Origin of the sequence: Clostridium bowmanii, from assembly GCF_018861315.1 — a bacterium.
Classification (GTDB): Bacteria; Bacillota; Clostridia; order Clostridiales; family Clostridiaceae; genus Clostridium_AD; species Clostridium_AD bowmanii.
This window is the reverse complement of sequence record NZ_JAHLDL010000007.1, coordinates 57,672-172,032: the sequence shown is the minus strand read 5'-3', so window position 1 is coordinate 172,032 and position 114,361 is coordinate 57,672. Positions and strand designations below refer to the sequence as shown.

At 30.9% G+C, this 114,361-nt stretch carries 107 protein-coding genes and 2 pseudogenes (1 of these 109 running past the window's edge); 7 read left to right on the top strand and 102 right to left on the bottom strand.

Going from position 1 to position 114,361, the window contains the following annotated elements; genetic code table 11:
* On the bottom strand, positions 1–1,587 hold a 1,587-nt coding region (mutS, locus tag KPL51_RS07005), incomplete at its 3' end, for a DNA mismatch repair protein MutS (protein ID WP_216158843.1).
* Between the two features lie 30 nt (positions 1,588–1,617).
* Entirely contained in the window at positions 1,618–2,943 is a 1,326-nt protein-coding gene (gene miaB, locus KPL51_RS07000) for a tRNA (N6-isopentenyl adenosine(37)-C2)-methylthiotransferase MiaB (protein ID WP_216158841.1), read from the bottom strand.
* A gap of 294 nt (positions 2,944–3,237) precedes the next feature.
* Here miaB and KPL51_RS06995 point away from each other — a divergent pair, with 294 nt between their 5' ends.
* Together KPL51_RS06995 and KPL51_RS06990 are read left to right on the top strand one after the other, a co-directional pair.
* Positions 3,238–3,396, top strand: coding sequence for a hypothetical protein (locus tag KPL51_RS06995; RefSeq protein WP_216158839.1), 159 nt, complete (start codon positions 3,238–3,240; stop codon positions 3,394–3,396).
* 28 nt (positions 3,397–3,424) lie between these two features.
* Positions 3,425–4,621 carry a pyridoxal phosphate-dependent aminotransferase gene (locus KPL51_RS06990; protein ID WP_216158837.1) on the top strand — a complete coding sequence of 399 codons (1,197 nt, stop codon included), beginning with the start codon at positions 3,425–3,427 and terminating at the stop codon, positions 4,619–4,621.
* Positions 4,622–4,664: 43 nt separating this feature from the next.
* Here KPL51_RS06990 and KPL51_RS06985 read toward each other — a convergent pair whose 3' ends face one another.
* From KPL51_RS06985 to KPL51_RS06950, 8 genes and pseudogenes are all read right to left on the bottom strand, one after another.
* A complete protein-coding gene (locus KPL51_RS06985) occupies positions 4,665–5,534 on the bottom strand; it encodes a GNAT family N-acetyltransferase (protein ID WP_216158835.1) in 870 nt (289 codons plus the stop codon).
* 111 nt (positions 5,535–5,645) lie between these two features.
* On the bottom strand, positions 5,646–6,704 hold the full coding sequence (locus tag KPL51_RS06980; protein ID WP_224853660.1) for a CotS family spore coat protein: 1,059 nt from the start codon (positions 6,702–6,704) through the stop codon (positions 5,646–5,648).
* A 160-nt stretch (positions 6,705–6,864) separates the two neighbouring features.
* Positions 6,865–7,734 (bottom strand): annotated as a pseudogene (locus KPL51_RS06975) (4-hydroxy-3-methylbut-2-enyl diphosphate reductase); the annotation flags it as partial.
* A 33-nt stretch (positions 7,735–7,767) separates the two neighbouring features.
* Complete coding sequence (gene cmk, locus KPL51_RS06970) at positions 7,768–8,430, bottom strand: (d)CMP kinase (RefSeq protein WP_216158831.1); 663 nt, start codon at positions 8,428–8,430, stop codon at positions 7,768–7,770.
* 137 nt (positions 8,431–8,567) lie between these two features.
* Positions 8,568–9,794, bottom strand: coding sequence for a BaiN/RdsA family NAD(P)/FAD-dependent oxidoreductase (locus tag KPL51_RS06965; RefSeq protein WP_216158829.1), 1,227 nt, complete (start codon positions 9,792–9,794; stop codon positions 8,568–8,570).
* Positions 9,795–9,989: 195 nt separating this feature from the next.
* A complete protein-coding gene (gene gdhA / locus KPL51_RS06960) occupies positions 9,990–11,342 on the bottom strand; it encodes an NADP-specific glutamate dehydrogenase (protein WP_216158827.1) in 1,353 nt (450 codons plus the stop codon).
* Positions 11,343–11,518: 176 nt separating this feature from the next.
* Complete coding sequence (locus tag KPL51_RS06955) at positions 11,519–12,397, bottom strand: MurR/RpiR family transcriptional regulator (RefSeq protein ID WP_216158825.1); 879 nt, start codon at positions 12,395–12,397, stop codon at positions 11,519–11,521.
* Between the two features lie 213 nt (positions 12,398–12,610).
* Entirely contained in the window at positions 12,611–13,321 is a 711-nt protein-coding gene (locus tag KPL51_RS06950) for a pseudouridine synthase (protein WP_216158822.1), read from the bottom strand.
* A 324-nt stretch (positions 13,322–13,645) separates the two neighbouring features.
* Between KPL51_RS06950 and KPL51_RS06945 the strand changes: the two genes are divergently transcribed.
* Positions 13,646–14,746: an iron-containing alcohol dehydrogenase family protein gene (locus tag KPL51_RS06945; protein WP_216158821.1), complete on the top strand. Its 1,101-nt coding sequence runs from the start codon at positions 13,646–13,648 to the stop codon at positions 14,744–14,746.
* Between the two features lie 119 nt (positions 14,747–14,865).
* Here the strand turns inward: KPL51_RS06945 and KPL51_RS06940 are convergent, their stop codons facing one another.
* From KPL51_RS06940 to KPL51_RS06680, 53 genes and pseudogenes are all read right to left on the bottom strand, one after another.
* Positions 14,866–16,875, bottom strand: a complete 2,010-nt coding sequence (locus KPL51_RS06940; protein ID WP_216158819.1) for a complex I subunit 5 family protein — start codon at positions 16,873–16,875, stop codon at positions 14,866–14,868.
* Between the two features lie 17 nt (positions 16,876–16,892).
* Positions 16,893–18,338: a complex I subunit 5 family protein gene (locus tag KPL51_RS06935; protein ID WP_216158816.1), complete on the bottom strand. Its 1,446-nt coding sequence runs from the start codon at positions 18,336–18,338 to the stop codon at positions 16,893–16,895.
* 15 nt (positions 18,339–18,353) lie between these two features.
* A complete protein-coding gene (locus KPL51_RS06930; protein ID WP_216158815.1) occupies positions 18,354–19,826 on the bottom strand; it encodes a complex I subunit 5 family protein in 1,473 nt (490 codons plus the stop codon).
* Between the two features lies 1 nt (position 19,827).
* Positions 19,828–20,190, bottom strand: a complete 363-nt coding sequence (locus KPL51_RS06925) for a sodium:proton antiporter (protein WP_216158813.1) — start codon at positions 20,188–20,190, stop codon at positions 19,828–19,830.
* Between the two features lie 2 nt (positions 20,191–20,192).
* Positions 20,193–20,915: a hydrogen gas-evolving membrane-bound hydrogenase subunit E gene (mbhE, locus tag KPL51_RS06920; protein WP_216158811.1), complete on the bottom strand. Its 723-nt coding sequence runs from the start codon at positions 20,913–20,915 to the stop codon at positions 20,193–20,195.
* Positions 20,912–21,151 (bottom strand): hydrogenase subunit MbhD domain-containing protein, encoded by a 240-nt coding sequence (locus KPL51_RS06915; RefSeq protein ID WP_216158809.1) that lies wholly within the window; start codon positions 21,149–21,151, stop codon positions 20,912–20,914. The genes mbhE and KPL51_RS06915 overlap by 4 nt, the downstream gene beginning before the upstream one ends.
* Positions 21,138–21,458: a monovalent cation/H(+) antiporter subunit G gene (gene mnhG, locus KPL51_RS06910; protein ID WP_216158807.1), complete on the bottom strand. Its 321-nt coding sequence runs from the start codon at positions 21,456–21,458 to the stop codon at positions 21,138–21,140. The genes KPL51_RS06915 and mnhG overlap by 14 nt, the downstream gene beginning before the upstream one ends.
* A complete protein-coding gene (locus KPL51_RS06905; protein WP_216158805.1) occupies positions 21,455–21,724 on the bottom strand; it encodes an MrpF/PhaF family protein in 270 nt (89 codons plus the stop codon). The genes mnhG and KPL51_RS06905 overlap by 4 nt, the downstream gene beginning before the upstream one ends.
* Positions 21,717–22,193 (bottom strand): Na+/H+ antiporter subunit E, encoded by a 477-nt coding sequence (locus KPL51_RS06900; protein ID WP_216158803.1) that lies wholly within the window; start codon positions 22,191–22,193, stop codon positions 21,717–21,719. Before KPL51_RS06900 ends, KPL51_RS06905 begins: the two co-directional genes overlap by 8 nt.
* 339 nt (positions 22,194–22,532) lie before the next feature.
* Positions 22,533–24,521 carry a sigma-54-dependent Fis family transcriptional regulator gene (locus tag KPL51_RS06895; protein ID WP_216158801.1) on the bottom strand — a complete coding sequence of 663 codons (1,989 nt, stop codon included), beginning with the start codon at positions 24,519–24,521 and terminating at the stop codon, positions 22,533–22,535.
* A gap of 162 nt (positions 24,522–24,683) precedes the next feature.
* A complete protein-coding gene (msrA, locus tag KPL51_RS06890; protein WP_216158799.1) occupies positions 24,684–25,163 on the bottom strand; it encodes a peptide-methionine (S)-S-oxide reductase MsrA in 480 nt (159 codons plus the stop codon).
* A gap of 127 nt (positions 25,164–25,290) precedes the next feature.
* Positions 25,291–25,620: a single-stranded DNA-binding protein gene (locus KPL51_RS06885; protein WP_216158797.1), complete on the bottom strand. Its 330-nt coding sequence runs from the start codon at positions 25,618–25,620 to the stop codon at positions 25,291–25,293.
* 165 nt (positions 25,621–25,785) lie between these two features.
* The gene (locus KPL51_RS06880; protein ID WP_216158795.1) at positions 25,786–26,553 is read right to left on the bottom strand and encodes an MJ1433 family protein; all 768 of its coding nucleotides are present in this window, start codon (positions 26,551–26,553) and stop codon (positions 25,786–25,788) included.
* A gap of 39 nt (positions 26,554–26,592) precedes the next feature.
* Positions 26,593–27,228, bottom strand: coding sequence for a HutD/Ves family protein (locus KPL51_RS06875; protein ID WP_216158793.1), 636 nt, complete (start codon positions 27,226–27,228; stop codon positions 26,593–26,595).
* 147 nt (positions 27,229–27,375) lie between these two features.
* Positions 27,376–28,620 carry a UV DNA damage repair endonuclease UvsE gene (gene uvsE / locus KPL51_RS06870; RefSeq protein ID WP_216158791.1) on the bottom strand — a complete coding sequence of 415 codons (1,245 nt, stop codon included), beginning with the start codon at positions 28,618–28,620 and terminating at the stop codon, positions 27,376–27,378.
* A gap of 428 nt (positions 28,621–29,048) precedes the next feature.
* Positions 29,049–30,026, bottom strand: coding sequence for a tyrosine-type recombinase/integrase (locus KPL51_RS06865; protein ID WP_216158789.1), 978 nt, complete (start codon positions 30,024–30,026; stop codon positions 29,049–29,051).
* A gap of 146 nt (positions 30,027–30,172) precedes the next feature.
* A complete protein-coding gene (locus KPL51_RS06860; protein ID WP_224853657.1) occupies positions 30,173–30,433 on the bottom strand; it encodes an HPr family phosphocarrier protein in 261 nt (86 codons plus the stop codon).
* A 101-nt stretch (positions 30,434–30,534) separates the two neighbouring features.
* Positions 30,535–31,725, bottom strand: a complete 1,191-nt coding sequence (locus KPL51_RS06855; RefSeq protein ID WP_216158787.1) for a pyridoxal phosphate-dependent aminotransferase — start codon at positions 31,723–31,725, stop codon at positions 30,535–30,537.
* 204 nt (positions 31,726–31,929) lie between these two features.
* Positions 31,930–32,190 (bottom strand): stage V sporulation protein S, encoded by a 261-nt coding sequence (locus KPL51_RS06850; protein ID WP_216158785.1) that lies wholly within the window; start codon positions 32,188–32,190, stop codon positions 31,930–31,932.
* A gap of 119 nt (positions 32,191–32,309) precedes the next feature.
* Positions 32,310–33,866, bottom strand: a complete 1,557-nt coding sequence (rny, locus tag KPL51_RS06845; RefSeq protein ID WP_216158783.1) for a ribonuclease Y — start codon at positions 33,864–33,866, stop codon at positions 32,310–32,312.
* 357 nt (positions 33,867–34,223) lie between these two features.
* Positions 34,224–35,291: a recombinase RecA gene (recA, locus tag KPL51_RS06840; RefSeq protein ID WP_216158781.1), complete on the bottom strand. Its 1,068-nt coding sequence runs from the start codon at positions 35,289–35,291 to the stop codon at positions 34,224–34,226.
* 206 nt (positions 35,292–35,497) lie between these two features.
* Positions 35,498–36,058: a CDP-diacylglycerol--glycerol-3-phosphate 3-phosphatidyltransferase gene (gene pgsA, locus KPL51_RS06835; protein WP_216158778.1), complete on the bottom strand. Its 561-nt coding sequence runs from the start codon at positions 36,056–36,058 to the stop codon at positions 35,498–35,500.
* Positions 36,042–37,379 carry a 30S ribosomal protein S12 methylthiotransferase RimO gene (rimO, locus tag KPL51_RS06830; RefSeq protein ID WP_216158776.1) on the bottom strand — a complete coding sequence of 446 codons (1,338 nt, stop codon included), beginning with the start codon at positions 37,377–37,379 and terminating at the stop codon, positions 36,042–36,044. The genes pgsA and rimO overlap by 17 nt, the downstream gene beginning before the upstream one ends.
* Before the next feature lie 188 nt (positions 37,380–37,567).
* On the bottom strand, positions 37,568–39,898 hold the full coding sequence (locus tag KPL51_RS06825) for an FtsK/SpoIIIE family DNA translocase (protein WP_216158774.1): 2,331 nt from the start codon (positions 39,896–39,898) through the stop codon (positions 37,568–37,570).
* Positions 39,899–40,074: 176 nt separating this feature from the next.
* A complete protein-coding gene (locus KPL51_RS06820; RefSeq protein WP_216158772.1) occupies positions 40,075–40,782 on the bottom strand; it encodes a ClpP family protease in 708 nt (235 codons plus the stop codon).
* Between the two features lie 57 nt (positions 40,783–40,839).
* Positions 40,840–42,030, bottom strand: coding sequence for an aspartate kinase (gene dapG, locus KPL51_RS06815; RefSeq protein WP_216158770.1), 1,191 nt, complete (start codon positions 42,028–42,030; stop codon positions 40,840–40,842).
* A 15-nt stretch (positions 42,031–42,045) separates the two neighbouring features.
* Entirely contained in the window at positions 42,046–42,321 is a 276-nt protein-coding gene (locus KPL51_RS06810) for a YlmC/YmxH family sporulation protein (protein ID WP_216158768.1), read from the bottom strand.
* A 137-nt stretch (positions 42,322–42,458) separates the two neighbouring features.
* Positions 42,459–43,733 (bottom strand): M16 family metallopeptidase, encoded by a 1,275-nt coding sequence (locus KPL51_RS06805; protein ID WP_216158766.1) that lies wholly within the window; start codon positions 43,731–43,733, stop codon positions 42,459–42,461.
* 94 nt (positions 43,734–43,827) lie between these two features.
* Complete coding sequence (locus KPL51_RS06800; RefSeq protein WP_216158764.1) at positions 43,828–45,939, bottom strand: polyribonucleotide nucleotidyltransferase; 2,112 nt, start codon at positions 45,937–45,939, stop codon at positions 43,828–43,830.
* A 119-nt stretch (positions 45,940–46,058) separates the two neighbouring features.
* Positions 46,059–46,322, bottom strand: coding sequence for a 30S ribosomal protein S15 (gene rpsO / locus KPL51_RS06795; RefSeq protein ID WP_216158762.1), 264 nt, complete (start codon positions 46,320–46,322; stop codon positions 46,059–46,061).
* A 132-nt stretch (positions 46,323–46,454) separates the two neighbouring features.
* Positions 46,455–47,378: a bifunctional riboflavin kinase/FAD synthetase gene (locus KPL51_RS06790; protein ID WP_216158760.1), complete on the bottom strand. Its 924-nt coding sequence runs from the start codon at positions 47,376–47,378 to the stop codon at positions 46,455–46,457.
* Between the two features lie 12 nt (positions 47,379–47,390).
* Positions 47,391–48,260 carry a tRNA pseudouridine(55) synthase TruB gene (truB, locus tag KPL51_RS06785; protein ID WP_216158758.1) on the bottom strand — a complete coding sequence of 290 codons (870 nt, stop codon included), beginning with the start codon at positions 48,258–48,260 and terminating at the stop codon, positions 47,391–47,393.
* Positions 48,257–49,219, bottom strand: a complete 963-nt coding sequence (locus tag KPL51_RS06780) for a DHH family phosphoesterase (RefSeq protein WP_216158860.1) — start codon at positions 49,217–49,219, stop codon at positions 48,257–48,259. The genes truB and KPL51_RS06780 overlap by 4 nt, the downstream gene beginning before the upstream one ends.
* A gap of 70 nt (positions 49,220–49,289) precedes the next feature.
* Positions 49,290–49,646: pseudogene (rbfA, locus tag KPL51_RS06775) on the bottom strand (30S ribosome-binding factor RbfA); the annotation flags it as partial.
* A gap of 20 nt (positions 49,647–49,666) precedes the next feature.
* Entirely contained in the window at positions 49,667–51,742 is a 2,076-nt protein-coding gene (gene infB / locus KPL51_RS06770; protein ID WP_216158754.1) for a translation initiation factor IF-2, read from the bottom strand.
* A gap of 23 nt (positions 51,743–51,765) precedes the next feature.
* Positions 51,766–52,158, bottom strand: coding sequence for a ribosomal L7Ae/L30e/S12e/Gadd45 family protein (locus tag KPL51_RS06765; protein WP_216158752.1), 393 nt, complete (start codon positions 52,156–52,158; stop codon positions 51,766–51,768).
* A complete protein-coding gene (gene rnpM, locus KPL51_RS06760) occupies positions 52,148–52,435 on the bottom strand; it encodes an RNase P modulator RnpM (protein WP_216158750.1) in 288 nt (95 codons plus the stop codon). Before rnpM ends, KPL51_RS06765 begins: the two co-directional genes overlap by 11 nt.
* Positions 52,436–52,446: 11 nt before the next feature.
* Positions 52,447–53,553, bottom strand: a complete 1,107-nt coding sequence (gene nusA, locus KPL51_RS06755; RefSeq protein ID WP_216158748.1) for a transcription termination factor NusA — start codon at positions 53,551–53,553, stop codon at positions 52,447–52,449.
* 13 nt (positions 53,554–53,566) lie between these two features.
* Positions 53,567–54,028, bottom strand: coding sequence for a ribosome maturation factor RimP (rimP, locus tag KPL51_RS06750; RefSeq protein WP_216158746.1), 462 nt, complete (start codon positions 54,026–54,028; stop codon positions 53,567–53,569).
* Between the two features lie 203 nt (positions 54,029–54,231).
* Positions 54,232–58,575 (bottom strand): PolC-type DNA polymerase III, encoded by a 4,344-nt coding sequence (locus tag KPL51_RS06745; protein ID WP_216158744.1) that lies wholly within the window; start codon positions 58,573–58,575, stop codon positions 54,232–54,234.
* Positions 58,576–58,599: 24 nt separating this feature from the next.
* Positions 58,600–59,658, bottom strand: a complete 1,059-nt coding sequence (ispG, locus tag KPL51_RS06740) for a flavodoxin-dependent (E)-4-hydroxy-3-methylbut-2-enyl-diphosphate synthase (RefSeq protein WP_216158742.1) — start codon at positions 59,656–59,658, stop codon at positions 58,600–58,602.
* A 12-nt stretch (positions 59,659–59,670) separates the two neighbouring features.
* Positions 59,671–60,702 (bottom strand): RIP metalloprotease RseP, encoded by a 1,032-nt coding sequence (rseP, locus tag KPL51_RS06735; RefSeq protein WP_216158740.1) that lies wholly within the window; start codon positions 60,700–60,702, stop codon positions 59,671–59,673.
* 14 nt (positions 60,703–60,716) lie between these two features.
* Positions 60,717–61,877 carry a 1-deoxy-D-xylulose-5-phosphate reductoisomerase gene (locus KPL51_RS06730; protein ID WP_216158738.1) on the bottom strand — a complete coding sequence of 387 codons (1,161 nt, stop codon included), beginning with the start codon at positions 61,875–61,877 and terminating at the stop codon, positions 60,717–60,719.
* 472 nt (positions 61,878–62,349) lie between these two features.
* On the bottom strand, positions 62,350–63,156 hold the full coding sequence (locus tag KPL51_RS06725; protein ID WP_216158736.1) for a phosphatidate cytidylyltransferase: 807 nt from the start codon (positions 63,154–63,156) through the stop codon (positions 62,350–62,352).
* Positions 63,157–63,166: 10 nt separating this feature from the next.
* Positions 63,167–63,934, bottom strand: coding sequence for an undecaprenyl pyrophosphate synthase (uppS, locus tag KPL51_RS06720; RefSeq protein ID WP_224853654.1), 768 nt, complete (start codon positions 63,932–63,934; stop codon positions 63,167–63,169).
* An 81-nt stretch (positions 63,935–64,015) separates the two neighbouring features.
* On the bottom strand, positions 64,016–64,573 hold the full coding sequence (gene frr, locus KPL51_RS06715; protein WP_216158734.1) for a ribosome recycling factor: 558 nt from the start codon (positions 64,571–64,573) through the stop codon (positions 64,016–64,018).
* 15 nt (positions 64,574–64,588) lie between these two features.
* Complete coding sequence (pyrH, locus tag KPL51_RS06710) at positions 64,589–65,317, bottom strand: UMP kinase (RefSeq protein ID WP_216158731.1); 729 nt, start codon at positions 65,315–65,317, stop codon at positions 64,589–64,591.
* Positions 65,318–65,388: 71 nt separating this feature from the next.
* Entirely contained in the window at positions 65,389–66,309 is a 921-nt protein-coding gene (gene tsf, locus KPL51_RS06705; protein WP_216158729.1) for a translation elongation factor Ts, read from the bottom strand.
* 138 nt (positions 66,310–66,447) lie between these two features.
* Complete coding sequence (gene rpsB / locus KPL51_RS06700) at positions 66,448–67,149, bottom strand: 30S ribosomal protein S2 (protein ID WP_216158727.1); 702 nt, start codon at positions 67,147–67,149, stop codon at positions 66,448–66,450.
* A 292-nt stretch (positions 67,150–67,441) separates the two neighbouring features.
* The gene (gene codY, locus KPL51_RS06695) at positions 67,442–68,218 is read right to left on the bottom strand and encodes a GTP-sensing pleiotropic transcriptional regulator CodY (protein ID WP_216158856.1); all 777 of its coding nucleotides are present in this window, start codon (positions 68,216–68,218) and stop codon (positions 67,442–67,444) included.
* 236 nt (positions 68,219–68,454) lie between these two features.
* Positions 68,455–70,554, bottom strand: a complete 2,100-nt coding sequence (gene topA, locus KPL51_RS06690; protein WP_216158725.1) for a type I DNA topoisomerase — start codon at positions 70,552–70,554, stop codon at positions 68,455–68,457.
* Between the two features lie 47 nt (positions 70,555–70,601).
* Positions 70,602–71,684 carry a DNA-processing protein DprA gene (dprA, locus tag KPL51_RS06685; protein ID WP_216158723.1) on the bottom strand — a complete coding sequence of 361 codons (1,083 nt, stop codon included), beginning with the start codon at positions 71,682–71,684 and terminating at the stop codon, positions 70,602–70,604.
* Between the two features lie 35 nt (positions 71,685–71,719).
* Positions 71,720–73,243 (bottom strand): YifB family Mg chelatase-like AAA ATPase, encoded by a 1,524-nt coding sequence (locus KPL51_RS06680; RefSeq protein ID WP_216158721.1) that lies wholly within the window; start codon positions 73,241–73,243, stop codon positions 71,720–71,722.
* Positions 73,244–73,641: 398 nt separating this feature from the next.
* Here KPL51_RS06680 and KPL51_RS06675 point away from each other — a divergent pair, with 398 nt between their 5' ends.
* Complete coding sequence (locus tag KPL51_RS06675) at positions 73,642–74,010, top strand: YraN family protein (RefSeq protein WP_216158719.1); 369 nt, start codon at positions 73,642–73,644, stop codon at positions 74,008–74,010.
* A gap of 70 nt (positions 74,011–74,080) precedes the next feature.
* Here KPL51_RS06675 and rnhB read toward each other — a convergent pair whose 3' ends face one another.
* The 20 genes from rnhB to pta all read right to left on the bottom strand — a co-directional run bounded on the left by rnhB (position 74,081) and on the right by pta (position 91,971).
* Positions 74,081–74,905: a ribonuclease HII gene (gene rnhB, locus KPL51_RS06670; protein WP_216158717.1), complete on the bottom strand. Its 825-nt coding sequence runs from the start codon at positions 74,903–74,905 to the stop codon at positions 74,081–74,083.
* A gap of 159 nt (positions 74,906–75,064) precedes the next feature.
* Positions 75,065–75,907 carry a ribosome biogenesis GTPase YlqF gene (gene ylqF, locus KPL51_RS06665; RefSeq protein ID WP_216158854.1) on the bottom strand — a complete coding sequence of 281 codons (843 nt, stop codon included), beginning with the start codon at positions 75,905–75,907 and terminating at the stop codon, positions 75,065–75,067.
* Between the two features lie 116 nt (positions 75,908–76,023).
* Positions 76,024–76,371: a 50S ribosomal protein L19 gene (gene rplS / locus KPL51_RS06660; protein WP_216158853.1), complete on the bottom strand. Its 348-nt coding sequence runs from the start codon at positions 76,369–76,371 to the stop codon at positions 76,024–76,026.
* Between the two features lie 236 nt (positions 76,372–76,607).
* A complete protein-coding gene (gene trmD / locus KPL51_RS06655; protein WP_216158715.1) occupies positions 76,608–77,324 on the bottom strand; it encodes a tRNA (guanosine(37)-N1)-methyltransferase TrmD in 717 nt (238 codons plus the stop codon).
* Positions 77,321–77,812 carry a ribosome maturation factor RimM gene (gene rimM / locus KPL51_RS06650; RefSeq protein ID WP_216158712.1) on the bottom strand — a complete coding sequence of 164 codons (492 nt, stop codon included), beginning with the start codon at positions 77,810–77,812 and terminating at the stop codon, positions 77,321–77,323. The genes trmD and rimM overlap by 4 nt, the downstream gene beginning before the upstream one ends.
* Positions 77,813–77,927: 115 nt before the next feature.
* Positions 77,928–78,155 carry a KH domain-containing protein gene (locus tag KPL51_RS06645; RefSeq protein WP_124999039.1) on the bottom strand — a complete coding sequence of 76 codons (228 nt, stop codon included), beginning with the start codon at positions 78,153–78,155 and terminating at the stop codon, positions 77,928–77,930.
* 34 nt (positions 78,156–78,189) lie between these two features.
* On the bottom strand, positions 78,190–78,432 hold the full coding sequence (gene rpsP, locus KPL51_RS06640) for a 30S ribosomal protein S16 (RefSeq protein ID WP_216158710.1): 243 nt from the start codon (positions 78,430–78,432) through the stop codon (positions 78,190–78,192).
* 42 nt (positions 78,433–78,474) lie between these two features.
* Positions 78,475–79,824, bottom strand: a complete 1,350-nt coding sequence (ffh, locus tag KPL51_RS06635; protein WP_216158708.1) for a signal recognition particle protein — start codon at positions 79,822–79,824, stop codon at positions 78,475–78,477.
* 10 nt (positions 79,825–79,834) lie between these two features.
* Positions 79,835–80,182, bottom strand: a complete 348-nt coding sequence (locus KPL51_RS06630) for a putative DNA-binding protein (RefSeq protein WP_216158706.1) — start codon at positions 80,180–80,182, stop codon at positions 79,835–79,837.
* A gap of 110 nt (positions 80,183–80,292) precedes the next feature.
* Complete coding sequence (ftsY, locus tag KPL51_RS06625; RefSeq protein WP_216158704.1) at positions 80,293–81,204, bottom strand: signal recognition particle-docking protein FtsY; 912 nt, start codon at positions 81,202–81,204, stop codon at positions 80,293–80,295.
* Positions 81,205–81,221: 17 nt separating this feature from the next.
* On the bottom strand, positions 81,222–84,776 hold the full coding sequence (smc, locus tag KPL51_RS06620; protein ID WP_216158702.1) for a chromosome segregation protein SMC: 3,555 nt from the start codon (positions 84,774–84,776) through the stop codon (positions 81,222–81,224).
* Between the two features lie 265 nt (positions 84,777–85,041).
* On the bottom strand, positions 85,042–85,302 hold the full coding sequence (locus KPL51_RS06615) for a stage V sporulation protein S (RefSeq protein ID WP_216158700.1): 261 nt from the start codon (positions 85,300–85,302) through the stop codon (positions 85,042–85,044).
* A 64-nt stretch (positions 85,303–85,366) separates the two neighbouring features.
* Positions 85,367–86,458, bottom strand: a complete 1,092-nt coding sequence (locus tag KPL51_RS06610; protein ID WP_216158698.1) for an elongator complex protein 3 — start codon at positions 86,456–86,458, stop codon at positions 85,367–85,369.
* The gene (gene rnc / locus KPL51_RS06605) at positions 86,451–87,149 is read right to left on the bottom strand and encodes a ribonuclease III (protein ID WP_216158851.1); all 699 of its coding nucleotides are present in this window, start codon (positions 87,147–87,149) and stop codon (positions 86,451–86,453) included. The genes KPL51_RS06610 and rnc overlap by 8 nt, the downstream gene beginning before the upstream one ends.
* A 211-nt stretch (positions 87,150–87,360) precedes the next feature.
* Positions 87,361–87,594 carry an acyl carrier protein gene (gene acpP / locus KPL51_RS06600; RefSeq protein WP_224853676.1) on the bottom strand — a complete coding sequence of 78 codons (234 nt, stop codon included), beginning with the start codon at positions 87,592–87,594 and terminating at the stop codon, positions 87,361–87,363.
* A 38-nt stretch (positions 87,595–87,632) separates the two neighbouring features.
* On the bottom strand, positions 87,633–88,658 hold the full coding sequence (gene plsX / locus KPL51_RS06595; protein ID WP_216158693.1) for a phosphate acyltransferase PlsX: 1,026 nt from the start codon (positions 88,656–88,658) through the stop codon (positions 87,633–87,635).
* Positions 88,659–88,819: 161 nt separating this feature from the next.
* Positions 88,820–89,005 (bottom strand): 50S ribosomal protein L32, encoded by a 186-nt coding sequence (gene rpmF / locus KPL51_RS06590; RefSeq protein ID WP_164955732.1) that lies wholly within the window; start codon positions 89,003–89,005, stop codon positions 88,820–88,822.
* 12 nt (positions 89,006–89,017) lie between these two features.
* Positions 89,018–89,518, bottom strand: coding sequence for a YceD family protein (locus KPL51_RS06585; RefSeq protein WP_216158692.1), 501 nt, complete (start codon positions 89,516–89,518; stop codon positions 89,018–89,020).
* 207 nt (positions 89,519–89,725) lie between these two features.
* Positions 89,726–90,919, bottom strand: a complete 1,194-nt coding sequence (locus KPL51_RS06580; RefSeq protein ID WP_216158690.1) for an acetate/propionate family kinase — start codon at positions 90,917–90,919, stop codon at positions 89,726–89,728.
* Between the two features lie 50 nt (positions 90,920–90,969).
* Complete coding sequence (gene pta, locus KPL51_RS06575; RefSeq protein WP_216158688.1) at positions 90,970–91,971, bottom strand: phosphate acetyltransferase; 1,002 nt, start codon at positions 91,969–91,971, stop codon at positions 90,970–90,972.
* A gap of 273 nt (positions 91,972–92,244) precedes the next feature.
* Here pta and KPL51_RS06570 point away from each other — a divergent pair, with 273 nt between their 5' ends.
* Positions 92,245–93,468, top strand: coding sequence for a nucleotidyltransferase (locus tag KPL51_RS06570; RefSeq protein ID WP_216158686.1), 1,224 nt, complete (start codon positions 92,245–92,247; stop codon positions 93,466–93,468).
* Between the two features lie 112 nt (positions 93,469–93,580).
* A complete protein-coding gene (gene spoVV, locus KPL51_RS06565) occupies positions 93,581–94,750 on the top strand; it encodes a dipicolinic acid transporter SpoVV (RefSeq protein ID WP_216158684.1) in 1,170 nt (389 codons plus the stop codon).
* Here the strand turns inward: spoVV and KPL51_RS06560 are convergent.
* The 6 genes from KPL51_RS06560 to KPL51_RS06535 all read right to left on the bottom strand — a co-directional run bounded on the left by KPL51_RS06560 (position 94,733) and on the right by KPL51_RS06535 (position 100,615).
* Positions 94,733–95,257 carry an ATPase gene (locus KPL51_RS06560; protein ID WP_216158682.1) on the bottom strand — a complete coding sequence of 175 codons (525 nt, stop codon included), beginning with the start codon at positions 95,255–95,257 and terminating at the stop codon, positions 94,733–94,735. The two genes, spoVV and KPL51_RS06560, sit on opposite strands and share 18 nt — an antisense overlap.
* Positions 95,258–95,268: 11 nt before the next feature.
* Positions 95,269–95,751 (bottom strand): pantetheine-phosphate adenylyltransferase, encoded by a 483-nt coding sequence (gene coaD, locus KPL51_RS06555; protein ID WP_216158680.1) that lies wholly within the window; start codon positions 95,749–95,751, stop codon positions 95,269–95,271.
* 40 nt (positions 95,752–95,791) lie between these two features.
* On the bottom strand, positions 95,792–96,355 hold the full coding sequence (gene rsmD / locus KPL51_RS06550; protein ID WP_216158678.1) for a 16S rRNA (guanine(966)-N(2))-methyltransferase RsmD: 564 nt from the start codon (positions 96,353–96,355) through the stop codon (positions 95,792–95,794).
* Between the two features lie 75 nt (positions 96,356–96,430).
* Complete coding sequence (gene recG, locus KPL51_RS06545) at positions 96,431–98,503, bottom strand: ATP-dependent DNA helicase RecG (protein ID WP_216158676.1); 2,073 nt, start codon at positions 98,501–98,503, stop codon at positions 96,431–96,433.
* Positions 98,504–98,607: 104 nt separating this feature from the next.
* Positions 98,608–100,251, bottom strand: coding sequence for a fatty acid kinase ATP-binding subunit FakA (locus KPL51_RS06540; RefSeq protein ID WP_216158674.1), 1,644 nt, complete (start codon positions 100,249–100,251; stop codon positions 98,608–98,610).
* Positions 100,252–100,264: 13 nt separating this feature from the next.
* Complete coding sequence (locus KPL51_RS06535) at positions 100,265–100,615, bottom strand: Asp23/Gls24 family envelope stress response protein (RefSeq protein WP_164955743.1); 351 nt, start codon at positions 100,613–100,615, stop codon at positions 100,265–100,267.
* Positions 100,616–100,811: 196 nt separating this feature from the next.
* Here KPL51_RS06535 and rpmB point away from each other — a divergent pair, with 196 nt between their 5' ends.
* Positions 100,812–101,003: a 50S ribosomal protein L28 gene (gene rpmB / locus KPL51_RS06530; RefSeq protein ID WP_164955744.1), complete on the top strand. Its 192-nt coding sequence runs from the start codon at positions 100,812–100,814 to the stop codon at positions 101,001–101,003.
* 172 nt (positions 101,004–101,175) lie between these two features.
* Here the strand turns inward: rpmB and KPL51_RS06525 are convergent, their stop codons facing one another.
* The 13 genes from KPL51_RS06525 to coaBC form a co-directional block, all read right to left on the bottom strand.
* Positions 101,176–101,346 carry a hypothetical protein gene (locus KPL51_RS06525; RefSeq protein WP_216158672.1) on the bottom strand — a complete coding sequence of 57 codons (171 nt, stop codon included), beginning with the start codon at positions 101,344–101,346 and terminating at the stop codon, positions 101,176–101,178.
* Positions 101,347–101,475: 129 nt separating this feature from the next.
* Positions 101,476–102,111, bottom strand: a complete 636-nt coding sequence (locus KPL51_RS06520; protein WP_216158670.1) for a thiamine diphosphokinase — start codon at positions 102,109–102,111, stop codon at positions 101,476–101,478.
* Position 102,112: 1 nt separating this feature from the next.
* Positions 102,113–102,763, bottom strand: coding sequence for a ribulose-phosphate 3-epimerase (gene rpe, locus KPL51_RS06515; RefSeq protein ID WP_216158669.1), 651 nt, complete (start codon positions 102,761–102,763; stop codon positions 102,113–102,115).
* Complete coding sequence (gene rsgA / locus KPL51_RS06510; RefSeq protein WP_216158667.1) at positions 102,760–103,629, bottom strand: ribosome small subunit-dependent GTPase A; 870 nt, start codon at positions 103,627–103,629, stop codon at positions 102,760–102,762. Before rsgA ends, rpe begins: the two co-directional genes overlap by 4 nt.
* A gap of 74 nt (positions 103,630–103,703) precedes the next feature.
* Entirely contained in the window at positions 103,704–105,632 is a 1,929-nt protein-coding gene (gene pknB, locus KPL51_RS06505; RefSeq protein WP_216158665.1) for a Stk1 family PASTA domain-containing Ser/Thr kinase, read from the bottom strand.
* Positions 105,607–106,353 carry a Stp1/IreP family PP2C-type Ser/Thr phosphatase gene (locus KPL51_RS06500; protein ID WP_216158663.1) on the bottom strand — a complete coding sequence of 249 codons (747 nt, stop codon included), beginning with the start codon at positions 106,351–106,353 and terminating at the stop codon, positions 105,607–105,609. Before KPL51_RS06500 ends, pknB begins: the two co-directional genes overlap by 26 nt.
* Before the next feature lie 2 nt (positions 106,354–106,355).
* Positions 106,356–107,402, bottom strand: coding sequence for a dual-specificity RNA methyltransferase RlmN (gene rlmN / locus KPL51_RS06495; protein WP_216158661.1), 1,047 nt, complete (start codon positions 107,400–107,402; stop codon positions 106,356–106,358).
* A 9-nt stretch (positions 107,403–107,411) separates the two neighbouring features.
* Positions 107,412–108,743, bottom strand: coding sequence for a 16S rRNA (cytosine(967)-C(5))-methyltransferase RsmB (gene rsmB / locus KPL51_RS06490; protein ID WP_216158659.1), 1,332 nt, complete (start codon positions 108,741–108,743; stop codon positions 107,412–107,414).
* A gap of 28 nt (positions 108,744–108,771) precedes the next feature.
* Entirely contained in the window at positions 108,772–109,449 is a 678-nt protein-coding gene (locus KPL51_RS06485; RefSeq protein WP_216158657.1) for a zinc metallopeptidase, read from the bottom strand.
* Positions 109,450–109,464: 15 nt separating this feature from the next.
* Positions 109,465–110,394, bottom strand: coding sequence for a methionyl-tRNA formyltransferase (fmt, locus tag KPL51_RS06480; RefSeq protein ID WP_216158655.1), 930 nt, complete (start codon positions 110,392–110,394; stop codon positions 109,465–109,467).
* Position 110,395: 1 nt separating this feature from the next.
* Complete coding sequence (def, locus tag KPL51_RS06475) at positions 110,396–110,848, bottom strand: peptide deformylase (protein WP_216158653.1); 453 nt, start codon at positions 110,846–110,848, stop codon at positions 110,396–110,398.
* Positions 110,849–110,983: 135 nt separating this feature from the next.
* Positions 110,984–113,185 (bottom strand): primosomal protein N', encoded by a 2,202-nt coding sequence (priA, locus tag KPL51_RS06470; protein ID WP_216158651.1) that lies wholly within the window; start codon positions 113,183–113,185, stop codon positions 110,984–110,986.
* 48 nt (positions 113,186–113,233) lie between these two features.
* On the bottom strand, positions 113,234–114,361 hold the 3' portion of the coding sequence (gene coaBC, locus KPL51_RS06465; RefSeq protein WP_216158649.1) for a bifunctional phosphopantothenoylcysteine decarboxylase/phosphopantothenate--cysteine ligase CoaBC. Its footprint extends 63 nt past the window's final position; the window shows 1,128 of its 1,191 coding nt (coding positions 64–1,191); its start codon lies beyond the right edge, outside the window — the gene reads right to left on this strand; its stop codon occupies positions 113,234–113,236.

Sequence of the window (114,361 nt, the reverse complement as noted above, 5' to 3'; positions counted from 1 at the left end):
AGTAAATACCTCATATTCAATATTTACTAATTTTTCTTCTGCTCCCAAAATCTTTTCTTCCATTTCCTTAAGTTCAGGAGTAATGTATCTTTCTGCGTTAGACAGTGTTTGTTTTCTTATATACCTTCCCTCAGGAATTAAGCTAATATTTGCTTTGGTTATTTCTATATAATAGCCAAAGACCCTATTATATCCTACTTTTAAAGATCTTATACCAGTTATGCCCTTCTCATCATTTTCTAAAGTAGCAATCCATTCCTTGCCATGAGCCTTAGCTAGCCTTAGCTCATCTATTTCACTATTTAAGCCCTCTTTAATAATATTTCCTTCTTTGATAGAAATAGCTGGGCTTTCGATAATAGAGTTTTCTAATGTATTATATATATCTTTTAAGTCGTCTAAGTCTAAGTATATTTTTCTCATTAATTTACTATTAAGCCCAGCTAAAATGGCTTTAAGCTTTGGTATTTTTTCTATAGAATTTTTAAGAGATATTAATTCCTTTGCATTAACATTTTTCGAAGAAATTTTACCTACAAGTCTTTCTATATCATATATATCCGTGAGCACATCTTTTAAATCTTCGTGGAAGGATATATTATTTTTCAATTCCTCTACAGCCTCTAATCTTTCTTCTATTAAACTTTTATTTATTAGAGGTTGATCTAACCATTTACGAAGTCTTCTAGCTCCCATAGCAGTGTTGGTTCTATCTAATACCCAAAGCAAAGAACCTTTCTTAGTTTTATCCCTTAAAGTTTCCGTAAGCTCTAAGTTTCTCCTAGAATTTGCATCTAAACTTACATAATCTAAAATATCATAATATTCTATAGTATCTATGTGAGAAAGCGAATTCTTTTGTGTGTCTATAATATAACTAAGAAGTCCTGATATACTTCTAAGTAAGGTTTGTGATAATGTGATTTCTAAATAATTATGAAACTGTTTTTTTAATAGTGTATCATCCTTCATAATAAAAAAATCATTTTGGTAAGATGTATAAGACACATTAAATCTTTCTTTTATTGACTCTTGCATATCACCAGATAAATCTTCCGATACTATAATTTCTTTTGGACTAAATTTTGATATTTCATCTAATATGTTAACAAGATTTAGTCTAGTGTCTGTGCAAGTGAATTCACCAGTTGATACATCACAAAAACACAATCCACAAAAATCATTTTTTTTATCAACGTAAATGCTCATAACATAATTGTTTTTACTTTCTTCTAAAAACCCAGAATCAGTGTAAGTTCCCGGCGTAATTATTTTAATAATATCCCTTTTAACTATGCCCTTTGCAAGTGCTGGATCTTCTACTTGTTCACATATAGCAACCTTATATCCTTTTGCAATTAGCCTACCGATATAGGTGTTTGCTGCGTGGTGAGGAATCCCACACATAGGTGCTCTTTTTTCCAGGCCACAATCTCGTCCTGTAAGTACAAGCTCTAATTCTTTTGCTGCAACCTGCGCATCTTCAAAAAACATTTCATAAAAGTCCCCTAATCTAAAAAACATTATACAGTCCTTGCAGGTTTCTTTAATTTCAAAATATTGTATCATCATTGGAGTTAATGCCAATTGTGTTGCCCCCTTGCTTGTCATAGCACCTTAAATTTCTTCACCATTAAGTGAGAAAGAGCGTGCATCGGTTATTTGAACTGATACTAGATCTCCAATAGCTTTGTAATTACCTTCAAAGTTAACTAATTTTCCAGTTCTAGTTCTACCAGTTAATTTACTTTTATCATTTTTACTATAACCTTCAACTAGAACCTCTACAATTTTTCCTACGTATTCTCCATTTTTTTCTTTCGATGTTCTATTAACAACTTCAATTAATCTATTAAATCTTTCATGCTTAACATCCTCTGGTATTTGGTCACTCATATCATCTGCAGGAGTTCCTTTTCTTTTAGAATAAATGTACATAAATGCCAAATCAAATTTAACCTCTTCCATAAGGCTTAAAGTCTGAGCAAAATCTTCCTCTGTTTCTCCTGGAAAACCAACAATAATATCTGTGCTTAGTCCAACACTCGGCAAAACATTTTTAATATTTTTAACTAATTGTAAATATTGATCTCTATCATAATGTCTATTCATTTTATTTAGAAGATTAGTTGAACCTGATTGTACTGGCAAATGAACTTGTTCACAAACTTTATCACACTGCGCTATTACTTCTATTACCTCAATAGATAAATCCTTTGGGTGAGATGTCATAAATCTTATTCTTTCTAAATCCTCAATATCATTAATTCTTCTTAGAAGTTGCGCAAAATTAATTTCAGAACTTAATCCCTTGCCATAAGAGTTAACATTTTGACCTAGTAAGGTTATTTCTTTGTAACCATCCGATACCATAGTTTTTATTTCACAAATAATATCTTCTGGGTTTCTACTTCTTTCTCTTCCTCTTACATAAGGTACTATACAATAAGTACAAAAATTATTGCAACCATACATAATAGTAACAAAACCTTTTATACTACTTTCTCTATCTATTGGAAGTCCTTCTACAATATCTTCTTCCTTATCCCAAATTTCTATAATTGATGAATCGCCACCTTGTATCCTTTTTAAGTACTCTGGAAACTTATATGCATTATGTGTTCCAATAATAATATCTACAAATGGAAATTTAGTTATTATATGCTTTGCCATACCTTCTTGCTGCATCATACATCCAGTCACTGCTATTATAAGGTTTGGATTCTCCTTCTTCATAGTCTTTAAAGCACCTATATTTCCATCAGCCTTTTGCTCGGCATTCTCTCTAACACAACAAGTATTAAAAATAATTATGTCAGCTGCTTCTTTATCCGCAGTTTTCTTATATCCCATATTTATTAGCATACCGGATAATTTTTCTGAATCCTCGTCATTCATTTGACAACCCCATGTTTCTATATAGTACTTAAGTATTTCATTCATTAGTGCATTCTCCTTTATAAAAAAGTATTACCATCTATCTATTATATATAATTTGAAGGTTTTTTTAAAGTGATTTTTACTAATTCAATATATTTTATCATTTAATTAATTTACTTGAAATATATATCTGAATTAGATTATAATATTATTAATTACTTTTGTATTGTAATTGATAAAAAATTCATGAATAAAAATGTCTTTTATTCTTTATTTATCTCTTATATTTTTCATTTATTTAGTATATACATTAATCTTCTATCTTTTGGGTAAGCTACCTTAAAGGAGTGATTTTATATGTATGATGCAAAAAAAGATGTAAATATTAGAGATAGACATGTGCAGTATGATTGTATAGGTGACAGGAGTTATTTTTATATGTGTTCCCATAGCCATATGGTAAATATAAAAGTACCTTATGTACCTGCTGAGATTATAATAAGAGACTTTAAGTAGGTTTTAAATTTAAGATGGGGGGTATATTATGAATTTATCTAACAGAATTGAAGCAATGCAATTTTCACCTATTCGCAAACTAGTTCCTTTTGCTGAGGAGGCAAAAAAAAGAGGGGTTAGTGTATATCATCTTAATATAGGTCAACCAGATATTAATACTCCTGAAGCATTTATGGAAGGGATAAACCAATACACTGACAAAGTTCTTAAATATGCTAATTCTCAAGGAATAAGCTCATTAATCGAGAGTTTTATAAAATACTACAAAGAATGGGATATAGAATTTGAAAAAGATGAAATTATGGTAACTAATGGAGGATCGGAAGCTATATTGTTTGCACTTATGGCTATTTGTGACCAAGGTGATGAAATTATAGTTCCTGAACCATTTTACACAAACTATACCGGATTTACAGATGTAGCTTCCGTTAAGATTGTTCCATTTATTACAAAAGCAGAAGATGGCTTCCATTTACCTCCCAAAGAAGAAATTACAAGCAAAATTACAAGCAAAACTAAAGCAATAATGGTATCAAATCCTGGGAACCCTACAGGTGTGGTATATACCGAAGCTGAAGTAAGAATGCTTGCTGATATAGCAAATGAAAACGATTTATTTCTAATTGCTGATGAGGTATATAGAGAATTCGTTTATGATGGTTTAAAATATACTTCTGCCTTATATATGAAGGATGTCCAAGATAAAGTAATATTAATTGATAGTATATCTAAACGTTATAGTGCATGTGGTGCTAGAATTGGTTTAGTTGCATCAAAAAATAAGAGTCTTATGAATCAGATTATTAAATTGGGACAAACTAGGCTATGTGTCCCTACTATTGAGCAATTAGCTGCAGCAAATTTGATCAACACCCCTAAATCATACTTTATAGAAGTTAAAAAGGAATATGAAGAAAGAAGAAACATTCTGTACGAATACTTATCAAAAATACCAGGAGTAATTTGCATAAAACCTACAGGCGCATTTTATGTAATAGCTAAGCTACCAATAGAAAGTGGTGAAGATTTTGCTAAATGGTTATTAACAGATTTCAATTATAATAACAAGACAGTAATGGTTGCTCCTGCAGAAGGTTTCTATTCAACTAAGGGACTCGGTGTAAATGAAATTAGATTATCCTACTGTTTAAATACAACTGCATTAAAAGATTCTATGGAAATTTTAGGAATAGCTCTTAAAAAATATTTAGAATCAAATAAATAGATAAATAATAAAAGAAGGTAGAGGGGATATTATCTACCTTCTTTTAAATTCTAGTCTTTTGCCAAGTATAAAATTCCCTTTTAATATTAAATCCCAATGAAAGATATAATTTATAAGCAACCACATTATTACAATCTACCTTAAGAGAGACTTTTGAAAAGTCATTATCCATAGCTAAATTAAGCAAATAGCTTAAAAATATTTTCCCATATCCACCTTTTCTATATTCCTGTGCAATTCCAAAATTTACTATGATTGCTTTTTTATCTTCAATAATAATTTGACCATAACCAATTGGTATATTATCAAGTTTAATAAATATTGCACCCTTGTAAAAGTAATATTCCTGTGCTTCATCATAATATATATCGTCAATGTTTATCGGAATTCTATCATCGTTTTTAAATATTTCATTTTGTAATAAGCAGCGTTGCTTTTCATCTTTGTCCTTTTCTACTATAGAAAAAGTAATGTTTTTAGGAATACTGGGATTAAAATATTCTGTGCACGGTTTTTCTAATTCCATAAATCCTTTAGACCTCTTAAATCCTAGCTTACTCAAAACATCTATATTTATTTCATTGTCTTCACATTCATAAGTTATTAAACTATTATTTGTAAGTGGACTAATTAGTGTTTCATAATGGCGAACTAGATTACTGGCCTCTATTACATTTATTGAGTTAATTGAACTATGATGTATATTGTGTTTTTCATACCAAATATATCCTATATATTTATCTTCTTTCAATAATAAATTTACATTTTTTCTTAAAAATAATTTTTGAATAATATTACTATTGTCATATAACTCAAAAAAATCTTTATTTGATAAATTAAAGTTCCTATTAAATTGATTGATTTTTCTAAAATTATTAATGTTTTTTAATGTTAGATTTATTGACTTATACATTTAGCTTTACTCCATTTATATTATTTTTAAATAGATAGATTTTTGATAAGGTATAATACATTACTAATTATAAATCTATTAACATTGTTTTTACAATGAATTTATTATAATTTAAGAATATTCCTCTAAAAAAAGCAAATAATCAGTAAAAAATTTCTCTTGAGTCTCATTATAACCTACTATTCTATTTAGTTTATGCAAATATTTACTCTCAGACCATTTTTTTTGTTTTACATACCTTCTCTGTCCTAACTTCCAAAATTTATTAGGAAAGATTATTAATGCAAACATTATCTCTAATTCTTCTTTATTTAATCTATTTATAGAATTATATGCTTCAATTAAAATTTTAGCAAAATCGAAATTCCATCCATAATTTTTTTTAAACATTAATCTCCTAATAAGCTTTCCTAAATCGCTTATTTGTAAATCAATAATAATACTATCAAAGTCACAGATGAAGTAATCTCCATCATTTTTTACTATATTTTGATAATAAAATCTATTGTGACATATTGTCTTGTCATCATTAGCTACTTTTGATAACTTATAATAAGCTGACTTATTTAGCATGTTAATAGCTGATACTCCTCTATTATAAAAGTTATCAATATTTTCAAGAAAAAGCACATCAAATTCATTTTTTATTCTTTTATTAATAATTATTCTCTTGAATCTTTCAAGATAGTTTAAATTACCAGCAAAAATCTTTGGCCAATTCTTTAAATTAATGTGTATATGGAGTTTCTTATGATCAATTTCATTTGATTTACTATGAAATTGTGCTAAAAGTTTTGTACAACTTACGGCTTCATCAATATTAGTTAAATCACATTTTTCACCTTCTATCCATTCTGTTAAATAAAATATATTTTTTTTATATCTTACAGAAAAAGCTCCCTCTTTTGTTCTAAAATATTTAGCTACATTAGTAAAATTGTTCAATAATAACTCTTCTGATAATATGCTGCCATTTTTAATCTTGTCTCTTCCGTGTTTCATTCTTTTTAAACAGAACTTGCCACGATTTGTTATAATCATATACACACTTTTAACTTTTTCTGCACTTACTAATTCGAAATTATACATACGCATTACAGTAGTTAATATATGCATCTCTTTATTAATAATTATGTTAGCTTGCTGAAGTGCTCTTGTATTCCCTCCCAATTTTCTCTCTCCCCATAATAGTGCTATTAAATTATATTAATTAATTTTATTTAGTATTCAATATTTTTCAAATAATAATAAAAAAACGCATATGCATAATTTCATGCTACACGTTTTTCCTCATTAAAACATATGAAAATCCATTCATAGATAATTATTTAAGTTGTTCGTTCTCATTTAAACAAATACTAGAATTCAATTTTTTAATTGCCTCTTCAATAATCCAATCTGGTGTTGATGCTCCAGCTGTAACCCCTATGCTTTTAAAATTTTTATCTTTTAAAAATTTTTCTGGAATCCCTAACAAATTTTCTACATGTACTGTGTTTTCACAGTTTTTTTTGCATATTTCATAAAGTTTTGTTGTATTAGAACTATTAAACCCTCCAATAACAACCATGGCATCAACCCTTTTGGAAAGTTCTTCAGCAGATTCTTGACGCACTTCTGTTGCACTGCAAATAGTATTAAATGCGACTATTTCCTTACTGACTTTTATAACTGCAGTTAATACATCCTCCCAAGTAGCCTGTCTTTCAGTTGTCTGAGATACCACACATACCTTTTGGGATATATTGCCTAGAGATGCACCACACTTAAGTATGCGTCCTGAATCATTACACCATCCATTAATTCCAATAACTTCAGGATGATTTTCATCTCCTACAATAATTATACTGTATCCTAAGTCATAATATTTTTTCACCTTTTTGTGAATGTTTTCTACGTAAGGACATGTTGCATCTATTATATTGAGTTTATTTTTCTTTAAAATATTTAATGCATCTTCAGATACCCCATGTGACCTAATAATAATTGTATCATTTTCACTTAAGCTATCAATATTATCAAGTTCTATGGGGAATATAGATTTTTTCTTCAAAAAGTCCACAACATCATTATTATGAATAAGTGGCCCTAGTGTATATATTTCATTTTTGTACTTTTCTTTCATTTTTAAAGCTGTTTCTACTGCTCGCTTTACTCCAAAACAAAAACCAGCTGAATCTGCTAGTGTTACTTTTTTCATCCCGACACCTCCCTCCTTATATAAGGTATAAAATTAATCATTTTTAATTTTCGAATTAATATACTCTACCATTTTATCAGCTACCCCATTAATGCTCAAGTCATTAGAATCAATTTCTATAGCATCCTCAGCCTTTTTAAGGGGACTAACTTCTCTATGGGTATCAATATAATCCCTTCTTATAATATCCTTTAAAATAGTATCATAATCAACTTCTATATCCTTAGAAATTAATTCTTCATATCTCCTTTTTGCTCTTTCTTCACTACTGGCGGTTAAATAGAATTTAAAAGTAGCATCCTTAAGAACAACAGTACCAATATCTCTTCCATCCATAATAACATTAAATTTCTTTGCTATATTTTGTTGTAACTTAACAAGAATTTTCCTAATTTCGGGTACAGCCGCATACTTCGAAACATTGTTGCTTATGATAGGCATATTTATCATATCTGTTAAATCTTCATTATTAACAAATAAACGATCCTCTTCAAAATGCATTTCTAAAGATTCCACTATTTTAACCAAATCATCTATATTATTTTCTGTGATGTTTTCATTCATAGCCTTAAGTGCAACAGCTCTATACATTGATCCTGTGTTAATATACATAAGATTGAATTTTTCACCTATTATTTTAGCAATAGTACTTTTCCCTGCACCTGCAGGTCCATCTATGGCAACAGAAATTCCCATTATATTCCACCTCCCATTTGTAAGCATGGTCATATTTATATACTTTAAGCTCTCTAAACTCTAATAACTAAAATTAATATGCTACTAAATAGCATTAATATACTACTCAGTAGCATTATCTTCTATTTTCTATAGCATTAATCCATACCTACGCTATTTCCAGCTAAATACCCTGTTGATAATGCTATTTGAAGATTATACCCTCCTGTATAAGCATCTACATCAATCATTTCGCCTGCAAAATAAAGATTATCAATTATTTTTGACTTCATAGTAGAAGCATCTATTTGCAGTGTGTCTACTCCACCACTAGTTATTATTGCCTCTTCTATTGGACGAAGTCCCTTTATATGAAGTGGCAAATTTTGAAGTAAATTCACTAATATTTTCCTTTCTTCTTTAGTAATAGAATTTACCTTTTTGTCTTCATTAATATTAGACAATTTAATTATTGTATTAATTAGTTTACTTGGAAGTAAGTCATTTAGTGAATTTTTAAAATCTTTATTTGCATATTTTAAAAAATCACTTTGAATTCGCTTATCAAGCTCAACTTCACTTAAAGCTGGTTTTAGATTTATGAAAGCTTTTAATTTTACTCCTTCTTTCACAAAACTACTGCCACTTAAAACAATAGGTCCTGAAATACCATAATGAGTAAAAAGCATTTCTCCAAATTCTTTATATATGCTTTTATTTTTAACATCAGTAATTCTTAATTCTACATTTTTTAGAGAAAGACCCTGTACATCCGGAATCCACTCCTCTTCAACCTCTATTGGTACAAGGGATGGTCTAGGTTTAATTATATTATGTCCTAAAAAACGAGCATAAGTTAATCCTTCTCCAGATGAACCAGTTTGTGGATATGATAAACCCCCAGTACATAAAATAACGTAATCCCCATTTATAATACTTCCATCTGCAAGTTCAACTCCAGCAATATGTTGATTATCTCTAATTAGCTTTTTAACTTTTGTGTTTAACATCACTTCAACCTTTTTATTTTTTAATTCAATATTAAAAGCTTTTATAATATCTGAAGACTTATCTGACTCAGGAAATACTCTATCTCCTCTTTCAACTTTAAGATTAACTCCCCGTTCTTTAAAGAAATTCATAGTATCTTCATTAGTAAATGAGTATAGTGAACTATATAAAAAATGAGGATTACATGGTATATTTTCAAAAAAATCACCAATATCCTTTGCATTTGTAATATTGCATCTACCCTTACCAGTTATATAAAGTTTTCTTCCTAATTTTTCGTTTTTTTCAATGAGCACCACCTGATTTTTTGATGAAGCTGTAACAGCCGCCATCATTCCTGCTGGTCCTCCTCCAATAATAATTATTTTTGACACTTAATCACTCCCTTATAATACTTACTATTATAACTTAATATAATATATTAATCTATTACCCTTATTTAAAAATTAATAAAATAATTTATAAATAAGAATCTTTTCATTGTAAATTCTTTTATAGAGGTAAAAATATGAAAACAATAAAAAAAAGAATCCCAATAAAGGGATTCTCTTGAAATGTTTACTTGTAAATTAATAATTTCCTTGCGCATGCATTGCTTCTGCAACTTTAACAAATCCTGCAATGTTAGCACCTTTAACTAAATCATAACCAAATCCATATTCTTCTGAAGCATCTTTACAATTTTTGTATATGTTCAACATGATTGCATGCAATTTCGCATCAACCTCTTCAGCTGTCCATGATAATCTCATGCTGTTTTGACTCATTTCAAGTCCTGATGTAGCAACACCACCAGCATTGGCAGCCTTAGATGGTCCTACTTTAAGTCCCATTTCTATGAAGTAATCAACAGCTTCGTTAGTACATGGCATATTAGCACCTTCACAAACCATTTTTATTCCATTTGCAACAATTTGTTTAGCATGCTCAATATGAATATCGTTTTGAGTTGCACATGGTATTACTATATCAACTTTTACATTCCATGGCTTTTCTCCAGCATGGAATTCACAACCATACTTGTCAGCATAATCTTTAACTCTTGATCCTTTGTTTAAACGTAACATTTCAACCATATAATCTATCTTGTCTCCTGTTACTCCAGCTGGATCATATATGTATCCGTCTGGGCCAGAAAGAGTTACTACTTTACCACCAAGTTCCTCAACTTTTGTGCAAAGACCCCAACAAACGTTACCGAAACCTGAAGCAGCAACTGTTTTACCCTTAAAATCTGTTCCTTCATGCTTAAGCATTTCTTCACAGAAATAAGCTATACCAAACCCTGTAGCAGTTGGTCTTCCTAAACTTCCACCATAGGATAAACCTTTTCCTGTAATAACTCCATTTTCGAAAGTTCCTTTAATTCTTCTATATTGACCAAATAAGTAACCGATTTCTCTTCCGCCAACACCAAGATCTCCAGCTGGAACACCAACATCTGGTCCTATGTGTCTGTAAAGTTCAGTCATAAAGCTTTGGCAGAATCTCATTACTTCAGCATCTGATTTTCCTCTTGGATCAAAATCAGATCCACCTTTACCTCCACCCATTGGAAGTCCAGTTAATGAGTTCTTTAATGTTTGTTCAAATGCTAAGAATTTAATAATACCTATATAAACTGAAGGATGAAATCTTAATCCACCTTTATAAGGTCCTATACTTCCATTAAATTGTACTTTAATACCACGATTTACCTGTGTAACACCGGCATCATCTACCCATGGTACTCTAAACATAATTTGTCTTTCTGGTTCACAAAATCTTTCTAAAAGGTTAGCTTCAATATATTCTGGGTGCTTTTCTAAAACTGGGCCTAAAGATCCTAATACCTCTTCTACCGTTTGTAAAAATTCAGGCTCGTTAGAATTCCTCTTTTTAACATTTTCAATTACCTGTTGAATATAAGCTTTTGTCTCCATAACCTAATCCCTCCTAAAAATGAATGTTTAATGTCAATTTAATATTCTTATGCATACTAAATTGCTTTACGTATAGTATATTCTATATTTATTTCACTATTCCTTCTTTATTTTAGAAAAAAAATTAATTTTTCGAAAATAGAAGTAAACATTTACATATACTGATTCTAAAGGAATTATCTCTCATTCTTATCTTTATAAGAATAAACTTGATACTCTTCCCATATATCCTCCAAAGTAGAAAACGTTCTGGAAATCTTTTCTTTTTCTCGAAGTCCCACTGCAATAATTAATGCATTTATTACACTAAGTGGAGCTACTAGGGAATCAACAAAAGATGCCATATTACTTTGGGCTATTAATGTGTAGTCAGCTCTAGCTGCAAGTGGGGATAACAAACTATCCGTAATTGCTACAACATCAGCATTTCTACTTTTAGCAAAAGCTAAAGCTTCAATTGTTCTTGTAGCATACCTTGGGAAGCCTATTCCAATAACTACATCTTCTTCAGAAACATTAAGCATCTGTTCAAATATATCACTAACACCATAGGCAACGACCTTAACATTATCTAAAATTAAATTTAAATAAAAGCCTAAAAACTCTGCAAGTGCTGATGAACTTCTAAGACCAATTATGTATATCTTTTTAGCTTTAAAGAGTGAATTTACTACATCCTCAAAAGTCTTGTGATTAATCTTTTCAAGAGTAGCGCGAATATTTTCCATATCAGCTTTTAATACACCTTTTAATGCATTTTCTTGTGTAATGAAGTCATTAGATAACTCAATCCTTTGTACAGTAGTCAACTTGTTTTTAATTAATTCTTGGAGTGATTTTTGTAGTTTTGGATAACCACTAAACCCAAGCTCGTTAGCAAATCTTACAACAGTAGATTCACTTACCCCTACACTAGATCCTAATTTTGCTGCCGTCATAAATGCAGCCTTATCATAGTGTTTTAAAATATATTCTGCTATTAATTTTTGACCTTTACTTAGACGGGGAAACTTGACTTGAATAGACTTCATCAAATCCTGTTTGTTATTTTCCATAATAAACTCAATCCTTTCTATGTTATTAAATAATAAATGAAATAAAAATTTCAATAAATAATAAAGTGAAATATTTACTTCATTTTATCATTTATTGAACATAGTTTCAACGAATTATTCATTTTTTGCAAAATTTCTCTGTTTTTGATTTTAAATAGATAAAATATGCTTTATATTTTATCTATTTCTTCAAAACATAACAATATTCTATGATTATAAATTTTTTAAATATTTAATTTCATCTTCAGTTAAGTTTCTCCATTCGCCTTTTTCCATATTACCCAGTTTAATTTCACCAACTGAAACTCTTTTTAATGCTATAACTGGATGTTCTATGGCATCACACATCTTTCTTATTTGACGATTTTTCCCTTCATGAATAGTAATTGTAACCTTGCTGTTAAATCCAATTCTCTTATTCACTTCAAAATTTGCCCCAGCCGTAATATATCCATCAATATCTATTCCATTACAGAACTTAGAAATTTCTTCTTCATTTGGACACCCTTCTAATAAAGCCATATAAACTTTATTAATTGCTTGTCTTGGATGAATTACCTTATTATAGATATCTCCATCATTAGTTAAAATAATTAGACCAGATGTATCATAGTCCAAACGCCCTATTGGGTATATTCTTTCTTTGGTCTTAACTAAATCTAAAATAGTTTTTCTATCTTTTTCATCTTTTACAGTAGATACAATGCCCTCAGGTTTATTTAATGCAATATAAACCTTATTTTCTTCTATATGTATAATTTTATCATCTACATACACACTATCCTTATCAGGATCAATTTTTTGTCCAAGCTCTGTAACTAAAATATCATTTATTTTTACTCTTCCTTGTGTAATTACTTCCTCACACTTTCTTCTTGAAGCAACACCACATCTTGCCATAAATTTTTGTAAACGTTCTTCCACTATAACACTTCCTAATATTATTTTTGTTACTACATAAATATAAATCTTTTATTACCAAATTTAAACTTGATTTAAAATTTAAATTAATATATATAAATAAGTCTTCATTAAGAATTATATAAGTATATTAATAAAAAATCAATTGCTTAATAATTTCCCTTAGGTTTAATGCTATATTTAAAGTAAATTTATGTAATATATTTCCAAGGAAATACTTAACACAATTATTATGTTTGTATATTTCAATCTTTTATATAATCATGTATCTAATGCTATAATATATACATAAAGACTCAAACAACAGAATTACGAGGAGGATATATTATGGATTTTATTAATTACTATATGCCAACAAAAATATTACTAGGTGAAGCAGTAGTATTGAAAAACAGCCCCCTATTTAATAACTATGGAAAAAAAGTCTTAATTGTAACAGGTAAAACCTCTTCAATCATAAACGGCTCATTAAAAGATGTTACTGATGCATTAATGAAGGAAGGAATTATATATGACCTTTTTAATAAGGTTGAAGAAAACCCTTCTTTAAAAACAGTAGAAAAAATCGCAGAACTTGGTAGAAAGCAAAAATCCGATTTTATTATTGCTATCGGGGGAGGATCGCCCATTGATGCTTCAAAAGCAGCAGGAGTATTAATAAAGAACTCAAATGCAACAAGATATAATTTGTTTGATAGTCCACATTTAAAGTCAATTCCAATAATTGCAGTGCCTACCACCGCCGGTACAGGATCTGAAACAACACCTTATTCTATAGTTACAGATAGTGAATTACAAACAAAGCGCGGCATATGTCAAAGAATATTTCCTGAATATGCACTACTGGATGTAAAATATCTAATGTTCTTACCTGAGCAAATAACTATTAATACCACAATAGATGCACTATCCCATTTAATAGAAGGATACATGTCTTCAAATGCAAATGTATTCAGTGATACATTAGCTGAAAAAGGGTTGAAATTATTTGGAGAATGTTTAACTATGATAAAAGAAAGAGATTTTACTTATATAGTAAGAGAGAAATTAATGTTAGTCTCTTCAATAGCTGGCATGGTAATAGCTCAAGCTGGAACATCTATTCCTCATGCTATGGGCTATGCTCTTACATATTTTCATAATATTCCTCACGGAAAAGCAAATGGAGTACTTTTAAATTCATATTTAAAGTTTTGTAATGATAAAAACAAGGTTAGAAAAATTTTATATTTATTAACCCTAGAAAATTTAAATGATCTTGGTGATTTTTTAAATACTATGCTTGGATATGTAAATACAGTAAGTTATGAACAAATGTGTTCCTATTCAGGCATTCTGGCTTTAAACAATGCTAAATTAAAAAATCATCCTTCACCTGTAAAAATGGAAGATATACTGAAAATATATAAGGATAGTTTAAAAGTCTAAATAGCAGAAGTGTATATTTCTTGTCAAATAAAAATAAGCATTAGTAATTCTAAATATAATTTACTAATGCTTAATCTTTGCAATTTACACGGTATCGCCTTTAATTCAAGATTCCTTTTTTAGGACATTAAAAATAATAAGCACACTATGAGTACAATTCCAAATATAAATAATGAATAAGTTAAACTATTCATGTTATACCCTATATCTTCTATTTTCTTTTTAATGTTTATTAGTTCTGACTTTTCTGTTTCAATATCAATTTTATCTATGTTACCTTTACTACTAAATAACTTAATAAATCCACTTCTCATTCTTCTTACAATAGATTTTCCTTGTTCAATTTCTATTTTACTAATTGAATCAATACCATTACCTATAAAAGTAACACTATTAACTACTGCACCGTCAATAATATTAAAAATAAATGAACTAATAAAGATGATGCTTTTACCTAGTGGTTTATATATATGTTTCTCTAAACTAATCCAATTTGTGGTTGGGTTCACATAATACCAATTAGTTCCTTCACCTTTTTTTAACACTCTTCTTATAAATCCCATATAAATTGCTATGCCAATTATTATTATAACCATAGAACTTTTAATGTTGTCAAATGTATATAAACTAACTGCTAATGGATTTGGATTTCCAAATGGCTTTAACGTTTTATCTAATACATGTAAGATCACACTGGGACTCATCCCAATATAAATACTCATTAAACTAAGTATTACCATTGGAATCAGCGCCCTTTTGCTTATCCTTGCCACTACCTTTTCAATATCATGATTACTTTTATCTATAAATACAGCTACAAATATTTTCAGTAGGTAGGCGACAGTAAAACTACTACTTATTATAAACACAAATTCACATGTTTTAAAAAACACTCCACCATACATATGCTCAGCTTCAATAATTGCCTCATGCAACATAGTTTTACTAGTAAACCCATTGAAACCAGGCATCCCTATAATGGATAGCATACCTATGAAAAATAATATCTTTAATAAATGTTTATCAATCCCAAAGCCACCAATTTTATTTATGCTTAGCTCATTTAGCACCAAGTATATGGTTCCTGTACCCATAAATAATAGGGCTTTAAAAATTCCATGATTAATAACATGATACAACGTGCCATAGATAGCTATAATTCTATTTTCTTTTAAAATTCCTATTAGTCCTATTCCAACAAGAATATAACCAATTTGACTCATGCTACTATATGCAAGTATTCTTTTAACGTTTCTCTGCATCATGGCAAGAATTCCACCAATGAACATATTAAGAAAACCTATCACAAGAATAATAATAGATATTATGAAGTCTCCGCTCATAATCACTTCAATAGTTAGTATAATTCCGAATATACCAGTTTTAGCTAAAACCGCAGATAAAACAACTGTAGCTGGTGTTGGTGCTGCAGGATATGCCTTGGGTAGCCATATATGCAGTGGTACCATTCCTGCTTTTACACCAAAACCTATAATGATTAAAGTTACAATAAGATACTTTATATTGCCTAAGATGCTTACTTTAACTCTTAACTCACTGATATCTAATGTTTGAGTAGAATTATATAACAAAAATAATCCCATAAGTAAAATAAGACCGCCAGTCACTGCCATTATAATATAGGTATTACCTGCATTATGAGAATAATCATCTTCATCGTTAATTATTAATGCATATGATGTAAACGACATAATTTCAAAGAAAGTAAATAAATTTAAAAAATTCTCTGATATGAAAATTCCAATAGTACTTGCTAGTGTTAACATAAAAAATAAATAATATCTATTTCTATTTTTATGATTAATTAAATACTGTGTTGAATAAAGTGTAGTTAAAAACCATATCATGGTTGTAAGGCAAACGAAAACATATCTAAACATATCTAATTTTAAATGAAGACCGGTGCCCATAACATTAGGTATAGATATTTCTATTGGTTGTACTACAACATATTTATATAATATAGTTGTAACCAAAAATACAATAGCTGTCATTACAATATTAAAGATATCCCTATATTTTTCATTACTCTTTCCTATAGTGTAACCTATAAAAGAGCCAATCAATGGGAATAGCAAGATGAATAGTAAATACGTAGTCGGTTTCATTGTAGTACCCTCCTTTCTTAAATTACCTCACTAGCAATCTTCTGAACAAATGTTATAAGCATATTAGGAAATATCCCAAGCAAAACAATTATTATGGTTATCATAACTATAGGTATTAACATTTTCATTGGCGCTTCTTTAACTACAGTGTCCTCACCTTTTTTGAAAAAGGCTTCAGTTACAATTGGCAGAAGGTATAGTGCAGTTAATAATGCACTTATAAGTAATATTGCAGGGAAAATCATCTTTCCTTCTGTAAGTCCGCCTTGAGCCAGATACCATTTACTAACAAACCCATTGCTAGGTGGAATTCCAATTAATGATATAGCTGCTATACCAAAACATCCCATTGTTATTGGCATCTGTTTTCCAATACCTCTAATCTGACTAATATCTGTTTTACCCGTAGTATACATTATCGCTCCCACACAGAAAAAAAGAACAATCTTAATTACTGCATGATTAATTAAATGAAGGAGACTTCCTGCAAATGCATCTTTATTTAAAAGGACTACTCCTAATAAAACATACCCTAATTGACTAATTGTTGAGTAAGCCAACCTCTTTTTTAAATTTTCTTGATGTAATGCTAAGAATGAGCCAAGCAAAATTGAAATTACTATGAGAATACTTAAAAATATATTTACATGAAGTGCCTTAATTATTTCCGTTCCAAATATAAAATAGCTCATTCGCATAATAGCAAAAATCCCTGATTTTACAACTGCAACTGCATGAAGTAGTGCACTAACTGGTGTGGGTGCAACCATTGCTGCAGGTAACCATGAATGGAATGGCACTAGGGCCGCTTTAACTCCAAAACCCAAAAACATTGCAATATAGCTAACTATGTATCGATTTCTATTATCGTTTGTTAATGCAGGCAAAATGCCTCGAGCATTAAATGTTGTATTCTTAGTAACACTGAATAATAAAACCATTCCAAGCAAAACCATTGTAGCTCCTATAAATGAGTATATTAGATATTTTTTCCCGCTTTTTAAAGCCTGTTTTGAACCGGTATGTATTACTAGAGGGAAGGTTGATAGTGTAAGAAACTCATAAAAAGCATAAAGTGTTATAAGATTTCCTGAAAAAGCAATTCCCATGGTTACTCCAAGTGTTGCAAGAAAAAAAGTATAAAACCTTCTTTCCTTACCTTCGTGTTTCATATATTCCATGGCATAGAAGGCTGTGAAAATCCACAAAATTGCAACTAATAGTGAAAACAATATACTTAACTTATCTATTTTAAAATAAATATCTAAAAATTCATTTATCTTTAATAGATGTAGTGTACTTTGACCAAACATATAAAATACAGTAACTAGAAAAATCAAATTTAATATAACACCAATGCTTACAAAAATATTTCGTTTCTTTTCATCTAGTTTTATAGTTGCCATAATTATAGCTAATATAAATGGAAACAAAATAGGAATTATTATTGTGAAATTTTTCAATTTATAATCACCCCTCTACTTAAACCCTTGATTAATTAAATTTATAATTCCACTAGATGTTAGTCCCACAAACACCATAGAAATCACTAGAAAAATTACAGGCATCATTTCTTTTAAAGGCTTACTTTTAGATTTATATACTTTACCTTTTAGATTTTCTTCTCCAAAAAAACCATTTATAATAATTGGGAAATAATATACTGCATTTAATAAACTACTAACCAAGATAACTAGGATTAAAATCGTATCTCCAGCTGCTATGGAGGCTAAAGATAAGTACCACTTACTTATAAATCCAGGCAATATCGGAATTCCTATCATAGATAGTGCACCAATAGAAAACAATCCTAGGGTTAATGGCATTTCTTTGCCTATCCCCTTAAAATGTTCTAAGGTTTTATGACCAGTTTGTTCTATCATTGATCCAACTAATAAAAATAGTGCTGATTTAGTCACGGCATGCCCAATAATATGAAATATAGCAATGGGAACTCCTATATCTGTTCCAAGACCTATTCCTAAAAATATATACCCCATTTGTGCCACAGTAGAATAAGCTATAACTCTTTTTATATTTTTTTGAAATATAGCAAAAACCGAGCCCATTATCATACCTAAACTACCTAATATTAATACAATATTTAAAACTGAATAATATTCAAGTATTTCCATTCCAAAAAGTCTAAATAAAATCTTAATTAAAAGAAAAACAAATCCCTTCAAAACTAAGGAAGATAGAATTGCACTTGAGGATGTGGGTGCACTTGAATGGGCATCCGGAAGCCAATTATGAAGTGGAAACATGGCACTCTTAACTCCTAGGCCAATAATAAATAATACTATAGAAATTAATACTGCATTTGGGTAATTCAAGTAACAGTTAATTAATACTCTATGAATAGAGTCTATATTTAAATGTCCAGTCATTGAGTACAAATAAGCAATTCCCATAAGCACAAGTCCAGATCCTAGGCAACTCATAATTAAATATTTCATAGTTGCTTTCATGTTTTCTTTTTTATCTTTTACAATAATAGTTCCACAAGAAGCCAGGGTTCCTACTTCTATAAATACAAAACAGTTAAATAAATCATTAGAGTATACTACTCCAAGTAAGGAACCTATTAAAATGTTTATAAGTAAATAATATAAGCTTACCTTGGACTGCTTAATTTCTTTTTCTATACTATAAACTGAATACCAAATTATCATTAGTGCAACAAATGTAAACAGGAGTCCCATCATAGCCTCAATTATTCCAATGCGAAATTCAATTCCATAGGGTGCATTAAAATGTCCAATTCTATATAAATACTCTCCCTCATTAATAACAAAAATTAAATTTACTAAAGCTAAAATCATGACTATTGTCATTGATAATAAGCTAAGACACTTTACAATTTTTGTACTTTTGATTAAAGGCATTACAAAGGCTGTAATAAACAAAACCAATATAATAGTAAGTGGAAAACTTTCAATGAACCTCATTTTAATCACTCCTCATTTTCATAATTTCATCTAGTTCAATGCTACCGCATCCTTCATAAATTTTTATCGTTAGTGCAAGTGCAAATGCTGTTGTGCTAACAGCTACAACTATACCAGTAAGCATTAGAGCAGAAGGAACAGGATTGATATACCCTTGAACTCCTTTATTTACCCCTATAATAACTGGAGCATCCAGTCCTAAAACATATCCTTTCGCTATAAAAAACAAGAAAACAGCTGTATCCATTATATTCATTCCAATTATTTTTTTTATTAAATTATTGTGAAGTAAAAGTATTGCAAAACCAATTCCGAACAAAATAATTGCACCAGTTTCATAATAATTATTTGTTAGTCCTTCCATAATTAAATTTCTCCTCCGTCAAATAAAGTGAAAAAAAAGTATATAGTAATTGCGACAATAAGTCCTACTAATATGTTTAATGGCAATAGAAACCCACCACTAATTATATGGCCGGGGGTTCCCAAACTTGGTTGTGGCAAGTTTAAATGATTCCCACCAGTTATAAAACTATATCCTTTTAGTACTCCATAAAATATAATTGCACCGCAGAGATAGGTTATTAATCTTCGGTATGGCAATAATTTATCTGTAAATTTTTTTCCATAAACTATTCTATATAAGATGAAACTTGTACCTATTATCGTTCCTCCTGCAAACCCACCACCCGGGCTTAAATGTCCATAGAGAATTATATAAATTCCAAAAATCTGAATACAAGGTATTAACACTTTACTTACTTGTTTTAAAATAGTGCTTTTTAAAATAGTTTCATGACTTTCTATATCCTGAGAGTGCTTTTCCACTTTTAAAAGTAATAAAACAATTATTGAAGCAGTAAACAGTACACTTGACTCAACAAAAGTGTCAAAGGCACGGTAATCCAAGATAATACCTGTAACAATATTCATTGCCCCAGTTTCTTTTGTTGCATTTTCTATATAATAATGCGCAACTTCATTATTGGCAGGATTATTGAATTGTCCAAATTTCGGAAGCTCATTAACCCCCAAAAGTAAAATCATGATTAAAGCTGCTGTAATTCCAATAGATAAAATTTTTTTCATTTTCTTACTCCTTTAATTCTCTTTAGTGTAAGTACAAATAAAATTGTAGTAATACCCGCTCCTACTGCAGCCTCAGTTATTGCTAAATCTGGAGCATTTAGTTGTTGCCATAAAATTGTCATGATAAGACTATAAACCATAAATACTATTATTGCGCCAAGTAAACTTTTCATAGTGGAAACGGCTACAGAAGAGCCTATTAAAAACATAATCATTATCATACTAAATATCTTCATGTTTTTTCACCCCATTTAATTTTGCAAGGGATGTTTTCCTTGCAAACTCAGCCTTTGCAATTAAGTGTGTAGCTGTTGGATTTGCTATCCACACAAATACAATAACTAATATAATTTTCAAACTAACCATGTTTAAGCCTTCTAATACTACTAATGAAGACAGGCATAGTGCAACCCCTAAGGTATCACATTTTGCAGCGCTATGGGCTCTTGTAAACACATCTGGAAATCTTATAATACCCAATGTTCCAACCATGAAAAAGAATAATCCTCCAAAGAGAAGTATAGTTACAATAATATCTTTCATATATTTTTTCCTCCTGAATTTTCAATAAATTTAGATATTAAAATAGAAGATAAAAAACTAATTAGTGCATATACTATAGCTACATCAACAAAATAAGTTTCATTAAGTAAGAATGATACTATTAAAATAAGTACAATAGTTTTAGTCCCTATAACATTAACGGCAATAAGTCTATCTGCAGCGGTTGGTCCCTTGACTGCTCTAAACATACATATAAAAATTGTAACTGATAAAAATAATATAGAAAAAGTTAATAATTTACTCATACATATCTTCCTCAACTTTCAAAATTATTTTTTCAAAGGCTGAATTATTTAGCCCCGTTGCAAATTCATCTTTCAAACAATGTACAGTAATATTATCTCCATCCATTGAAACAGTTAAGGTTCCTGGAGTTAGTGTTATTGAATTCGCAAAAATTGTTTTATGAAAATCAGACTTTATTTTTGTATTAATTGTTACTATCTGTGGCGATATTACTAGTTTAGGACTCAAAACTATTTTCGCTACATTAAAATTTGAAACTAGTATTTCTTTTATCAATATAATTACGTAAGCTATCCATGGCATTATATTTTTTCTAAGGTTTATTTTTGTATTACTACACATTAAATCTTTATTTAATCTTATAACCAATAAACTTATTATTATACCACTGCAAATTGTTTCAACTTTTGCATTGTCTGATATAACAATCCAAAATAATAGATATAGAGATACAATCCCATAATACATATTTAAAGTCCTCCTATATATTCTGCACTTGCTTTGTTAATATATTTAATAGCAATAAGTATGCCATCATTTTCTTCTAAAAAAAAGCAAGTTTATAAGCCGTTGATTTTCAACGGTTTATAAACTTGCTTTTTTTATTTGTAAGAATAAATTCAAACAAAATATAAAATTTTACATGATCCGTACCAAAATGATACATAAAATCGTTTTCATCATTGATTACATGTATCATTATGGTACACGTGTATCAAGCTGATACGTTTTTTATAATTATATAAGGTGGTATTACATACTATATGTTGCGTTAATCGTTATTTGGGCGAGATTTTAACGTATTTATTAAGTAATTTTATATTTTTCCATTTTTCTATACAAGGTACTTCTCCCTATACCTAATATTCTAGCAGCTGCTGCCATATTATCATTTACATCCATCAAGGTTTGCATAATAGCATTTTTCTCAATTTGTTCTAATGTGTGTATCTGCCTTTTACCACTTAATTCTCCAATATTTTCCTTTTCATTTATATAGCTTGGTAAGTTCTTATTTGTGAGTACACTATTATTTTCAGCTACATTTAATACAAGTTGCATAACATTTTGTAGTTCGCGAACGTTGCCGGGCCAATTATAATTAATCATGCCTCCATAAAAGCTTTCACTTAGTTTTTTTATATGTTTATCGTTGGATTCGCAGAATTTTTCACAAAAATAATCAATAAATATCTTAATATCCTCTTTTCTTTCTCTAAGTGAAGAAATATAAATTGGCATAACATTTATTCTATAAAACAAATCACTTCGAAATTTCCCTAGCTCAACTTCTTTTTTTAAATCTTTGTTAGTGGCCGCTATGACTCTAACATTTATTGGTATAACCTCATGTCCACCAACTCTTACTACCACACGTTCTTCTAAAACCCTAAGTAAACTTATCTGAACATCTAAAGGCATATCTCCTATTTCATCAAGGAATATTGTTCCTCCATCTGCAAGTTCAAATTTCCCTGGATGTCCACCTCTTTTAGCTCCAGTAAAAGCACCTTCCACGTACCCAAAAAGTTCACTAGAAACTAGATCACGAGGAATAGCACCACAATTTAAAAATACAAAGGGCCTATCTTTTCTTTTACTAGCATTATGTATAGCTTGTGTAAACATTTCTTTACCGGTGCCGCTCTCCCCTTGAATGAGTATAGTATCGTCAGTTTTCGCAGCAATTCCAGCAAGTTTAATTGAATGAGTTATATTTTCACTTTTCCCAAATATATCTTCAAATGTAAATCTTGCATTAGCTCCAACGATTCTATTAATCATACTTAAAACAACTTTATTTTCTTTAAAAGTGATTACCACCCCCCCCAAATCCATAGACCTAAAAAACCTTATAGGGGTAACGTTGACTATACAAGTTTTACTTCTACCCATCTTTGTAATAAAATCTGCCTCTTCCTCCTGATACTCTATCCCTTTATTTACAGCATTTACAATACCCTTCCCACTATTAGTAGATAAAACATCCTCTATGTGCATATTACGAATATTTTTTTCACTATATCCTAATAAATTTCTTGCAAATCTATTCATACTAGTTATATGCCCTTGATTATCAATTCTAATAATCCCCTCAGAAATTGATTCTGTAATTTGATAAAATTGTTCATTAACTATTTTCAACTTTTTATTGGAATGCTCTAACTTCATTTCTTTTTCTATGGCTTTAGCAGCAGCAACTACCATACCTAAAGTATGTGGATGCACAAGTTCATAGTTACCTGTTATACTTAGCACTCCTAAAATCTCGCCCTTCTCATCTTTTATAGGACACGCAGATGAAGTCCATTTATGGTATTCATGTAAATAATGTTCCCCACCAAGTACTTGTATTGGCTCACCAGATATTAATGAAAGCCCTATGGCATTAGTGCCTATTACTTCTTCTTTTATATTATAGCCATCTTGTAATATTTGAAATTTATGTTTTCGTCGTAAGCTATCTTCTCCTATATGGTCTAATACATATCCATCTCTGTCAGTTAAACGAATCATAAAACCAGATTTTTGTATTAAGTTGTACAATGTTTGCATAAATGACTTAGCAGTCTCTAATAGAGGTAAGAATTCTTTATACTTCTTTTTTAGATCATCTTCGGTAAGTTCAATAGGAAAATCATCTTTAAAAGGATCTATACCATATAATTTACTTCTTTCCCAAGATTGTGAAATAATATCACGAAGTCCATTTTTATTTAGAATGCCTTCTGAAACAAATAATTGCCATTTTTTTATAATATCTTCATCATTATCTAGCAGCTTTTTATTTGGCAAATAAATCCTCCCCTTTAATAGCATTATGATATAATTATTTTTATTCAATTATACCTTATTACTATTTATTTTGTCTAATACTATAAAGGAGAAAAAACTCCTTGATAAAATCAAAGAGTTTCAAGTGTCAAATAAACATACCGATAGTTTAACGACTATAATTTAATCAGCATTCAAATTAATGTGGCAGTAACCTCCCGGATTTTTTTTCAAGTATTTTTGATGATAATCTTCAGCATCATAAAAACAAGAAAGAGGTTTTATTTCGGTAAGTATTGGTTTTGGATATTTATTTTGGATTTCATCCTTTGTTTTTAATATAACATCTAAATCCTTCTCATCGGAGTAAAAAATACCACTCCTATATTGAGTCCCTATATCCGGTCCTTGTCTATTAGAAACTATAGGATCTATTATTCCCCAAAATTTATTCAATATTTTTTCAAGGGATACAATCTCCTCATCATAGCTTATTAAACAAGCCTCTGCATACCCAGTGTTGCCAACACACACCTCATCGTAAGTGGGGTTCTTCTTTGTTCCATTTGCATATCCAACCACAGTTTCAATAATACCATCTATTCTTGACATATAAGCTTCCACACCCCAAAAACATCCTCCTGCTACAACAATAGTCTTCATAAACGCACCTCCATATTATATAAACTAGTATATATATACATATTACTACAAATGCATTTTATTTTCTAACTAATTATAAAAAGTTATTGATAATAATAAGTTCATCATGTTGGTAGTTTTATAGAAATTATACTATTTCTTTCTTTTTATCTAGAAATTTAAATTCCTCTGCTACAACTTCTGTACTATATCTTTTATTTCCATCTTTATCTGTGTAACTGCTGCTACAAAGTCTTCCGGTTAAACCAATTTGGCTTCCTTTCCCTAAATACTTGCACATAGTTTCAGCTAATGCATTCCATACCAAAACACTTATAAAATCTGCTTCTGGTTGTGAATCCTTACGTGGTGCTCTATCAATTGCCAATGTAAATTTAGTATAGAACCCTTTCCCATCGTTAAAATCTTTTAGTTCCAAATCTCTTGTTATTCTTCCTATTAATGATACGTTATTCATAATATCTCTCCTTTTTATTTAATTGCATTTTTAATTATTGACACCAAAAATAAATCTTATACAAACAAATGTTTGCTTTTAAACTTTTTTTCACAATATAAAAAAAATCCTTCGTTTTCCCAGAATTCATCTAGAAAAGCAAAAGACTTTTTTTTCACATAAAGTTTATTTACTATAATATGTAGCCTTAATATTTTTTTCGATCTCCTCTTTAGTTCGTGTGTCAAAGGGGTTGTTTGATATTGCTGTAACAAATAAATATGGGAAAGTGTTTTTTAAATGTTTCATATACAAAACCCATTGGCTCACACTTGCCATATATACTCTTTTTATATCAATTGCTAAATGTTCTTTTTCATCTTGTCGTAATTCTGATAAATTTCTAGAAGATAATTCATCTTCTAAATGAAAAACTGCCGTTAATAAATGAGTAAAAGTTTCATGTTCCAATAAATTAGGATTTTCTAATAATCTAAGTAAAAATCCTCTTTTACTTAATAGAAATTCATTCATTTTCTCCAAATCAATTTTATGGAATTCAATTTCATAATTATAAGTTTTGCACTTCTCTAATGCTTTTTTAAAATCTCTTTCTTCCCAATTTGGACATACTATAAGGGACTCCGCTATTTGATCCACCTTTGGATCTATGGATGTACAGTATTTTAAAATAGTAGTTCCTACTTCATTAAAATATACCCCAATTATTAAATTCAGTTTTTCTATTAGGCCTTGTCTCTCTCTTATTTTAATAACCCCATCAACAACTAAGGATACCAACAAAACTTCAATAGGTATAAATGCTAATTCACCTATTAGATATAGAAATATATGGTGTATATCTCTAAATACAAAATAGTGAAAAGAATATAATAATACTGATGAAAGTATCAATAATATAGAAAATCTCACACGCCAATCTGATTTCTTCATGACTCTCCCCCTAAAAAAAGTTTCACCATTCTTTTTAAATTATTCACAATAAAATATTGAAGCCTTTACCATTTTAGATTCTTCTTTGCTATTACTATGAATTTTAAACTCTGAAATAATTTCTTGCCCTGTTCTAGTTACTATTATTAACTCACCTTTACTCAGCCCTATTTTTTTCTTTAACCCAGTATCTATCTCTATATAACCTTGAACTACATAGAATGCTTCTGTGATTTGAGAAAACACTTCAGTATCACTCACATTACTGTTTAATAATATATCTTTAACCTCTCCACTATTAAAAGAAATAGCTTCTAATTCCCCCTTGTAACCTTGTGCCAGCATTAAATTAAAGTCTGTAACTTTACCAAAACTTATTGTCGTCCAGTCTCCACTAAAACTATCCTGCTGCAATGCTTTTAACGCAGCATTATGATGTCCTTCATGTTCAAGAAACAGTTCTCCCTCAAGTACCATAATGTGCCTAGATATTCCTGGTAAAGAAGTAAATGTAGATTTTTCTACTTCAACCTTTGCAGAACTCAGTCTCCATTTAAATTTACGTTCACTATATAGTGAATCCTCAGGAAAAATATAGAGCTGGGTTGTTGTACCACCAGACCATTCACTTGTTTTATGTTGATTTTCTTTAATTATTTCAACATTATAAGACATTTATATGCCCTCCTTTTATAAATCTAAGAATATTATATATACATGCTATTAATTCATATTTTAAAGAGGAAAAATGGTGTACTAAATGATCTCCAATCATTTTAGCACACCCTTAACTTCTACAAGTTCAGTAAAAGAAAATTTAAACTAATAATAAAAATAATAAGAACTAAGCATATATTCAGCATTGTATTTTTCACATAATTTTCTTAAATAAAGCTTAACCTTTTCTTTATGTTCCATATCCAAAAGAAGTTTTTTAAAATGCATTTGCTCTCTATCCGTAACGCTATTTTTCACATAACCCCAGACATGTTCTGCAGTATTTATAAAACTTCCATCCTCTACACCAAGATTCATTATATCATCTATGTACTCATAGAATTCCTGAATACCGCACTTCTCTTTTACCATTCTACTACACTCTTTATAATATTTATAATTTATCTCCATTAGTAAATATTTATATTTTGCCCACTGCTTTTCTATAATTACATGTTTTAATTTATTATTCATGTTACTAACTACAAGATTGCATTTTATAGCCGAAATATCCTTATCTTTCACTTCTAACATAATATCAAAATTAAACTCATTAACTTCTTTAAAATATTTTAAAAATTCTTTTACAGCTATGGTCTTTGAATGAGCACCTACGTGTTTATTTATATCTTGTTGACTGTAATGAACTTTTGGATCACCGTCTTCTTTTTTCCACGTCTTAGCTACCTTGCTCATTATTTCTTTTATAGTCACATCTATTTCATGATTACATTCATGGTGAAGGTTATCAAATATCACTGGTATATTAATTTCATCACTTATAAAAAGCAGATCATTAATATTGAATGTTCTATCATCATTTTCGATTACAAGTCTATTCTTTACTGAAGCTGATAACCTTTTAAAATTTCCAATAAACCTAATCATAGCAAGACTCTTATCTCCATACCCACCACCAATATGAAGTATTATCTTATTGCTTGAATCTACACCTAAGGCATCAAGGAATCTAGCATGATATTCCAAATCTTTAATTGCTTTTTCAACAATGTCCTCTTTTTCTGCATTTAGCACTGTATATTGTCCTGGATGCATAGAAACTCTCATATCACTTTTTTTTATAAATTCCCCAATTTCTTTTAATTCATTTTGAAAATGTTCATGCCAATCCACTTCATTGATACTATGACTTCCCAGTGGCACTATGTCTGAACTTATTCTAAACAACTTTATATTATACTTCTCATTATTCTCCAGTATTTCCCTTAAGTCTATTAAATTTTGCTCCACTACCTCCAAAAGCATCTTTTCAGAAAAGTTTTTTAAAGTTAATTTTCTATTTGTTCTTGCATTTATTGTAAGTGGTATGCATGCATATCCGATTTTCATGTTTTCCTCCTGCTCCTATATATTCTATATAAAAAATTATGCGTATATTATTTTAATGGCATAAATACTTCAAAAGCAATAAAAGATTAAGAAAATATAAATAACTTTCATAATCCTTTTATAACTATACACCATTAAAAATTTATCTTCAAATAAATATAGAGTAGAAACTATTGAAAAACAACTACAAATCTGTTTTTTATAATATTCTTTTCTTCTTTATCTAGCAGTTACTACTTAGTATCCATTTTAACAGCTGTTAGGCCCTCTTAATCGTCCAAAGCTGATTCGCAGGTATGATTAGTGGTTCAATGTTATTGGTTATTCATATAGCCGTATTTTAGCATAACCATTACTATAAATAATCCATTAGTAAATCTATCAGGTCTATCAAATCTATTTTTTAGATTTTCAAGATGTCACAACCTTTAAAGTACATCTATTAGGTCCCCCGCATTATTTTTCAACTTTTCCACTGAATGAATATATCTGTTAGTAGTAGCTAAATTTTTATGTGCGGCAAAATCTCTTACTTTCTCTACCGTTGCCCCTGCGAGTATTGCAAGTGTAATGGCTGTATGCCTAGTAGAATGAACTTGCAAGTTTTTATCTATACCTGCATTTTTACATACTTTTTTTATCATGTAATTTAACGTGCTTGCATTTAATTTTTCTTTATTATTTCCATTAGTTGAATGACCAATAAATAAATATTCCTCTCCACTAGATACCTTATTCCTTTTAGTAAGCATTATATATTTATTAATCATAGCTAGAACGTTTTTTTGAAGTTTTACTATATCCTCTTTACCACCTTTCCGCCTTACTTTTACCACATCATAACCAGTGTAAGTAGTAATGTGTTTTATTTTAATATTTATAATCTCAGATTTTCTTAAGGCGGTGGTTAAAGCAAGTGCCAATATAGTTTTATTTCTATGTCCCAATATAGTTGATGTGTCTATGCTATTTAATAAAATCTTACACTCTTCTTTTGTTAGAAACTCAGTTTCCTTGTTATTTATAACTGGCTTTTCTTCTTTTAAATTTCCAAAAGGATTATATTTAATTATATGAATATCTGTAGAATTATCTTGATATTTTAATAACCACTTATACAGTGCACTCAATGAGGATATCTTTCTATTTATAGTAGCAGAAGACATATTCTTATCCATTAATTTTATTATATAATTTTGTGAATGTAATATAGTTATCTTTTTAATATCTTCTAGAGTAATATCAAAAATAGAGTTAACACAAAAAAAATCTTTTATATCACATTCATAGCTTTTAGCAGTATAAATACTTTTCCTAGATTTAATCTCAAGAAAATAACTTATAAAGTTTTTATTATTCAAAAACACATCTGAATTTGGGTTGAATTCTATAAGTTTATTTAACATATAATCTCCTTTAATAATTTCAATTCCTATAAATTTTAAAAAGCCGCAAACGTTAAGTTAGCAACTTTTTAAAATATACAGGCTACAAGACATCTTTATAAAATATCCATATAATCTTTGACTTGTTATTTTTTTTAGTTGATTAATTATTCTTCTAAAGAATTAATCAGGTTTACTATTTCCTCTAAGGCTAATTTTTCGTCATCACCATTAACTATAACGTTTACAATGTTATTTGAACCAACTCCTAGAGATAAAATACCTATTAAGCTTTTAATATTTGCTCTCTTACCCATATATTCTATACCAATATCAGATTTGAAAGAAGCTGCCTTTCTTACTAATAATGTAGCTGGCCTTGCATGCAATCCTTTAGAATTACTAACCATAACCTCTTTTGATACCAATTCCCTCACCTCAATAGTTTAATATTAGAATGAATTAACATGTAAATGTTTCCTATTAACCCATTCTAATATAATATCATTAAAAAGTATGTAAATCAATTTTATATATTAGAAGCAAACCTTGCTATTCTATCAAGTCCATTTTTTATATTTTCCATTGAAGTAGCATAGGATAGTCTAATAAAGTTATCTACACCAAATGCTATGCCCGGTATAACCGCAACTTTTTCATTTTTAAGTAATAAATCTGAAAATTGGATTGAACTGTCTATAACTTCTCCCTGGATTGATTTATTTAAAACCTTAGATATATTCACCATAACATAAAAAGCACCTTCCGGTTTAATACAAGATAAATTATTAATATTATTAATTCTTTCTACCATATAATCTCGCCTTAGCTTAAATTGTTGGACCATTTTGTGTACTTCATCTTGCTTACCATTTAGAGCTTCAACTGACGCATATTGAGCAATTGAATTAGGATTTGATGTAGTATGACTTTGAATGTTTGACATTAATGATACTATTTCTGTGCTACCAGCTGCATACCCTATTCTCCATCCGGTCATAGCATAGGCTTTAGAAACGCCATTGATTACAATAGTTCTATTATAAGCATCCTCCGAAAGACTTGCTATACTAATATGTCCATTACTTCCATATAATAATTTCTCATAAATTTCATCTGATATTATTATTAAGTTATTTATTTTCGCAAAACTTGCAATTTCTATAAGTTCTTTCTTTGTATATACAGTACCTGTAGGGTTACTCGGACTATTTAATACTATGGCTTTGGATTTGGATGTTAAGGCTTTATTAAGGCTTTCAATTGTCAATTTAAATTTATTTATTTCTTCTGTTTCCACATATACTGGTTCTCCATCTGCCAATTTAACGAGTTCTGGATAACTAACCCAATATGGAATTCCAATTAAAACCTCATCTCCTGGATTTAAGATAGCTTGAAAAACGTTAGCTAAGCATTGTTTTGCTCCAGTTGAAACTATAATTTGCGATGGTATGTAATTCAAGTTGTTTTCGCTCTTCAATTTCTGAATTATTGCCTGTTTTAGCTCAATAATTCCTGATGCGGCTGTATATTTAGTCTTTCCTTCTTGAATAGCTCGCGAAGCAGCATCTTGAATATTTTGAGGTGTATTAAAATCAGGTTCACCAGCCCCAAATCCTATAACATCTATTCCATCAGCTTTCATCTTTTTGGCTTTTGCAGTTATATCTAGTGTTAAAGATGGTGCTATTTGTTTTGCTTTTTCAGATAATATCATTGTTCTTACCCCCAACGTTTATATTATTTTATATCATATATGAATCTCAATTATCTTATTCAATTGAATTATTACCTTCATTCTTATTGAAAATAAGGCTATATTTAAGATGTTACTAATATATCATCTTTTTTTTATAATGTAAATAGCTGGTGTTTTGTTATAAAAAAAATAAAAGGCTTGTTAAGCAAGCCTTTGTATATATTATCTAGGTTGAACTATTAACTTAATTGCAGTTTTCTCTTCACCTTCTATTATAACGTCAGTAAAGGCCGGTATACAAACTAAATCCACACCGCTTGGTGCAACAAAACCTCTTGCTATAGCAATAGCCTTAACCGCTTGATTAATTGCACCAGCACCTATTGCCTGGATTTCTGCTGCTTCTCTTTCTCTCAGTACCCCTGCTAGGGCTCCCGCTACTGAATTTGGGCTCGATTTTGCTGAAACTTTTAATACTTCCATAATAAAACCCCTATTATCCAATTTAATTGCTATATTTGTACTATTCTATAAACACAAAAAAAATCCTCTTAAAATTTAGAAATTCTCTAAATTTTAAGAGGATTTAATATTATATTGGTTTATTTAGCATAATCTATAGCCCTTGTTTCCCTGATTACATTCACTTTAATTTGACCTGGATATTCTAGTTCATTTTCAATTCTTTTAACTAGGTTTCTTGCCATTTCAATAGCTCCTGCATCATCAATTATTTCTGGTTTAATCATAATTCGAACTTCTCTTCCAGCTTGAATAGCATATGACTTTTCGACACCTTCATATGAATTTGCAATTTCTTCTAATTTTTCTAATCTTTTAATATAAGCTTCTAAAGTCTCTCTTCTTGCACCTGGTCTTGCAGCGGATATAGCATCTGCCGCTTGAACTAGTATTGCTTCAAGAGATTGCAGTTCAACGTCACCATGATGTGCTGCAATAGCATTTACTACTATAGTTGATTCATGGTGCTTTTTAGCTATTTCTGCACCTATAAGTGCATGTGGTCCTTCAACCTCATGATCTACAGCTTTACCAATATCATGAAGCAATCCACACCTCTTAGCCAAGGTGGGGTCAATTCCAAGTTCTGACGCCATAAGTCCAGCTAAATATGAAACTTCTATAGAATGCTTTAATACATTTTGACCATAACTTGTTCTGTATTTAAGCCTTCCAAGTAATCTAATAATTTCTGAATGAAGGCCATGCACTCCTGTTTCAAAAGTAGCTTGTTCTCCTTCTTCTCTTATATCACTTTCAACTTCTTTTTTAGCTTTTTCTACCATTTCTTCGATTCTAGCTGGATGAATTCTTCCATCCACTATTAGCTTTTCAAGTGCTATTCTAGCAACTTCTCGCCTTATAGGATCAAATGCCGAAAGAATTACTGCTTCAGGTGTGTCATCTATTATTAAATCTACGCCTGTAAGTGTTTCTAGAGTACGAATATTTCTACCCTCTCTACCTATTATTCTTCCTTTCATCTCATCATTAGGAAGAGAAACCACATGAACTGTTGTTTCTGCAACATGATCAGCTGCACATCTTTGAATAGCATAAGTAATAATTTCCCTTGCTTTTTTATCGGCTTCTTCTTTAGCCTTGGTTTCAATTTCTTTTATCATAATTGCAGCATCGTGTTTAATTTCTTTTCTAATTTCATCTAATAGAACTTGTTTTGCTTCATCAGCTGTTAATCCTGATAGTCGTTCTAATTCTTCCCTTTGCTTTGTGTGTAAATCTTGAATACTTGCTTCTAACATTTCAATTTCTTGTTGTTTTTTAGTAAGATTTTCTTCTTTTCTCTCTAGCACATCACTTTTTTTATCTAAAGATTCTTCTCTTTGGATATTTCTTCGCTCTAACCTTTGAACTTCATTACGTCTTTCTCTTGATTCTTTTTCTAAATCAGTTCTAAGTCTGTGAACTTCTTCTTTGGCCTCTAAAATAGCTTCTTTCTTTTTTGATTCCGCTTCTTTGGAACTTTCATCAAGAATTCTTTTAGCTTCTTTTTCTGCCATAGAAATATTTGCTTGAGATCTATTTTTTCTACTATAAATTACAACAAAAATACCTACGAAAATAACAACCAAAATAGCGCAAACTACTAAGATCATTACCAAACTATTTTTATTCATTGATTATCAACACCTCCCTTGCTTATTTCAAATCTATTTAAGAGTAAACATGAAAGCCAGAGAAGGTGTAATATTTATTCAATTGGTAGCAATTTGAATATGCTAAACCAGTATTTGTATTTATCTTATATTACTTTTCAATTAATGTCAAGATTTTAACATTTAAATGTTTCATTTACCTTTTATTATTAAAAAAGATTATGCTTACTACCAATATATACCAGTAAAAATCATCTATTTCACACCATATTAATAATATACCTTAGTTAAACCTATAATATACAGTTTTATTTACAAAATATCATAAAAATAGTAGCTTATAAATAATTAAAGAAAAAAGCAAGTAAAAACTTGCTTTTATGCTTCTTTTTTACTTGCTTCTTTTGCTTCTTTTAATTGTTTTGCTTCTTTTTTATCAATCACTGGTACTTTTGATAATGGCAGATTATATTTTTCCCTGATTTTATTTTCTATTTCTATCATAACCAGAGCATTATCTTTAAAGTATTGTTTTGCATTTTCTCTTCCTTGTCCAAGACGTATATCTCCATATGCAAACCATGCTCCACTCTTTTGTACAATCTCTTCTTTAACACCGATATCCAAAACATCTCCCTCTGTAGATATTCCTTCACCGTACATAATATCAAATTCAGCCTGTTTAAATGGTGGTGCTACTTTATTTTTAACTATTTTTATTCTTGTTCTATTACCCATAAATTGATCACCTTGTTTAATTGTATCTATTTTTCTAATGTCTAATCTAACGGAAGCATAGAATTTTAATGCTCTACCGCCAGGAGTTACTTCTGGATTTCCAAACATTATTCCAACTTTTTCTCTTAATTGGTTTATAAACACAAGAACACATTTTGATTTATTTATAGATCCAGCAAGTTTTCTTAGTGCTTGTGACATAAGTCTTGCTTGTAGTCCCACATGAGAGTCTCCCATTTCGCCTTCAATTTCAGCTTTCGGTACCAATGCAGCTACTGAATCCACAACAATAACATCAATGGCTCCTGATCGAACTAAGGCCTCTGTAATCTCTAAAGCTTGCTCACCAGTATCTGGTTGAGAAACTATTAAATCATCTATATTAATTCCTAGTGCTTTAGCATAAATAGGGTCTAGTGCATGTTCTACGTCTATAAATGCAGCTGTGCCTCCTTCTTTCTGTGCTTCTGCAACTATATGTAGTGCAACTGTAGTTTTACCTGAAGATTCTGGTCCAAAAATTTCAATCATTCTTCCTCTAGGCACCCCACCTATACCAAGTCCTATGTCTAGCCCTAAACACCCAGTAGATATAGCATCTATATTTAATGTACTATTATCTCCAAGTTTCATTATAGAACCTTTACCGAATTGCTTCTCTATTTGACCCATAGCTGCTTCTAGTGCTTTTAATTTTTCATTATTCATAAATTTCCCCTTCGGGTTCACCATCCTTTTAGTTGCGAACGTTTGTTCTATATTAAGTATACACTATTTATTTTGCATGGTCAACACACAAAATTAGAGTTCCCATTTTTTTCCTCCTCTTGAAATGTTGTTGCTTAAATATTATGTCAGGAACATTATGGCTGGAACCCTTTTATTTGTATTATTAACAAACTATAATAATTTAATCACTTATCAACTCTAATTGAATCTTTATTTTTCACAAAATAGTCAACACCAGATATTATAGTAATAATTACGGCAGCAGCCATAAATATATTAGTTAAGTTGCTTAGAATTGGATTTAAAGCTGGACTTAAATCTTTTAAATTATATAGCAGAGCTATAATTATTGCTATTATTTGAATAACAGTTTTTATTTTACCCCACCAACTAGCTGCAATTACTGTTCCTTCTGCAGCAGCTATTGTTCTAAGTCCTGAAACTGCAAATTCTCTAGCAATTATAATCATAGCTACCCAACTAGGCACAATGTGAAGTTCTACCAATGATATAAGTGCAGCAGTTACCAAGAGTTTATCCGCTAGTGGATCCATAAACTTACCGAAATTGGTTATTTGGTTTCTACTTCTAGCTATATAACCATCCAATTTATCTGTAAGAGAAGCCAATATAAAAATAACAGTAGCCAATTCTTTTCCATAAGGTATTCCTTTTACTACCATAAATACTAAAAATATTGGGACTAGAAAAATCCTTATCATTGTAAGTTTATTCGCAAGGTTCATAGCACACAACTCCTATTAAATCATATTCTAAAGCTTTAGTAACCTTTACTACAACAAATTCGCCCTTATTATAAACCACATCAGATTCAAAGAAAATAGTCCCATCAACTTCTGGTGCCATTTCATAATTCCTACCAAAATGTGTTTTACCGTCAACACCTTCTACTAAAACCTTGTATATCTTTCCTATTTTTTTACTGTTCAGCTCTTTTGATATACCTTGTTGTATAATCATCAGTTCTTCTTCACGTTTCACTTTTATTTCTTCAGGAATTTGATTTGTCATTTCTGAAGCTACAGTACCATCTTCCATTGAGTACTTGAAAACTCCCAATTTATCAAATTTAGTTTCCACAATAAATTGCTTTAATTCCTCGAAATTCTCCTCTGTTTCCCCTGGAAACCCAACAATTAATGTAGTTCTAAGGTTTAATCCCACAATGCTTGTTCTCATCTTATTTATATTTTCTGTTATAATATTCTTTCTTCCTTTTCTTCTCATGGATTTAAGAATATCATCACTTATATGTTGGATTGGTATATCTACATATTTGCAAACTTTATCATTCGTCGCTATTTCATTAATAATTTCATCCGTCATTTCTTCTGCATAGCAATAAAGTACTCTAATCCACTGGATTCCATTTATTTTAGAAATTTCCCTTATCAACTTGTGCAGGGTTTTTTTACCATATAAATCAATTCCATATCTAGTGGTATCTTGGGCAACTAAAATAATTTCCTTGCAACCTTGCTGACCTAGGCCCTTAGCCTCTTGTAATATATTCTCCATCTTTCTACTTCTATATTTCCCTCTTATAAGCGGTATTGCACAATATGCGCAAGCATTATCACATCCCTCTGATATTCTAATATAAGCAGAGTAAGTTCCTGTAGTTAAAACTCTTTCACCTTCATTAATATTCTCATCACTGTAAGTACAATGTTGTACTTTGGTATTTTTTAAAAGCACCTCTTCTATACTACTTAGTAACTTGTTATAATCGTTAACGCCTAGCATTATATCAAGTTCTGGCATAAGTTCAAGCAGTTCCGCACCATAACGCTGAGTTAAGCAACCAGTTGCAATTAATACTGTACACTTATATTTCTTTTTGTATTCTGACATTTCTAGAATAGTGTCTATTGATTCTTGTTTTGAAGATTCTATAAATCCACAAGTATTCACTAAAATAATATTCGCAAGTTTAGGATCATTTGTCATATCATATCTTTCACTTAAACTGCCTATTATAATTTCACTATCAATTCTATTTTTATCACAACCTAAATTTATAACTCCAACTTTTAATTTTTCCACCAGTCATCCTCCTTGTTTGTCTCTCGGGGTAGATAATATTTATTAAGTATTATCCTCCTTTTTTGTTTTTGCAGACCCATAATTATTTTTAGCATTATCTGCCTACATTTGTACACATAAATTATTGTAAATGTGATTTACAAATTAAACAAGGGTATTTGCAATTTTTCTTATAAAAATTTATTAAATTAATCTTTTAATTCACTATGACTCAATAAAACTTCTCTTGGTTTGCTTCCATTTCTACTTGAAATAATTCCGCGTTCCTCCATTTGATCTATAATTCTTGCTGCTCTATTATACCCTATTTTAAGCTTACGTTGCAATAAGGAAGTGGAGGCTTGATCATTTTCAACAATTATCCTAATTGCTTCATTTAATAATTCATCAATAGCCTCCTCCTCCTGTTTATTATTTAAAGTGCCTTCTATTTCGTCTATTATTTCTTTTTCATAGTTTAATTCTGTTTTCTGGCTTTTTATAAAATCGACTACTCGCTCAATTTCTTCTTCGGATACAAAAGCACCTTGAATTCTAACTGGTTTAGCCTCTCCCACGGGGTAAAAAAGCATATCTCCTTTACCTAGCAATTTCTCAGCACCAGCAGAATCTAAAATTGTTCTTGAATCTATTTGACTTGAAACTGCAAAGGATATTCTTGAGGGTATATTGGCCTTTATAACACCTGTAATAACGTCCACTGAGGGCCGTTGTGTTGCAATTACTAAATGCATACCCGCAGCTCTTGCCATTTGTGCAAGTCTTCCTATGTATTCTTCTACATCACTCGCACAAACCGTCATAAGGTCTGCTAACTCATCAATTATAATTACTATCCAAGGTAATTTATTTTCCATAATACCCTTAGTAGCTAATTCATTATATCCTTCAATATTACGTACATTGTTCTCAGCAAAAAGTTTGTACCTTCTTGTCATTTCATTTACAGCCCAATTTAAAGCACCTGCAGATTTTTTAGGGTCTGTTACAACTGGTATCAATAGATGAGGTATTCCATTATAAATATTTAATTCAACTACCTTAGGATCAATTAATAAGAGCTTAACTTCCTCTGGAGAATATTTATAAAGCAAACTTATAATTAATGAATTTATACAAACACTTTTTCCAGAGCCTGTAGCTCCTGCTACCAGTAAATGCGGCATTTTCGTTAAATCTGAAACAACACAATTACCGCCTATATCTTTTCCCAAACTAAAGGATAAATTTTTATTTGCAGCTGAAAATTCATTAGACTCAATGACTTCCCTTAAATATACTGCACTTAATTCTTTATTTGGCACTTCAATTCCTACAGCTGCCTTACCGGGTATGGGGGCTTCAATTCTTACACCAGAGGAAGCTAAATTTAGTGCAATATCATCTGCTAAGTTCACAATTTTACTTACTTTAACACCAGCATTTGGTTGAAGCTCAAATCTCGTTACTGACGGGCCTTTTGTAACCTGAATAACTTTTGCTTCAACTCCAAAGCTACTTAAGGTCTCCTGCAATTTATTTGCACTACTGAGTAATTCTCTTTTATCATTTTTATTCATTTTAGAAGTAGTATTTTCATTTAATAAGTCTACAGTTGGAAATTCATATTTAAAGTTTGGCTTTGAGTTCACACTATGAAATTGAATTTCTTTTTCTAATTCTTGTTTAATAGAATTATCTAAGTGATTTTCTTTAGGACCTCGCGTGTTGCCTTGTTTAATATTACTTACAATTTCCTCTTTATCTTCTGCATCAGCATCGGCATCGGCTTCAGCTTCTCCTTCTGTAGCAATTTCATTTGTCCTTAAAAAATCAAATATTTTTATCTTATTGTTAATGCCTTTAATAAATTCATTCTTTTCTTCACTTGGAACTACTAATTCTTCTTGCTTTTCATTATTCTCAATATATAATTTCTTACTCTCATTACTCCTTTTAGTCCTTTTGATCATAAATCTATCCTTCAGATTAAAGATGATATCATTCAAGGATATTTTTAATATTAAAATTAAACATATAACATAAATGCCAATGAAAATTATAAAACTTCCTACAGCCCCAAACAGTGTATGCATTATTACATCAATAGAATAACTAATAATCCCACCATGCATTGCACTTCCAGAATTGTATATTTTACTTATTCCAGTTGAAAATTCTCCTTTAGTATAATACTTACTTAAAGATAACATTTGTATACATAGCAACGTATTTATTATAAAAAGTATTATTCCATAAAACTTCTTACTGAAGTTTATCTTACGTTTCTTAACAATTTTGCAAATACCAATAAATATTATCAAAAACGGAGAAAGGTAAGCACCCACCCCTAAAATTGCAAAAAGCAAATGATTAATAAAATCACCTATGGTACCTGATATAGAACCAGAACTTGAAAAAATAGTAGAGAATATACTAAATAAAATTAATATGCCTACTGTAATTAAGATAATTCCAAAAATTTCACTATCGGCATCTACTCTACTCGTAACTTTAGATTTAGTTTTCTTTCTAGCCAAAGTATCACCTCCATTCTTAATATTTCTACAAATTTTATAAATCTCCTTTAACTTTAATTATATTTATATATGAATTTAAACTATATTCATAAAAAAAACATTCTAATTCCATTGATTTTGTAAAAACTCAATAAAATAGATATAAATAGGCCATTTAAACCTATTTATATCTATTTTTATGCTTCGTCTATCATTTGATTTAATTTTGATAATGCTGCACTAATTCCACCAACTTCATCTATCAATCCATTATCAACTGCTTGTTTTCCGATAAGTATAGTACCCATATCATTTAATAGTTCATCAGTTTGATGCATTAATCTGTTTACGGTTTCCTTATCGATTTTGGAAGTTCTAATAATAAATTCAGTTATTCGTTCTTGCATTTTATTAAAATAATCAAAAGTTTGAGGTACACCTATTATAAGTCCATTCATTCTTATAGGATGAATGATCATAGTTGCAGATGGAGAGATGAATGAATACACAGCAGCTGTTGCCAGTGGTATTCCAATTGAATGGCCGCCTCCAACTACCAGTGATACAGTTGGTTTGCTAACACTCCTAATCATCTCCGCTATGGCAAGGCCTGCTTCCACATCTCCTCCTACAGTATTTAGAACTATAAGAATACCTTTTACTTTTTCATCTCTTTCCATAGCAATTAGCTCTGGAATCACATGTTCATATTTAGTAGTTTTAGTTTGAGGCGATAGCATCATATGTCCTTCTATTTGGCCAATAATAGACAAAATTTGAATTTTATCGTCTTGAGTTGGAACATTAGTTACTCCCAGTTCTTTGATGTTTTCTACCTGCTGATTTGAAGTTTCCACAATAATTTTACTTTTCTTATCTTCTTTGTTTTTTTCAGCTTTTGACATTTGCATTCCTCCTAATCCATCTATATTTTGTGCATTAAGAGAAACTATATACATTTTTTATCCTAATTTAAATTCCCTGTGCAGTGCATTAATTGCTTTTTCAGCATATTCCGTTTCTACAAGACACCATATAGTCATATGAGAATCTGCTGTTTGCAGTACTTCAATTTTTTCTCTAGTTAATGCCTTGAGTATCCTGGCCATAACACCAGGTATGCCTCTCATTTTAGAACCTATAATTGAAATCTTACTACAATCCTTAACAAAAGAATATGACATATTACTACGCTTAATTAAATTTTCAAATTTTATAAAATCCTTATCATCAATAGTAAATATTTTTTCCTTAGGAAAAACATTTATAAGATCTATACTTATAAGATTTTCAGCTAAAATATCAAAAAGATTATCATAACTAGGATCTGAATTTTTGCATATTTTTATTTGAACTCTGTTATTCATATGTGTAATCCCTGTGATTATATTTTCAAAAGCTTGACTCCCCAAGTTGCTAATTACAGTTCCATCACAGTCATTCATAGTGTTTTTTATTACAAGTGGTATATTATACTTTCTAGATATTTCAACAGCTCTTGGATGTATGACCTTAGCTCCTTGATCGGCAAACTGAAAAATCTCGTCATAACTTATTTTTTTTATTAAAGTTGCTTCAGAAACTATTCTTGGATCTGCTGTCATAATTCCATCTACATCAGTGTATATTTGTGTCTCTACTGCATTAAGTGCCGCACCTAATATTGCAGCAGTAACATCACTTCCACCTCTACCTATAGTTGTAATATAGTCATTTCCGTCTCTGCCTTGAAACCCAGCTACTACAGGAATCTTTCCATTTTGTAAAATACTCAAGATTTTTTTTGTGTCCACATTTATTATTGCCGCATTGTTATAATTACAATCCGTAATTATACCTGCTTGTCCGCCAGTTAGCGGTACAGCATCAATATTACTATTGTTTAACTCATTGCACATTATTACAGTACTTATAGTCTCACCACAACTCATTAGTAAATCTATTGCTAATGGATTTAAATCTTTGAATTTATCATCTACCAAAGATAGCAGCGTATCTGTAGCATAAGGTTCACCTTTTCTTCCCATAGCAGATACCACCACCACGGGAAAATAGCCTTCTGCCTTTGCGTTTATTACCTTGCAGGCTACAAGTTTTCTTTTTTCCTCCGTTGAAACGGATGTGCCGCCAAACTTTTGCACTAATATCTTCATTTATATCCTCCAAAATTAAATATGCGATTTTTTTAAAAATTCATTATCGACATCAATTATTATAGTTCTAGAACCAATTTTTTTAACATAGTCCCAAGGTACTTCAATTATATCATTACTTTTAAAAAAACTAAATTTAGAACTGCCTCCATTAATAATTAAAAATTTTAAAAGACCGTTCTCATCAATGACAACATCATTATTACCTAAATTGCTATATTTATCACCATCATTAATATTGATAATTTCATATCTTTCCATTTCACTATACAGTTTTATATTATCTTCCATGTAAAAACCCTCCTCAACAATACTATTAAGGGACATGAAAATAAAAAACGAGTACCTTTTATTTATTTTCATGCCCCTAAAATACTATGGAATACGTTGAGGTGTTATGCATAATTTCTATATTTTTATAAATTAATTTACTTATCTAGTGAAATAATGTTACCTTTAAAAAGTTTTTCCACCATTTGTTTTTCTTTACCTACATAGGCTGAATTTATTATACCATTTTTAAAAGTCTTTTCCATTACAGAGTTGACCCTTGACATATTTATTTCATCAATTTTTCTAAGTACATCTTTAGGTGTATTTATCTTATTCAAAAACATTACCGATTTTCCATTACTAAACATTCTACTGCTTGTGCTTTCAAGACCTAGAATATAGCTACCTTTTAATTGTTCTTTAGCCTTGTATAATCTTTCATTATCAATTCCTGATTTTGCAAATTTACTAACTTCTTGTTTTATTGCATCAATAGCACTCTCAGCATTAGAAGGATTAAGTCCCGCGTAAACGCTCACAATTCCTGTATTTTTAAAAGCTGATATATAAGAATATATTGAGTAGCACACCCCTAACTCTTCACGTATTTTTTGAAACAGTAGTGAGGAAGCTCCTCCACCTAATATATTACTCAGTAATATTAGAGCATATGTATCGTCATTACCAATCTCCACTCCAGGAATTCCCAGACTTACATGAAGTTGTTCAATATCTTTTTTTCTGAAATAATGATTATTTAATAACTGAGGACTACTATACTTAGTAATATTTTTATTTTTAGTGTGCCATTTACCAAAATACTTTTCAAGTAGCTCTTCTATATTTTTCATATCAAATTTACCTGAAATTGATATAACTGAGTTTTCCGGTATATAATATGAGTCTACATAATCTACTATCACTTTTTTACTAAATGATTTTACAGTATCCATAGTTCCTAAAATAGGTAACGAAATAGAATCCCTATCCCATATTGCTTTTGTATGTAACTCCATTAAAACATCCTCTGGTGAATCTTCGCTCATATTAATTTCTTCAACAACTACACCTTTTTCTTTTTCAATTTCATCTTCTGAAAAATTACTATTGAAAAGCATGTCTGACAAAATATCCAGGGACAATTCTAAATGTGTATCTAATGCTTTTATATAAAAGCATGTAACTTCCTTACCCGTAAATGCATTTATTTGACCACCCACATCTTCAATAGCTTCAGCAATTTGCTTTGCAGTTCTATCCGGTGTTCCTTTAAAAAGCATATGCTCAATAAAATGTGATATTCCATTATTGCTTGCGTTTTCATTTCTTGAACCATTTTCTACCCATAGACCAACACTTACTGAATTTACATATTCTATAGATTCAACTACAACCCTTAAACCATTATTTAACTTAAACAAATTGTACATATGTGCCTCTCCTTATTGAGAATTTATATTTACTATGTGCATATTAGTGTAATATTATTAAAAAAAATAAAAAGGCATCTAAGCCCTTCTATTATTATTCATTCTCTTTTTTTTCATTTTCACTATCTTTAATAGCATCTCGTCTTGAAAGATTTACTCTTCCCTGATTATCTATTTCCATTACTTTTACTAATATCTCATCACCAACCGAAACAATATCTTCTACTTTATTTACTCTAGCAAAATCGAGTTTAGATATATGCACTAATCCTTCTTTATTAGGAAGTATTTCAACAAAAGCTCCAAAAGCAGCTATTTTTGTTACTTTTCCTAAATATATTTCTCCTACTTTTACGGATTTTGTTAGCTCTTCGATGATTTTTACTGCTCTATTTGCACTATCTCCATCATTAGACATAATTACAATTTTTCCATCGTCATTAGTGTCTATTTTAACTCCGGTCTCTGCTATAATTTTCTTTATAGTTACTCCGCCTTTTCCTATTACGTCTCTAATCTTGTCAGGCGCTACGTTTAGTATATACATTCTAGGAGCATATTTTGAAAGTTCACTTCTTGCTTCTGGAATACATTCATTCATTTTTCCTAATATATGAAGTCTAGCAACTTTTGCATCTATAATTGCAGTTTTAATGCAATATTTAGATAGTCCATGAAGCTTTGTATCAACTTGTATAGCTGTAATTCCTAGTTCAGTTCCAGCCACTTTAAAATCCATGTCACCAAAGAAATCTTCTATACCTTGAATATCCGTTATTACTTTTTCTTTAGTTAAGTCAGAATTTGTAATTAGTCCCATTGCGATACCTGCTGCAGGCCTCTTAATTGGAACACCTGCATCAAGTAGCGCTAAAATACTTGCACTTACACTAGCTTGAGATGTTGAACCATTAGAGCTTAGTACCTCTGATACTACTCGTATAGCATATGGAAATTCTTCTATAGATGGTAAAAGTGGTTCTACAGCTTTTTCAGCTAGTGCTCCATGACCAATTTCCCGTCTTCCAGGTCCACGCATTGGCTTAGTTTCTCCTACACTATAAGCTGGAAAATTATAATGATGCATGTATCTTTTAGTATCTTCATCACCTATTCCGTCTAACATCTGAGCTTCTTTTAATGCCCCGAGAGTTGCAACACCCATTACTTGAGTAAGCCCTCTTGTAAAAAGACCTGTTCCATGAGTTCTAGGAAGTATTCCCACTTCGCAACTTATTGGCCTAACCTGATCAAAAGCCCTTCCATCAGGCCTTCTATTTTCATTTAGCATCATATTTCTAACTATTTCCTTTTGGATGCCATATGAAACTTCACCTATATCTGATTTTTTATCAGAATATTTTTCATTAAATTCAAGAGCTATCTTTTGTTTTATTTCATCTACTTTTGCGTTTCTCTCATCTTTATCCATTATGTACATTGCTGTCTTAAACATGTCAAATGAGAAATCTCTAACTTCATTTTGGAGAGTTTCATCTATTTTGCTTATTTCAGGAATGATTTTTTCTTTTCCAAATTTAGCTACAGCTTCTTCTTGGAAAGCTACAATTTTTTTACATGCTTCAAAAGCAAAATCAATAGCATTTATCATTACATCTTCTGGTATTTCATTTCCACTAGCTTCTATCATTGTCACATTGTCCTTTGTAGCACAAACTGTAAGGTTCATAGAACTAGCATTTCTCTCTTCTACAGTTGGGCTCAATATGAATTTATCATCAATAAGGCCCACTGAAACTGTTGCAACGGCATCTGTAAAAGGTATACTTGACAAGCATAATGCTAATGATGCAGCATTCATAGCAAGTATCTCAGGTGAATTATCTTGCTCAACTGAAAGTACTGTACAAACAATTTGTACATCATTTTTATAGCCTTTAGGGAATAGTGGTCTAAGTGGTCTATCAATCCCTCTTGCTGTTAAAATTGCCCTTTCTGATGGTCTTGCCTCTCTCTTTATGAACCCGCCAGGAATTTTACCAACGGCATAAAGTTTTTCTTCATATTCTACACTCAGTGGAAAGAAATCAATACCATCCCTTGGTTTTTCTGATGCATTTGCATTAACCATAACTACTGTCTCACCGTAGCTCATGAATATTGCACAATTTGATAGCATTCCAACCTTACCATATTCAACTTTAAGATTTCTTCCTGCTACAGTGGTTTCTATAATATGAATCATATATTTGCCTCCCTTCAATTTACACTAATATTATTAGATAATATATGTGTTTTTAAAATCTAATTTTATATATTTTATTACTAATAATTAAAATAATAGAGCGGCTAAGCCGCTCTAAATTACTTTCTTAGTCCAAGTTCTGCAAGAATTGCACGATATCTTTCAATATCTTTATTCTTTAAGTAACCTAACATACCTTTTCTTTGTCCAACCATCATTAATAGACCTCTTCTTGAATGATTGTCTTTTTTATGAATTTTTAAATGCTCTGTTAACTCTAAAATTCTTTCAGTAAGTAGTGCAATTTGCACCTCTGCTGAACCAGTATCTCCCTCATGTCTTGCATGTTTAATCATTATTTCTTGTTTTTTAGCCTTTTGCATTTTAATAACACCTCCGAAAAATATCTCCATATTCCAAGTACACCGTTGGCGATTCGGTGAACTTAGCATAAGGTTCAAATCAATTATAACAAACTGTTCTTAAATTGTAAATTAGTTTTTACAACATATCACTTATTTTTCTATTTTTTGACCAAAAGCATATTTTTTATCCTTTATAAGTTGTTCCCTCAATTCCTCAATTGTATCAAATTTAACTTCATCTCTCATTCTGTCTATAAAATTAATTTTAACTTCTTCACCGTAAATTTGTTTATCAAAATTCAAGATATATGTTTCTACTGATAGCTTTCCACCTTCTACAGTAGGATTATAGCCTATATTGGTTATAGCTTTGTAAATATTATTATCATGCTTAACTAAAGTATAGTATACTCCCCCCTTAGGAAGAATATATTCCTTATTGTAATTTAAGTTTACAGTAGGAAATCCAATGGTTCTACCAAGTTGCTTTCCCTTAACTACTTTTCCAGTAATAATGTGGGGCCTTCCTAGTAACTCATTTACTTTAGTTATATCCCCCTCAGCTATTAGATGGCGAATGCTAGAACTACTTACAACTTCATTATCCTTACTAATAGCTTCACAAATATATAATTTATATCCTAGTTTAATGCTATGTTTTTTAAGCATTTCTATATCACCTAAATTTTTATACCCAAATCTATAATTAAACCCAACAACTATTCCTTTTGCATTATAGAAATTCACCATATTTTTTATAAATTCTTCTGGAGTTATCTTCATAAAATCTTTATCGAAGTTAACAAAATTAACAATATCAATACCAGTGTTTTTTAATAAATTTATTTTAGTCTCATTATCCATTATGAGCTTTGGGCAAATTTCCTTATTAATAACTGACAGTGGATGATTTTTAAAAGTACAAATCATACTTTTAACATTATTCTCTTCAGATAATTCAACAGTTCTATTTATAAGATGCATGTGCCCTAAATGAAGTCCATCAAAACTTCCCAGGGCTATGTATGTTGGATATTTAAGTTTAGTTTTAAAATTATCTTTTATAATTAACATTTTAATATACTCCTATATAAATGATTTTATAAGCCTAACTCCCTCAATACTTTTATCTGCAATTCCAATAAAATCATTATCATTATTATAGATACTATATATAGTATCCGCTTCGAACTTGCAAGTTAATAACCTATCTTTTACTACAACACCATTAAGTAAAAACTTAACAAATCGATCTTCTATTGTGACTTTAATATTATTTTTAAAAATGGTTTCTATAGGCATAATATGCCCATTTATATTTTCTTCATTTAAGTCCACAATATTTATAGTATCTTCAATATGAAATTGCCCTGTAGCAGTTCTTTGCAGGTTCCACATCATACCACCACATTTTAATAATTCTCCAATATCATAACATAGACTTCTAATATATGTACCCTTAGAGCATTTCACCCTAAACTTTACATAAGGTATTTTAATATCTGTAATTTCTATATCATAAATTGTAATAGGCCTTGCTTCTCTCTCTATTTCTATCCCAGCCCTTGCTAATTCATAAAGTTTTTTCCCATTAACTTTCAAAGCTGAGTACATAGGAGGCACTTGTTTTATTTCTCCTACAAATGAATTAATAGCCTGTATAATTTCTGCGCAGCTTGCCTTAACTTCACTTTCTGCTAAAATTTTACCTTCTCTATCATAGGTGTCTGTAATAACACCCAATTTTAATTCAGTTTCATAAATTTTAAAGTCACCCATTATATAATCAATCGCCTTTGTTGCTTTTCCTATACAAACAGGTAAAACCCCGCTGGCCTCAGGGTCTAGAGTGCCAGCGTGGCCTACTTTTTTTATATGAGTAATTTTTTTAATTATGCGAACTACATCAAAGGATGTCATTCCTGTAGGTTTAAATATGTTTAATATACCATTCATTTTATCAACTCTTTTTCTAAAATTTCCAAAAGTTTCACTTTAGTATCATCAAAATTCGTTTCTGTGAAAAAACCTGCAGCTCTAATATGCCCACCACCATTAAAAGTTTCTGCAATTTTGCTAACATCCACTAGTGATTTAGATCTTAAACTTACTCTAACTCCATTCTCAGCTTCTTTTATAAGAATGGTAACCTCAACAGTATCTATTGAGGCTCCAAAAGTAATAACATCTGATGTATCTGAGGAAGCAAAACTATATTTTTCAAGCATATTTTTAGATATATACATAATGCATACTTTACTATTAAGTTCGGAGGTCATATTACCAATAACTTCACCATAGAATTTTATTTTTTCAAACTTTTTATTCTCAAAAATCAATCTATGTATGTTACTAAAATCTATACCTGTACTGATAAGTTCTCCTGCAATAGCATGAGTTACTGCCGTAGTACTCGAATGCCTAAATGATCCTGTATCTGTAAGTAGTGAAGTGTACAAGCATGCAGCTATTTCTTTGTCCAATTCCACATTAAGAAGTCTAAGCACTTCAAACACAATTTCGGAAGCAGCAGAAGCACTTGTATCAACAAAATTTAAATCTCCGTATAAATCATTAGATAAATGGTGATCCATATTAATTAATTCAAACTTTCTATTTTGCATACATAAATTCGAATTAATTCTCTTGAAATCCCCACAATCTAACACTATTACACATTCTGTATCAACAGATGGTTCTATTGTTTCACCATTAATTTCATTTGAATATGGCAAGAACTGAAAAGTCTGTGGAATAACCTCTTTTGAAACTATATGCACATCCTTATTCAGTTTTCTAAGACCAATAAGTAAAGCCAGTGCACTACCTATTGAATCACCATCTGGTGAAGTATGGAAAGTTATAGCAATTTTCTTGAATAACTTTATTCTGTTAACAATATCATTAATTTTCATTGCTACCATCATCATGGCTATCCTTGTCATCTATATCTTCTTCACTTATGTTATCTCCACTATTTTCTTCATCAATTTTTTCTTTTTCTTTTATTTGATGAAAAATACCTTCTAAATGTATAGCACGTTCTATGGTTTCATCAACCTCTATGATAACTTGAGGAACATGTCTTAGCTTAACATGAGCCCCAATTTCTTTTCGCATAAGACCAGTAGAACTTTTTAGTGCTTGAATTGTTTCTTTTTTAGAATCTTCGCTACCAAATATACTAACATAAATTTTTGTATAGCTAAGGTCTTTTGTTGTGTCTACTTTTGTTACACTCACCATAGCACTTTTTCTTGGATCCTTTATTTTGTTTTGAATTGTATTGCTCACTTCTTTTTTAATTTCTTCGTTAATTCTACCATTTCTATAATTAACCATACAACCCACTACTCCTTATATTATGATAATTTTGGCTTTACTTCTTCCATAATAAATGCTTCTAAAATGTCGCCTTCCTTAATGTCATTGAATTTCTCTACACTTAATCCACATTCATATCCAGCAGCAACTTCTTTTGCATCGTCTTTAAATCTCTTTAATGATGCTAGAGTTGATTCAGTTATTACTATTCCGTTTCTAAGTACACGTACACTACTATTTCTTGTAATCTTACCAGTTAATACATAAGATCCTGCAATAGTTCCTACATTAGATACTTTGTATATTTGTCTTATTTCAACTCTACCTAAAACAACTTCTTTATATACAGGATCAAGCATTCCAAGCATTGCAGCTTTTATATCATCAAGAGCATCATAAATTACTCTATAAGTTTTAATTTCTACCTTTTCTTTTTCAGAAGTTACAGCAGCATTATTATCTGGTCTTACATTAAACCCTATAATTATTGCATTTGAAGCAGCTGCAAGTGTAACATCTGTTTCTGTAATAGCTCCAACTCCAGAATGTATAACCCTTACTTTAACATTATCAGTAGATAATTTTTCAAGAGATTGACGTACAGCCTCAACAGATCCTTGAACGTCAGCTTTTACAATAACACCAAGTTCCTTAACAGATCCTTCTTGTATTTGGCTATATAGATTTTCCATAGAAACTCTATTACTTGCCTTAAAATGTTCTTCTCTTGATTTTGATTTTCTAGTTTCGGCCATATTTCTTGCAGTCTTCTCATCTTTAACTACATTAAATCTATCTCCAGCTTCTGGCACTTCAGATAATCCGAGTATTTCTACTGGTATAGAAGGTCCTGCAGTTTTGATTTTGTTACCCTTATCATCAAACATTGCCCTTATTCTACCGTATGTTGAACCAACTATTATAGAATCTCCAGTGTTTAATGTACCATTTTGTATTAATAACGTAGCAAGTGGGCCTCTACCTTTATCAAGTTTTGCTTCTATTACAGTTCCTTTTGCACTTCTACTAGGATTTGCTTTAAGCTCTAACATTTCTGCTGTAATTAATACCATTTCAAGTAGTGTATCTATACCCTCTTTAGTATGAGCGGATACTGGAACACATATTGTATCTCCACCCCAATCTTCAGCAACAAGGCCATATTCTGTTAATTCTTGCTTAACTTTATCAACATTAGCTCCTGGTCTATCCATCTTGTTTATAGCTACTATCATTGGAACCTTAGCAGCCTTACAGTGATTTATTGCTTCGGTAGTTTGTGGCATAATTCCATCATCTGCAGCTACAACAAGAATAACTATATCTGTTATTTGGGCACCTCTAGCTCTCATTGCTGTAAAAGCTTCATGACCTGGTGTATCTAAAAATGTGATTTTTTCACCATTAATATTAACAGTATAAGCACCTATGTGTTGTGTTATTCCGCCTGCTTCTGTTTCTGTAACCTTAGATTTTCTAATACAATCAAGTAATGAAGTCTTACCATGATCAACATGACCCATAACTGTTACAACAGCTGGTTTTTTAGCTGTTGCTAAATCATCTTCAAATTCTTCTACTTCTACTTCATCAGCAAGTTTGCCTTCTTCTTCTTCTTTTAGTACTGCAAGTGCACCATATTTTTCTATTACCTTTTCGGCTGTAGCAAAATCAATTTCTTGGTTCATTCCAGCCATAACACCTATAAAAATAAGTTGTTTTATTACTTCAACGTAAGGTCTCTTTAACTTATCAGCTAAGTCTTTAACTGTAATAGAAGCCTCGATTACTACAACTTCATCATCTATAGCTTCAACACTATTGTTACCATTTCCAAGTTCATCTCTGCCTTTTCTACCTCTTTTTCTAATGATCACTTTGTTAGCATCTTCATTAGCTATATTTTCATAGTGTTCAACTGTTTCATTTTTTTCATCTTTAAGTCCTGAATTTTCGTCACTATAAAGTTCCTTTATTAACTCAGCATCCTCTTCCTCAATTACACTCATATGATTTTTGGCTTTTATACTAAACTCCTCGAATAGTACATTAATTAATTCTTTACTTGACACCTCTAACTCTTTTGCTAATTCATATATTCTGACTTTTGCCAAATCATTCACCCCCGAAATTTAATTTATTCATCGACTTTATTTTCCTCATTTATTTCATTTTCTTTATCGTCTTTATTTTCTTCATTCTCTTGTTCTTCTTTTTTTTCTTCATTGACTTCGTTCCATAAACTGAGTAGTTTACTACTCATTCTTTTGTCATTAACACACAAAACATTAATTTCTGCTCTTCCAAGGCACCTGCCTAGAATCTCATTGGATACACCTTCTATAAAAGGTATATTATATTTAATGCTAAATCTTTTAAATTTATCCTTAGTGTTTGTAGCACTTTCCTCAGACAAAATTATTAGGGTTCCTCTTCCATGCGATAGCGCATCTTCACATTGATTGTAACCTTCAATAAGTTTGCCTGCTTTCTTAGTTAAACCTAAAAACTGAAAAAATTTATTGTTCATAATTTATCTCATCCTTAGGATTTATCTGTTCTTTAAGCATTTCATAGATTTCTTCACTTATTTTCCCGCCTAAATTTCTCTCTAATCTCTTTGTTTTGTAAGATTTTTCAAAGCACTCAATACTTTTACAAATATATGCACCTCTACCTGGTTTTTTTCCTATTAAATCTATAGAAATTTCGCCCTCTTTACTACGAACTATGCGCAACAATTCTTTTTTACATTTCATTTCCATACAACCCGTACACATGCGCTGAGGTATTTTTTTAACTTTCATAAACCTATCACCTACTCCTGAGTAATGGTTTCAATTACTTTATTTTCAATAACTTCACTATCTTCCATTTTATATTGAGCTTGAGTTCTACTTTTAATGTCAATTTTCCACCCTGTAAGTCTTGCTGCTAGTCGTACATTTTGACCTTCTTTTCCAATGGCCAATGATAGTTGATTATCTTCAACTATTACCTTCGCAGATTTAGATGCCTCTTCAACTACAACATTCAAAACCTTTGCAGGACTCAATGCATTTGAGATATATTCCTCAGATTTTTTACTCCACTTAATTATATCTATTTTTTCATTTCTTAGTTCATTAACTATACTTTGAACTCTAGCACCTTTTGGTCCAACGCAAGCTCCCATTGCATCAACATTTTCATCATTTGAATACACTGCGATTTTAGTTCTTGATCCTGCTTCTCTTGAAATACTTTTTATTTCAACAACTCCACCAAAAACTTCTGGCACCTCAAGTTCAAATAAGCGTTTCACAAGGCCTGGATGAGTTCTTGATACTCCTATTTGAGCACCCTTAGTAGTATTCTTAACCTCAACAATATATAGTTTTAGTTTTTCATTAAAATTATATTCCTCACCAGGCATTTGCTCATTTGCTCCAAGCACAGCTTCAATTTTACCCAAATCTATAAATACATTACCTCTATCTTTTCTTATAACACTTCCTGTAATAATATCAAATTCTTTGGTTATAAATTCATTGTAAATAATATTTCTTTCAGCTTCTTTAATTCTTTGAATAACTACTTGTTTTGCAGATTGTGCAGCTATTCTCCCAAATTTTCTTGGAGTAACTTCAATATCAACAATATCATCAATTTGATATTTAGGACTATATTCTTTAGCTTCCTCTAGTGATATTTCTGTAACATCCTCAACCACTTCTTCTACAACTGTTTTCTGACCATAAACATGTATTTCACCTGTTTCTCTATTCATTGATACTTTTACATTTTGGCTATTGCTAGATAGCGTAGCATAATTTTTCTTATATGCTGCAACTAATGCATCTTCAATAGTTTGAAAAAGTAAATCTTCACTAATTCCCTTTTGGTCTACAATTTCTCTCAATGCTTCAATAAATTCCTGATTCATTTTAACTTCCTCCTTACAGCACCGGTTTCAAATTCACAATGGAAATTTTTTCTCTAGGGATAGATATATTATTCCCATCATATTGAATTTCTATTTGCATATCAGAAAATCCTAGTAAATTACCCTCAAGTTTTTTAGTGCCCTCATATAGACTATTTAAATTAACTAGTACATTTTGACCAACATATTTTTTCATATGATGATCATCATATAAAATTCTCTCAATCCCTGGAGAAGATACTTCTAAACAGTAACTATCAGTTATTGGATCTTGCAGATCTAATATCTCACTTGTGGCTCTACTTATTTTTTCACAATCTTCTAAAGATATTCCACTTTCATTATCTATATAAATTCTAAGAAAATTTTCTCCTGCTTCTTTTACATATTCCAAATGATATAATTCGCAATTATTTTCTTCTACTATTGGTTTGGTTATTTTTGTGAGTTTTTGTATCAAGGTATCATTTTTCATTTTAACACCCTCCTTTTACTAATATTTTCTACAATTATTAATATAATTAATCATACTATTATAATTAAAACGCAACCATTAGTTGCGTTTCAATAAATAGAGAGTAGGCGGGCCTACTCTCTTACAATAAAATTATCAGCGATAACCAATATATATTATTCTATCATATAAAATTTGCTATTTCAAGGGTTAATTACATTTCCCTAGAAAAACGACAGCTGATTTGTATCTGGAAGATCTTTTAAGCACCCATGATTATCTAATGATTCAATAACCGTTTTAGAAATTTTACAACGAATTCGAAGTTCTTCTTTTGATATAAACTCACCGTTAACTCTTTCCAAAACTATGCTTTTAGCGGCGTTTTCACCTACCCCTTCCAGCCCACTTAATGGAGGTCTTAATGAATCCTCTTCAATTGTAAATTTAATTGCCTCAGACTTATAAAGATCTACATTTAATAATTTTATCCCTCTTTTAAACATTTCATAGGATAACTCAAGAGCCGTAAGAAGTCCTTTTTCTTTCATACCTATATCCTTGCCCATAGATTCTAACTCATCCATTTTGACTCTTATAGCATTCTCACCTTTTGAAATCAAATCTGCATCAAAGTCATCCGCTCTTATAGTAAAAAAAGTAGCATAATATTCCTTTGGGTAATAAACCTTATAATATGCTATTCTCACAGCCATCATTACATATGCTACTGCATGTCCTTTAGGAAACATATACTTTATCTTTTTACATGAACCTATATACCAATCAGGCACATCATTTTCTCGCATTATCTTCTCATCATCTTCAGTAAGCCCCTTACCCTTTCTTACCTTCTCCATGATAGTAAAAGCAGTCTTAGGTGGAAGATTTTTTTGCATTAGGTACACCATTATATCATCTCTTGTAGAAATACAATCTTTAAGTGTTGTAAATCCTTCTTTAATATAATATTGTGCATTATTAATCCACACATCCGTACCATGAGATAATCCTGAAATTCTAACAAGGTCTGAAAAAGATTTTGGCTGTGTATCTAAAAGCATTTGTTTAACAAATTTAGTACCAAATTCCGGGACACCATAACTTCCCACTTCACAACCCAATTGTTTAGCTGTAAGCCCCAGTGCCGCAGGTGACGTAAACAAACTTAAGACCTTAGGATCCGCCAGTGGAATAGTTAAAGGGTCAAGGTCAGTTAAATCTTGAAGCATTTTAAGCATTGTAGGATCATCATGACCAAGTATATCAAGTTTAAGTAACCTTCCACTTATGGAATGATAATCAAAATGTGTTGTAATAATATCTGAATTTGGATCATCCGCTGGGTGTTGCACTGGGCAAAAATTATATATCTCATTGTCACTTGGAACAACCATTATCCCACCTGGATGTTGTCCTGACGTTCTCTTAACTCCAGTACACCCCATGACTAGTCGTTCTATTTCAGCTTGAGGCACAATAATATCTTTTTCACCTAAATATTTTTTCACATAACCATAAGCAGTCTTATCCGCTATGGTTCCAATAGTTCCCGCCTTGAAGGTATGACCTTTTCCGAACAGCACCTCTGTATATCTATGTATGTCTGCTTGATTATCCCCTGAAAAATTTAAATCTATATCTGGTTCTTTATCTCCTTCAAATCCTAAGAATGTTTCAAATGGAATATCATGACCATCTTTTTTATATTGTGTACCACAATCAGGACATACTTTATCTGGTAAATCAGCACCTGAACCAATAGATCCATCTAAAACAAATTCACTTTTTTTGCAACTCGGACATACATAATGAGGCGGCAACCCATTTACTTCTGTTATATTAGACATATTAGCTGCAAAGGAAGATCCAACCGAACCTCTTGAGCCTACTAAATAACCATCCGCAAGTGACTTTGCTACTAATTTTTCAGCTATTAAATAAAGTACAGCATACCCATTACCTATAATAGAGTTTAGTTCCTTGTCCAATCTTTTTTCAACTATCTCTGGAAGAATATCTCCATATATTGAATGAACTTTATCTGATGTCATCTTGCGAATATCCTCTTCTGCACCTGGTATTTTCGGTGTAAAAGTTCCATCTGGTATTGGTTTTACAAATTCTATCAGGTCAGCAATTTTATTGGGATTATAAATTACCACTTCTCTACACTTCTTTTCACCTAAATATGCAAACTCCCTTAACATCTCATTAGTAGTTTTAAAATATAGTGGTGGTTGGTCATCTGCATCTGAGAATCCTTTACCAGCCATTAAAATTTTCCTATACACTTCATCGGAGGGTTCTAAAAAATGTACATCCCCTGTAGCGACTACTGGCAAATTATTTTTTTCTCCGAGTTCACATATTTTTCTATTAATTTCCATTAATTCATTTTCATCTTTTACCATGCCATTTTTAATCATAAAATTGTTATTTAGTAGAGGCTGTATTTCTAGATAATCATAAAATCCCACAATAGCTCTAATATCTTCATCGGATTTTCCTGAAAGCACTTCTCTATATACTTGTCCAGCTTCACAGGCAGAACCAATTATAAGTCCTTCTCTATAACTTTCAATTAGTGTTTTAGGAAGTCTAGGTCTTCTATGAAAATAATCTAAATTTGAAAATGATATAAGTTTATAAAGATTTTTTAGACCTGTTTGGTCTTTTGCTAAAATAATAACATGATAGGTGTTTGCTTTTTTTATATCGAAATCGCCTAAAAATTCACTGTTTAAAGTAGCCAAGTCTAAAATATCTTTTTCTTTAAGCAGTCCAAAACAATGCAGTAGTATTTCTGCAGTAGCTTTAGCATCATCTACAGCTCTATGGTGGTTTTCTAGTGAAATGCCTAGATGCTTAGCTATTACATTTAGCTTAAATGTCTTAAGATCTTTTAGTAAAAACTTTGCCAGTGGAATTGTATCCATAATAGTACTTTCAAATAGAAGTCCTAACCTCTGTGCATTTTTCTTAATAAACCCAGTATCAAAAGCAGCATTATGAGCTACCACCACACTATCCTTTGCAAACTCTAAAAACTCGGGAAGTACTTCTTTAATTAAGTCTGCACCACAAACCATGTCATTTGTGATTCCAGTAAGCTCTGTAATCTTATAAGGTATGTCTATTTCAGGATTTACAAATTCATTAAATCTATCTACGATTTTCCCATTTACAATTTTAACTGCCCCTATTTCAGTAATTCTATCATTTTCACTGGAAAGCCCTGTGGTTTCTATATCAAAAACTACAAAACAATCATCTAAATTTTCATTTTTATTGTTAATGACAATTGGTTGACCATCATCTACTAAGTAGCCCTCTACACCATATATAACCTTAATCTTATTTTTTTTAGCTGCGTCCATAGCTTCCGGGAAAGCCTGAACAACACCATGATCAGTTATTGCTACTGCTCGATGACCCCATTTAGCCGCTCTTGCAACAAGCTTAGACGTAGGAGTCATACCATCCATAGCACTCATTTGGGTGTGCATATGCAGTTCTACTCTTTTTTCCCTTGCAGTATCCATTCTTTCTATTTTCTTCAGTTTTACTATATCTCTAACCATTACAACTACTTCTCTTGCATAGGTATCATAACTTGCTTCGCCACGAAGCTTACAGAAAAGTCCTACTTTAATTTCTTCCATTATCTTTTCTACATCTTTAGGCTTTGGAAAACATTTTACTGTAATCGAACTTGTGTAATCCGTAATAAAAAACGTGATAATTATTCTGCCAGTTTTTGTTTCAATTATATTCACTTTAAAAATATCTCCAGAAACACAAACTATTCCCGAAGTTTCATTTATATCCTTTATTTCTATACTTTCACCGTTTATATTTCTTCCCATTATGGTGTTTTCATCGGGAGCCTCATCTTTTCTATAGCCCGGTCTACTATACTTGTTTGATTTGCTACCACCACTGAAATCTTTATTCTGACTATTGTTACTACTCTTAGGTCTGTCTTTGTTTTCTGTATTTATGTTTTTTATAATCTCATTTATTATAGTTTGATTTTCTTTCTCTTTTTTCACAAAAGAATCTTCTTTGGTCAGTTCACTGTTATGTTCCAATTTAACTAATGAATTCACTCCAAACATATCATTTATAGTATTTTTCAAAAGAAGTTCTATGTTCTTATCTCTTAGAATCTTACACATAAAATCATTACCACACTGTATTTTAAGTACACCATTCTCTATTGTCCTAGAAGATTTTAGTAAGCTATCCTTACTTGATGGCTCTGAGATAGCTATTACGTTCACAACATCCAGCCAAAACTTGCCGTTTACATCTTCTATGGTAGCATTTGATACATCTTGGTAACAAATCAACTGAATATCTTCAAAATTAGACAATCTTTTTGAAATAATATTTTTAATTAGTAGTTTTTTATTGTCGTCTGCATTTTCAAAAGATTTTACTATCACCCTTAATTTGTTGCTTTTTTTAAGGTATTGAACTCGGAGTACCTTAATGTCATCTACTAATGTTTCCTCATTTGAATCAAAATCATTTTTCAACATTCCAGCTAAACTTGCATCCATTAGTATTCCCCCTGATGTTCCACTTTATAATTTATCTATCTCACGAATAAGTTCTTCCACTAAATCTTCTTCTTTAACAGTTTTAATTATTTCGCCTTTTTTAAATATAAGGCCTACACCATTTCCACCAGCTATTCCAATATCGGCTTCTCGTGCTTCACCTGGCCCATTAACTACGCATCCCATTATTGCAATCTTTATGTTCTTGTTGCAACTCGCCAATCTTTCTTCTACTTCATTTGCAATTTTGATAAGATTTATTTGAGTTCTTCCACAGGTAGGACAGGATACAAATTTAATTCCATCATCAATATACCCGAGTGATTTTAGAATCTCCTTGCCGACCTTAACCTCATCTACAACATCACCCGTTAATGATACTCTTATAGTATCACCAATTCCGCAAGCTAAAAGAGCTCCAATACCTACACTAGATTTTATTGTCCCTCTCCATGTAGTTCCAGCCTCCGTAACACCTAGGTGGAGTGGATAATCTACCTTATCTGAGATTAGTTTATAACTTTCAATCATCATGACTACATCAGAAGATTTTATAGAAATAACTATATCATAAAAGTTAAGACTTTCTAGTATTGCAACATGTCTTAAAGCGCTTTCCACTAGTGCTCGTGCGCATACATGACCGTATTTTTCAAGAATATCACTTTCAAGCGATCCAGAATTTACACCAATTCTAATAGGAATACCTTTATCACTGGCAGCTTTCGCCACTAATTTTATTCTATCTTTGCTCCCAATATTTCCTGGGTTAATTCGGAGTTTAGATATTCCATTCTCAATAGATTTCAGAGCCAGCTTATAGTCAAAATGAATATCTGCAACTAAGGGTATGTGAATTCTTTTCACAATTTCTTTAATAGCCTCAGCAGCTTCCATATCTGGAACTGCGCATCGTACGATGTCACAGCCTACCTCTTCTAACTGAAGAATCTGATTTATCGTGGCTTCTACATCTCTTGTATCAGTATTTGTCATTGACTGAACTGCTATTTTTGAATCTCCACCTATATATATTTTTCCTACTTTAATCTTCTTTGTTTTTCTTTCTCTAATATCCTTCATAACGTACATCTCCTAGAATTTCATTGGACTAACTATATCCTTTAAGACTACGAACACCATAAGTGCCATTAAAAGCATAAATCCAATATAATTTACAAATCCAACTTTCTTATCATCTAATTTCTTACCTGATATTATTTCAAATAACAATATAAAAATCCATCCTCCATCTAGTGCTGGGAAAGGTATTACGTTTAATATTCCTAGTTGCACACTTAACATTGCAGTTAACATCATTAAATTTGTTAATCCAGCTTGTGCAACCCTTGTTGAAACTCTTATTATGCTTATGGGTCCTCCTACATCATTTGCTGAAACTTGCCCATGAACTAGGTTTCCCAAAAATGCAAAGATTTGTTTCGTTGTATCAAAGGTTTGATTAAATCCATAACTTACAACTTCGCCAAAGTTCATTTTTTTTTGTGTACCACCGATTCCTATCATAAATCTATTTTCTTTCACATTTTTAATGGGCTTCAAGGAAAATGTTTTGACTTTTGAATTTCTCACTATTTCAATATTTACATTTTCGCCTTTAGAACTATAAATTTCATTTATAAATTGATCCCATTTGTCTATACTAACACTATTAACCTTAGTAATCTTGTCTCCAACTTGCATTCCAGCCTTCATAGCTGCACCATCAGGGACTACTTCCCCTATTATGGGTACTATATATCCCTCCGAGGCTCCTACAATAGCAAATAAAACCAGCGCTAAAACGAAATTCATAATTGCACCTGCAGAAACTATGCTCAGTTTTTGAAGAGGAGTTTTATTGTTAAAAGCTCTGGGGTCATTACTTCCTTCATCTTCTCCTTCCATTTTAACATATCCGCCAATAGGAAATGCTTTAATCAAATACTCTGTTTCTTTCCCTTTTATTCCAAAAATTTTTGGACCCATTCCTAGTGAAAACTCATGTACTTTTACTCCATTTAGTTTAGCTAAAGTAAAATGACCTAATTCATGTATTATAATTAAAAGGCTAAATGCTAATATAGCCATAATAAAGTATGGTATATTTGCTATAATATTACTCATAATAATTCCCCTTCCTATTCTTTATCATAATTATCTCTTACATATTGTCTTACTTTTAAATCAACTTCTAAGATTTCTTCTAAATTAGGATTAATATTATGTACAAATTTATTCATGCACTTTTCTATAATATATTCAATTTGGAGATACTTTATTTTAAAATCTAAAAATAATTCAACAGCTATTTCATTTGCAGCATTCATGATAGCAGGCATATTGCCGCCCATCTTACCTGCACTATAAGCCAATTTAAGGCATTTAAAGGTATCCATATCTGGCTTTTCAAAAGTCAAATTACCCATATTATAAAAATCTAATTTATCTATTACAGCATTATTTCTTTTGGGGTAATTTATAGCATACTGAATAGGAAGTCTCATGTCGGTGGAACTAAGTTGTGCTATTACACTTCCATCTATGTACTCTACCATAGAATGTATTATACTTTGAGGATGAACTAGCACTTGAATATTAGTGTAATCTACACCAAATAACCAATGTGCCTCTATAACCTCTAGCCCTTTATTCATAAGTGTTGAAGAATCAATAGATATTTTTTTACCCATATTCCATTTAGGATGCTTAATGGCCTGTTCCGGTTTTATCGACCTCAATTCTTGTCTGCTTTTACCTCTAAATGGACCACCTGAGGCCGTTAATAATATTTTATTAACATCTTTTAACTTATTCCCCTGTAAACATTGAAAAATTGCACCATGCTCTGAATCAACTGGTAGTATATTTACATGGTTTCTTTTAGCAGCTTCCATTACGAGTTCCCCTGCTGCCACCAGTGTTTCTTTATTAGCTAAAGCAATGTCTTTTCCAGAATGTATAGCTTTTATAGTAGGAACTAGCCCTATCATACCTACAACTGCGGTAACTACAACATCGACTTCAGGCAATGTACTTATATAGTTCAATCCTTCTAGTCCTTGCAAAATTTCCGTTGAATATTTTTTTCCCCTGCAATGATTTTTGAGTTTTAATGATGCTTCCCCATCCATCATGGCAACATATTTCGGTTTAAATTCAATTATGATTGGTACAATTTTTTCCCAATTTGTGTTAGCAGAAATTCCCACAATAACAAAATTATTAATATCCGATCGTATAACTTCTAAAGTTTGAGTTCCTATGGATCCCGTAACTCCTAATATAGTAACATTCTTCATGCAGACCTCTCCATTCATGTATATCTATTATTTATATTACATAATATTTTACTTTATTATAATTTTTAAGAAAATCCCATATTTTCTTTAGTTATTAATTATTCTACAGCATTTAATATATCATATTTAGCTACTAAAATAAAGCAGATAACAAAATCTTCTAATATATGGAATGTAATTCCACATATGAATTGTAATGTTTTTTGTTATTTACCTAGTATTTATGGTTATATAATAGCCTAATTTTATTTTCCAATACATACCATCAGAATGATATAAAATATTATATTAAATAATCCGCTTAAATATTAGCATAAAATATAACATAGATAAAAACGGATTATTTGAAAGTGTCTTGATTAATAATAAAATCATATATCGCCTTGAATGCCAATTCAGCTAATGAGTTAATAATAGCTAGGAATTGTTTTGCATTCTGCTCAATATATGATTCTATTAATTGTTATAAGAATTATAGTCTTAGTACAAATGTAATATAATAAAATGCTACCACTGAAACAAATAGAATACTGTCAAACCTATCTAAAATCCCACCATGTCCTGGTATTAGACTACTGTAATCTTTAGCTCCTACGTATCTTTTTATAGATGAAGCAATTAGATCTCCAAATTGACCGAAAATGCCACATATAACCCCAATTATAACAAAATGATATAACTGAATAGGCACTCCATATTTTGAAATAACATAGCCATAAATTGTACTTCCTATAACACTTCCCAGTAGCCCTCCTATTGATCCCTCTATTGTTTTATTAGGGCTTACTTTAGGACATAGCTTATGTTTGCCCCCTTTACCTAAAAACCTTCCAGAATAATATGCTGCTGTATCACAGACCCATGAACAAATAAATACAATCCATACTAAATATTCACCGTAGGTTTTATTATTAATAAATACAATAAAACTAAAAAACACTGCCACATACAAAAAACCAAATATAGTTAGAGCAACATCCACAAAATTATAATTTACATGAAGCACCGGTATACAAAGTAATACAAAAATCGCTGCTATTAAAATATATATATTAAAACTCGCTCCAAAATCATTACCCATATTTAAGTAATATACTATACATAAAATATATCCTATAAGCCCAATTGGCTTGTAGTGTTTTTTTCTAGAAACTTTATAGAACTCATACATACCAAAAAGTGAAAGCACCATTACCGCATATTTTAAGTAATATCCCCCTAAAAATAAAAATATTATTAGTGGTGCTAGAATAAGTGCACCTATATATCTTTTATTCATTATTTTTCCCCTATTTAACCTTTCCAAATCTTCTGTCTCTTTTTTGATAATCCGCTATAGCAGATTTTAGCTCTTCCTCATGAAAATCTGGCCAATTAATATCTGAGAACCAAAGTTCTGAGTAAGCACTTTGCCAGAGTAAAAAATTGCTTAATCTTAACTCCCCACTTGGCCTTATTATAAGGTCAGGGTCTGGCATTTCCCCCGTATACAAATATTTTGAAAATAAATCCTCGGTTATTTCGTCCTCAGATATTTTTTTATTTTTTAGATCCAATGAAATTTTCTTTACTGCGTCTACTATTTCACTTCTTCCACCATAATTTAGTGCTAAGTTTAAAACCAAGCCCTTATTATTCTTTGTTTTTTCATATGCCTTATCCAATTCTACTCTACATAGCCTAGGTAATTTTGATATGTTTCCAATAGAATTAATAACAACGTCATTGTTATTTAATTCCTCGAACTCATTTTTCAAATACTCTACTAATAATTTCATTAAAGATTCTACTTCTTGCATTGGCCTATTCCAATTTTCAGTTGAAAATGCATATAACGTTAAATATTTAACTCCCAAATTATTACACTCTTTTACAACTTTCCTTATTGCTTCTACTCCAGCTCTATGTCCAAGAGCTCTAGGCAAATTACGTTCCTTTGCCCATCTTCCATTTCCATCCATTATAATTGCAATATGCTCTGGTATTTTTGACTTATCTAATTCTATATTGTCCTTTGTATCTTTATTCTTCTTAAAAAAAGCGAATAATTTTTTCAATAAAATTCTCTCCTTTTTATTAGTTATAGTATAATTTTAAATAGAACCTGCAGTTATGCAGGTTCTATTTAAAATTATATACTAAACTACCATTATATCTTTTTCTTTAGCATCTGTCATTTTATCTATTTCTTTAATAAATTTATCTGTTTCTTTTTGAATTATATCCTCTGATTTTTTAACTTCATCTTCAGTAATTTCACTATTTTTTTTCAGTACTTTTATTTTATCATTAGCATCTCGCCTTATAGATCTTATAGCTACTTTAGCCTCTTCTCCTGTTTTTTTAACAGTTTTCAGCAAAGTTTTTCTTGTTTCTTCAGTAAGTTCAGGAATCATCAATCTAATCGCTGAACCATCATTTGATGGATTTAACCCCAAATCAGATTTCAATATAGCTTTTTCTATTTCTTTCATAGAAGCTTTATCCCAAGGTTGAATTAATAGCACCCTAGGTTCTGGTGATGATACGTTTGCTACTTGACTTACTGGAACAAGACTACCATAAGAATCAACACGAATTCTATCTAACATTGTAGGATTTGCTCTTCCTGCTTTTAGGCTTGCAAATTCATGTTTTAAAACAGCAATAGTTTTATTCATTTTTTCATCAGCAATACTAATAATTTCTTTCATCATAGAATTCCCTCCATATTATTGTGGTTCATTAGTAGAAGCAGATACTAATGTACCAATTTTTTCCCCTAACACTGCTTTTTTTATATTTTCTGGTTTATCCAATCCAAAAACTAAAATAGGTATATTGTTGTCCATACATAATGATGTAGCAGTTGAATCCATAACTTGTAGTCCTTTTTCAAGTACATTAAGATAACTAAGTTTATCGAACTTCACTGCATCATTGTACTTATGGGGATCTTTATCGTATACCCCATCAACTTTTTTAGCAAGCAGAATTACTTCAGCCTCTATTTCTGCTGCCCTGAGTGCTGCTGTTGTATCTGTTGAAAAATATGGATTTCCAGTTCCTGCTGCGAATATAACAACTCTTCCTTTTTCCAAATGCCTCATAGCTCTTCTTCTTATAAACGGCTCTGCTACTTCTTTCATTTCAATAGCAGTTTGCACTCTAGTATTTACCCCTAGATTTTCTAAAGAATCTTGAAGTGCTAAGGCATTAATACAAGTTGCCATCATTCCCATATAATCTGCAGTAGTCCTGTCCATACCTTCGCCACTCCTACCACGCCAAATATTTCCGCCTCCAACAACAATTCCTATTTCAACACCGAGCTTAACCAATTCTTTTATTTGAAGCGCTATCTCATTTGTAGTTTCAAAGTCTATTCCAAATCCTAATTCACCAGCTAGTGCTTCTCCAGAAATCTTTAACATAATTCTTTTATATTTAGCAACCTCCATAAACATTATACCTCCAAATTTAAAGTATTCCTTATTTTAAAAAAGAGAACACGCAGTGTCCCCTCTAATTTTTATTTACCTTGCACTTGTCTTTGAACTTCTTCAGCAAAGTTTTCTTCCTTCTTTTCTATGCCTTCTCCTCTTTCAAATCTTACAAATCTTGTTATTTTTATTTCTGCACCAAGTTTTTGAGATTCTTCCTCCAGATATTTTGTAATAGTATAGTCAGAGTTTTTAACCCAAATTTGTTCGAGAAGACAAACTTCTTTATAATATTTATTTACTCTTCCCATAACCATTTTTTCAACAATTTTTTCTGGTTTTCCTTCATTTAATGCTTGAACTCTATATATTTCTTTTTCTTTTTCTAAAGTTTCATTATCAACACATGTGTTATCTAAGAATAGTGGACTAGCAGCTGCGATTTGCATTGCAACATCTTTCGCTATCTGACTTAATACATCATCTTGTTTATCACAAGCGAGTTCTACCAAAACACCTATTCTTCCACCACCATGAATATAGCTTTGAACTATACCATTTTCAATAGAGAACTTTTGAAATCTTCTTACAGACATGTTCTCACCCAATTTGGTTATTAATTCTGTAACAGCATCACTAATGGTAATATCTTCATTAGCTATGTATTTCTCAGAAACGAATTCATCAATAGTAGTTGAAGTAGTTTGTGCACCTTGCATTGCTATGTTTTTAGCTAATGTAACGAAACCTTCGTTATCAGCAACAAAATCTGTCTCGCAGTTAACTTCTACAAGGGATCCAACCTTCATATCTTCTGAAATATATGTGCATACTAATCCCTCTGCAGCTATTCTTCCAGATTTTTTAGCAGCAGCTGCCAACCCTTTTTCTCTTAAAAGCTCAATTGCTTTATCTATATCACCATCTGTTTCACTTAGAGCTCTTTTACAATCCATCATTCCGGCTCCAGTTCTTTCTCTTAAATCTTTAACCATACTTGCAGTAATCATTATTATTTCCTCCTATTCCTATCTAACTTAAAAGGTAAATGAAAGAATTAACTTCCACCTACCCCCCAACTGTTGTATCAATAATTATGTTATTAGATAAATCTAGTTACTATTCTTATTAGATAAATATAGTTACTATTATTCAGCTAATTGTTCGCCCTGTCTTCCTTCAATAATAGCATCAGCTAATCTTTCAGTTATTAATTTAACTGCTCTTATAGCATCATCATTACCTGGAATTACATAATCAACTTCATCTGGATCACAGTTTGTGTCAACTATTGCTACTACAGGAATTCCAAGAATTTTAGCTTCAGAAATTGCATTTTTTTCTTTTCTTGGGTCTACAATGAATAGAGCTCCAATTTTGTTTGCATCCATGCTTCTAATTCCGCCTAAATTCTTTTCTAGTTTTTCTCTTTCATTTAGAAGGTGACTAACTTCTTTTTTAGGAAGAACTTCGAAAGTTCCATCTTCTTCCATTTTGTATAATGCTTCTAATCTTGCTATTCTTGTTTTGATTGTTTTAAAGTTCGTTAGCATTCCGCCGAGCCATCTATTGTTTACAAAATGCATTCCTGATCTTATAGCTTCAAATTTAATAGCTTCTTGAGCTTGTTTTTTTGTTCCTACAAATAAAACATCCTTGCCTTCTTCAGATACAGATTTAATAAAATCATATGCGTCATCGATTTTTCTAACTGTTTTTTGTAAATCGATAATGTATATACCGTTTCTTTCTGTAAATATGTACGGAGCCATTTTAGGGTTCCATCTTCTAGTTTGATGTCCAAAATGAACACCCGCTTCTAATAATTGTTTCATTGAAATAACTGCCATTAATAATAACCTCCCTGGTTTTTACCTCCATTACCATCATCTTATTGAAGACCAATATTGGCACCCTTCCATAATTAAGCAATGTGTGTATTTTCTTACGAATTTATTGTATCACATGATACTTATGTATTCAATGAAAATTTTCAGTAAAACTAAATTTTTTAATAAATTAAAGTCTTTTGAAAAATTTAATTAAACTCACATTTATTAATATTCTCATTTATTACATATTTATACTTTATAAATTTAAAATAGATTGAGTCAGAGAAACATTTCTCCGACTCAATCTATTTTATTTTATTTTTTTAAGTTCATCAAGGAGCTTCTCATTCAATATTTTAATATGAGTACCCTTCATTCCAAGTGATCTAGATTCTATTACTCCTGCGCTTTCAAATTTTCTAAGTGCATTGACTATAACAGACCTTGTTATTCCAACTTTATCTGCTATTCTAGATGCTACAAGTAATCCCTCAGTACCATCTAATTCATTGAAAATATGTTGTACTGCTTCAAGTTCTGAATATGATAGTGTCCCAATAGCAAGTTGCACTACCGCTTTCTTTCTTGCTTCCTCTTCTATCAAATCATTTTTAGATCTTAAAATTTCAAGACCAACTATAGTAGCACTATATTCAACTAAGACTAAATCATCATCTGTAAAATCTTTATCAAATCTTGCAAGTAATAATGTTCCTAATCTTTCTCTATTTCCGTTTATTGGTACAATAGTAGTTATTTTATTATCTATTTCACAAGCCTTATTATCTTGGAATACACAAATGTTTTTATTGGTAAGATTTTCTTTTGTTTCATTAATATTAAGCAAACTATTATTATATTCTTCTGGGAATCTCATGTTTTTTATAATTTCATCTTTTACGATATCGCATTCAAATCCACTTGATAAATTATAACCTAATATTTTTCCTCTTCTGCTAACAATATACACATTACATTGCAATACTTCACTTAACAAATTACAAATATCATCAAAAACTACAGGCTCTGTTCCTGATTTTTGTAATATTTTGTTCAACATTCTTGTTTTAGCTAATAATGACACAATATTCCTCCTCGTTTATGTTATAAAACACAATCTATATTATTTAAGCCTATTCGTAAAGCAACTTTTTTCAAGAGGTACTTCAGAATAAATAAAATTCAAAATATTTCAAATTTTTAGAATCGTTCCTTCTCTAATTAATAATATCACAACACTCATTCTATAACAACAGTTTTCTAATAAGTTTCGACATATTATTTATTATTCATTAGTTAATCATTTGAAGTTTTATACTAATTTTACTTTTCTTCGTTATTTTCCTCTGCTTTATATTCTTTATTTTTACATTCTTTATTAGAACACTCCATAAAATCACCTTTAGTTTTACTATACCTTTTTACCATATATGTACCACACACAGAGCATTTTATTTCAGTGGGTTCAAACCAACTTACAAAATCACATTCTGGATAATTACTGCAACCGTAAAATTTTGTACCTTTTTTACTTCTTCTTTCTAAAATTTTACCACCACATTTCGGACAAGGAACTTCAAGTTCTTTAGTAATTGCTTTTGTATTTTTACACTCTGGATATCCAGGACATGCTAAGAAATCACCAAATCTTCCATGTTTTATTACCATGAACTTACCACATTTATCGCATTCTACCTCTGTAACTTCATCTTCAATAGTAATTTTAGCTATCTCTTTCTCCGCAATTTCAATATCTTTTTTTAAGGGTGTAAAGAAAATATCCACTATATTTTCCCACTTTTCTTGTCCTTCTTCTATAGTATCTAAATTATTCTCCATTTGTGCTGTAAACTCAATATCCACTATTTGCTTGAAGTATTCACTGACAATATTATTTACTATATTACCAAGTTCTGTTACCTCTAAAGTTTTGTTGTCCTTTTCTACATATTTTCTGCTAAGAAGTGTTGTAATAATTGGTGCATAGGTACTAGGTCTTCCTATACCATTCTCTTCTAATGTTTTAACAAGAGATGCCTCAGAAAATCTTGCAGGTGGCAACGTAAAATGCTGTTTCCCCTCAGTTTTTTCACTGCTTAAAATATCTCCTTCCGTAAGTTCTGGAAGTTTTAAATTGTTTTCTTCTTCTTCTAGATCTTCATTATAAATTTTTCTAAATCCGTCGAAGACTACTTTAGAGCCAGATGCCTTAAGTAAATAATCTCCATTTTCTATATCCATAGATATAGTGTGAAGTAAACATGCCTCCATTTGACTTGCCACATACCTATTCCAAATGAGAGTATATAATTTATATTGTGGCGCTTTAAGAGTCTTTTTTGCTATCTCTGGTGTTATTTCAATATTTGATGGTCTAATAGCTTCATGAGCATCCTGAATATTTTTTTTACTTTTAAATATTCTAGGAGTTTCAGGATAATACTTCTCACCATATTTATTTACAATAAACTCCTTTGCATTGCCTTGAGCTTCTTCAGATATTCTAGTAGAATCAGTCCTCATATAAGTGATTAATCCTATTATTCCATGTCCCTCTATTTCTATACCTTCATATAATTGTTGTGCTATAGACATAGTTCTTTTAGTTGCAAAGTTAAGTTTTCTATAAGCATCTTGCTGAAGTGTACTTGTTATAAATGGTGGAAGTGGATTTTTGCTTTTTGAAGCTTTCTTTATTTTTCGTACAACAAATTCCTTTTCATTAAGTGAACTAATTATATCATCACTTTCTTCTTTAGAATTTATCTCGATTTTTTTTCCATTCTTTGAAGTTAATTTAACATCTAAATTATGTGTCTCTCCATCTTTGTGTAGCTGACATTCTACTGTCCAATATTCTTTAGTTATGAATTTTTCAATTTCCTTTTGTCTGTCGCAGATTATTTTAAGTGTAACTGATTGAACCCTTCCGGCACTAAGTCCCCATTTAACTTTTCTCCAAAGTATAGGACTAATTTCATACCCCACCAATCTATCTAGTATGCGTCTTGCTTGTTGAGCATCCACAAGAGGTGCATTTATTACTCTTGGAGATTTTATGGCATTTTTAACAGCCGTCTTAGTTATCTCATTAAATTCTATCCTACACTTATCATTTTCATCTATTTTCAAGGCTTTCGCCAAATGCCAAGCTATCGCTTCCCCTTCTCTATCAGGGTCAGTTGCCAAATAAACTTTATCACTTTTTTTTGCTTCTTTTCTTAATTTATCAAGGAGTTCACCCTTGCCACGGATAGTTATATATTTAGGTTGATAGTTATTTTCTATATCAACCCCCAATTGACTTTTTGGTAAATCTCTAACATGTCCCATGGACGCTTCTACTACAAAATTTTTTCCTAAATATTTTTTTATAGTTTTAGCTTTTGCTGGTGACTCAACTATAACAAGTTTTTGTCCCATCTTATCCCCTCCATCAATGTATTTCTAATACAGTTATTATATCTTACTTATATTTTGTTATTTACTCTTACATAATAGTTTCCTGATAAACATAGCACTTCATTTTTAATCTGCATTTCAAATAATACCTCATATAATTGTTTTATGTCAATGTTAGTTACTCTAATAATATCATTAATATGTAGTGGACTATCATTTATAATGCTATATAAACCTTTGTGAATCTCACTGTTAAAAGATCTTATAGTTGCTTTATTTTCATTTCTAATTTCAACTCCCATTAAATTAAATATATCACTAACGCAAGTCAGAGGGAATGCTCCATCTTTAATTAATTTATTTGTTCCTTTACTTTCATTTGAAAATATAGAACCTGGAACAGCCATTACATCCTTTCCTTGTTCAAGTGCTAAATTTGCAGTAATTAAGGATCCACTTTTTTCTCCTGCCTCTATTACAATAATAATATCACTTAGTGCACTTATTATTCTATTTCTTAAAGGAAAATTGTGAGCATATGGTGGTGTTCCTGGTAAAAATTCTGATATAACACAACCACTTTCGACTATTTTTTTAAAAATTTTAAGGTTCTCTTTAGGGTATACTATATCCAGCCCAGAACCTAAAACTGCACAAGTATACCCTTCATTATCTAGGCAACTTTCATGGGCAAAGGAATCAATCCCCTTAGCCATCCCACTAATGATATTAATATTATTAGCACATAAATCTCTGCATATAATTTTTGTAACATCTTTACCATAATTTGAACACTTTCTGGATCCTACTATGGAGATATTATATCCCTCATTTAATGGCATTATGTTCCCTTTATAAAATAATATAAAGGGTGCGTCATCATAGTTTTTTAATTTTTTAGGATATTTGTCCTCAAAATAAGCAATCGATTTTATTTCATTAATTTCTAAGTTCCTTTTTACATTATCAATCTCACTTTCATTCCATGCACTTGCCAATACATCAATTAGTGCTTTTTTTAAATATTCTGTTTTTTTACTATGTACACCATAATACCATATCTTCTCTGTATTATGGAAATCATTTATTAACTTTAATTTGATTTTAGGTGATAATTTTACGAGTGAAAACCATATATCATAATCATTCATTGCTTAACTATACCTCCACTGCCTTATTTTTTTTATTAAATTATCTTTTCATCTATAAATTTTCTATACTGCATAGCTTCAATTATATGTTTATCTGAAATATTTTCATTTCCATCTAAGTCAGCAATTGTCCTAGCTACCTTAAGTATCCTAGAATAAGCTCTTGTGCTTAGATTAAATTTATCATAAATAAGCTCCATGATTTTACTGACATCGTTCTCTAAACGACAATACCTTTTTATTTGCTTTTGACTCATCTCTGCATTACAATGAATTTTTTCTTGACTAAATCTTTTTTCTTGAATATTTCTTGCTGCTTCTACTCGTCCTTTAATAACCACAGATTTTTCGCTATTTGCTACACTAATTATTTTATTGTAAGGCAACAAATTTACTGCTGTAAAAATATCAATACGGTCTAGTAGCGGAGCCGATAATTTGCTTAAATACCTCCGCCTTTCATAGTCACTACAACTACATTGCTTTTCATAAGATCCATAGTACCCGCAAGGACAAGGATTTAAAGCACTCACAAACATAAAGTTTGATGGATATTCTACGGTTCCATTAATTCTTGAAATACTTATTTTTCTTTCCTCTAAGGGCTGCCTTAATATTTCAATTACATCTTTTTTAAATTCTAATATCTCATCTAAAAACAATACTCCCTTATGTGCTAAAGAGATTTCTCCAGGTACTATTTTATTTCCACCCCCAACTAGTGCAATTCGTGAAATAGTATGATGTGGACTTCTAAAAGGTCTTTGCAAAATAATTCCACCAATGCCTTCAAGCTTTCCAGAAACACTGTAAATTTTAGTAACCTCTAGTGATTCTTCCTGACTTAATGACGGTAAAATAGTAGGAATTCTCTTAGCCATCATTGATTTTCCACAACCTGGCGGCCCATACATAAGAAGATTATGCCCACCTGCAGCTGCTACTTCAATTGCACGTTTTGAACTTTCTTGACCCATAACATCCTCATAATCTAACTCTTCATTAATTAATATCTCCACATCAATGTTTTGCTGATAAGGCAATAAGTCTTTATAATTTAAAAAATTCACAACTTGATTTAAATCATCTAGAGGAAATATCTTCGCAGATTTAACAAGACTACATTCCCTTGCATTGTTCGTTGGGACTATGAATTTTTCAATTTTATTTTCTATTCCTTCCATAACCACAGGTAATGACCCTCTAACCTTTTTCAATTTACCAGATAGTGATAATTCCCCGATAAAAAGATAATCATTAATGTCACTCACGATTAATTGTTTAGTTGCTAGTAATATGCCTATAGCTATAGGTAAATCAAATAGAGATCCTTCTTTTTTCAAATCCGCTGGTGCTAAATTTATAGTTATTCTATTTACCGGAAAATCAAACCCAGAATTTAGTATTGCAGAACGAACTCGTTCTTTTGATTCTTTAACTGAGACATCCGCAAGGCCTACAATATTTAAAGCTGGTAGCCCGCGAGTAATATCAATTTCCACTGTAACTATAACCCCTTTAATTCCTGTAAATGCAGCAGACATAATTTGTATTGCCATATAATCACCTTACCCTTATTATTTCTCATTACATAATTATTGACAAAATAATTCACTGTAAACTTTAAATTAAAATAAATTTACATTTATAAACTTAGCAGTGAATTACAGGGTACCTATTGTTGTGTAACTATTTAAGATATATTACAAATTATATGCTAACCCTAGTTATGAAGAAAAATGGAAAGGTTAAAATAATACGACTGCTTTATGTTGATGAAAGTTTCTTTGAATAACTATTAAGTTAAGCGGTTAATAACTTGTCATATTGACAGTTACTAACCGCTTATTTTTAATGCTTTTTCTTTTAATAGCATTATTTATAAACAATATGTTGCTTTTTATTTTTTTATAATTTAATATTAATACACAATAAAATTATGGAATGAGGTTATTACATGAAGTCTTTCAATAAAGATATTGGAGCACTTGGTGAACAAATATCAAAAAATTATCTTAAAAATTTAGGCTATAAAATTTTAGAAGTGAATTTCAAATGTAAATGTGGTGAAATAGATATAATAGCACTAGAAAATGGTTATATTTGTTTTATAGAAGTGAAAACTAGATATGGAACAAAGTTTGGAATACCAGCTGAATCAGTTGTATTTTCTAAGCAGAAGAAAATTTATAAAACAGCTCAGGTATATATTTTGTACAAAAATATTACTAACTTCAATTTTAGATTTGATGTTATGGAAGTCACCCTAAATGGTGATAATAATGATTTTTTAGTTAATCATATCCAGGATGCTTTTCAGTTATAACTTTTAGGCATATGAAACAAAAACGTAAATGTACCTATATAAACTATAAAGTATGATTGTAAATTTTTTATTAATTATTATTGTTATTTTCAAGAATATTCCTTAGAAAACTATTTCTATGTATTAAAGTAGTTCCATATTTTTTTATTGCAAGAACATGTTCTTCTGTACCATACCCAACATTCCTATCAAAACCATAATTTGGGTATTTGTAATGATACTGTAACATCAGTTCATCTCTATATACCTTTGCAATTATGGAAGCACAGGCTATACTTACACTTTTAGTATCTCCCTTTATTACAAACTCATTTAAATTCGAAAAGTTTTTTATTTTATATCCGTCAGATAAAACTAAATCTGGCACAATAGAAATCCCCTCACAACAATCTAAAAATACTTGGTTATTGCAAAAGCCAACTCCCTTTTCATCAATTCTATTATTATCAATAGCACAAATTTTATAAGCTATTGCTTTTTGTTTTATAATTAGAGATAATTCTTTCCTTACGGCTATTGATAATTTTTTAGAATCGTTAGCTCTTAGGATTAAATCCTTCTCCTCATATGCATTTAGATCTAATATTACAGCCGCTGCTACTATTGGCCCTGCTAAAGGCCCACGTCCTACTTCGTCAACTCCAGCTACATATTTATAGTTTCCAAAGCTTCGGTCAAATTCGTACATTCTCTTTACTCTCTGTATTTCTTTTTCTTTTAGCTCTCCATCTTTAACCATTTTACTTCCTAATTTTTGGACAGTTTTCCTAGGGTCTCGTAAGAGTGTTCTCATTATAGCATCTCTATCAACATAATTGATATCGTTTTCAATTTTTAACACATAATTACATATCTGCTTATAGTTCATGTTTGAGAAATCAATATTAAACTCCATGGTATTTTCTCCTTATTTCAATGGCAACTTGTCCTTATTAATCATGTAAAAAAGACAATCCACTAACTAATCATTTTTTGTTACCTATTTTTAAACATATAGTTGTGTATTTAATTTATTTTAAATTAGTTAGGACTGCCTTTAAATAATTATTTAGAATTATACTCTTTCAAGAGATATAGCCCCTAATTTTCCACCTCTAAACTCATCTAGAAGCATTACCGCTACTCTATTATAGTCTATGTTACCTCCAGAAATTACGGCCCCTCTTTTCTTTCCTATATTGTCCATATTGTCTATGGGATTCTCCATTATTTCTGTAAGTTTATATCTTTCCATTAATCTTTGTGCGTTATTAGTTTGAAGTCTTTCTACCAATCTAAGGGCTAATTCCTCGATATCCATAACTTCATCTTTTATAGCTCCTGTAAATGCCAGATTAAGTCCAACTGCCTCATCTTCAAATCTAGGCCATAATACCCCTGGTGTATCCATTAGCTCTATGCCTAAGCTAGTTTTAATCCATTGCTTACTTTTAGTAACCCCTGGTCTATCACCTGTTTTAGCAATATTGTTTTTAGCTAATTTATTAATAAACGATGATTTACCTACATTAGGTATTCCAACTACCATAACTCTCGTAACAATATTAACTAATCCTTTTTTCCTTTGTCTGTCGTGCTTTTCTTTCAATAACTCCTCAAGAATAGGCTTTATACTTTTTAGACCTTCACCTGTAATACTATTTACAGCCAACGGTTTTACAGTATCTGTTGTAAGCTTTTTAATCCATTCTTTAGTTACTTTATCTTCTGCTAAATCACTTTTGTTTAATAAAATGACTCTAGGCTTATCTTTGCAAATCTCATCAATTTGTGGATTTGCACTTGATTTAACAATTCTTGCATCTCTAATTTCTATTACAGCGTCAACAAGTTTCAAACTCTCTTGAATTTGTCTTCTAGTTTTCGCCATATGACCTGGAAACCAATTTATGGTCATGCTCATACTTATCTAATCCTTCCCATTTTATCGAATGGATAAAGCCTTATAAAAGCTTTTCCTTCTAAAATTAGCTTAAATATAAAAAGGGACTTCTCAGCCCCCATTTTATATTTTTATCTCATTTTTTCTTTAACCTTTGCAGCCTTACCAACTCTATCTCTTAAGTAAAATAGTTTAGCTCTTCTAACTTTACCTAATCTTACAATTTCAATTTTCTCAATAACTGGAGCGTTTACTGGGAATGTCTTTTCAACACCAACACCAGATGCTACTCTTCTTACTGTGAAAGTTTCTCTTAAACCGCCGTTTTGTCTTTTAAGAACGGTTCCTTCAAATATTTGGACTCTTTCCTTGTTGCCTTCACTAACTTTAATGTGAACTTTAACAGTATCACCTACGTGAAAATCCGGTAAGTCCTTTCTAATTTGCTCTGATTCTATTGTTCTTATAATTTCTAACATGTGCATTCCCTCCTAAAATTTTATTGTGACGTTCATACTCATTGTAATATGACAGAGGACCGCCCGTACTAGCACAAGCTACATTCTATCATAAATATATATATATATCAACATAAAAATATCTTTTATGCTTATATGCAAGATATTTTTTAACTTTATATAACTTTCAGGGCACTATCCTGTTTTTTGACACTTTTACTTAAGACACATTCAAATAAATAATACAATATGCTAGCCTATTTATTATCTTTTCCTAATAGTTTTTTATCTTCCTTGTTGAGTTTAAGTTTTCCGAACATATCTGGCCTTTTTTCTTTAGTTATTAAAAGTGACTGTAGCCGTCTCCACTTTCTTACATTTTCATGATGTCCTGATGTCAATACCTCAGGAACCATGTTACCCTCAAAACATTCTGGCCTTGTATATTGAGGATATTCTAATACTCCATCATAAAAAGATTCTTCTGTGTAGCTCTCACTACTAGATAAAACTCCTGGGACTAACCTACAAATGCTATCCACAATAGGAATACATGCCATTTCTCCACCAGTCAAAACATAATCGCCCAGCGAAATCTCCATATCTATATAATCATAAGCTCTCTCGTCAATACCTTCATAATGACCACATATAAATATTAATTCACTTTCCTGGCATAGCTGCTTTGCCATTTCTTGAGTAAAGGTCTTCCCTCTCGGCCCCAAGAATATTACCTTTCCGTTATTATGTAATTTAATATCCTTAATACTGTCCACTAATGGTTGAGCTAGCATTACCATTCCAGCACCGCCACCATAAGGATAATCATCTACTTTTTTATGCTTATTTAGTGAATAATCCCGAATATTGCGAGGTGAAATACCCAATATGTCTTTCTCTATGGCTCTTCCAATTATACTATAATTGAAGATTTCAAACATTTCAGGAAATAGAGTTAAAATATCTATTTTCATTCTAACCATTCATTCACTGGCTTAATTATTATCTCGCGCTTATCAATATCTATACTAATAACAATATCCTTAAGTACTGGAATAAGCACTTCTTTTTTCCCTTTAACCCAGTACACGTCGTTACCTGGAGTACTAAGAACATCAAATACCTTTCCTAGTTCTTCTCCGCCTTCTTCGAAAACACTGCAATCTATCAAATCAGCTACATAATAACTACCCTCTGGCAATTTAATTGCATCTTCACGACTAACCATAAGGTACTTATTTCTATATAATTCTGCTTGTTCTATGGTATCTATACCTTCAATCTTAAGTATTGCTCTATCTGATTGAAGCTTACACCCTTCGACTTTTCTAATTTCCCCGTCAATATACACACTTTTTAATTCCTTAAATCTCTCAAGCGTGTCTGTTAATGAAAAAACTTTTACTTCACCCTTCAAACCATGCGTCTTGCCAATCTGACCTACACTCATAAAATCTTTCATTTAAAATCCTCCTTTCAAAATTGCTTATATGAACAGCTATTATTATTTATTTGAATATGCCTTATAAATAATTCCCAATATTTAATTAAAATAAGAGCTAGGCTGAACCTAACTCTTACTTTATTTCAACAACTACTTTTTTGTTTTCTTTAACAGCAGCTGCTTTTACAACAGTTCTAATAGCTTTAGCTATTCTACCTTGTTTGCCTATAACTTTTCCCATATCCTCATGGGCAACTGATAATTCAAGAACTACAGTATGCTCATGGGCTACTTCATTCACTACTACCATTTCCGGTTTATCAACTAAAGACTTTGCCAATACTTCAAGTAACTGTTTCATGGAAAACTCCTCCATTCATTACTTACAAACTTTTCTAGTTGACTGCTATTTTATTAAGTAATCTTTTAACTGTATCAGAAGGTTGTGCACCATTCTTTATCCAACTAGCTGCTTTTTCAACATCAATTTTAATAGTTGTTGGCTCTGTTGTTGGGTTGTAGTATCCTATTTCTTCAATAAATTTTCCGTCTCTAGGAGCTCTTGAATCTGCAACTACTACTCTATAAAATGGAGCATGTTTAGCACCCATTCTTTTTAATCTTATTTTAACTGCCATGTAATATCACCTCCTTAAATTTAATTAATTTTCAATTTTTTATTAAAAAGGCATTTTACCAAACATACCTTTTTTACCAGGTTTTTGGAAACCTTTTGCTTGCTTCATGAATTTCTTCGCCATCTCAAAATCTTTTAGCAATTTATTAACTTGCTGTACCAAAGTACCTGACCCATTAGCAATTCTTTTTTTTCTTGATGAATTGTTAGCAATTATACTAGGATGTTTTCTTTCTGATGCTGTCATTGATTTTATAATCGCTTCAACTTTACCCATATCTTTTTCACTTTTAGACAAGTCTACACCCTGCAATTCTTTTTTATTAGCACCTGGCATCATTTCAATTAATTTATCCAAGGGTCCCAATTTTTTCATTTGTTGAATCATTGCTAAATAGTCTTCTAGGTTAAATTCTTGAGAAAGCATTCTGTTACCAAGTTCTTTTGCTTCCTTTTCATCTATGGACTGTTGTGCTTTTTCAATCAATGAAAGTACATCACCCATACCAAGTATTCTTGATGCCATTCTTTCTGGGTAGAAAACTTCTAGATCATTCATTTTTTCGCCAACGCCAACAAATTTTATAGGTTTGCCAGTTATAGCTTTAATAGATAGCGCAGCACCGCCTCTTGTATCTCCATCTAATTTAGTCAAGATTACCCCAGTTATATCTAGCTGTGAATTAAAACTATCGGCTACATTAACTGCATCTTGGCCTGTCATTGAATCTACAACTAACATTATTTCACTTGGGTCTACACTGGATTTTATATTTTGAAGTTCTTCCATTAATGTTTCATCTATATGAAGCCTTCCTGCTGTATCTATTATTACTACATTGTTACCATTTTCCTTAGCAAAGGCTATAGATGCTTTTGCTATATCTACAGGACTCACTTTGTCTCCCATAGTAAATACCGGAATATCAATTTGTTTTCCTACTACCTGCAATTGTTTAATTGCAGCGGGCCTATATACATCACAGGCAACTAAAAGTGGTTTTTTATTTTTCTTTTTAAGTGCTAGTGCAAGCTTTCCACCCATTGTAGTTTTACCAGCACCTTGAAGACCCACCAGCATTATAACCGTTAATCCTTTTATTGAAAACTCTAATTTACTTTCTGAATTACCCATTAAATTAGTTAACTCGTCATTAACAATTTTGATAACCTGTTGACCAGGAGTTAAGCTTTCTAATACTCCATTACCTAAACATTTTTCACTAACATTTTTTACAAAATCCTTAACTACTTTATAATTAACATCAGCTTCCAGTAGCGCTAGTTTTACTTCTCTCATAGCCTCTTTAATATCTTTTTCAGAAAGCTTACCCTTACCTTTTAATTTTTTAATGGTATCCTGTAACTTAGAAGATAACCCTTCAAAAGCCATAATAAACCTCCTAAATTTTTTCGATAATTTGGTTTTTTATATCATATATAAGTTGATTCATTTTTTCATCTTTTACGTTTATTTGTAAGTTATCTAATTCCAATGTTATTTTCTTTATTGTTTTTTTTAGTTTAAGGTCTTTTTCTGATAATTTTAATTTTTCCTCATATACTAAAAGCATTTTTTCGCATGTTTTAATGGTATCATAAGTAGCTTGCCTACTAGTATTATTTATTTCTGCTATTTCTGATAAAGACAAATCATTATTAAAATACAAATCCATAATGTTTTTTTGCTTTTCAGTAAGCAATTCACCATAAAAATCAAATAATAGGGAAATTTCAAATCTTTTTTCCATTTCATCACCCTGCTCACAAGTCATATAATATCAGACTTTGAATACAGTGTCAAGTAATTTTGCTTAACAGGCTAATATTTTTATATAACCCAGTATCCAAAACAAATATTTTAAAATAATGCCTCTACGAAATCTCTTGCATTAAACTCTTGTAAATCATCTATACCTTCTCCAATACCTATATATTTAACTGGTATATTTAGCTGTTTTTTTATTGATATTACAACGCCACCTTTAGCAGTGCCGTCTAATTTAGTTAGTATTATCCCATCTATAGGGCATATCGCCATAAATTGCTTAGCTTGCTCTACACCGTTCTGACCAGTTGTAGCATCAAGTACTAGTAAGGTCTCCAAATGAGCCTCACTATACTCCCGATTAATCACCCTATTTATTTTTGCAAGTTCGTCCATAAGATTTTTTTTATTATGAAGTCTACCTGCCGTATCACAAATTAAAACATCAGCTTTCCTTGCTTTTGCTGCTTGAACAGCATCAAAAACTACTGCAGCAGGATCAGATCCCTCTTGATGTTTTATAAGGTCCACACCTGCCCTAGTGCTCCATACCTGAAGCTGTTCAATTGCTCCTGCTCTAAACGTATCCGCTGCAGCAATTAGCACTTTATATTTTTCTGATTTTAGTGTTGCTGCAATTTTACCAATAGAAGTAGTTTTACCAACTCCATTAACTCCAATTATTAAAATCACCTTTGGTAAATTATCAGGCTCTATTGAATTTTCCTGGGAACCTAATATATCAATCAAAACTTCTTTTAAACAAGGTCTAATCTCTGTTGGGTCTTTCACCTTATTTTGTCTTACCTTTAACTTGAGTTTTCCAATGACATCAATAGAGGTCTCCACGCCTATATCTGCTGTAATTAATATTTCTTCTAACTCCTCATATAGTTCATCATCAATCGAAATAGCTAAATTTAATACTTCACTAACTTTTTCTGTTATGCTATTTCTAGTTTTTTCTAATCCACCTTTTAATTTATCAAAAAATCCTCCAAACATTTATAATTCTCCTTTTTTTACTTATTAAAATCTACTGACACTATTTTCGATACTCCTTTTTCCTCCATGGTAACGCCATATAGGACATCACTAGCTTCCATAGTTCCTTTTCTATGAGTTATTACAATAAACTGAACATTATCAGAGAATTTTTTTAAAAATTCTGCATATCGAAACACATTTGCATCGTCCAGGGCCGCCTCAATTTCATCTAAAATGCAAAACGGTGTTGGTTTCATCTTTAAAATAGCAAATAATAATGCGATTGCAGATAGTACTTTTTCTCCACCAGACATAAGGCTTATATTTTGGAGCTTTTTTCCTGGTGGTTGTACATTGATATCAATTTTAGATGTAAGTTCATCGCCTTCAGTAAGTATCAAATCCGCACTTCCACCTTTAAATAATTCTATAAAAGTTTCATGGAAATTTTGTCTTAATATTTCAAAGTTTTCTGCAAATATTTCTTTCATTTTTTTAGTCATTTCAGATATTACAATTGTTAACTCATTTTTAGCTGACACTAAATCTTCCTTTTGTTCATCCATAAAAGCAAATTTTTCTTTGACCTCTTTATACTCTTCAATAGCGCCTACATTAACTTTACCAAGCATTGATATAGCACCTTTTAAAGTTAATATTTGTTTTTTAAGTTCATCAATATCTTCTATTTCATTTTTAAATTGCAGTGCTTCCGCATATGTCAATTCAAAATCCTCATTCAATTTCTGGTAGTAAGTTTCCTTTTCCATTCCTATTTTTGCAAAGGCTAATTCACATTTATACAAATCTTTTTCACTTTTTGCCACTATCAATGAAACATTATCTAGTCCTTCTACACTGATCTTTATCTTCTCTTTAATTTTGATTCTTTGAATTTCATTATCTTCAAAACACTTTTCCATTTTTCCTAATGTTATCTTTATTTCATTTGATTTTTCACTCTGAACTAAGATTTCGCCTGAGCTTATTCTTTTGTTATTCATAGCTTCTTCTATTTCCTTAGAAAATATGATGATTTTTTCGCCTTGCACTATCATCTCTTCATTTAGCCTTTGAATTTCGAAGCCCTTATTATTTATTATTTCATCAACCTGAGCTTTTTTTATTTTCGCTGCAATAATTAATTCTTTTATATTCTCAATTTCTTGTAATTTATCTTTTAATTTGAACTGGACTTTAGTAAGAGTTTCCAGTATTTTCTCTTTATTTAGTGTTAATTTAGCCACGGATGTATTTTTTTCTTCTATTTCTTTATTGTCTAATTCTAATTTTATCTCTTCTGATAATTTTTCACTGTTTAAAGTAATGACATTATTTTTCAGTCTATTTGTTTCGTCCTCTATTGCACTTATTTTAGCTTCCATCTTCGTTTTCTCAATGTTTTGAAAATGAGCATCATCAATTAATTTTGTGTTTTCACTGCCTAAACACATAATTTCTGCTTTACTTTGTTTTATTTTTTCTAAGTGAATAAGAGATTCATTTTTTAAAGTATGTAAATCTATACCCAGTTCTTTTATTTCTCTTTTTCTTCCAATTATACTTGAAGTCTTTGAATATACACTTCCACCAGTTAATGATCCACCAAGGTTTATCACCTCTCCTGATAGTGTAACAATTTTATATCTATAATTATTGCTTTTAGAAATTTGGAGAGCTGAATCCATATCTTTACATATAATTGTTCTACCAAGTATAAACGAGATAACTTCATTAAACTTATCATCATAACCTATTAGATCATTAGCAATTCCAACAAATCCAGGATGATTTTTAGTTTCATTGTCAATTGAAAGTCTTTTCCCCTTAATAATATTTAGCGGCAAAAATGTTGCCCTTCCTAAGCTACTCGCCTTCAAATAGACAATTAGTGTTTTAGCTACAGCTTCGTTTTTAGTTATTATGTGTGATATAGTACCACCTAATGCAATTTCTATAGCTACTTCTAAAGTCTTTTCAACTTTTATAATTTCTCCCAGTACAAAACACTCGTTAATGTTACTTACCTTACCTTCACTAATATGCTGCATTAAATTTTTTACAGATCTATTATAGCCTTCATGTTTTTTTTCCAGAGCAGTAAGCACATTTAAATTAGCTTCAGTTTTATTAATTTTATAATTACAATTTTTCATGGTCGTTTCATCGCTAATTAGACAGTTTTGAAGTTTATTAATTTTCTGTTTGTTTTCTCTAAGGGCACTTTCACAAATAAAAATCTTATTTTTAAACTCACTCATTTTGTTTTCAAATTCTATTTTTGTGTTTATGTCGTTTTTCATTAAATCAGAATAATTTTCAATAGTATTTTTTAAGGTGTCTATTCTTTTACTGGCACCATCTATGTTATTATTTAAAATTAATAATCTATTAGTAATTTTAATAGATTCTTGGATGCTCTTCTGCTCTTCACCCTTAAGAGTTTTAGCTTCATCACTTTCAACTGCTATATTTTCTTGAATTTTTTCAATTTTTATTTCTTCAGCATTAATTTTTTCTTCTATTTCTGTTTGTGTATTTTTTGTATTGCTTAGTGAATTCTCTAATCCATGACGATTATTTTTAAATTCTAATATTTTTTCTTCAATGTTATGACTCTCATTTGATGTTTTATCGATAAGTTTAACTAAATTTTCTATTCTTTCATTTAGAATATTTATTTCTGAAACACTCTTTTGGTAAATTATCTTATTATTATAATATAATTGTTTCTCTTCTTGATTTTTATTTTCAAATTTTTCAAATTCACTGTTCCAATATTCAACATCACTCTTCAACTGTTTTTTTTCCTCAGTAACATTTACAACTTCCACATTTAATCTATTACATTGTTCATGTGTGGTTTTAATTTTTTCTTCAACTTTATTAATGGAATCAATAATGAGGCTAACTTCTTTGCCCTTTAATTCTTCAAAATATTTTAAAAATTTCTTTGCCTTTTCACTTTCTTTCATTAGTGGTTCCAATCGTTCTTCATAAGTGCTTAAAATATCTTCTATTCTAATGAGATTCAGCTGGGTACTATCTAATCTTTTTTCTGCTTCTTCTTTTCTACTCTTAAACTTTACAATTCCTGCAGCCTCTTCAAACAATTTTCTTCTTTCTTCAGTTTTCCCACTTAAAATAGCATCAATTTTACCTTGTCCTATAATAGAGTATCCCTCTTTACCTATACCTGTATCCATAAAAAGCTGTTGAACATCTTTTAACCTACAGGATGTATTGTTTATCAAATATTCACTTTCTCCTGACCTATATAATCTTCTGGATATAGCCACATTAGAATAATCAATATCTAGTTCACAGTCACTATTATCCAAGGTTAAAGATACCTGTGCCAAGCTAACTGGTTTCCTAAACTGCGTACCTGCGAATATAACATCCTCCATCTTATCTCCTCTTAGATTTTTTACACTTTGTTCTCCAAGCACCCATCTAACAGCATCAGATATATTGCTTTTGCCACTACCATTAGGTCCAACCACCGCTGTAATACCCTTTTTAAATGTTAATTCTGTTTTATCCGCAAAGGATTTAAAGCCTCTTATTTCAATAGATTTTAAGAACATGGAAACACTCTCCTATTTTAGTTAAATAACATTGGTAATACAAAACTTAAAGTAAAAATTACTATTATTCCATAAATTAATACCATTTGAAATTTTGCTCTTTTTTTCTTATTCATAATTCACCTCATATTTTATTTTATATAATTATCTATTTTTCTCTATTATATAATTTTCTCTATTATATAGTTTATAGCATTCATATGAAAATATCAATTACTTCTAGGAGTATAAACAAATTAAGAAAACCGTGCATGCACGGTTTTTTTTATCTTGGCTCAACTATGAATTTAATAGCTGTTCTTTTTTCTCCATCTATGGAAATTTCCACAAAAGCTGGAATTACTACTAAGTCAATGCCATTCGGTGCAACAAATCCCCTAGTAATAGCAATAGCTTTTACCGCTTGATTAACGGCCCCTGCCCCTACAGCTTGTAATTCGGCAATTGAGTTACCTCTTAATGCTGCAGCTAATGCTCCTGCTACGGATTTAGGTTGTGAATTGGCTGATACTTTTAATACGTCCATTGTTATTACCCCCTACTGCATTCGTTATTACAAATACTATAGACACTATATTCTATATAGTAAATTAAATTCCTTTTTTATATTTTGCTGACACATATTCATATATGGTCATAATAATACATTTTTTGTCTATGCATACACTAATACTTTCACGTTTAATAGAAATATCTTGAAATACTTCTATTGAAATTGTAGCTATTTGTTTTTTTATGTCATTAAAAAAGCTTTTGCCATTAGCATAAAGTTTCGAAATGTCTTTTGGATTTATTTTCACTACAACTCTTTTACCCATAATATCATTTTTAAATTTATTTAGGATAACATCATATAATAAATCATTATACATACTTCCTTCAACAAGCTCTCTAAATGCAGGATGAAATGGCCCTGCAATTAAATCATTTCCTTCTGAAATTTCAGCAGTTGGTTGTAACCCTATTCTAATAACCTTTATTTTATTTACTATCATCATACTGTAAATAATTTTGCTTATATTTACTGCCTCACTTAATGAGTAAGGTTTGAATACTTTATTTACGTACATCTTCTCCATAGGTGTATCTTTAATTACAAGTGCTGGATATATTCTACAATTATCAGGCTTAAGAGCAATGACCCCTTTAGCTGTTTCTATATCTTTATTTATATCATCTCCTGGAAGGCCTATCATAACTTGAAGTCCTAAGGTAAACCCATATTGCTTTATAAGCTTTGAAGCTTTCTCCACATCTCTTGCAGTATGACCTCTACCAGATTTTAATAGCACCTGCTCATCTAACGATTGCACTCCCAGTTCTATAATATCTACAGAGTACTTTTTAAGATTAAGAAGTACTCTATCATCGATATAATCCGGCCTTGTAGATAATCTAATTAACTTTATTTTATTATCATCTTTAAACTTCTTAGCAACCGTTAAAAGTTCTATCTGTTTTTCTATATTTATAGCTGTGAAAGTTCCTCCAAAAAATGACACCTCAATAGTAGCCTCATCATTATTTATTGTCTCTAAATATTCATTTACTGTCCTCTCCACATACATTGCATCAACTTTTTCGCTCCTGCCCGTTATACTATTTTGATTGCAAAACACACATTCATGAGGGCAACCTTCGTGTGGAACAAATATAGGAATAATATAATGCAAATTACTCATGCACACCCTCCTGATTAACTATAGCTTCTTTGGCTGCATTTTGTTCTGCTTCTTTTTTGCTGTAACCCTGTCCTGAACCTTTTATAGAACCATCTATTAATACATTCACATAAAATTTTCTTTTATGCGGTGGACCATCAAATTTCACAAGTTCATAGCTAATATGAACTTCACCATTCTGCTGCAATATTTCCTGGAACTTGGTCTTATAATCCAAAATTATCTCATTACTAATTGCTTTCTCAATGATTACTTTAAAGTTATCAAGTATGAATAACTTAGAATATTCTATTCCTTTATCCATATATATAGCAGCAATTACCGCTTCAACGCAATCAGCCAATATTGAAACTCTATTTCTTCCTCCAGTTATTTCTTCACCTTTACTCATATTCATATATATACCCAAGTTCCAACCGGTTGCAATATCACAAAGTGAATTTTCGCACACAATCAAAGATCTAATTTTAGTTAAAAATCCTTCATACTCCTGCGTAAAATTAGTGTATAAGTATTCCGATATTACAAGTTGTAATACAGAATCGCCCAAAAACTCAAGTCTCTCATTAAATTCAACCTTTTTTTTCTGATTTGCATAGGAGCTGTGGGTTATTGCAGTTTTTAATAGCTCTTTATTACTAAAATTAAGTCCCAGTTCTTTCTCAAGGTCCTGCAATCTTATATTGCACATCATAATCATTACTCCTTTTAGAAAGTTTATTTAAATTTTTTTATCATTTACTATATTTATTATTGTCTATGTATTTACTTTTCAATAAAATTTCAAGTTTATTATTCAGTTTACTTTACGTTGCTAGATCAATTATCTAAATCTACTTTTGTAATAAATTCAAAAATAAGCTTGAAAAAGCTAAAGGCCCGCAGTAATGCGGAGCCTTATATTATGCTTCAGTATGTGCTTTAATATATTCTACTACGTCAGCAACCGTGGCAATTTTTTCAACATCTTCATCAGGAATTTCTATTTCGTACTCTTCTTCTAGTGCCATGATTAACTCTACAATATCAAGAGAATCAGCGCCTAAATTATTCATAAAAGATGATTCCATTTTTATTTCGTCTTCATCTATACTTAATTGTGATGCTATAGTAGCTCTTATTTTTTCAAACATAATATCTTCACCTCCTTACATTCCTCTAAGATAAATAACAGCTATTGGGAATTGTCACTTGTGTCTTTTTCTTGCTGAGATAGTTTTTCAATTTCTAATTTTAATTTCTCTACAACATTATTATCATAAAATATTGTAGCCTGTTTGATTGCATTTTTAAAAGCTTTACCATCTGAACTTCCATGAGCTTTTATACAAATTCCATTTACTCCTAAAAAAGCAGCTCCACCATATTCTTTATAATCAAAATCTTTTTTAAACTTTTTAAACACTGGTTTTAATAGCATCCCCCCCAGTTTAGTTCTAAAGGAGCCCATTATTCCAGTTTTTAAGATATCAAATATATTAAAAGCGGCGCCTTCATATAATTTTAAAATTACATTTCCTACAAACCCATCACATACCAAAATATTTGTTTCTCCAGTTGGAATTTCTCTGGCTTCCACATTTCCCACAAAATTCAAGTTTGCCTGCTTTAGTAATTTATGAGCAGCTTTAGAAAGTTCATTGCCCTTTTCCTCTTCGGTTCCTATATTCACAAGACCAACAGTGGGATTATCTATTTTTAAAATGTTTTCAAAATATGTTTTCCCCATAAGTCCAAATTGCACTAAATAATGAGGCTTGCATTCTGCATTTGCTCCACAGTCAATTATCATAAAAGGTCCTTTTTTACCCGGCAATATAGGAGCCAAGGCTGGTCTGTCTATGCCTTTTATTCTCCCTACAATAAGGGTGCATCCAGCTAAAAAAGCTCCAGTGCTTCCAGCTGAAATAATCGCATCCGCATCTCCACTTTTAACAAGATTTAGTGCTTTTACGAGACTAGAATCTTTTTTACGCTTAATAGCCATTACTGGATGTTCACTTGTACCTATTACTTCACTAGCATCAACAATTCTTATTTTATTAGAATCATATGTATGTTTCTTTAATTCTTGGCGAATCAAATCTTCATTACCAGTTATTAATATATCTATATAATACTCTTTTATTGCCGCAACGCAACCTTCAACCACAGCACTAGGAGAAAAATCTCCACCCATTCCATCTACAACAACTACCATTTTAAACCCTCACTTTGAATTTGCCTACACTTTTTATATTTATTTATATTATATACTATATGGAGCAAATATTCCTAGTATTATTATTATAAGAATTGAATATAATTATATTTTATTCGCATTATATTAAAAAATAAAAAGAAAGTCTTTCGACTTTCTTTTTATTTTGGTTCCATAACAATAACTTCTCTATTTTTGTAATAACCACAGTTTTTACATACTCTGTGAGCAAGTTTCATATCGTGGCACTGAGGGCACTCAACTATTCCTGGTAAACCAAGTTTAAATGTTTGCGCTCTTCGAGAATCTCTTCTACCTTTAGAAAATTTTCTAGCTGGATTTCCCATTGTAACACCTCCTTAATCGGTTAAAAACACTTCTTTTAATTTTGCCAACCTTGGATCAACATCATCAATGGCACATTTGCATGCACTTTGATTTAGATTAATTCCACAATGCTGGCATAATCCTTTACAATCTTTATTACAAATTCTTTTTATAGGCAACATAGAGATGATATTATTTTCAATAATCTCATCTAAATCTAATCTATCATCATTAATAAAAATAATATCCTCATCTTCACTCTTTAGAGTTTTCGACATTTTTTCATTCAATTGAATATTTATTGAATGTGGAAATACCTCAAGACACCTAGAACAAGTAAGTAATAGTTCCGTCTCCATACTTCCAATTAAATCTACTTCATCACCACTGGGTTTTAAAATTAAATCTAACTTAACTGGTTTAGAAAATTGTATAAATTCATTATCATAGAAAAACTCATCTTTTTCTAAATCTAATTGAATTTTTTTTCTCATTTTTTTATTACTAAATAATTCTGAAACATCTATTACCATACTATTCACTCTGAAAAACCAAATTTCATCTAGTTTTCCTCATATAAAGGAGATCCTTATACCTTGTATAAAAAAATTACACAGCTCGAGCAAAGCTTCTGCGTCCCTCCTAACTAAATTGTTTTTTACTTACATCAAACACAGACTATTATATAAACAATACGGTAAAAAGTCAAGAATTATTTCTCATAAAAATTAGCAATAATTTTATTTTACTAGGCCTTGGGTGTCTCTTGCAATTACTAATTCTTCATTTGTTGGTATAACAAATATTTTAGTTTTAGAGTCATCTGTGCTTATTTCTACTTCTTTTCCTCTTACTTTATTCTTTGATTTATCTAAGACTGCTCCCAAAAATTCTAATCCACTACATATGTCTTCTCTTGTTTCTGGAGAATTTTCACCTAGTCCTGCAGTGAATACAATTGCATCTACTCCACCCATTACTGCAGCATAAGATCCTATGAATTTTTTAACCTTATAAGTAAATATATCAAGTGCTAGCTGAGCTCTATGATTTCCATCTTCCCATGCAGCTTTTTCTATATCTCTAAAGTCACTACTAATTCCAGATATTCCAAGTACCCCTGATTTCTTGTTCATTAAATCACTTGCTTCATCAACTGTTAAATTTAATTCTTTCATCACATATGTTAATATAGCTGGATCTATACTTCCGCATCTAGTTCCCATAGCTATTCCTTCAAGTGGAGTAAATCCCATACTTGTTTCTACTGATTTACCATTTTGCACTGCAGTAACACTTGCTCCATTTCCTAAATGACAAGTTATTAATTTTAAATCTTTTATATCTTTACCCATCATTTTCGCAGCTTTATCTGATACATATTTATGAGATGTACCATGGAATCCATATTTTCTAACTCCATTGTTAGTATAAAGTTCATATGGAAGTGGGTATATATATGCAACTTCTGGCATTGTTTGATGAAATGCAGTATCAAATACAGCTACCATAGGTATAGTCGGCATCAATGCTTTGCAAGCATTAATTCCAATAATATTAGCAGGGTTGTGTAATGGTGCAAGTTTTGAACATTCTTCTAAGTTCTTCATTACTTTATCATTAACTATAACTGAACCAGCATATTTTTCTCCGCCATGAACGATCCTATGCCCTACAGCACCTATTTCTGATAAATCACTAATAACACCATGTTTGGAGTCTATAAGAGCCCCAAGCACTAATTTAATAGCATCTGTGTGATCTTTCATAGGCTCTTCAATAATATATTTATTTCCATTGACCTTTTGAGTTAATTTTGATCCTTCTATTCCTATTCTTTCTACCAGGCCAAGTGCTAAACACCCTTCATTTTCCATGTTGATTAATTGATACTTTAATGATGAACTTCCACAGTTTATAACCAATATTTTCATTAAATAAGCCTCCCTATACCTTCGTGTTTTAATACTTATAATATATAATACTATTTTTGTATTTGAGCTTGAACTGCAGTTACAGCAACAACATTAACTATGTCCTGTACGCTACAACCTCTTGATAAATCATTTATTGGTTTAGCAAATCCTTGACATACTGGTCCAATAGCCGCGGCGCCTGCAAATCTTTGAACTAATTTATATCCAATATTTCCTGATTGTAAATCTGGGAACACTAAAACATTTGCCTTTCCAGCTACATTACTGCTAGGTGCCTTTTGTTTTGCTACGGATGCTACTATAGCTGCATCTAGCTGAAGTTCTCCATCAATTTGTAAATCTGGTCTAGCATTTTTTGCAATTTCAGTAGCTTTTGATACTTTATCAACTGATTCATGTTTTGCACTTCCCATAGTTGAGAAAGATAACATTGCAACCTTAGGTTCAAATTTACATAGTGCTTTTGCATTTTCAGCAGTGCTAATAGCTATAGATGCCAATTCTTCTGCATTAGGGTTTGGATTAACCGCACAATCTGCAAATAAAAGTAGTCCGTCTTCTCCATATTCACTAGTAGGTAATTCCATTATAAAGAAACTTGAAACAACCTTAATTCCTGGTGCAGTTTTAATAATTTGCATTCCAGGTCTTAATAAATCTCCTGTAGTATGTACTGCTCCTGATACTAATCCGTCAGCGCCTTCCATTTTAACCATCATTGTTCCAAAATAAAGTGGATCTTGCAATGTCTCTGCTGCTTTTTCTAGTGTCATTCCCTTATGCTTTCTTAGTTCATAAAATGCTTTTGCATAAACATCAGTTTTTTCAGAAGTTTTAGGATCTACAATTTCTATTCCAGAAAGACTAACCCCCAGTTCCTTTGCTTTTGAATTTATTACAGTTTTATCCCCGAGTAATATTACCTCAGCTATTGAATCATTTTTGATGATTTCACTAGCTTTTATAGTTCTTTCCTCTTCGCCTTCTGGAAGTACTATTGTTTTTTTATCTGCTTGTGCCATCTTACATATTTTCTCTATAAATTTCATATTTATTTCCCCTTTCAGTTATTATCAACTTATGCATATTAATAATACACACTAATAATATACTCCATTATCCCTATACATTTCAACCTAAAACAACAAAATCCGCAATAAACATTATACATTATTTATTCACAATATTCATTCTTTTCCTTATAACTTACAAATATATATACTTTTATTTACTTTATATTATATAATATATCTATATAATCAATACTTTAATCAATTTTTATTAAAAAATTATTTTTATATAAGCTATCAGGAGGTGATTTATTGAATATTTCAGGTATAATCGTGGAATATAATCCATTACATAACGGTCACTTATATCATATTAATAAAACCAAGCAGCTCACAAATAGTGATGCCTTAATTTGCGTTATGAGCGGGAATTTCTCTCAACGTGGAATCCCATCCATTATAGACAAATGGACAAAAACTAAAATGGCTTTAAACAGTGGAGTAGATTTAGTAATAGAGTTACCCTCTATTTACAGTGTATCCTCTGCAGAATTCTTTTCCTTCGGCGCTGTTAGTCTTCTAAACAGCCTCGGAATAGTAAATAACATTTGTTTTGGTAGCGAACATGGTGATAGTAATGACATATATACTATTTCCAAAATACTTGTTAATGAACCTATTGAATTTAAATCACTGTTAAAATCCTATTTATCGGAAGGTATTGTTTACCCACTTGCCAGAGCCAAGGCACTTTATGATTATCTAATAAATTCAAACAATAACATATCAAACTTATTATTAGATGATTTTTTAAAATCCTCTAATAATATATTAGGCATTGAGTATTGTAAAAGTTTAATTAAGTTGAATAGCACTATTAAACCGTACACATTAAAAAGAGAAGGTGCAATGTATAACAGTGATATATTACACAATAAATATTCAAGTGCTACATCTATAAGAAAATTCATCAAAGAAAATGGTTCCATAGCAAAGCTAGATGGCCACGTTCCAAGTTCAGTACTAACTGAACTCTTAAACTTATACAGGAAAAATTATGAATTTCCCTTTGAAGATTCAATGTTTCCATACATAAAACATAAATCTGCTACATCAATAAACTCATTAGTTAATTTACCAGATGTAACAGAGGGTCTTGATAATAGAATTATTAAATCATTGCAAAATAACATAAGCTACTGCGCTGCAGTGGAAGCTATTAAAAGTAAAAGATATACTTTTACCCGCATTAGTAGAATATTATGTCAATATTTTATAGGATTTGATAGCTTTGATAGTAAGACTTTAAGAGCAATTCCTTGTCCATATGCGCGTGTTTTGGGATTTAACTCCAATGGAAAGTCAATTCTAAAATCAATAAAGTCAAACAGTAGCATACCGCTCATTACTAAACTTCCTAAAGAGTCCAATGACACCTTGCAGTTAGATATTCAGTCTACAAGAGCTTATAGCATATTAAATAGCAGTATAAGCCCAAATAGCGATTATTTGATATCCCCTATAATTATAAAGTGAAAGTAAAAGCTAGTAATAGCTTTTATTTTATTTAAAATTAACCACTCCAATACATAAGTTTAAATATATTTAAATATATTTAATACAGTACTACTTTAAAAGGAGTTTAAAATTGAAGCTACTATTAGTTATATTATTACTTTTCATAATCTTCTTATTATTTAAGTTATTTAAATCTTTTAATATAAATCACGGTATAACCATACTCTGTTCCCTAGTTATTTTTCAAATAATATTAGCACCAAATATTTGTATCCAATATACCTTGTCTGGCGCTAAATTGTTTTTTAATTCTGTTTTCCCTTCTCTATTTCCATTTTTAGTTGTAATAAACATAATAATAAGCTATGACGGTATCAATATTTATTCTAAATTATTAGGCAATTTAATTTGTAGACCCTTAAAATTACCAAAGGAATGCAACTTTGCATTGTTAGTCAGTTTGTTATGTGGTTATCCTTTGGGTGCAAAATATACTTGCGAATTGTATGAAAAAAACATAATTGACTTAAATACCTGTGAAAGATTGTTAAATATAGCTTCTAACTCAAGTCCTTTGTTTATTATAGGGGCAGTAGGTGCATCTATGATGTCCAATGCTAAAGTTGGTTATATATTATTGCTGTCTAATATTCTATCTTGCTTATTTATGGGATTTATTATTCCCGCTAAAAACTCTTATTTTAAAAATAAAAATGCAACTCCTTCAAAAACAACATCCACCACCAATATTGGTATAATATTAAAAAACAGCATTGAAGATGCTATAAAAAACTCCTTAAATATAGGTGGTTTTGTAGTAATCTTTTCTGTAATAACAGGAATAATTAAAGACAATGTGATATTTCACATTGCCCTTAATAATCTTTCTTTAATTATTGGTCCTTCTGCAACTTTTATTGAAGGTTTATTACTTGGAATGCTAGAGGTAACTAATGGATGCTATTTAATAGCTTCTAGCAATTCAAATTTATATGTAAAACTTCCCATTTTAAGCTTTTTAATAGCTTTTAGCGGTTTATCTATAATTTCTCAAGTTTACAGCTATACCTATAAATATACCGTTTCTATAAAAAAGTATATTACTCGAAAATTTATTCAAGGCTTAATTTCCTCACTTTTAACGTTAATTATATATTATGTTTTTGAGCAGACCTCATCTGTTTTCACCTTTAATAACATGAGTTCCTATAGCAGCAATAATTTATACCTTTTAATATTAATAATTTTATTTATTCCAATATTTCTTACAAAAATAATTAAGCTATTTCATACTTCTTAATTCTTTGACATTTTCTCTTATTGAAGTTGTAGTATCACTAACTTCTTCTTGTAGAGATATTAAGAATGTTTGAACATCACTTTTAATCTTATGAAGCATCTGCTGACCTTTTAATTCAATCTCTTTATCTAATTGAGATAATATTTCATCAGCATAGTCTTTAGCCCCTAGCCTCATAATTTTAGAATCTCTCTGAGCTGAGGCTATAATTTCTTCAGCTCTTGTTTGTGCTTCTTTAACTAGATCTTGCTTTTCAACTCTTCTTCTTATTTTGTCAATAGTCTCTTCTTCAAAAATCTTAGCTTGTTTTTTTGCATCAGAAAGAATTCGTTCTTTTTCATCGCAGGTCCACTGAGCCTTTTTAAACTCATCTGGCAAATGATTTATAATTTGATCAATTATATCCAATATTTCTCTTTTATTTATAACTGACTTACCTGTAACGGGTATTTTAGACGAACTTTCAATAATCTCTTGAAGATATTCTAAAAGCTTTATAATATCCATATTTCCCCCCTCTATTTAGAATTAATTTTCCTTATAATATCTGGAATAATTTCTTCTGGCACTAACCCCTTAATGCATCCTCCAAACATTGCAACCTGTTTAACTGATGAAGAACTAAGATAGCAATACTCTGCCTTTGTCATCATAAACATTGTTTCCTTACTTGGATCCAATTTCTTATTCATTGCAGCCATTTGGAACTCATATTCAAAATCTGAAACAGCTCTCAGTCCCTTTACAATGACCCCCGCATCTTCTTCATTCATTAAGTCAACAAGTAGTCCACTAAACTTCTTAACCTTTACATTAGGTAAATTTCTAACTACCTTTTTTATTTGTTCTACCCTCTCATCTACAGAAAAGAGACCATTTTTTTCAGGATTTACAAGTACCCCTACAATTAATTCATCATAAACTTTAGAAGCCCTCTCAATAATGTCTAAATGTCCATTGGTTATTGGATCAAAACTTCCAGGGCAGATTGCTCTTTCCATGATATTCCTCCATGTCTTTCTCTAGGCTAGGTAATAATTTTTAATTATTAGCCCCCTTATATTCGTAAAACAACACAGTTGTGTTTCCATATTTTCTCGAATTAGAAAGCTGAATAATAGAATTTCCTTCGTAGATTTCTTCTGAAGTATCTATTTTACAAACAATCATTCCGTCTTCTCTTAAAAGTCTATTTGCTGCAATAATTTCAATAGCAGGTGGAATCATATCTTTAGCATATGGTGGATCTATAAAAATCAAATCAAACACAATTTTTTCATCTGCAAATTGCTGCATAAACTTATATGTGTCACCTTTAAAGCACTTACATTTCTCAGTAAACTTTAAATTTTCCACATTCTTTTCTAACATCTCAAATGTGGTATCACCCATATCAATTAAATAGCATGCTGAGGCTCCCCTACTTGCAGCCTCAAGCCCTAAGCTACCGGTACCTGAAAACATATCTACCACTACCGCATTTCTTGTTCTGTCTTGTATTATATTAAATATTGATTCTTTTATTCTATCTAATGTAGGCCGCGTTCCCATCCCAACAGGGGACAACAACTTTCTTCCACGTGCACTTCCCGCAATAATTCTCATATGTTTATTCCTCCATCTAGCCAGTTTCGATAATATTTTATCATATAAATACAATATATACAAAGATATTTTTTCCTAATTAAAACAAATGTAATTAGAACTTTGATCGATTTTTTCTAATATTTCATTTTTCACCTTTATATCCTCAATATTATCACTTTGTAATAACTGCTTTGCTTCACTATTCGCAAGTTTTAAGATGTTAAAATCTTCGATTACATCCGCTAAAAGAAGACCTGATTCCCCAGATTGCTTAAATCCAAACAACTCTCCCGCACCTCTATTTTTCAAATCTTCTTCAGCAATAAAAAATCCATCATTACTTTTTATCAGTACTTCTAATCTTTTTTTCACTATCTTATTTTTTATATTAGCAAGTAGAATACAATAAGACTTATGAACTCCTCTTCCGACCCTTCCTCTAAGTTGATGAAGTTGTGCAAGCCCAAATCTTTCCGAGTTTTCAATTATCATAACTGTAGCATTAGGTACGTTTACACCAACTTCAATTACTGTTGTTGCAATTAGTACTTTAATTTCTCCTGCTTTAAATCTGTCCATGATCTCATTCTTTTGTTTACTAGGCACTTTGCCATATACCATTCCTATTTCTATGGAGCTAAAATACCCCTCTTTCAATTTTTCATAAAGCTCCTGCACTGAAGTTAAATTCATTTCTTCATTTTCTTCCACAAGTGGGCAGACTATGTAAACTTGCCTCCCCTTTTTAATTTCATTTAAAGCGAATTCATAGACTTTTTTACTTGAGTCCATACTTTCATAGCTTGTGTCTATGGTCTGCCTTCCCGGTGGCAATTCATCTATAATAGATACATCTAGATCCCCATATAAGTAAAGTGATAGAGTTCTTGGAATAGGTGTTGCTGTCATTACAAGAATGTCTACATTTTTACCTTTATTAGAAAACCTATTCCTTTGCGACACTCCAAAACGATGCTGCTCATCAGTAACAATCATACCTATGTTTTTAAATTCTACATTATCTTCTATAAGTGCATGGGTCCCAATAATAATATCAATAGTTCCTTCTTTTAGTTGCCTTTTAATTAGTTCTTTGTCTTTTGGTGATGTACTTCCACACAATAGTTGTATTGTAAGTGGAAAATCTTTTAACACCTTTTGAATTTCTTCATAATGTTGTTTTGCTAGTATTTCAGTTGGAGCCATCATCGCTGCTTGATAACCATTTTTAACCACATTAAACATAGTAATTATAGCAACTATAGTTTTGCCGCTTCCAACATCCCCTTGTAGTAACCTATTCATACCTTTATCTTTCTTTTGGTCTATGAGAATTTCCCTTACAACTTTACTTTGTGCCTTTGTAAGCTCATAGGGAAGTTTCCCCTTTAATGTTGTAAGTTCTGGAGCTATTTTAAATTGGATACCCTCATTATGAGATTTTATAAACTCTTTTAGCATTAATATTTTCAATGAATATGTAAATAACTCCTGAAATTTAAGCCTTCTCTTCGACTGGTTAAGTAGTTCTAAACTTTTAGGGCTATGTATATTCCTAGTTGCATCATCTAAAGAACAAAATCCGTATTTTTCTAAGATCCATTTAGGTAAAATCTCCGTTATTTCAATATTACAAAGCACATCGGATATAATCTTATTAAAAAAATTGTTTGTAACATTGTTTTTAAGTGGATAGGTTGCGATAATTTTATTTGTATCCACTGAATTATTTGTGTCAATTGAATTCGTTGTATCCATTGAGGTATTTTTTACTATTTTAGGATTCATCATTGTAATTTCGCCATTGAATTTATTAACTTTCCCTGTGATTATATAATTATTTGAAATTTTAAAGCTATTTTTTGCATAGGTTTGATTAAACCATTTACCTTTAAATTTATTTTCACCCTGGGTAAAGACAATGGTAGAAAGTGTTTTATTATTTTTTAACCTAAGGTCCTTTAATATATTTAAAACATTACATTCTACAATGACTTTTTCACTTTCCACGCACTCTAGAATGCTTTTTCCAGCAGATACCTGTTCATAATCTCGTGGAAAATATAGCAATAGATCTAATACGTTATAAATTCCACACTTATTCAGGGCTTCAGCCATTTTAGGTCCAACACCCACTATATATTTTATATCACTATAAATATCCACTAATACCACTCCAAATCTAAGATTTTAACAATATACGTTTCATTTTAGGACTTATAGCCCCAACAAATAAATAACAGGCCATAAGAAAAAAAGCCCTAGGGCTTTTATTCAACTGAGGCAATAAAATAATATAATGGTTGCTTTCCATTATAATGTTGAATGTCTATATCTGGATACTTAAGTTCTAAAGCAGAAATGAACTCTTCTACTTCGCTTATTACACAATCTTCACCATAGAAAATTGTAACAAGTTCACTACCTTCTGTAATCATACTATCTATAATATCTCCACAAACTTTATAAATATCTGTTCCAACTTCTTTAATTTTATTCTCAACTAAACCTAAAATATTCCCTTGTTTTATTACAGCACCATCAAATTCGGTATCTTTAACCGCATATGTTACGGAAGCTGTTGCAACATTTTTAATTGCTTCTTTTAACGTAGTCTCATTTTCTTCTACACTAGCTTCTACATTAAACATTGTTACAGCAGTTATTCCTTGAGGGATAGTCTTAGAAGGTATAACTATTACATTTTTATCTGATAGTTCTACCGCTTGAAGCGCTGCCATAAGTATATTCTTATTGTTAGGAAGTACAAATATATTATCTGCATTAATTTTATTAATACTATCCAATATATCTTGTGTACTTGGATTCATAGTTTGGCCGCCCTCTATTACAACATCAACACCTAAATCCTTAAAAATATTCTTAATACCCTCACCAAGTGCAACAGAAACAAATCCATATTTTTTATTTTCAATATTATTTTCTTTTGTAAGTTCTTGAGCTATTTCATCATCAATACCAAGTAAACTTCTATGTTGTTCTCTCATATTTTCAATTTTAACCTTAGATAGTTCACCTAATGTCACAGCTTTTGAAAGCACCAGTCCTGGATCATTTGTGTGTATATGAATTTTAAGAAATTCATCTTGCGAAACCACAACCATTGAATCTCCAATTTTTTCTAAATAGTTCTTTAACTCATTAGTATCAACACTTTTAACAATAACTAATAATTCAGTACAATATCCAAACTTTATGTTTACCGGCTTATTTAATGCTTCCGGTGATATTGTTTCTGATTTAGTGCTTTGCTTTTCTAATTTGCTAATTGTAGATTCCATATTATTCTTGAGAGCTTCATACATCCCTTTAAACAATATCAGAAGCCCCATGCCACCTGCATCAACTACCTTTGCTTCTTTTAATGCTGGAAGCATATCTGGAGTTTTATCTAACATAATTTCACTTTGATTACAAACTTCCTCCATAAGAGTAACTAAATTTGTTGCACTACTATTAACTGCACTTTCACCTGCAGCTTTAATAATGGTTAAAATAGTTCCCTCAGTAGGCCTCATAACAGCCTTATATGCAAAAGTGGCACCTTCTAAAATACTTTTAGCAAATTCTTCAGAAGTAACTTCGTCGTGGCCTTCTAGGCCTTTCCCAATGCCCCTAAATATCTGTGATAGTATAACTCCTGAATTACCTCTAGCACCCATCAGCGCGCCTCTAGCTATTTTTTGCGCTATCTCACTAATAGACTTAGTTGTCATGTTTTCAATTTCTTGCACTGCCGCTTTAAATGTCATTGACATATTAGTGCCTGTATCTCCATCTGGAACTGGAAACACATTTAGTGAGTTTACGTATTCTTTCTTCTCCTCTAACCTATTAGATGCATTTATTACCATATTACGAAAATTCTGCCCATTAATTTTAAAGTATTCCAATGTCTATACCCCCTTAAACCCTCACACCTTGTACATTTACTGTTATTGCTGCCACTTTTAGTCCTGTATAATTTTCAACATTATATCTTATCTTTTGAATTATATTATTTGCAATTACAGAAATTTTTGTGCCATATTCCACAATTATATACAATTCAATAAATAACTGGTTTTCTTTTGAATGAATTTTTACCCCTTTATTTAAACCATCACTCTTAATTAATTGCCAAAATCCGTCTTTAGCATCTTTAAGTGCCATGCCCACAACTCCATAACACTCCATTGTAGAAATGCCAACTATGTTAGCTAACGATTCTTCTGAATAATATATAATACCATTCTCGTTCGTAATGTTACCTTTCATTGTAATTCCTCCTTATAAACCCTATATAGATTATTTTATATTATAACACTGATTTATTCAAGAAAATTTATTATATAATTAATTTAGACAGGAATATTTTGCAATGCACTTGCAAGAGTAGTAGTTTCTATGTTACAATAATGCGTGTTTCAATTGAGAAGATTTTGTTCTTCGTAGTCTTAAGGAGGTGTTTTCATTGTCAAGAAAATGCGAAATATGTGATAAAGGTGTTATTTCTGGTGTTCAATATAGTCACTCACACCGTCAGTCAAAAAGAAAATGGGCTCCAAATATCCAAAAAGTTAAAGCTATAGTTAGCGGAACGCCTAAATCTATACATGTATGTACTAGATGTCTTCGTTCAGGTAAAGTACAACGTGCTATATAATTATGGAATAAAAAATGCAGCTTCGATAGCTGCATTTTTTTATTTTTTATGTTATTTTCTAAAGAAAAATTTAATTATTCGTGATATAAATCTCGGTAATTTGATAGCCACAATTCTCATTTTTCTTCCCTCCTAGTCATTAACTATAGAGCCTATATCTATATTCATATCACTAACAATGATTGTTGTGATTCATTATATAAAAGCCACAATAAACAATTCCTCCTCCCGCAGCAATTAGCCACCACCAAAATGGAAGTATAACCACTGATAAAATTCCAATGCCTACACAGGCAATAATTACTCCAAGCTGATTTCCTAAATGCCTACAATGTCTTCTCATAAGTTATTCCCCCCCAAAGTATTCCAATATTATTATATGATTAACTTTCAGTAATGTTCCAAAAAAATATAAACTATTTTTATTGAGTTTATCAATAAAAATAGTTTATATTTAGATAATTGTTCCATATTAATCCAAAGGCAATACTATTAGCAGCATCCCTGATTTAAATTTAAGCTTTACCTCAGATCGTACAAACTCATTGGAAATAGTTATACTCTCACCAATCTTTAAATTGTAATTGTTTAAAGGATATTTAGCGCCCTCAATTGTTAGCCCAATTATTTCATTGCCATAGGACTGCACTGAGAATATTTGGCCCATAGTGCCCTTTAGTGATGTTGATGCATTAGTCAGCCTTATACTATTGTTTTCGTCTTTTATGAAGGCACTGACACCATTTTTAAGGCAAATCTTAAGCATTCCAATATTACCAAGCAGATGATCAACCCTACTTCCAGTGCACCCCAGAAAAACTATTTCATTTGGTTTCATGCAAAGAGCTTTTTCAACTGCAATTTCAGTATCAGTAAAGTCTTTCTCTGTAGGGTAAGTATCTATAGTACAATTACACTTTTTAAAATAATCCAATACCCCTTTATCAATAGAATCAAAATCTCCTAGGAGTAAATCCGGCTCTATATTATAATCATATAGACAGTTAGCACCACTATCTGCTGCAATTAAATATGCATCTTCTGTAATTTCACTTGTAAGCAATTCCTTGGAAGGTGGATTACCGCCTGATATTATTATGACCTTCATGCTAAATTCCAGCTCTTAATGCTTTTATGTTTTTATCTATTTCATCATTTTTAAATACAGCGGACCCTGCTACAATAACATTAGCCCCACTATTAACTACACTTCTGATATTAGTTTCATCAATTCCGCCATCTACTTGAATCATAATGTCTTTATTATGAATATCTGCAAGAGCTCTAACTTCACTTATTTTATCAGAGCAGTAGTCAATATATTTTTGCCCCCCAAATCCAGGGTTTACAGACATAATAAGTACCATATCAAGATTACTTATTAAATATTTAATGCTGTCTACAGATGTAGCAGGATTTAATGCAACTCCAGCTTTAATACCAAAACTTTTTATGTAATTAATAGTTCTATCAATATGTCTATCAGTTTCATAATGAACAGTTATTATGTCAGCACCTGCCCCTACAAAATCTTCTACATATCTAGAGGGTTCTTCTATCATAAGATGTACATCAAATGTCAATTTTGTTAATTTTCTAATACTTTTGATGATGGGAATACCAAAAGAAATGTTAGGTACGAACATACCATCCATTACATCAATATGGATCATATCAGCACCACATGCTTCCAGCTGCTTTATATGTTCTCCTAGTCTTGAAAAATCTGCTGACAATATGGATGGTGCTATTTTTATCATTTTCTATTCCCCCTATCAATTATTTCTTCTAACGTTTTAATATAAAATTTATACCTATCCTGATAAATTTCATTGTTTTCTACAGCTTCTTTAACTCTACAATTGGGTTCCTTATAATGCATACAATTAGAAAACCTACATTGACCTTCGTACTTTTCGAATTCAGGAAAACAATGTTGTAACCCTTCTTTATCTATGAAATCTAAACTTAATGCTGAAAATCCTGGTGTATCTAGCAAGAATCCTTCTTCATATTCAATAAGCTCACTATGACGAGTTGTATGCTTACCCTTCTGAGATTTCTTACTTATATCTCCGGTTTTCATAGCTTCTCTTCCAAGTAAACTATTGAGAATAGTTGACTTGCCTACTCCAGAAGGACCGCAAAAAACAGTAATGTTATTTTTTATTCTTGTCTTAAGTGCATCTAGTCCTTGACCTTCCTTTGCTTTTAAAAATACTAAATCGCAACCAACACTCTTTAATTCTTTTATAAGGTCATCATTAACTTCCTGGACTAAATCCAACTTATTTAAACATAGAACTATTTTTAACCTATAAAATTCACAAAGCACTAGAAATTTATTTAGGAGATCCATGTTTAAGTCAGGTTGTTTAAAGGCAAAAACCACAAAAGCTTGAGTAACATTAGCAACTGCAGGACGTATCATTTCATTATCACGCGAAAAAATTTTTTCTATTACACCTTTGCTTTCATCTACTTCTAACATTATTTCGACTTTATCACCAATAACAGGGGTAAGTCCAGCATATCTGAACTTACCTCTTGCCTTGCACTCTATAACCTTATCTTCAACTCTCACAAAATATAATCCGCCTATACCCTTTATAATTACTCCTTGCATATAACCTCCATAATTTACATTTGAATTAATGTGTTTTAGACACATCCCAGATGATTAAATTATTATCATTTGTTTTATTGAGTAGCTGGGGGTGTATCAGGTGTTACTGGAGGCACAGTAGCCTTGGATGTTAAAGTTATAGTGTCTCCAACACTCGCTTTCGTCCCTGCTTCCTTATCTTGAGAATCAATGATATCTTCATCACTTCCAGGAGCTGATATGGTTATATCATCTTTTGCAGCTAAATCTTTTGCCTCTTTAACCGTTTTTCCTATAAAGTCCGGAACCTTAAATTGCTCTTTTACAGGTTCTTTATAGGTATAATAACTAAACCCTACTGAACTGCCTTCTTTAACAGTAGTATTGGGAGCAATTGTTTGATTAAAAATTTTACCATCTTGTGATTTATCATTAGTTATTACTTCTTTTGTATCACCTATTTTTAAATTTGAATTTTGTAATAACCCTTGAGCCTCGTCTTTTGATGATACAGATAAATCTGGCACTAATGTATTTTTAACTTGCACGCCCTTACTTATTACTAAATTTACTTTATCACCCTTTTGAACTAAACTTTCTTCACTTGGATCTTGACTTATTACTATGCCACTAGGTATTGAATCACTGAATTCCTCTTTAACATCGCCTAGTACCAAGCCACTTCCTTCAATGAGGGTTTTAGCTGAATTTCTATCAGAGCCTTTAACATAAGGAACCGTGAAAGTCTCCGGCCCTTTACTCACTCTAACTCTTACTTCGCTCTTAGCTTTCACTTCTGTTCCCACCTCAGGAAAACATACCGTCACAGTGCCTTTCGGTTGGGTGCTATTTTCTTCTGCAACCTCTGTAAAAGTTAAGCCCTCATCTTCAACTACTTTTTTTGCATCGCTCTTATCTAACCCTATAATTTTAGGCACTACTATCTTGCCGGCAACATCTACTTTTCCACTATTGCCAAACAGTGCATTTTTATATACCAGCCCTAAAACAGTAGCTAAAACAATTAGTAAAACTACTGCAATAGAAACTATTATCTTAGTTTTATTTTTTTTATTGATATTTTTATTGTTGTTTTTCTTTGCAATTTTTCCAGTTACTTCTTCTTTTTCATAATCATCTACATTTACAGCTTCCATAACTCTAGTGTATTCATTATCCATAGCTCTTGCTGCAATAGTATAGCCACTATTATTTTGTATTCTCTGCAAGTCTAAACGCATATCTTTTGCAGTTTGATACCTCTTTATAGGTTCTTTCTCTATTGCCTTTAATATTAATTTATTTAGGTTTTCAGGTATATTGTCATTTATATCCTTAGGAGGCACAACTGGTTCCTGTATATGTTTTAAGGCTACGGATACCGGACTTTCTGCATCATAAGGCACTCTCCCAGTAGACATCTCATAAAGTACTATTCCAAAAGAATAAATGTCCGTTCTAAAGTCTACAAAACTTGCTTTAGCTTGTTCTGGTGAAAAATAATGAGCTGACCCCATTACTGTGCTAGTATTAGTTATAGTGACAGAACTGGAAGCTTTCGCGATACCAAAATCTGTAACTTTAACCGTTCCATCTTCAGTAACTAAAATATTATGAGGTTTGATGTCTCTATGTATAATGTTATTCTTATGAGCACACTCGAGTGCTTTTGCAATCTGAATACCATAATCTATTACCTTGTTATTATCCATACTACCATTATCAAGTATAACTTGCTTTAGTGTTTTACCTTTTATATATTCCATTACAATATAATTAATATCTTTCTCGTGTCCAACATCATATATATTAACTATATTATTTGATGAAAGACTAGCTGCAGATGCAGCTTCTTTCTTGAATTTATCCATGAAATCTATATTATTTGAAAATTCTTCTTTTAGTATCTTTACAGCAACGTAACGATTGAGTAAATGACATTTAGCTTTATATACTATTGCCATTCCACCCTCTCCGATTTTTTCAAGGAGTTCATATCTACTCCCTAATATGGTTCCTATCATCTCTGCACTCTCCTTCAAATACGATAACTGATATGTTATCGCGTCCACCCTTAGATTTGCTTAAATCCACTAACATTTTGCAGCTAGAGATATTGTCATTTTCCATAATAATATCATACATTTCTGAATAAGTCACATCATTAGTAAGCCCATCTGTACACAAAATACATTTGTGTATATTTGTCAAATCAACATCAAATAAATCAACTTCCACTAGCTCATTTGTTCCAAGTGCCCTTGTAATAATATTTTTATTCGGATGATTTCTAGCTTTTTCTTCTGTTATAGTACCATTATCTAAAAGTTGTTGTACCAAAGAATGGTCTCTTGTAATTTTTGATAATTTTCTTCCACTATCAATAACATAACAACTACTGTCGCCTACATTTGCAACAACCATTTTTACTCCCTTTTTAAAACAAATTGTTATAGTTGTACCCATACCTTTAAGAGAATCACTTACAATCGACATATCATAAATTTTCTTATTTGCAGATTTAATTCCATCAGAAAGTACTTTTTTAAGATCTGAATCCTGATGATTCTGCTTTATATATTCTATAATAATTTTAATAGCTAGTTCACTTGCAACCTCGCCTGCATTATGCCCACCCATACCATCTGCTACAGCATAAATGTCAAAATCACTGGTTTCAAAATAACCTACAGAGTCTTCGTTTGTTTTTCTAACATTTCCAATATCAGATAAAACCCCCAGCATTGTTACACCCCCTCATTTACGTTATTCCCTTTAATGTGGCTTCTCCTTAGTTGTCCACATGCCGCATTAATATCCAGGCCCATTTCGCGTCTTATTGTGGTTTGAATATTATTACTTTCCAGTACTCTCTTAAACTCATTAACACTATCATTTGGTGATCTTTTAAGTTCATTTTCTTCAATCTCATTAATTGGAATTAAATTAACATGACATAACATATCATTTAATAACACACTTAACTTTTCTGCATCTCTCTTGCTATCATTAAGATCCTTCACAAGAGCATATTCAAAAGTTACTCTTCTATTAGTTTTATTTATATAGTACTTACATGCATCAATAATTTCTGCAATAGAGTACTTGTTTGCAATAGGCATACTCACCATTCTAATTTCATCTGTAGCTGCGTGAAGTGAAATAGCTAGTGTCGTTTGCAACTGAAAATCAGCAAATTCTTTAATTTTGGGTACAATTCCACAAGTAGATATAGTTATATGTCTTTGACCAATATTGAGCCCATTTTCTGAATTCACAACTTCTAAAAATTTCATTACATTTTCAAAGTTGTCAAATGGTTCACCACTTCCCATTAGTACCACATTAGAAATTCTCTCTCCAATTAACTGCTGTGATTTCATTATTTGAGATAACATTTCTCCAGAAGTTAGGTTTCTAATCATCCCTCCGATGGTAGAAGCACAAAATTTACAACCCATCCTACATCCAACTTGAGTTGATATACATATTGAATTCCCATGTTTATATTTCATAACCACACATTCAATTAAGTTACCATCATTTAACGCAAATAGATATTTTCTTGTATCATTTAGTTTTGAAGTATGCTCAGAAATTAGCTCAGGTACTCCTATATAAAAATTGTCTTGAAGCTTTTCTTTTACAGTTTGTGGAATATTATTCATATTCTCAAACTTCCAAATATCCTTATAAATCCAGTCTGATACTTGTTTAGCTCTAAATTCACTTTCCCCATTACTTTTCATCCATTGTTTTAATTCTACCAAATTTAAATCTAAAATATTTATCATTTTATACACCTACCGCGCTTTTATGATTTTGGCTATAAAAAATCCATCCATGTATTCATTTGGCAATATAGTTACATACCCTGCTTCACTATAGTTTATATTACTGAATTTGCCATAAAATACTGGCTGAACCTTAAACTCTGGATGATTTTCTATAAACCAATCAACATTACCTTCATTTTCTTCCTTATTAAGTGTGCAAGTTGAGTATACAAGCACTCCACCACTTTTTACGTATTTGGAAGCATTCTCCATTATTTTTCTTTGTGTGTTAATTATATTTTCTATATCTTTTATATGCTTACTCCACTTTATCTCAGGTTTTTTTCTAATAATTCCAAGACCAGAGCAAGGTACATCAATAAGTACCCTATCTGCAGATTCCAGTAAACTTGGATCATAAATTGTAGCATCCATAACATTACAAGTTGTATTTATAATTCCTATTCTATTTAAATTTTGTTTTATTAATGATAACTTATTTTCATGTAAATCAAATGCAAAAATATGTCCTGTGTTTCTCATAATTTCTGCAATATGTGTTGTTTTTCCACCTGGAGCACTACAAAGATCTAACACTTCTAAATTCGGTAAAAGGTCCATAGAATGGGCTGTAAGCATGGCACTTTCATCCTGAACTGTTATGCTTCCTTCATTAAATAAAAGGTTATTCTCTATATTTTTACCTTTTATAATCCGTATCGCATCCAAGCACGCATAGCCTTTTTCTATATTATACCCATTTTCTATAAGTTTTTGCCATATTTCATCATAAGTTAATTTCAGAGTATTTACTCTAACTGTAACATCAGGTCTACAATTTAAGCCCCTTAGAATTTCCTCAGCGGTGACAATTCCATATTGCCTTATAAATAGTTTAACTAAAGCCTTAGTAAATGAATACTCAAAGCATAATCTTTCAATATCATTTTTTCCATTATAATAGGGTGCATTGTCCTCTCTTAGATAGTTTCTAAGTACTCCATTAACAAGTTGCGCTGCTCCCGCATTGCTCATCTTTTTTGTTAAGTTTACAGCCTCGCTAACAACAGCAAAGCTGGGGATTTTATCTAAAACCCTAATTTGATAAACTGATATCCTTAGTATGTTTAAAACAAAACTATCTAAGGATTCAAAACCTTTTTTTATAAATCTGCTCAATATTTTATCTATAGTATATTTATATTTTAAAGTGCCATAAACTATTTCTGTAACTAGCGCTTTATCTTTATCATTTAGATCTGATTTGTTAAGTTCTATGCCTAAAACTATATTAGAATAAGCATTTTCATTTATTACTTTTTCAATAACTATAATTGCTGTAAGTCTACTATTATTCATGTTATTACCTCAATTTTTCATTTGATTTTTATCTGTCGCGACTTAATAGAATTAGCCTTATAAGCTGAGAAATCGCCATAAGTGCTGCAGATAAATATGTCATAGCAGCTGCACTAAGTACTGATTTTGCCCCTTTTAGTTCATCTCCATAAAGTATACTTTTAGATTCTAAAATTGTAAGTGCTCTACTAGATGCATTAAATTCAACAGGTAGAGTAATTAACTGAAATACTACCACGGCTGAGAATAAAATAATTCCAACATATATTAAAGGCTGAACACTTAAAATTATTCCTACTAAAAATAATAACCATGATGCATTAGAACTAAAATTAACTGCTGGCACTATTGCATTCCTTATTTTTAAAGGTGCATAATGTTCCTTGTCTTGAAGAGCATGCCCAGTCTCATGGGCAGCAACCCCTATAGATGCTACTGAAGTCCCATTATAAACCTCGGCTGAGAGTCTCATAACTCTTTTAGATGGGTCGTAATGGTCAGTAAGTTTTCCACCTACAATTTCTATTGGTATATCAAAAAGTCCACCCTCATCTAGTAGCATTCTAGCTACCTGTGCCCCAGTGTAACCATTTGCACTATTGACCTTAGAATATTTACTAAAAGAAAACTTAATTTTAAGCTGTGCGAGTGCCGATATAATTATAGCTGGCAATAATATAAGCATAGTACTATCATAAAAAAACATATTCATTCACCTCTCTTAATTTAAAATAATACCTTCCTCTATCTTATTTCCTATTATATAGTCCTTAACTTTTAATGGCTTTTTACCTGGAAATTGTATCTCTTCAATAAGTAAAATGCCACTACCAGTTGATACCTTTATTCCCTCTTTTGAAACCTCTATAATACTTCCAATGCTTTTATTCGACTCTTCATCAATTGCTCTTGATTTATATATTTTCATTACGCCGTTGTCATAATGAGTATATGCAACTTGCGTTGGATTTAATCCTCTTATAAAATTATGAATATTAGCATTGCTGTCAGCCCAATTTATATTTGCCATTTTCTTATTTAGCATAGGCGCATATGAGTTAATCTCATCTCCTTGCTTAACTGGCACTATCTCATTATCTACTATACCCTTTATTGTTTTAACTAAAAGTTCACCACCACTATTGCTAAGAATATCATGCAATTCACCAGCGGTAATAGTACTCGTTAGTTCTACCTCTTCTGTTAGAAACATATCTCCAGTGTCAATACCAACATCCATAAGCATGGTTGTATTCCCACTTTTAGTCTCTCCATTAATTATGCACCAATTAATAGGAGCAGCCCCTCTATATTTTGGTAATAATGATGCATGTAAATTTATGCACCCATATTTAGGAATATCCAATACTTCCTTTGGAAGTATCTGACCAAAAGCCACTACTACAATAAAATCAGGTTTTAAATTTTTAATTACTTCTATGATTTCCTCGTTCTTTTTAATTCTTATTGGCTGGTATACCGGTATATCATGTGAAATTGCTAATTGTTTAATCGGAGACATTGCCAAATTTTTGCCTCTTCCTTTTGGTCTATCTGGCTGAGTAAAAACAGCACAAACTTCAAATTCATTTATAAGTCTAGCAAGGGATGGCACCGAAAACTCTGGCGTACCCATAAAAATTATTTTCATATTATTTCTCCTCATCGTCTATTGCTTTGTCTACAAACAATATGCCATCTAAATGATCTATTTCATGGCAGAATGCTCTTGCAAGAAGACCCTCTCCATTTATAACTACGACTTCTCCCTTTTCATCCAGTGCCTTTACTGTTACTTCATTAGGCCTTTCTACATTTTTTTGTACCCCTGGTATACTTAGGCACCCTTCATTGGACACATTTGCACCCATAGTTTCTATTATCTCTGGATTAATAAGTGCCATAGGTCCATTTCCAATATCAATAACTATTATTCTTTTTAAAATACCAACCTGCGGACCAGCAAGACCTATTCCCTTTGAATTATACATGGTTTCTTTCATATCTTTAATTAATAGTAAAATCCTTGGGTTAATTTCATCTACTATTTTGCTTTTTTTCCTTAAAATGTCGTCCCCATAAGTTCTAATTGTTCTTATAGCCATTCAAAAACCCTCCTTGTTATTAATTTATCTTCTTTGAAGTTACTCATCTTCTTCGAAGGTGTAACATTAACGACTTCAGAAGGATATTTAAATTTTCATTTAAAAAATAATGTAAACTTTCCTTCTGAAATGTTGTTAACTCATACTACTCGGATTAATATCTATACTAACCCTTACACTATTATAAATATTTTTAACTGATTCATAAACTAAATTTTTTATATCCTGTGCAATATCTCCCTTAATATTTCCTTTAATTATAATTTGCCATCTGTAGAAATTCTTAATTTTAGATATTCCACAAGGACAGGGTCCTAGTACTTTAATTTTATCATTATCTCCAATTTTATATTTTAAATTTATGCCAACATTTTGTATACTTTTTATTAACAAATTTTCATCCTCAGAGCTCATAGATATAACAAGAATACTGGTAAAGGGTGGATAGTCCATAAGTTTTCTGAGCAAAATTTCATTTTTATAGAAATTATCATAATCATTAGCTGCAGCATATTGTATGGTGAGATTATCTGCACTATAAGTTTGTATAACTACTTTTCCTTCTTTTTTACCTCTACCTGATCTTCCTGAGACCTGAGTTAAAAGTTGAAATGTACGCTCAAAAGCCCTAAAATCAGGTAAATTCAATGATAAATCTGCAGCTATAACTCCTACTAATGTAACATTTTCAAAATCTAATCCTTTAGCTACCATTTGAGTTCCAATCAAAATATCTGCTTGTTTGTTTTTAAAGGTATTGTATATATATTCATAAGAATTTTTTTTCCGTGTTGTGTCAAAATCCATTCTCAAGGTTTTTGCACTTGGAAAAATTCTGTTAATTTCTTGTTCAATTTTTTCTGTCCCAACTCCAAAATATTTCACATAACTACTTCCACAACTAGGGCAAGTTTTACTAATTCTTTCTTTTTCCCCACAGTAATGGCAAGTTAAGTACTCACTTGAATTGTGATAGGTCAGCGATATATCACATTTTTTACATTTGAAAACATAGCCACATTTTCTACAAGACACGAAAGTTGAAAATCCTCTTCTATTTAAAAATAATATTACTTGCTCATTTTTCCCTAAAGCTTCTATAATTCCTTCATGTAGTGATTTACTAAAGATTGAACGATTATTATTCATGAGTTCTTCCCTCATATCAACGATTTCTACTTTGGGCATGGCAGCACCATCAGCCCTTTCATTAATAGTAATCAGCTGTAGCTCCTTCATTGAAGCCCTATAGTAACTTTCAATAGATGGTGTCGCTGAGCCGAGTAATAATTTACAATCCTCCAGCTCACATTTGATATTGGCTATTTCCCTAGCATCAAATTTTGGATTACTGTCTGATTTATAACTTGCTTCCTGCTCCTCATCTATAACAATTAATCCTAAGTTTTCAAAAGGTAAAAATATAGCTGATCTAGCCCCTATGGCAATTTTAACATTTCCAAGCTTTACTCTCATCCATTCATCAAAACGTTCACCATCCGATAATCTACTATGAAAAACTGCTATATCACGACCAAATCGCCCTTTAAATCTTTCGACCATTTGAGGTGTTAGTGATATTTCTGGTATAAGTATTATAGATTGTTTATTTTCTTTTAACATATAACTTACCAAATTCATGTATATTTCAGTCTTTCCACTACCTGTAACTCCATGTATTAAAAATTTTTTATACCCGGAATTCATTATAAAATCTACTGATCGTTGTTGCTTCTCATTTAGTACTCTTTCTTCATATTTGGCATAGTTTTTTTCACTGTACCTATTAATTACAATCTCTTCTGTAGATAGAAACCCATGTTTAATCATGGTATTAACTGATGACAAGGATTTACTGAAAGTTATACTGAATTCATTTTTGTTGTATTTCATATTATTTAGTTGTACTTGCTCATAAATATTTTTATAAGGTTCCTTTAAAAATTTACCTTCTAGTTCCTTACTTACAGTTAACAGCTGTGCAGTTTTGCTTTTTATACCTTTTGTTATCCCTCTTGGAACAATAACTTTTATGCATTCTAAATAAGTGCAAAGATACTTTTTTTTCATAATCTTCACAAGTTCAATATCAGTTATTTTAAGAAGTGGCATTTCATCACAAATACTGGCTATTTCCTTAATATTATTAACATTATCACATTGCTTATACAATTCTAATACAAACGCATCCAGTTTCTTGTTTCCCCTGCCAAAGGGTACCTTAACTCTAAATCCTAAAAGAACTTTACCTATTAAACTAACAGGTATTTTATATGTAAAAATCTTATCCACTTGAACCGAATCGTTATTCACCACAACTCCAGCATACTGATACACACAATCACCCTTTTGATTTTGTAATTTTCTATAACATAAAAAAGCGCATTAGCGCTTTTTATTTATTAAACTAAACAATTCCCCAGCGACTTGTTTTTTTGTCATTTTTGCTATTGCAATTGGATCCCTATCTTTGCTTAAAATAGTCACTTTATTATCCTCAGTTCCAAAGCCAATATCTGCCGCTGTTATATCATTAGCAACTATATAATCTAAATTTTTATTCGTAAGTTTTGCTTTTGCATTTTGAAGTAGATCATTACTTTCAGCCGCAAATCCTACCAATATTTGATTTTTCTTATGTAGTCCTAATTCTTTTAAAATATCATTGTCACGTACAAATTCTAAAGTTAATCCATTTTCGCCTTTTTTAATTTTACTATTAGAGTATATTTTAGGTTTAAAGTCTGCCACAGCCGCCGCACTTACAACTATATCACTATCTTCAAACTTATTTAATACAGCCGCCCTCATCTCTTCATTAGTATTTATCCTTATGAGAGTTACACCAAAGGGCTCTTTTTCATTAGATGGACCAGATATTAAAGTTACAACAGCCCCTCTATCTCTAGCTTCCTTTGCAATTGCATAGCCCATTTTGCCTGTAGATCTATTTGTTATAAATCTTACAGGGTCAATTGGTGCAATTGTAGGCCCTGCTGTAACTAAAACACTAATGCCCAACATGTCTTTTATGGGATATAATTTACTCATAATTATTTCAAAAATATCTTCAGTTTGTGCTAATTTTCCTTGTCCTATATCACCACAGGCCAGTCTTCCTGAAGTAGGAGAAATAAACTCATAACCACAAGCCATAAGTTTTTGAATATTACCCTGTACTACTTTATTATTGTACATATTGACATTCATTGCTGGGGCAAATATCACTGGTGCCACTGTTGCCATAATAGTAGTAGTAAGCATATCATCCGCTATACCATTTGCAACTTTACCAATTATATTAGCAGTTGCTGGAACTACAACCATTAAATCAGCTTTTTTAGCAAGAGATACATGTTGTATCTCCCAGGCTTTAGGCTCATCAAACATGTCATGAATAACAATATTTTGACTTAATGCTTGAAAGCTTATTGGATTTACGAACTCCGATGCCGCTTTAGTCATTATAACATGTACGCAAACATCTTCTTTCCTTAATCTACTAATAACATC

Bases quoted from the DNA above. Each gene is read 5' to 3' on its own strand.
- plsX (WP_216158693.1), bottom strand. From the start codon at position 88,658: ATGGTAGTTGTTGTAGATGGAATGGGTGGAGATTTTTCTCCTAGTGCT.
- ispG (WP_216158742.1), bottom strand. From the start codon at position 59,658: ATGAAGGATATTAGAGAAAGAAAAACAAAGAAGATTAAAGTAGGAAAA.
- rimM (WP_216158712.1), bottom strand. From the start codon at position 77,812: ATGAAAGATTTTATGAGTGTAGGTCAGATTGGCAAGACGCATGGTTTG.
- nusA (WP_216158748.1), bottom strand. From the start codon at position 53,553: ATGAATCAGGAATTTATTGAAGCATTGAGAGAAATTGTAGACCAAAAG.
- KPL51_RS06615 (WP_216158700.1), bottom strand. From the start codon at position 85,302: ATGGACGTATTAAAAGTATCAGCCAATTCACAACCTAAATCCGTAGCA.
- msrA (WP_216158799.1), bottom strand. From the start codon at position 25,163: ATGAAGACTATTGTTGTAGCAGGAGGATGTTTTTGGGGTGTGGAAGCT.
- KPL51_RS06810 (WP_216158768.1), bottom strand. From the start codon at position 42,321: ATGGAAGATAATATAAAACTGTATAGTGAAATGGAAAGATATGAAATT.
- dapG (WP_216158770.1), bottom strand. From the start codon at position 42,030: ATGAAGATATTAGTGCAAAAGTTTGGCGGCACATCCGTTTCAACGGAG.
- KPL51_RS06885 (WP_216158797.1), bottom strand. From the start codon at position 25,620: ATGAATAACGTATCATTAATAGGAAGAATAACAAGAGATTTGGAACTA.
- rimP (WP_216158746.1), bottom strand. From the start codon at position 54,028: ATGAAAAATGATACCTTGATACAAAAACTCACAAAAATAACCAAACCA.
- KPL51_RS06610 (WP_216158698.1), bottom strand. From the start codon at position 86,458: ATGAGTAATTTGCATTATATTATTCCTATATTTGTTCCACACGAAGGT.
- KPL51_RS06925 (WP_216158813.1), bottom strand. From the start codon at position 20,190: ATGGAAGGACTAACAAATAATTATTATGAAACTGGTGCAATTATTTTG.
- KPL51_RS06850 (WP_216158785.1), bottom strand. From the start codon at position 32,190: ATGGAAGTATTAAAAGTTTCAGCAAAATCGAGCCCAAATTCAGTAGCG.
- KPL51_RS06800 (WP_216158764.1), bottom strand. From the start codon at position 45,939: ATGATTCATATTATAGAAACCACTGTAGCAGGAAGAAATCTTAAAGTT.
- rpmF (WP_164955732.1), bottom strand. From the start codon at position 89,005: ATGGGAAATCCAGCTAGAAAATTTTCTAAAGGTAGAAGAGATTCTCGA.
- KPL51_RS06880 (WP_216158795.1), bottom strand. From the start codon at position 26,553: ATGAAGAAATCAGATTGGCGTGTGAGATTTTCTATATTATTGATACTT.
- pgsA (WP_216158778.1), bottom strand. From the start codon at position 36,058: ATGAACCTTGCGAATAAACTTACAATGATAAGGATTTTTCTAGTCCCA.
- pta (WP_216158688.1), bottom strand. From the start codon at position 91,971: ATGAAATTTATAGAGAAAATATGTAAGATGGCACAAGCAGATAAAAAA.
- rpsP (WP_216158710.1), bottom strand. From the start codon at position 78,432: ATGGCAGTTAAAATAAGATTAAAAAGAATGGGTGCTAAACATGCTCCA.
- KPL51_RS06855 (WP_216158787.1), bottom strand. From the start codon at position 31,725: ATGATATTATCTGAAAAAGCAAAACAAATAGCACCATCTTTAACACTA.
- gdhA (WP_216158827.1), bottom strand. From the start codon at position 11,342: ATGGAGACAAAAGCTTATATTCAACAGGTAATTGAAAATGTTAAAAAG.
- smc (WP_216158702.1), bottom strand. From the start codon at position 84,776: ATGTTCTTAAAATCTATTGAAATAAGAGGCTTTAAATCCTTTGCGGAT.
- KPL51_RS06905 (WP_216158805.1), bottom strand. From the start codon at position 21,724: ATGAGTAAATTATTAACTTTTTCTATATTATTTTTATCAGTTACAATT.
- KPL51_RS06730 (WP_216158738.1), bottom strand. From the start codon at position 61,877: ATGAAGAATGTTACTATATTAGGAGTTACGGGATCCATAGGAACTCAA.
- KPL51_RS06955 (WP_216158825.1), bottom strand. From the start codon at position 12,397: ATGGAAAATAACAAACAGGATTTGATGAAGTCTATTCAAGTCAAGTTT.
- KPL51_RS06525 (WP_216158672.1), bottom strand. From the start codon at position 101,346: ATGAGAAGACATTGTAGGCATTTAGGAAATCAGCTTGGAGTAATTATT.
- KPL51_RS06645 (WP_124999039.1), bottom strand. From the start codon at position 78,155: ATGAAACAGTTACTTGAAGTATTGGCAAAGTCTTTAGTTGATAAACCG.
- KPL51_RS06930 (WP_216158815.1), bottom strand. From the start codon at position 19,826: ATGAGGTTCATTGAAAGTTTTCCACTTACTATTATATTGGTTTTGTTT.
- topA (WP_216158725.1), bottom strand. From the start codon at position 70,554: ATGGGACAAAAACTTGTTATAGTTGAGTCACCAGCAAAAGCTAAAACT.
- ffh (WP_216158708.1), bottom strand. From the start codon at position 79,824: ATGGCTTTTGAAGGGTTATCTTCTAAGTTACAGGATACCATTAAAAAA.
- tsf (WP_216158729.1), bottom strand. From the start codon at position 66,309: ATGATTACTGCAAGTATGGTTAAAGATTTAAGAGAAAGAACTGGAGCC.
- miaB (WP_216158841.1), bottom strand. From the start codon at position 2,943: ATGAATGAAATACTTAAGTACTATATAGAAACATGGGGTTGTCAAATG.
- rplS (WP_216158853.1), bottom strand. From the start codon at position 76,371: ATGTTAGAAATTATAAGAACAATAGAATCAGAGCAAATTAGAAAGGAC.
- KPL51_RS06765 (WP_216158752.1), bottom strand. From the start codon at position 52,158: ATGAACAATAAATTTTTTCAGTTTTTAGGTTTAACTAAGAAAGCAGGC.
- KPL51_RS06995 (WP_216158839.1), top strand. From the start codon at position 3,238: ATGTATGATGCAAAAAAAGATGTAAATATTAGAGATAGACATGTGCAG.
- KPL51_RS06630 (WP_216158706.1), bottom strand. From the start codon at position 80,182: ATGGAAAAAAGATTTGAAATTTCCCTATTATTTGATTTTTATGGTGAA.
- KPL51_RS06990 (WP_216158837.1), top strand. From the start codon at position 3,425: ATGAATTTATCTAACAGAATTGAAGCAATGCAATTTTCACCTATTCGC.
- KPL51_RS06940 (WP_216158819.1), bottom strand. From the start codon at position 16,875: ATGAAACCGACTACGTATTTACTATTCATCTTGCTATTCCCATTGATT.
- KPL51_RS06865 (WP_216158789.1), bottom strand. From the start codon at position 30,026: ATGTTAAATAAACTTATAGAATTCAACCCAAATTCAGATGTGTTTTTG.
- KPL51_RS06915 (WP_216158809.1), bottom strand. From the start codon at position 21,151: ATGAAGATATTTAGTATGATAATGATTATGTTTTTAATAGGCTCTTCT.
- KPL51_RS06520 (WP_216158670.1), bottom strand. From the start codon at position 102,111: ATGAAGGTCATAATAATATCAGGCGGTAATCCACCTTCCAAGGAATTG.
- mbhE (WP_216158811.1), bottom strand. From the start codon at position 20,915: ATGAAAAAAATTTTATCTATTGGAATTACAGCAGCTTTAATCATGATT.
- truB (WP_216158758.1), bottom strand. From the start codon at position 48,260: ATGAATGGTATATTAAACATATTTAAACCTACAGGAATGACATCCTTT.
- rpsO (WP_216158762.1), bottom strand. From the start codon at position 46,322: ATGCAAAAGGCTAAAAAACAAGAAATAATGATTAAACATGCAAGACAT.
- rnc (WP_216158851.1), bottom strand. From the start codon at position 87,149: ATGTGCAATATAAGATTGCAGGACCTTGAGAAAGAACTGGGACTTAAT.
- rpe (WP_216158669.1), bottom strand. From the start codon at position 102,763: ATGATAAAAATAGCACCATCCATATTGTCAGCAGATTTTTCAAGACTA.
- KPL51_RS06485 (WP_216158657.1), bottom strand. From the start codon at position 109,449: ATGTTTTTTTATGATAGTACTATGCTTATATTATTGCCAGCTATAATT.
- pknB (WP_216158665.1), bottom strand. From the start codon at position 105,632: ATGATAGGAACCATATTAGGGAGTAGATATGAACTCCTTGAAAAAATC.
- rnpM (WP_216158750.1), bottom strand. From the start codon at position 52,435: ATGAAAGTTAAAAAAATACCTCAGCGCATGTGTACGGGTTGTATGGAA.
- rsgA (WP_216158667.1), bottom strand. From the start codon at position 103,629: ATGCAAGGAGTAATTATAAAGGGTATAGGCGGATTATATTTTGTGAGA.
- KPL51_RS06680 (WP_216158721.1), bottom strand. From the start codon at position 73,243: ATGGCAATACAAATTATGTCTGCTGCATTTACAGGAATTAAAGGGGTT.
- pyrH (WP_216158731.1), bottom strand. From the start codon at position 65,317: ATGGAGGTTGCTAAATATAAAAGAATTATGTTAAAGATTTCTGGAGAA.
- KPL51_RS06805 (WP_216158766.1), bottom strand. From the start codon at position 43,733: ATGTACAATTTGTTTAAGTTAAATAATGGTTTAAGGGTTGTAGTTGAA.
- cmk (WP_216158831.1), bottom strand. From the start codon at position 8,430: ATGGGAATTTCTGTTGCCATAGATGGACCTGCAGGTGCAGGGAAAAGT.
- recA (WP_216158781.1), bottom strand. From the start codon at position 35,291: ATGAATAATGAAAAATTAAAAGCACTAGAAGCAGCTATGGGTCAAATA.
- KPL51_RS06580 (WP_216158690.1), bottom strand. From the start codon at position 90,919: ATGAAAATATTGGTTATAAACTGTGGAAGTTCATCATTAAAGTATCAA.
- rny (WP_216158783.1), bottom strand. From the start codon at position 33,866: ATGAATAAAAATAGTTTGGTAATGATCTTAGTAGTTTGCGCTATTTTG.
- KPL51_RS06945 (WP_216158821.1), top strand. From the start codon at position 13,646: ATGGATTTTATTAATTACTATATGCCAACAAAAATATTACTAGGTGAA.
- rsmD (WP_216158678.1), bottom strand. From the start codon at position 96,355: ATGAGAATTATTGCGGGAAGTGCACGTGGAAGAAAGTTGTTGTCCCCT.
- fmt (WP_216158655.1), bottom strand. From the start codon at position 110,394: ATGAAAATAATTTTTATGGGTACGCCAGAGTTTTCGGTGCCATCCCTT.
- KPL51_RS06790 (WP_216158760.1), bottom strand. From the start codon at position 47,378: ATGTTAATTATAAAAGATAATTTTAAAACTAAACTTAAATATCCAACA.
- KPL51_RS06985 (WP_216158835.1), bottom strand. From the start codon at position 5,534: ATGTATAAGTCAATAAATCTAACATTAAAAAACATTAATAATTTTAGA.
- ylqF (WP_216158854.1), bottom strand. From the start codon at position 75,907: ATGACCATAAATTGGTTTCCAGGTCATATGGCGAAAACTAGAAGACAA.
- KPL51_RS06875 (WP_216158793.1), bottom strand. From the start codon at position 27,228: ATGTCTTATAATGTTGAAATAATTAAAGAAAATCAACATAAAACAAGT.
- coaD (WP_216158680.1), bottom strand. From the start codon at position 95,751: ATGGAAAGAGCAATCTGCCCTGGAAGTTTTGATCCAATAACCAATGGA.
- KPL51_RS06535 (WP_164955743.1), bottom strand. From the start codon at position 100,615: ATGAAAGGTAACATTACGAACGAGAATGGTATTATATATTATTCAGAA.
- def (WP_216158653.1), bottom strand. From the start codon at position 110,848: ATGGCTATAAGAACAATTAGAACTTATGGGGACGACATTTTAAGGAAA.
- rsmB (WP_216158659.1), bottom strand. From the start codon at position 108,743: ATGAATAATAGTAGACTTACAGCAATTATAGTTATTGAAAAAGTAATA.
- KPL51_RS06820 (WP_216158772.1), bottom strand. From the start codon at position 40,782: ATGTCAAAAGCTGAAAAAAACAAAGAAGATAAGAAAAGTAAAATTATT.
- uvsE (WP_216158791.1), bottom strand. From the start codon at position 28,620: ATGAAAATCGGATATGCATGCATACCACTTACAATAAATGCAAGAACA.
- KPL51_RS06745 (WP_216158744.1), bottom strand. From the start codon at position 58,575: ATGGATGCAAGTTTAGCTGGAATGTTGAAAAATGATTTTGATTCAAAT.
- KPL51_RS06585 (WP_216158692.1), bottom strand. From the start codon at position 89,518: ATGGTAATAGATGTTTCAGAATTATTTAGTAATAAAAAAATGAGAAAA.
- dprA (WP_216158723.1), bottom strand. From the start codon at position 71,684: ATGAATGATTATGATATATGGTTTTCACTCGTAAAATTATCACCTAAA.
- KPL51_RS06725 (WP_216158736.1), bottom strand. From the start codon at position 63,156: ATGAATAAAAGATATATAGGTGCACTTATTCTAGCACCACTAATAATA.
- rseP (WP_216158740.1), bottom strand. From the start codon at position 60,702: ATGAGTAATATTATAGCAAATATACCATACTTTATTATGGCTATATTA.
- KPL51_RS06900 (WP_216158803.1), bottom strand. From the start codon at position 22,193: ATGTATTATGGGATTGTATCTCTATATCTATTATTTTGGATTGTTATA.
- rnhB (WP_216158717.1), bottom strand. From the start codon at position 74,905: ATGGAGTTTAATATTGATTTCTCAAACATGAACTATAAGCAGATATGT.
- rpsB (WP_216158727.1), bottom strand. From the start codon at position 67,149: ATGGCAGTTATTTCAATGAAACAATTATTAGAAGCGGGTGTTCATTTT.
- KPL51_RS06560 (WP_216158682.1), bottom strand. From the start codon at position 95,257: ATGGATATTATAAAGCTTTTAGAATATCTTCAAGAGATTATTGAAAGT.
- KPL51_RS06780 (WP_216158860.1), bottom strand. From the start codon at position 49,219: ATGAAAATTAATGATATTGTTAACAGAATAAAGTTATTCAAGAAAATT.
- frr (WP_216158734.1), bottom strand. From the start codon at position 64,573: ATGATGAAAGAAATTATTAGTATTGCTGATGAAAAAATGAATAAAACT.
- trmD (WP_216158715.1), bottom strand. From the start codon at position 77,324: ATGAAAATAGATATTTTAACTCTATTTCCTGAAATGTTTGAAATCTTC.
- KPL51_RS06675 (WP_216158719.1), top strand. From the start codon at position 73,642: ATGAAGTCTTTCAATAAAGATATTGGAGCACTTGGTGAACAAATATCA.
- mnhG (WP_216158807.1), bottom strand. From the start codon at position 21,458: ATGAAAGATATTATTGTAACTATACTTCTCTTTGGAGGATTATTCTTT.
- KPL51_RS06500 (WP_216158663.1), bottom strand. From the start codon at position 106,353: ATGCTGGGGGTTTTATCTGATATTGGAAATGTTAGAAAAACAAACGAA.
- rlmN (WP_216158661.1), bottom strand. From the start codon at position 107,402: ATGATAAATATTTTAGATTTAAATTTGGTAGAATTAAAACAATGGATG.
- ftsY (WP_216158704.1), bottom strand. From the start codon at position 81,204: ATGTTTGGAGGATTTTTTGATAAATTAAAAGGTGGATTAGAAAAAACT.